This is a genomic window from Blastopirellula retiformator (assembly GCF_007859755.1).
Lineage (GTDB): Bacteria > Planctomycetota > Planctomycetia > Pirellulales > Pirellulaceae > Blastopirellula > Blastopirellula retiformator.
Genome location: NZ_SJPF01000001.1, coordinates 173,015 through 286,973 on the forward strand (window position 1 = coordinate 173,015; position 113,959 = coordinate 286,973).

The 113,959-nt window shown below is 59.8% G+C and carries 104 protein-coding genes, 1 tRNA gene and 2 pseudogenes (1 of these 107 only partly in view); 48 read left to right on the forward strand and 59 right to left on the reverse strand.

Annotated features, from left to right (window positions below; translation table 11 throughout):
- Nucleotides 1-950: the 3' portion of a hypothetical protein gene (locus Enr8_RS00710; RefSeq protein WP_146428708.1), read on the forward strand. Its footprint begins 292 nt before the window's first position; only the last 950 of its 1,242 coding nucleotides appear in the window; its start codon lies beyond the left edge, outside the window; it ends in the stop codon at nucleotides 948-950.
- 12 nt (nucleotides 951-962) lie between these two features.
- Here the strand turns inward: Enr8_RS00710 and Enr8_RS00715 are convergent, their stop codons facing one another.
- From Enr8_RS00715 to Enr8_RS00725, 3 genes are all read right to left on the reverse strand, one after another.
- Nucleotides 963-1,319 carry a hypothetical protein gene (locus tag Enr8_RS00715; protein ID WP_146428709.1) on the reverse strand — a complete coding sequence of 119 codons (357 nt, stop codon included), beginning with the start codon at nucleotides 1,317-1,319 and terminating at the stop codon, nucleotides 963-965.
- A 135-nt stretch (nucleotides 1,320-1,454) separates the two neighbouring features.
- On the reverse strand, nucleotides 1,455-1,904 hold the full coding sequence (locus Enr8_RS00720) for a hypothetical protein (protein ID WP_146428710.1): 450 nt from the start codon (nucleotides 1,902-1,904) through the stop codon (nucleotides 1,455-1,457).
- Between the two features lie 241 nt (nucleotides 1,905-2,145).
- Nucleotides 2,146-3,225 (reverse strand): DUF1559 domain-containing protein, encoded by a 1,080-nt coding sequence (locus Enr8_RS00725; protein WP_186767492.1) that lies wholly within the window; start codon nucleotides 3,223-3,225, stop codon nucleotides 2,146-2,148.
- A gap of 656 nt (nucleotides 3,226-3,881) precedes the next feature.
- On the opposite strand from Enr8_RS00725, the gene amt reads away from it, so the two are divergent.
- The 5 genes from amt to Enr8_RS00750 all read left to right on the forward strand — a co-directional run bounded on the left by amt (nucleotide 3,882) and on the right by Enr8_RS00750 (nucleotide 12,607).
- Nucleotides 3,882-6,158 carry an ammonium transporter gene (gene amt / locus Enr8_RS25180; RefSeq protein WP_222434778.1) on the forward strand — a complete coding sequence of 759 codons (2,277 nt, stop codon included), beginning with the start codon at nucleotides 3,882-3,884 and terminating at the stop codon, nucleotides 6,156-6,158.
- 138 nt (nucleotides 6,159-6,296) lie between these two features.
- The gene (locus tag Enr8_RS00735) at nucleotides 6,297-6,896 is read left to right on the forward strand and encodes a YfbM family protein (RefSeq protein ID WP_146428712.1); all 600 of its coding nucleotides are present in this window, start codon (nucleotides 6,297-6,299) and stop codon (nucleotides 6,894-6,896) included.
- A 308-nt stretch (nucleotides 6,897-7,204) separates the two neighbouring features.
- Nucleotides 7,205-8,407 carry an efflux RND transporter periplasmic adaptor subunit gene (locus Enr8_RS00740; RefSeq protein WP_186767358.1) on the forward strand — a complete coding sequence of 401 codons (1,203 nt, stop codon included), beginning with the start codon at nucleotides 7,205-7,207 and terminating at the stop codon, nucleotides 8,405-8,407.
- Nucleotides 8,408-8,470: 63 nt separating this feature from the next.
- Nucleotides 8,471-11,902 (forward strand): efflux RND transporter permease subunit, encoded by a 3,432-nt coding sequence (locus Enr8_RS00745; protein ID WP_146428714.1) that lies wholly within the window; start codon nucleotides 8,471-8,473, stop codon nucleotides 11,900-11,902.
- 24 nt (nucleotides 11,903-11,926) lie between these two features.
- Nucleotides 11,927-12,607 (forward strand): REP-associated tyrosine transposase, encoded by a 681-nt coding sequence (locus Enr8_RS00750; protein WP_246119901.1) that lies wholly within the window; start codon nucleotides 11,927-11,929, stop codon nucleotides 12,605-12,607.
- Here Enr8_RS00750 and Enr8_RS00755 read toward each other — a convergent pair.
- Entirely contained in the window at nucleotides 12,558-12,872 is a 315-nt protein-coding gene (locus Enr8_RS00755; RefSeq protein WP_146428715.1) for a hypothetical protein, read from the reverse strand. The genes Enr8_RS00750 and Enr8_RS00755 overlap by 50 nt on opposite strands.
- Before the next feature lie 388 nt (nucleotides 12,873-13,260).
- Between Enr8_RS00755 and Enr8_RS00760 the strand changes: the two genes are divergently transcribed.
- Nucleotides 13,261-14,727: a DUF1501 domain-containing protein gene (locus tag Enr8_RS00760; protein WP_146428716.1), complete on the forward strand. Its 1,467-nt coding sequence runs from the start codon at nucleotides 13,261-13,263 to the stop codon at nucleotides 14,725-14,727.
- Between the two features lie 19 nt (nucleotides 14,728-14,746).
- Here Enr8_RS00760 and Enr8_RS00765 read toward each other — a convergent pair whose 3' ends face one another.
- From Enr8_RS00765 to Enr8_RS00780, 4 genes are all read right to left on the reverse strand, one after another.
- Nucleotides 14,747-15,421, reverse strand: coding sequence for a hypothetical protein (locus Enr8_RS00765; protein ID WP_146428717.1), 675 nt, complete (start codon nucleotides 15,419-15,421; stop codon nucleotides 14,747-14,749).
- 119 nt (nucleotides 15,422-15,540) lie between these two features.
- Entirely contained in the window at nucleotides 15,541-16,677 is a 1,137-nt protein-coding gene (locus tag Enr8_RS00770) for a hypothetical protein (RefSeq protein WP_146428718.1), read from the reverse strand.
- A gap of 35 nt (nucleotides 16,678-16,712) precedes the next feature.
- Nucleotides 16,713-17,378, reverse strand: a complete 666-nt coding sequence (locus tag Enr8_RS00775) for a hypothetical protein (protein ID WP_146428719.1) — start codon at nucleotides 17,376-17,378, stop codon at nucleotides 16,713-16,715.
- A gap of 207 nt (nucleotides 17,379-17,585) precedes the next feature.
- Entirely contained in the window at nucleotides 17,586-17,888 is a 303-nt protein-coding gene (locus Enr8_RS00780; RefSeq protein ID WP_146428720.1) for a hypothetical protein, read from the reverse strand.
- A gap of 176 nt (nucleotides 17,889-18,064) precedes the next feature.
- Between Enr8_RS00780 and rlmN the strand changes: the two genes are divergently transcribed.
- The gene (rlmN, locus tag Enr8_RS00785) at nucleotides 18,065-19,120 is read left to right on the forward strand and encodes a 23S rRNA (adenine(2503)-C(2))-methyltransferase RlmN (RefSeq protein ID WP_146428721.1); all 1,056 of its coding nucleotides are present in this window, start codon (nucleotides 18,065-18,067) and stop codon (nucleotides 19,118-19,120) included.
- A 42-nt stretch (nucleotides 19,121-19,162) separates the two neighbouring features.
- Here the strand turns inward: rlmN and Enr8_RS00790 are convergent, their stop codons facing one another.
- The gene (locus Enr8_RS00790) at nucleotides 19,163-19,900 is read right to left on the reverse strand and encodes a hypothetical protein (RefSeq protein ID WP_146428722.1); all 738 of its coding nucleotides are present in this window, start codon (nucleotides 19,898-19,900) and stop codon (nucleotides 19,163-19,165) included.
- A 394-nt stretch (nucleotides 19,901-20,294) separates the two neighbouring features.
- Between Enr8_RS00790 and Enr8_RS26695 the strand changes: the two are divergent.
- From Enr8_RS26695 to Enr8_RS00825, 8 genes and pseudogenes are all read left to right on the forward strand, one after another.
- Nucleotides 20,295-20,408, forward strand: a pseudogene (locus Enr8_RS26695) (IS200/IS605 family transposase); the annotation flags it as partial.
- Between the two features lie 219 nt (nucleotides 20,409-20,627).
- Nucleotides 20,628-20,768 (forward strand): hypothetical protein, encoded by a 141-nt coding sequence (locus Enr8_RS00800; protein ID WP_390620053.1) that lies wholly within the window; start codon nucleotides 20,628-20,630, stop codon nucleotides 20,766-20,768.
- Nucleotides 20,769-20,772: 4 nt separating this feature from the next.
- Nucleotides 20,773-21,324, forward strand: a complete 552-nt coding sequence (locus tag Enr8_RS00805; RefSeq protein WP_146428723.1) for a hypothetical protein — start codon at nucleotides 20,773-20,775, stop codon at nucleotides 21,322-21,324.
- Between the two features lie 234 nt (nucleotides 21,325-21,558).
- Nucleotides 21,559-21,990, forward strand: coding sequence for a hypothetical protein (locus tag Enr8_RS00810; RefSeq protein WP_146428724.1), 432 nt, complete (start codon nucleotides 21,559-21,561; stop codon nucleotides 21,988-21,990).
- Nucleotides 21,991-22,009: 19 nt separating this feature from the next.
- Nucleotides 22,010-22,138: a hypothetical protein gene (locus tag Enr8_RS26355; RefSeq protein WP_261342393.1), complete on the forward strand. Its 129-nt coding sequence runs from the start codon at nucleotides 22,010-22,012 to the stop codon at nucleotides 22,136-22,138.
- A gap of 317 nt (nucleotides 22,139-22,455) precedes the next feature.
- Nucleotides 22,456-23,853: a glutamate decarboxylase gene (locus Enr8_RS00815; protein WP_146428725.1), complete on the forward strand. Its 1,398-nt coding sequence runs from the start codon at nucleotides 22,456-22,458 to the stop codon at nucleotides 23,851-23,853.
- Between the two features lie 126 nt (nucleotides 23,854-23,979).
- Nucleotides 23,980-24,861 carry a hypothetical protein gene (locus tag Enr8_RS00820; RefSeq protein WP_146428726.1) on the forward strand — a complete coding sequence of 294 codons (882 nt, stop codon included), beginning with the start codon at nucleotides 23,980-23,982 and terminating at the stop codon, nucleotides 24,859-24,861.
- A gap of 140 nt (nucleotides 24,862-25,001) precedes the next feature.
- On the forward strand, nucleotides 25,002-26,123 hold the full coding sequence (locus Enr8_RS00825; RefSeq protein WP_146428727.1) for a hypothetical protein: 1,122 nt from the start codon (nucleotides 25,002-25,004) through the stop codon (nucleotides 26,121-26,123).
- A 48-nt stretch (nucleotides 26,124-26,171) separates the two neighbouring features.
- On the opposite strand, the gene Enr8_RS00830 is transcribed toward Enr8_RS00825, so the two are convergent.
- The 6 genes from Enr8_RS00830 to Enr8_RS00855 all read right to left on the reverse strand — a co-directional run bounded on the left by Enr8_RS00830 (nucleotide 26,172) and on the right by Enr8_RS00855 (nucleotide 32,874).
- Complete coding sequence (locus Enr8_RS00830; protein ID WP_146428728.1) at nucleotides 26,172-26,636, reverse strand: GNAT family N-acetyltransferase; 465 nt, start codon at nucleotides 26,634-26,636, stop codon at nucleotides 26,172-26,174.
- Between the two features lie 176 nt (nucleotides 26,637-26,812).
- The gene (locus Enr8_RS00835) at nucleotides 26,813-29,254 is read right to left on the reverse strand and encodes a DUF11 domain-containing protein (protein ID WP_146428729.1); all 2,442 of its coding nucleotides are present in this window, start codon (nucleotides 29,252-29,254) and stop codon (nucleotides 26,813-26,815) included.
- Between the two features lie 140 nt (nucleotides 29,255-29,394).
- The gene (locus tag Enr8_RS00840) at nucleotides 29,395-30,261 is read right to left on the reverse strand and encodes a flagellin (protein WP_146428730.1); all 867 of its coding nucleotides are present in this window, start codon (nucleotides 30,259-30,261) and stop codon (nucleotides 29,395-29,397) included.
- Between the two features lie 365 nt (nucleotides 30,262-30,626).
- Nucleotides 30,627-30,974 carry a hypothetical protein gene (locus tag Enr8_RS00845; RefSeq protein WP_146428731.1) on the reverse strand — a complete coding sequence of 116 codons (348 nt, stop codon included), beginning with the start codon at nucleotides 30,972-30,974 and terminating at the stop codon, nucleotides 30,627-30,629.
- Nucleotides 30,971-31,294 carry a divalent-cation tolerance protein CutA gene (cutA, locus tag Enr8_RS00850; protein WP_146428732.1) on the reverse strand — a complete coding sequence of 108 codons (324 nt, stop codon included), beginning with the start codon at nucleotides 31,292-31,294 and terminating at the stop codon, nucleotides 30,971-30,973. The genes Enr8_RS00845 and cutA overlap by 4 nt, the downstream gene beginning before the upstream one ends.
- Before the next feature lie 143 nt (nucleotides 31,295-31,437).
- Nucleotides 31,438-32,874, reverse strand: coding sequence for a hypothetical protein (locus Enr8_RS00855; RefSeq protein WP_146428733.1), 1,437 nt, complete (start codon nucleotides 32,872-32,874; stop codon nucleotides 31,438-31,440).
- Nucleotides 32,875-33,041: 167 nt separating this feature from the next.
- On the opposite strand from Enr8_RS00855, the gene Enr8_RS00860 reads away from it, so the two are divergent.
- Nucleotides 33,042-34,862 carry a cytochrome c3 family protein gene (locus Enr8_RS00860; RefSeq protein ID WP_146428734.1) on the forward strand — a complete coding sequence of 607 codons (1,821 nt, stop codon included), beginning with the start codon at nucleotides 33,042-33,044 and terminating at the stop codon, nucleotides 34,860-34,862.
- Nucleotides 34,863-34,865: 3 nt separating this feature from the next.
- On the opposite strand, the gene nagB is transcribed toward Enr8_RS00860, so the two are convergent.
- The gene (gene nagB / locus Enr8_RS00865) at nucleotides 34,866-35,672 is read right to left on the reverse strand and encodes a glucosamine-6-phosphate deaminase (protein ID WP_146428735.1); all 807 of its coding nucleotides are present in this window, start codon (nucleotides 35,670-35,672) and stop codon (nucleotides 34,866-34,868) included.
- Nucleotides 35,673-35,916: 244 nt separating this feature from the next.
- Here nagB and Enr8_RS00870 point away from each other — a divergent pair, with 244 nt between their 5' ends.
- On the forward strand, nucleotides 35,917-36,744 hold the full coding sequence (locus tag Enr8_RS00870; RefSeq protein ID WP_146428736.1) for a ParA family protein: 828 nt from the start codon (nucleotides 35,917-35,919) through the stop codon (nucleotides 36,742-36,744).
- A gap of 81 nt (nucleotides 36,745-36,825) precedes the next feature.
- Entirely contained in the window at nucleotides 36,826-37,497 is a 672-nt protein-coding gene (locus Enr8_RS00875; RefSeq protein ID WP_146428737.1) for a TVP38/TMEM64 family protein, read from the forward strand.
- Here Enr8_RS00875 and Enr8_RS00880 read toward each other — a convergent pair.
- The 4 genes from Enr8_RS00880 to gyrA form a co-directional block, all read right to left on the reverse strand.
- Nucleotides 37,457-38,770, reverse strand: a complete 1,314-nt coding sequence (locus Enr8_RS00880) for a UDP-glucose dehydrogenase family protein (RefSeq protein WP_146428738.1) — start codon at nucleotides 38,768-38,770, stop codon at nucleotides 37,457-37,459. The two genes, Enr8_RS00875 and Enr8_RS00880, sit on opposite strands and share 41 nt — an antisense overlap.
- A gap of 115 nt (nucleotides 38,771-38,885) precedes the next feature.
- Nucleotides 38,886-39,785, reverse strand: coding sequence for an NAD-dependent epimerase/dehydratase family protein (locus Enr8_RS00885; RefSeq protein ID WP_186767359.1), 900 nt, complete (start codon nucleotides 39,783-39,785; stop codon nucleotides 38,886-38,888).
- Entirely contained in the window at nucleotides 39,782-40,771 is a 990-nt protein-coding gene (gene gmd / locus Enr8_RS00890) for a GDP-mannose 4,6-dehydratase (protein WP_146428740.1), read from the reverse strand. Before gmd ends, Enr8_RS00885 begins: the two co-directional genes overlap by 4 nt.
- On the reverse strand, nucleotides 40,771-43,500 hold the full coding sequence (gene gyrA / locus Enr8_RS00895) for a DNA gyrase subunit A (protein ID WP_146429931.1): 2,730 nt from the start codon (nucleotides 43,498-43,500) through the stop codon (nucleotides 40,771-40,773). Before gyrA ends, gmd begins: the two co-directional genes overlap by 1 nt.
- 315 nt (nucleotides 43,501-43,815) lie before the next feature.
- Here gyrA and Enr8_RS00900 point away from each other — a divergent pair, with 315 nt between their 5' ends.
- The 3 genes from Enr8_RS00900 (at nucleotide 43,816) to Enr8_RS00910 (ending at nucleotide 45,653) form a co-directional block, all read left to right on the forward strand.
- The gene (locus tag Enr8_RS00900) at nucleotides 43,816-44,361 is read left to right on the forward strand and encodes a hypothetical protein (protein ID WP_186767360.1); all 546 of its coding nucleotides are present in this window, start codon (nucleotides 43,816-43,818) and stop codon (nucleotides 44,359-44,361) included.
- The gene (locus Enr8_RS00905; protein ID WP_146428742.1) at nucleotides 44,355-44,870 is read left to right on the forward strand and encodes a hypothetical protein; all 516 of its coding nucleotides are present in this window, start codon (nucleotides 44,355-44,357) and stop codon (nucleotides 44,868-44,870) included. Before Enr8_RS00900 ends, Enr8_RS00905 begins: the two co-directional genes overlap by 7 nt.
- Before the next feature lie 255 nt (nucleotides 44,871-45,125).
- On the forward strand, nucleotides 45,126-45,653 hold the full coding sequence (locus Enr8_RS00910) for a hypothetical protein (RefSeq protein WP_146428743.1): 528 nt from the start codon (nucleotides 45,126-45,128) through the stop codon (nucleotides 45,651-45,653).
- On the opposite strand, the gene Enr8_RS00915 is transcribed toward Enr8_RS00910, so the two are convergent.
- The 3 genes from Enr8_RS00915 to Enr8_RS25185 are packed head-to-tail and all read right to left on the reverse strand — an operon-like array spanning nucleotide 45,650 to nucleotide 47,198.
- A complete protein-coding gene (locus Enr8_RS00915) occupies nucleotides 45,650-46,471 on the reverse strand; it encodes a hypothetical protein (protein WP_146428744.1) in 822 nt (273 codons plus the stop codon). The genes Enr8_RS00910 and Enr8_RS00915 overlap by 4 nt on opposite strands.
- Before the next feature lie 51 nt (nucleotides 46,472-46,522).
- Complete coding sequence (locus tag Enr8_RS00920) at nucleotides 46,523-47,035, reverse strand: formylglycine-generating enzyme family protein (protein ID WP_246119902.1); 513 nt, start codon at nucleotides 47,033-47,035, stop codon at nucleotides 46,523-46,525.
- A 19-nt stretch (nucleotides 47,036-47,054) separates the two neighbouring features.
- Nucleotides 47,055-47,198, reverse strand: a complete 144-nt coding sequence (locus Enr8_RS25185) for a hypothetical protein (protein WP_186767361.1) — start codon at nucleotides 47,196-47,198, stop codon at nucleotides 47,055-47,057.
- A 279-nt stretch (nucleotides 47,199-47,477) separates the two neighbouring features.
- Here Enr8_RS25185 and ald point away from each other — a divergent pair, with 279 nt between their 5' ends.
- Genes ald through mtnA form a run of 3 tightly spaced genes read left to right on the forward strand, consistent with a single transcriptional unit; the run spans nucleotide 47,478 to nucleotide 50,222 of the window.
- Nucleotides 47,478-48,590 (forward strand): alanine dehydrogenase, encoded by a 1,113-nt coding sequence (gene ald / locus Enr8_RS00925; protein WP_146428745.1) that lies wholly within the window; start codon nucleotides 47,478-47,480, stop codon nucleotides 48,588-48,590.
- A gap of 24 nt (nucleotides 48,591-48,614) precedes the next feature.
- Entirely contained in the window at nucleotides 48,615-49,130 is a 516-nt protein-coding gene (gene purE / locus Enr8_RS00930; RefSeq protein WP_146428746.1) for a 5-(carboxyamino)imidazole ribonucleotide mutase, read from the forward strand.
- A gap of 15 nt (nucleotides 49,131-49,145) precedes the next feature.
- The gene (mtnA, locus tag Enr8_RS00935) at nucleotides 49,146-50,222 is read left to right on the forward strand and encodes an S-methyl-5-thioribose-1-phosphate isomerase (RefSeq protein ID WP_146428747.1); all 1,077 of its coding nucleotides are present in this window, start codon (nucleotides 49,146-49,148) and stop codon (nucleotides 50,220-50,222) included.
- A gap of 391 nt (nucleotides 50,223-50,613) precedes the next feature.
- On the opposite strand, the gene Enr8_RS00940 is transcribed toward mtnA, so the two are convergent.
- Entirely contained in the window at nucleotides 50,614-52,131 is a 1,518-nt protein-coding gene (locus Enr8_RS00940; protein WP_146428748.1) for a carboxypeptidase M32, read from the reverse strand.
- Between the two features lie 60 nt (nucleotides 52,132-52,191).
- Nucleotides 52,192-52,767, reverse strand: a complete 576-nt coding sequence (locus Enr8_RS00945) for an NADPH-dependent FMN reductase (protein ID WP_146428749.1) — start codon at nucleotides 52,765-52,767, stop codon at nucleotides 52,192-52,194.
- A 414-nt stretch (nucleotides 52,768-53,181) separates the two neighbouring features.
- Here Enr8_RS00945 and Enr8_RS00950 point away from each other — a divergent pair, with 414 nt between their 5' ends.
- Nucleotides 53,182-54,291: a hypothetical protein gene (locus tag Enr8_RS00950; protein WP_246119903.1), complete on the forward strand. Its 1,110-nt coding sequence runs from the start codon at nucleotides 53,182-53,184 to the stop codon at nucleotides 54,289-54,291.
- A gap of 147 nt (nucleotides 54,292-54,438) precedes the next feature.
- Here the strand turns inward: Enr8_RS00950 and Enr8_RS26360 are convergent, their stop codons facing one another.
- From Enr8_RS26360 to Enr8_RS00975, 6 genes and pseudogenes are all read right to left on the reverse strand, one after another.
- A complete protein-coding gene (locus Enr8_RS26360) occupies nucleotides 54,439-54,903 on the reverse strand; it encodes a linear amide C-N hydrolase (protein ID WP_261342394.1) in 465 nt (154 codons plus the stop codon).
- Nucleotides 54,904-54,964: 61 nt separating this feature from the next.
- A pseudogene (locus tag Enr8_RS26525) lies at nucleotides 54,965-55,171 on the reverse strand (linear amide C-N hydrolase); the annotation flags it as partial.
- 194 nt (nucleotides 55,172-55,365) lie between these two features.
- A complete protein-coding gene (locus tag Enr8_RS00960) occupies nucleotides 55,366-56,469 on the reverse strand; it encodes a DUF6268 family outer membrane beta-barrel protein (RefSeq protein ID WP_146428750.1) in 1,104 nt (367 codons plus the stop codon).
- Between the two features lie 25 nt (nucleotides 56,470-56,494).
- Nucleotides 56,495-57,703, reverse strand: a complete 1,209-nt coding sequence (locus Enr8_RS00965; protein WP_146428751.1) for a hypothetical protein — start codon at nucleotides 57,701-57,703, stop codon at nucleotides 56,495-56,497.
- Between the two features lie 112 nt (nucleotides 57,704-57,815).
- Nucleotides 57,816-58,337: a DUF1572 family protein gene (locus Enr8_RS00970; RefSeq protein WP_186767362.1), complete on the reverse strand. Its 522-nt coding sequence runs from the start codon at nucleotides 58,335-58,337 to the stop codon at nucleotides 57,816-57,818.
- 158 nt (nucleotides 58,338-58,495) lie between these two features.
- Nucleotides 58,496-58,569 (reverse strand) — tRNA-His (locus Enr8_RS00975).
- A 210-nt stretch (nucleotides 58,570-58,779) separates the two neighbouring features.
- On the opposite strand from Enr8_RS00975, the gene Enr8_RS26460 reads away from it, so the two are divergent.
- The 6 genes from Enr8_RS26460 to Enr8_RS01005 are packed head-to-tail and all read left to right on the forward strand — an operon-like array spanning nucleotide 58,780 to nucleotide 62,322.
- Nucleotides 58,780-59,430, forward strand: coding sequence for a DUF1559 family PulG-like putative transporter (locus Enr8_RS26460; RefSeq protein ID WP_315851733.1), 651 nt, complete (start codon nucleotides 58,780-58,782; stop codon nucleotides 59,428-59,430).
- A gap of 44 nt (nucleotides 59,431-59,474) precedes the next feature.
- Nucleotides 59,475-59,825, forward strand: a complete 351-nt coding sequence (locus Enr8_RS00985; RefSeq protein WP_146428753.1) for a hypothetical protein — start codon at nucleotides 59,475-59,477, stop codon at nucleotides 59,823-59,825.
- Between the two features lie 33 nt (nucleotides 59,826-59,858).
- Nucleotides 59,859-60,617, forward strand: coding sequence for a trypsin-like peptidase domain-containing protein (locus Enr8_RS00990; RefSeq protein ID WP_146428754.1), 759 nt, complete (start codon nucleotides 59,859-59,861; stop codon nucleotides 60,615-60,617).
- Nucleotides 60,618-60,656: 39 nt separating this feature from the next.
- On the forward strand, nucleotides 60,657-61,133 hold the full coding sequence (locus Enr8_RS00995) for a hypothetical protein (protein WP_146428755.1): 477 nt from the start codon (nucleotides 60,657-60,659) through the stop codon (nucleotides 61,131-61,133).
- A 57-nt stretch (nucleotides 61,134-61,190) separates the two neighbouring features.
- Entirely contained in the window at nucleotides 61,191-61,778 is a 588-nt protein-coding gene (locus Enr8_RS01000; protein WP_146428756.1) for a hypothetical protein, read from the forward strand.
- A gap of 31 nt (nucleotides 61,779-61,809) precedes the next feature.
- On the forward strand, nucleotides 61,810-62,322 hold the full coding sequence (locus Enr8_RS01005; RefSeq protein WP_146428757.1) for a hypothetical protein: 513 nt from the start codon (nucleotides 61,810-61,812) through the stop codon (nucleotides 62,320-62,322).
- 151 nt (nucleotides 62,323-62,473) lie between these two features.
- Here the strand turns inward: Enr8_RS01005 and Enr8_RS01010 are convergent, their stop codons facing one another.
- The 3 genes from Enr8_RS01010 to Enr8_RS01020 all read right to left on the reverse strand — a co-directional run bounded on the left by Enr8_RS01010 (nucleotide 62,474) and on the right by Enr8_RS01020 (nucleotide 64,927).
- Nucleotides 62,474-62,866, reverse strand: a complete 393-nt coding sequence (locus tag Enr8_RS01010) for a hypothetical protein (RefSeq protein WP_146428758.1) — start codon at nucleotides 62,864-62,866, stop codon at nucleotides 62,474-62,476.
- Nucleotides 62,867-62,908: 42 nt separating this feature from the next.
- On the reverse strand, nucleotides 62,909-63,826 hold the full coding sequence (locus Enr8_RS01015; RefSeq protein ID WP_246119904.1) for a DUF1559 family PulG-like putative transporter: 918 nt from the start codon (nucleotides 63,824-63,826) through the stop codon (nucleotides 62,909-62,911).
- 147 nt (nucleotides 63,827-63,973) lie between these two features.
- Nucleotides 63,974-64,927, reverse strand: a complete 954-nt coding sequence (locus Enr8_RS01020; RefSeq protein ID WP_146428760.1) for a DUF1559 domain-containing protein — start codon at nucleotides 64,925-64,927, stop codon at nucleotides 63,974-63,976.
- A gap of 342 nt (nucleotides 64,928-65,269) precedes the next feature.
- On the opposite strand from Enr8_RS01020, the gene Enr8_RS01025 reads away from it, so the two are divergent.
- Nucleotides 65,270-66,451 (forward strand): HD domain-containing protein, encoded by a 1,182-nt coding sequence (locus Enr8_RS01025; protein WP_146428761.1) that lies wholly within the window; start codon nucleotides 65,270-65,272, stop codon nucleotides 66,449-66,451.
- A 133-nt stretch (nucleotides 66,452-66,584) separates the two neighbouring features.
- Complete coding sequence (locus Enr8_RS01030) at nucleotides 66,585-67,676, forward strand: PIN/TRAM domain-containing protein (protein ID WP_246119905.1); 1,092 nt, start codon at nucleotides 66,585-66,587, stop codon at nucleotides 67,674-67,676.
- 22 nt (nucleotides 67,677-67,698) lie between these two features.
- Here the strand turns inward: Enr8_RS01030 and Enr8_RS01035 are convergent, their stop codons facing one another.
- Both Enr8_RS01035 and Enr8_RS01040 read right to left on the reverse strand, forming a co-directional pair.
- Nucleotides 67,699-68,340 (reverse strand): hypothetical protein, encoded by a 642-nt coding sequence (locus Enr8_RS01035; RefSeq protein WP_146428762.1) that lies wholly within the window; start codon nucleotides 68,338-68,340, stop codon nucleotides 67,699-67,701.
- 2 nt (nucleotides 68,341-68,342) lie between these two features.
- A complete protein-coding gene (locus Enr8_RS01040; RefSeq protein WP_222434780.1) occupies nucleotides 68,343-68,930 on the reverse strand; it encodes a hypothetical protein in 588 nt (195 codons plus the stop codon).
- A 45-nt stretch (nucleotides 68,931-68,975) separates the two neighbouring features.
- On the opposite strand from Enr8_RS01040, the gene Enr8_RS01045 reads away from it, so the two are divergent.
- From Enr8_RS01045 to Enr8_RS01060, 4 genes are all read left to right on the forward strand, one after another.
- Nucleotides 68,976-69,668: a hypothetical protein gene (locus Enr8_RS01045; protein ID WP_146428764.1), complete on the forward strand. Its 693-nt coding sequence runs from the start codon at nucleotides 68,976-68,978 to the stop codon at nucleotides 69,666-69,668.
- Between the two features lie 129 nt (nucleotides 69,669-69,797).
- Nucleotides 69,798-70,577 carry a MerR family transcriptional regulator gene (locus tag Enr8_RS01050; protein ID WP_146428765.1) on the forward strand — a complete coding sequence of 260 codons (780 nt, stop codon included), beginning with the start codon at nucleotides 69,798-69,800 and terminating at the stop codon, nucleotides 70,575-70,577.
- 120 nt (nucleotides 70,578-70,697) lie between these two features.
- Nucleotides 70,698-71,105: a 2Fe-2S iron-sulfur cluster-binding protein gene (locus Enr8_RS01055; protein ID WP_146428766.1), complete on the forward strand. Its 408-nt coding sequence runs from the start codon at nucleotides 70,698-70,700 to the stop codon at nucleotides 71,103-71,105.
- A gap of 17 nt (nucleotides 71,106-71,122) precedes the next feature.
- Nucleotides 71,123-71,476 carry a P-II family nitrogen regulator gene (locus tag Enr8_RS01060; RefSeq protein WP_146428767.1) on the forward strand — a complete coding sequence of 118 codons (354 nt, stop codon included), beginning with the start codon at nucleotides 71,123-71,125 and terminating at the stop codon, nucleotides 71,474-71,476.
- 8 nt (nucleotides 71,477-71,484) lie between these two features.
- Here the strand turns inward: Enr8_RS01060 and Enr8_RS01065 are convergent, their stop codons facing one another.
- The 3 genes from Enr8_RS01065 to Enr8_RS01075 form a co-directional block, all read right to left on the reverse strand.
- Complete coding sequence (locus tag Enr8_RS01065; protein ID WP_186767363.1) at nucleotides 71,485-72,786, reverse strand: sulfatase-like hydrolase/transferase; 1,302 nt, start codon at nucleotides 72,784-72,786, stop codon at nucleotides 71,485-71,487.
- Between the two features lie 117 nt (nucleotides 72,787-72,903).
- Nucleotides 72,904-73,449: an NADAR family protein gene (locus Enr8_RS01070; RefSeq protein WP_146428769.1), complete on the reverse strand. Its 546-nt coding sequence runs from the start codon at nucleotides 73,447-73,449 to the stop codon at nucleotides 72,904-72,906.
- Nucleotides 73,450-73,531: 82 nt separating this feature from the next.
- Entirely contained in the window at nucleotides 73,532-73,789 is a 258-nt protein-coding gene (locus tag Enr8_RS01075; RefSeq protein WP_146428770.1) for a hypothetical protein, read from the reverse strand.
- 189 nt (nucleotides 73,790-73,978) lie between these two features.
- On the opposite strand from Enr8_RS01075, the gene Enr8_RS01080 reads away from it, so the two are divergent.
- The 3 genes from Enr8_RS01080 (at nucleotide 73,979) to Enr8_RS01090 (ending at nucleotide 77,388) form a co-directional block, all read left to right on the forward strand.
- Nucleotides 73,979-75,289 carry an outer membrane protein assembly factor BamB family protein gene (locus tag Enr8_RS01080; RefSeq protein ID WP_146428771.1) on the forward strand — a complete coding sequence of 437 codons (1,311 nt, stop codon included), beginning with the start codon at nucleotides 73,979-73,981 and terminating at the stop codon, nucleotides 75,287-75,289.
- An 11-nt stretch (nucleotides 75,290-75,300) separates the two neighbouring features.
- Nucleotides 75,301-75,675: an STAS domain-containing protein gene (locus tag Enr8_RS01085; RefSeq protein ID WP_146428772.1), complete on the forward strand. Its 375-nt coding sequence runs from the start codon at nucleotides 75,301-75,303 to the stop codon at nucleotides 75,673-75,675.
- 465 nt (nucleotides 75,676-76,140) lie between these two features.
- Nucleotides 76,141-77,388, forward strand: a complete 1,248-nt coding sequence (locus Enr8_RS01090; RefSeq protein ID WP_146428773.1) for a cysteine desulfurase — start codon at nucleotides 76,141-76,143, stop codon at nucleotides 77,386-77,388.
- 210 nt (nucleotides 77,389-77,598) lie between these two features.
- Here Enr8_RS01090 and Enr8_RS01095 read toward each other — a convergent pair whose 3' ends face one another.
- On the reverse strand, nucleotides 77,599-77,928 hold the full coding sequence (locus Enr8_RS01095) for a TfoX/Sxy family protein (protein WP_146428774.1): 330 nt from the start codon (nucleotides 77,926-77,928) through the stop codon (nucleotides 77,599-77,601).
- Nucleotides 77,929-77,955: 27 nt separating this feature from the next.
- Nucleotides 77,956-78,453, reverse strand: coding sequence for a DinB family protein (locus Enr8_RS01100; protein WP_146428775.1), 498 nt, complete (start codon nucleotides 78,451-78,453; stop codon nucleotides 77,956-77,958).
- A 160-nt stretch (nucleotides 78,454-78,613) separates the two neighbouring features.
- On the opposite strand from Enr8_RS01100, the gene Enr8_RS01105 reads away from it, so the two are divergent.
- A complete protein-coding gene (locus Enr8_RS01105) occupies nucleotides 78,614-79,150 on the forward strand; it encodes an SRPBCC family protein (protein ID WP_186767364.1) in 537 nt (178 codons plus the stop codon).
- 25 nt (nucleotides 79,151-79,175) lie between these two features.
- Here the strand turns inward: Enr8_RS01105 and Enr8_RS01110 are convergent, their stop codons facing one another.
- The 11 genes from Enr8_RS01110 to Enr8_RS01160 form a co-directional block, all read right to left on the reverse strand.
- Complete coding sequence (locus Enr8_RS01110; RefSeq protein WP_146428777.1) at nucleotides 79,176-80,516, reverse strand: GNAT family N-acetyltransferase; 1,341 nt, start codon at nucleotides 80,514-80,516, stop codon at nucleotides 79,176-79,178.
- Nucleotides 80,517-80,577: 61 nt separating this feature from the next.
- A complete protein-coding gene (locus tag Enr8_RS01115) occupies nucleotides 80,578-82,167 on the reverse strand; it encodes a hypothetical protein (protein WP_146428778.1) in 1,590 nt (529 codons plus the stop codon).
- Nucleotides 82,168-82,198: 31 nt separating this feature from the next.
- Nucleotides 82,199-82,936: a glycosyltransferase family 2 protein gene (locus Enr8_RS01120; protein ID WP_146428779.1), complete on the reverse strand. Its 738-nt coding sequence runs from the start codon at nucleotides 82,934-82,936 to the stop codon at nucleotides 82,199-82,201.
- 260 nt (nucleotides 82,937-83,196) lie between these two features.
- Nucleotides 83,197-84,009 carry a Nif3-like dinuclear metal center hexameric protein gene (locus Enr8_RS01125; protein ID WP_146428780.1) on the reverse strand — a complete coding sequence of 271 codons (813 nt, stop codon included), beginning with the start codon at nucleotides 84,007-84,009 and terminating at the stop codon, nucleotides 83,197-83,199.
- 63 nt (nucleotides 84,010-84,072) lie between these two features.
- Nucleotides 84,073-85,080, reverse strand: a complete 1,008-nt coding sequence (locus Enr8_RS01130) for a hypothetical protein (RefSeq protein WP_146428781.1) — start codon at nucleotides 85,078-85,080, stop codon at nucleotides 84,073-84,075.
- Nucleotides 85,081-85,163: 83 nt separating this feature from the next.
- Complete coding sequence (locus Enr8_RS01135) at nucleotides 85,164-86,024, reverse strand: hypothetical protein (RefSeq protein ID WP_146428782.1); 861 nt, start codon at nucleotides 86,022-86,024, stop codon at nucleotides 85,164-85,166.
- A 4-nt stretch (nucleotides 86,025-86,028) separates the two neighbouring features.
- The gene (locus tag Enr8_RS01140; RefSeq protein WP_186767365.1) at nucleotides 86,029-86,712 is read right to left on the reverse strand and encodes a YceI family protein; all 684 of its coding nucleotides are present in this window, start codon (nucleotides 86,710-86,712) and stop codon (nucleotides 86,029-86,031) included.
- Nucleotides 86,713-86,885: 173 nt separating this feature from the next.
- The gene (locus Enr8_RS01145) at nucleotides 86,886-87,257 is read right to left on the reverse strand and encodes a response regulator (protein WP_146428784.1); all 372 of its coding nucleotides are present in this window, start codon (nucleotides 87,255-87,257) and stop codon (nucleotides 86,886-86,888) included.
- Between the two features lie 125 nt (nucleotides 87,258-87,382).
- Nucleotides 87,383-89,113, reverse strand: a complete 1,731-nt coding sequence (locus Enr8_RS01150; protein ID WP_146428785.1) for an outer membrane protein assembly factor BamB family protein — start codon at nucleotides 89,111-89,113, stop codon at nucleotides 87,383-87,385.
- A 69-nt stretch (nucleotides 89,114-89,182) separates the two neighbouring features.
- Complete coding sequence (locus Enr8_RS01155; protein ID WP_146428786.1) at nucleotides 89,183-91,789, reverse strand: outer membrane protein assembly factor BamB family protein; 2,607 nt, start codon at nucleotides 91,787-91,789, stop codon at nucleotides 89,183-89,185.
- 439 nt (nucleotides 91,790-92,228) lie between these two features.
- The gene (locus Enr8_RS01160; protein ID WP_146428787.1) at nucleotides 92,229-92,594 is read right to left on the reverse strand and encodes a cupin domain-containing protein; all 366 of its coding nucleotides are present in this window, start codon (nucleotides 92,592-92,594) and stop codon (nucleotides 92,229-92,231) included.
- A gap of 648 nt (nucleotides 92,595-93,242) precedes the next feature.
- Between Enr8_RS01160 and Enr8_RS01165 the strand changes: the two genes are divergently transcribed.
- Complete coding sequence (locus tag Enr8_RS01165; RefSeq protein WP_146428788.1) at nucleotides 93,243-94,208, forward strand: hypothetical protein; 966 nt, start codon at nucleotides 93,243-93,245, stop codon at nucleotides 94,206-94,208.
- A gap of 85 nt (nucleotides 94,209-94,293) precedes the next feature.
- Here the strand turns inward: Enr8_RS01165 and Enr8_RS01170 are convergent, their stop codons facing one another.
- From Enr8_RS01170 to Enr8_RS01185, 4 genes are all read right to left on the reverse strand, one after another.
- A complete protein-coding gene (locus Enr8_RS01170; protein WP_146428789.1) occupies nucleotides 94,294-94,962 on the reverse strand; it encodes a hypothetical protein in 669 nt (222 codons plus the stop codon).
- Between the two features lie 127 nt (nucleotides 94,963-95,089).
- A complete protein-coding gene (locus Enr8_RS01175; RefSeq protein WP_146428790.1) occupies nucleotides 95,090-95,782 on the reverse strand; it encodes a zinc ribbon domain-containing protein in 693 nt (230 codons plus the stop codon).
- A 94-nt stretch (nucleotides 95,783-95,876) separates the two neighbouring features.
- Nucleotides 95,877-96,491 (reverse strand): MJ0042-type zinc finger domain-containing protein, encoded by a 615-nt coding sequence (locus Enr8_RS01180; protein WP_146428791.1) that lies wholly within the window; start codon nucleotides 96,489-96,491, stop codon nucleotides 95,877-95,879.
- A 140-nt stretch (nucleotides 96,492-96,631) separates the two neighbouring features.
- Nucleotides 96,632-97,279: an MJ0042-type zinc finger domain-containing protein gene (locus Enr8_RS01185; protein WP_146428792.1), complete on the reverse strand. Its 648-nt coding sequence runs from the start codon at nucleotides 97,277-97,279 to the stop codon at nucleotides 96,632-96,634.
- Between the two features lie 207 nt (nucleotides 97,280-97,486).
- Here Enr8_RS01185 and Enr8_RS01190 point away from each other — a divergent pair, with 207 nt between their 5' ends.
- Complete coding sequence (locus tag Enr8_RS01190; protein WP_146428793.1) at nucleotides 97,487-99,493, forward strand: ATP-dependent DNA helicase; 2,007 nt, start codon at nucleotides 97,487-97,489, stop codon at nucleotides 99,491-99,493.
- A gap of 654 nt (nucleotides 99,494-100,147) precedes the next feature.
- Here the strand turns inward: Enr8_RS01190 and Enr8_RS01195 are convergent.
- Together Enr8_RS01195 and Enr8_RS01200 are read right to left on the reverse strand one after the other, a co-directional pair.
- Nucleotides 100,148-101,428: an AAA family ATPase gene (locus tag Enr8_RS01195; RefSeq protein WP_246119906.1), complete on the reverse strand. Its 1,281-nt coding sequence runs from the start codon at nucleotides 101,426-101,428 to the stop codon at nucleotides 100,148-100,150.
- A 531-nt stretch (nucleotides 101,429-101,959) separates the two neighbouring features.
- On the reverse strand, nucleotides 101,960-103,252 hold the full coding sequence (locus Enr8_RS01200; protein WP_186767367.1) for a lamin tail domain-containing protein: 1,293 nt from the start codon (nucleotides 103,250-103,252) through the stop codon (nucleotides 101,960-101,962).
- A 351-nt stretch (nucleotides 103,253-103,603) separates the two neighbouring features.
- On the opposite strand from Enr8_RS01200, the gene Enr8_RS01205 reads away from it, so the two are divergent.
- The 3 genes from Enr8_RS01205 (at nucleotide 103,604) to Enr8_RS01215 (ending at nucleotide 107,402) form a co-directional block, all read left to right on the forward strand.
- Entirely contained in the window at nucleotides 103,604-104,008 is a 405-nt protein-coding gene (locus tag Enr8_RS01205; protein ID WP_146428795.1) for a BlaI/MecI/CopY family transcriptional regulator, read from the forward strand.
- On the forward strand, nucleotides 104,008-105,729 hold the full coding sequence (locus tag Enr8_RS01210; RefSeq protein WP_146428796.1) for a M56 family metallopeptidase: 1,722 nt from the start codon (nucleotides 104,008-104,010) through the stop codon (nucleotides 105,727-105,729). Before Enr8_RS01205 ends, Enr8_RS01210 begins: the two co-directional genes overlap by 1 nt.
- A gap of 314 nt (nucleotides 105,730-106,043) precedes the next feature.
- Nucleotides 106,044-107,402, forward strand: a complete 1,359-nt coding sequence (locus Enr8_RS01215; protein WP_146428797.1) for a collagen-like domain-containing protein — start codon at nucleotides 106,044-106,046, stop codon at nucleotides 107,400-107,402.
- A 139-nt stretch (nucleotides 107,403-107,541) separates the two neighbouring features.
- Here Enr8_RS01215 and Enr8_RS01220 read toward each other — a convergent pair whose 3' ends face one another.
- Nucleotides 107,542-111,546, reverse strand: coding sequence for a hypothetical protein (locus Enr8_RS01220; RefSeq protein ID WP_146428798.1), 4,005 nt, complete (start codon nucleotides 111,544-111,546; stop codon nucleotides 107,542-107,544).
- 383 nt (nucleotides 111,547-111,929) lie between these two features.
- Here Enr8_RS01220 and Enr8_RS01225 point away from each other — a divergent pair, with 383 nt between their 5' ends.
- On the forward strand, nucleotides 111,930-113,558 hold the full coding sequence (locus tag Enr8_RS01225; protein WP_146428799.1) for an outer membrane protein assembly factor BamB family protein: 1,629 nt from the start codon (nucleotides 111,930-111,932) through the stop codon (nucleotides 113,556-113,558).
- The last annotated feature ends 401 nt before the right edge of the window (nucleotides 113,559-113,959 follow it).

Here is a 113,959-nt window from a genome sequence, read left to right on the forward strand (position 1 = left end):
AGCATCGCTTTCAACCGTGGGCGTATCAGGTGATTTTCGCTGCGGTCATCATCGCGACCTGCGAGGCGAAGCTGGCGGTCCGGCTGTTGCGGTGGATCGTGATCAGCATCTACGTCTACTCGGCGCTGTCGAAGTTGAACACGCCGTTCATGCTGGACGAGGGACAAACGTTTTTGAACGTGCTACTCGGTTGGGTCGGCGCGAAAGAGGCGTTTGGCGAAACGACGCGGCAAGCGTTGACGCTCCTCTTTCCGCTAGGGGAACTAACGGTCGGCGTGCTGTTGGCGATTCCACGAACTCGCAAGGCGGGCGTGATTCTCGCCGCGGTGATGCATGCGTCGCTGCTGCTGGTCGTAGGACCGCTGGGACTGAATCACTGGCCCGGCGTGCTGCTCTGGAACCTTTGTTTTCTCGCTCAGGCGCCGCTGCTGTTCTGGCCGATCGCCATGAAGGAAGAGGACGAAACGGCAGAGCCGCCGCCGGCGAAATGGCGAGCGATCGGGATTGGGATGGCGTCGCTGGTGCTGCTGTTGCCGCTGCTGGAACCGGCTGGGTATTGCGATGCCTGGCCGGGTTGGGCGCTGTATGCGTCACATGTCTCGCGGGCTGACTTGTACATCGACGGCGCCGCGGCCGAAGCGCTGCCGGAGAAGCTGCGTCCCTTTTTGATCGAGACCGAGTGGGGCGCCTATCGACTGGATGCGTCGCAGTGGTCATTGCACGCGCTGAATGTGCCGATCTACCCAGACGATCGCTTTCAGACGGGCGTGGCGATCGCCGTCGCCCAGCGATACGGCGTGGCGCTATTCAGCCAACTTTCGGTGCAAGATCCGGCCGATCGGTGGCGGGGAGAGCGAACCGAGACGCGCTACCGGGGTCCAGAACAGATGACCGAGGCGACCAAGCGGTTTTGGCTGAACGCCGAGCCGCGCGATCGCTTGGCGCGGTGAAGGGCAGTTCGACTAAGATTGTTGGGCGAGCGGTCGTAGCGCGACGATTTTCCGACTTCCCAAGATCTTCCGCATGCGACAGTCGCCATCCGCAAACGGACAAGCAAAGTCGGCGGCGATTTCTCCCTTGGCCAAACAGGCCCGGGCAGCGGGATGTTGTGAGCAACCGATATGAAAGGTGCGCTGCTCGGCGTCGTCATGCGGTAGGAACTTGCCGCCGGTGACTAGGTCGGCATGTTCCTCAGAGAAGGTCTCGAACAGGAAGATCTCTTTGCGGGCGTCGTCCGATAGACTGTCCCACCACCGGCTTGCGTCGGCGGCGAGATTAGGTGGGAGGCTACCAAGTAGATTGGGCGGAATCGGCTGCACCAGCGGCTCCTGTGGGAGGAACGATGAGGGTGGCCATGAATCTATCTGCGATCGGCGCCGGCGGCAACAATTTTCACCGCGCAATAAAATGGGGACGCATTTGCGTCCCCAAACCACGAAGCGCGACGGACGCGCTTATTTCTTGCTTTGCTTGCCGCCCGGAGGCAGCGACGCGACTTCGGCCGCTTCCAGATACTTCACTTCGCCCGTTGAGACGAGCACCAGACCGCCATTTTCGGCGGCGTCGGCCTGCATGGCGACCAGCTTCTCTTCCGGATTGCCGGGATCGATCTGGGCGCCATAGAGATAGACGACCTTCCCGTTTTGGACCAGCGTGCCGATGTCGGGAAAGATCGGATCGTACTTCATGAAATCTCGCTTGCTGCTGGGCGCCGGAAGCCCTTCGTGCTTCACGTACTTCAGCAGTTCGGTGAGACCAGTCAAAGCGTCTCGGGCGCCTGGCATGCCGGGTTCGGTACTGGCCCCAACTTCCGTCTTTCCGGCGCCGCCGCAACCTACGGCGAACAGCAGCGGCGTCAGTACCAAAGAGATGGTGAGCAGGGTACGAAGATTGGAAGCGTTCATTAGCGTCTACCTAGCATTGGTCGCGGAGCGGGCCTGGCGGACAACCTCGGATCAACGTGATCGAAGTTTTCTGTCCGCGAGACCAAAGTTTCGACAGGATGATGGTTAGCAGTCCGTTGATTTTCTCGACGGATGCGATCCCAAAATAGCGACGTAAGTCGTTATTTTGCGAGCCGCGAAGAGCTACGCTCTGAGCCTGGCGAGGTTGAAAAATGCCACGATGGCATTTTTCAACAGGCAGTTAGTCGATCGTGGCGACTTCGCCGCCATCACGACTGCCGATCGCTTGCCAGATGGCGAAGTCGATCGTTTCGACCGCAAAGCCGACCGAACCGTCCGCACGGCAGTAGTTGGCGCCGCCCGGGTGCAGGCTGGAGGCAGCCATGTGGGTCGCGACGAAACTGGTGTTGCCGCAGTTGTAACGCTGACGATTCGGATCGGAAACCTTCTTGTTCCAGTTCGGCGGCAGCGTGTGGCTGTAGGTGACCATCTGCGGCAAGCAGCGGTAGTATTGGTGACCGGTGTAACGAATGACCGAACCGACGGTGTCGTAACCACCCGGCAGGCATTCCTGCAGGTTGCGACCATCGCTCATCTGAGCGTCGGTGGTGTAAGCCGACGAGCCCAACATCACGGTGGTGTTGTCGTATTGGCCATAGTCGTTGAACTGCTTGGTACCCTTCATCACTTCCGAGAAGAGAGCGGTGTTGCTCAAGCCGTCGGTGATATCGCCCATCCGCGGGCCCTTCATCACTTGACCAACCGTCGTGGCTCGCGGATTGGCGAAGACGCCGTCGATTGGCGAACCGCCATACATGTTGGCGCCGCCGATGCAGGCGTGATAGTTCAAGCGACCGGCGCCGTAGTAGTCATTGCTGGACGGATCGGACGGGCAGAGCATAAACGGCACTTGAGCGACGCGAGCGGCCGAGTTGGCGCCGGACTTGGCCGGGATGCTGCTGTGGATCGGGCTGCCGCTGTTGACGTTGTAATCAAGATCAAACAGGTCGTAAGCGGCCCCTTGTTCGAAGAACGGCATCAGAAAGACCTGAGCCGGGGCTTCGCTGGTCGCGACAACCGTGGTGGTCCCAGTGTTGACCGACTTCGAGTGACGCAGCGGCGGGAAGTTCTTGAAGGTGCTCTCAAAGTTGTGGGCAGCCAGACCGAACTGCTTCAGGTTGTTGGTGCACTGCATGCGGCGGGCAGCTTCGCGGGCCTGTTGAACGGCCGGCAGCAGCAGGGCGATCAAGACGCCAATGATGGCGATGACCACCAGAAGTTCGACAAGCGTAAATCCGGGGCGACGGACTGAGCGGATCATGGTTTCGACTCGCAGAGAAAAAGGAATAGACGAATGATTCGAAACGTTGGTTGACGAAGAGGCCGCCTTTAGACCCATCTTCGCCAGTAATTGCCTGACGAAAGCGATTCTAAACATGGAAGAAGAATGGCTCAGATTTTTTCGCCCGATTTCTTGCGACGACATTCGGCGAAAAGAACAAGCTTGGTCGAATGGGGGATAATCCTCCCAAAACATTGGATTTGCAGCTTTCTGAGGGGCGGAAAGCCCTTTCACTAAATCTAGATTTTGCACCAAAACTCTCGCAGGTGCGCAAATTAAATTCTCTGTATCGCGCATCTGCAAATCAATTTCGATACGATTCCGACAAGAGGAGGGGTTTTGTCGCGACTCTATTGACACTTTTTCACCCATTACCACTCACTCGGATCTTGTTGGCATTGCGCTCGCACGTTTCCCTCGGGTGGTGGTCACGGAATGATCACCTCGGGGTATAGGGAATCTCTTTTTCTGCCCCCTTAAATCGATAATAGGTAGTTTTGTGGAAACATGATCATCTTTTCTCTGGATTTTGAGGGAACCCGTGACTACTGCGTTGACAGAATCGGACCTAGGGCCATCTTTTTGCGTTAGGGAAAATTATGGAAGTATAAAAAAACAGTTACATCAGGCCTCATATGTCTCGCAGAATGCCGTGGAGTTTGGCGCTACTCTTGCCGCTGGTTTGTGGTTCGCTCGTCGCCGCCCAGGAGCGAGAAGACGTCGTCCAGCTTGCCGCCCAGAACGGCCCCACGCCGCTGGACTACGTCTGGATCCTGGTCGCGGCGGCCCTGGTGTTCTTGATGCAGGCCGGATTCATGTGCCTGGAATGCGGGATGGCCCGGGCCAAGAACTCGATCAACGTGGCGGTGAAGAACGTCGCTGACTTCTTGATCGCAGTCATCGCGTTCTGGCTGTTTGGTTTCGGCCTGATGTTTGGCGCCAGTTGGTACGGGCTGGTTGGCACGTCCGACTTTGCGTTTTCGGTCGGCGAGAACCCGTGGCTGGCCCTCTTCTTTTTGTTTCAGGCGGTCTTCTGCGGAACGGCGGCGACGATCGACTCGGGCGCCGTGGCCGAGCGAACGCGGTTCGTCACCTACCTGGTAATGTCGCTGGTCTGCTCAGCGCTGATCTACCCGATCTTTGGCCATTGGGCGTGGGGAAGTTTCTTTCACGGCGGAGCCGGGGGCTGGCTCGAACAACTCGGCTTCATCGACTTCGCCGGCTCGACCGTGGTGCATAGCATTGGCGGATGGGTGGCGCTGGCCGGTTTGATCTGTATCGGTCCGCGGATTGGGCGGTTCGACAAAGATGGCGCGCCGCGCAAGATTCCGCCGCATAACTTGCTGCTGGTGTTCCTGGGCACGTTCATCTTGTTCTTCGGTTGGTTTGGCTTTAACTGCGGCAGCACGTTGGCGGCGACCACCGACGTCGCGCCGATCGCGGTCAACACGCTGTTGGCCGCTTGCTTTGGCGGCTTGGCGACGTCGCTGTTGACCTGGTTCGGTCCGACCAAACGTCCTGAGCCGGACATGATCGCCAACGGCGTGCTAGGCGGATTGGTCGGCATCACGGCCGGTTGTGCGTCGGTCGATACGATGGGCGCCGCGGCGATTGGCGTGGGCGCCGGCCTGGTCGTCTATTTTGGAACGCTGTTCCTAGAGCATCTCTTGCAATTGGATGACGTGGTGGGCGCCGTGCCGGTGCATGGCTTCTGCGGCGCCTTTGGCACGTTGGCGGTTGCGATCTTTATCGAAACCGACAACCTGCCGGAAGGGATCACGCACCTGTCGCTATTGCAGACGCAAGCGATCGGCGTGGGAGCTGGTTTTCTCTGGTCGTTTGGCGTGACCTTCGTCTTGCTGAAGACGCTCAGTCTGTTCATGCCGCTGCGAGTCAGCGAAGAGGAGGAGCGGATTGGTTTGAACGTCGCCGAGCATGGCGCCGTCTCGACCTTGCTCGAACTGGCCGAAGCGATGCAGCGGGCGACCGAAGCGAAAACGTACGACGGATCGCTACTGGTTGACGTCGAACATGGGACCGAAGTGGGCGACCTGGCCCGCTGCTACAACGATTTGATCAACACCATCCGGTACGAACATTCGTCGGCTCAAAACGCGATGCGGCATTTGGAGCAACAGCGCAGTCGCATCAAGACCGGGCTCCGCTCGTATCAATCCAGCGTTGAACAAAACGTCGCGGTGATCCAGTCGCAAAACGAAGAGATTGAGCGCGTGCTGAAGATCTCCAGCCAACGTTCGCAGCAAGTAACTGGTTCGGTCCGCGCGGTCTTCGAGCAGATCGATGGGCTGGTCAAGTCGTTGCGTGACGTCGCCCAACATTCCGACCAGTCGCGCCAAGCGACCGACCTGGGCCTGACGCACTCGACCGAAGGTCAGCAGACGGTCAAGAAGCTTGATCGTTCGGCGGCCGAGATCGAAGCGGTCCTGGCGCTGATCGACGACATCGCCGAGCAAACCAACCTGCTGGCGCTAAACGCGACGATCGAAGCGGCTCGCGCTGGCGATGCGGGCAAAGGCTTTGCGGTAGTCGCCGCCGAAGTGAAGACGCTGGCTTCGCAATCTTCCGAGTCGGCGCGGCAAATCTCGAATCGCATCGTCACGATCCAGGGAGATTCTCGCGGGGCCGTCCGCAAGATTGGCGAAACGCTGGAGGTGATTCGCCAGGTGAGCGACATCAGCACCCAGATGGGACAATCGATTCGCCTTTCGATGGAAGAGCACGAGCGAGCGTCGAGCGACATCCACGTGATCGGCGACGACGTGGTGCAGATGATCGAAGAGATGATGAAGGGGCTCAGCGAAGTTCGTTCGGGTACAGCCGAGATCGCCGCCCGAGTTCGTCAGTCGTATGAAGATCTGGAAGGGGTGCTGGCGGATAGCGACGCTCCCTAATCGGAGGGTCTGGCGACACGGAAATTCACGTGACATTCTGGGCATGATCCCTTAGATTCGACCTACCGCCCCGCTTTGATTTGAAGTCAAAGCGGCGGCTGGGGGCGAACTTCTATATTGCGAGAAGGGATTGCGCGGATGGGAATGACCTGCACCTATCGCCGGCTTTCGGCCGATCAGTTGAAGGAGTTGGAGCAAGATCCGGAGCAGGGGATCGCGTTTCTCTGCAGCATGCCGGGGATCGACATGGCGGCGATGACGCAAATGATGAACGATCCTGAGGCGATCGCCGCCCATGGGCCGGAGATCTTGGCGGCGTTTGCCCGAGCGCAAGAAGATCCGACGCGGGTCGATCTCGAAAAAGACTGGCATGCCCTCCATTTTTTGCTGACGGGCGATTCGTCGCTGCAGCCCGATAGTGACCCGGACGATCCGCTGTTTCAGGTCGTCATGGGGGGTGAGGCGACCATGCTCGACGCTTCATATGGACCGGCGCGTCGTTTTCCGCGGGAGCAGATCGTAGAAATCTCGGCCGCGCTGGCTCCGCTGTCGATTATGGACCTGCGGGAACGTTTCTCGGCCGAGGCGTTCAATGAGGCCGGGATCTATCCCGAGCCTTATCCCGGCGGCTGGACGCTGGAAGAAGTGGAAGGGCTGTTTGAGGTCTTTCCGAAGCTGCAGCAGCTGTTTGCCGACGCCTTGGCGACCAACGAAGTCGTAATCACTTATATAAATTAATGTGAAAACGGGGATTGTCGTTATATTCGCTACCAGGGGCGGCGAATTCGGCAAAGGTCGACCGCTTGCACAAAGTTTGACGACCAGCTGTTCCGAGTAAGACATTGGGCGAACCTTCGCGCAGACTTTCTGCGCGTGGGGGCGCTTGGTTGGAGGGAGCGCTTCGCGATAATACGTCTGTCCCAGCTCGGGGATTCGAGCGGTCGACGGTTTCGAAGATTCACAATACCTGAAGGACGAAGATGAGACCCGCGGCTACTATCTCTCCACGACTCGCGTCTCTGCTGATCCTTGTGGCGATCGGCTGCATGCCGGAAGTTAAAATCCCGGAGACCCCGCCACCGCCGGTCACGGTGGCCGAGTCGATCAAACGTCAAGTGATCGACTACGACGAATATACGGGCCATATCGAGGCGGAGCAGACGGTTGACGTCTATGCCAAGATTTCTGGCTACATGCAGACGGTCGAGTTTATAGATGGCGACTTTGTGCACGCCGGAGAACTCCTCTTTCTGATCGACAAAAGCACCTACCAGGCCGAGTATGACCAAGCGGTCGCTAACACCAATCTGCAAAAAGCGAAATACGAACTGGCGAAGTCGACCCTGGCCCGGAACGACAAACTGGTCGGCAGCGGCGCCATCAGCCAAGAGCTGTATGACGAAAGCGTCGCCACGGTCAACGAATCGGACGCCGCCGTTAAGGCGGCCGAAGCGGCGACCGAGGCGGCCAAAGTCAATCTCGACTACTGCACGATCAACGCCGCCATCACCGGCCGGATCGACCGGACCTTCGTCACCAAGGGGAACCTGGTGCAAGGTGGCGCTGGCGCGATGCCGACCTTGCTGACGACTATCGTTTCGGTTAATCCGACCTACGTCTACTTTGATGTCGACGAACTGGCGCTTCTCAAGTTTACCGAAGAGCGAGTCGCGCAGCACGAGACGCGCCATGTGCCGCTGCGGAATCGCAAGATCCCGGTCCAACTGACGCTGGCTGACGACTCGGTCTATCCGGAACTAGGAATCATCGACTTTGGCTCGAACCAACTCGACGCCGGAACCGGTACCCTGAGCGTGCGTGCGGTCGTCCCCAATGCCGACGAAGCGCTGGCTCCAGGGATGTTCGTCCGGGTGAAAGTCGCCGCCGCTAATCCTTACGAGGCGATTCTGGTTCCGGAAGTCGCGATTGGCGCCGACCAGAGCGATCGCTACGTCTATGTCGTCGACGACAAAAACATCGCCCAGCGCCGTCCGGTCACACTTGGTTCCAAACAAGGGAAAGACCGCGTCATCACCGCGGGCCTGAAAGAGGGTGAGAAGGTGATCATCAACGGCAACCTGTTGGTTCGCCCCGGCAAACCGGTCGTCCCGCAAGAAGGGAAGATGGCAGAGCCGCCGGCGATCGACAAGCGGATGATCCGCCCGGACGAAGAAGAGCTGGAAAAGTCGGAACAGCCGCCGGCCGATCCGAAGAAGGAAGAATCCGCCGCTGAGCCTGCGAAATCGTAACTGTTTGCGATTTCCGACCGCTTGCAACCGACCGACCTGAACATCGACCAAGGATAGCAACTCGTGCTGGCTCGCTTCTTCATTGATCGACCGATCTTCGCTTGGGTGATCTCGATCGTCATTATTATGGCGGGAACGATCTGCGTCTGGATTTTGCCGGTTGCCCAATACCCAGAGATCGCGCCTCCAACCGTCTCGGTGACCTGTTCGTATCCTGGCGCCAGTGCGCAAGTGGTGGCCGATACGGTCGCCGCCCCGATCGAACAGCAGGTAGTCGGCGTCGAAGACGCCATCTATATGTCCTCGCAGTCGGCCAGCGACGGCAGCTATACGCTGACGGTGACGTTCGCCCTGGGGACCGATCTCGACATGGCCCAGGTGCTGGTGCAAAACCGGGTCGCTCAGGCGACGCCGCTGTTGCCGGACGTGGTGAAAGAGACCGGCGTCACGACCAAAAAGAAGTCCCCCAATATCTTGATGGCGGTGACGCTGCTGGCCGAAAAGAACCCGGAGACCGGCAAAGCCGACTACGACCAGCTGTATCTGAGCAACTATGCGACGATTCAGGTTCGCGACCAGTTGGCCGCGCTGGAAGGGGTGGGCGACGTCCAGATTCTGGGCCAACAAGACTACAGCATGCGGATCTGGCTGAATCCCGATGCGCTGGCGACCCGCAACATGACCGCCGGCGACGTGATCAACGCGGTCAAAGAACAGAACGTGCAGGTCGCCGCTGGCCAGATTGGTCAGCCGCCGGTTCCGAAGGGACAAGAGCTGCAGCTGACGATGACCACCCTCGGCCGCTTGGAAGATCCGCAGCAGTTTGCCGACATCGTCGTGAAAACCGGCTCGGATGGGCAAATCACCCGGATCCGCGATATCGCCGAAGTGGAGCTGGGCGCCAAGAACATGAACACGTCGAGCCGGATGGACGGCAAGGCGTCGGTCAGCTTGGGCGTGTTTCAATTGCCAGGCTCCAACGCGCTGGAAGTGGGCGACTTGGTGAAGCGGCGGATGAAAGAGCTGGACGAGCGGTTTCCGCCCGGTTTGGAATATATGATCGCTTACGACACGACGCCGTTTATCACGGAGTCGGTTCATGAGGTGTTTAAGACGCTCCGAGACGCGGTGATCCTGGTGGCGATCGTCGTGCTGTTCTTCCTGCAAGACTGGAAGGCGGTGATGCTGCCGATGATCGACGTCGCCGTGTCGCTGGTCGGCACCTTCGCGATCTTGATGGTGATGGGTTTTACGCTCAATAACCTGACGCTGTTCGGGTTGGTGCTGGCGATTGGGATTGTGGTCGACGATGCGATCGTTGTGCTTGAGAATATCGAGCGGTGGATCGCGATGGGTTACAAGGTGCGCGATGCGACCATCCACGCGATGGAGGAAATCACCGGTCCGATCATCGCGATCACGTTGGTGTTGAGCAGCGTGTTCTTTCCGAGTGCGTTTTTGGGAGGCATCACCGGTCAGTTCTTCCGCCAGTTCGCGCTGACGATCGCGGCGGCGATGTTGATCTCGGCCCTCAACGCAATGACGATGACGCCGGCGCGGGCCACGTCGATCTTCCGCGATCCGAAAGAAGGAGAAGACCATACCGAACATCGCGAGGCGCTCCCTTGGTGGGGCATCGTCGCGCTAGGCGGTTTGCTGACAATCTGGATCGGCAGCTTCTTCTTTGGCGGCGGCGCCGAAGGCGGCGGACATGGCGACGATGGCGGTGGAATGCCGATGTGGCTAATGGCGGCGCTATTTGTGCCGGGGGCGGTGGTCGGTTACTTCGCCGCCAAGCTGGTCAACGACACGTTGAAAGCGATCTTTGGCGTCTTCAACAAGGCGTTTGATAAGGCGACCGAGTGGTACGGCAAAGGCATCGCCTCGCTGCTGCGAATCAGCACGATCGCGTTGATCATTTACGTCGGTTTGATCTCGCTGACCGCGTATGGCTTTACCAAGATTCCGGTCGGTTTTATCCCGAGCCAAGACAAAGGTTATCTGCTGTTTGACGTGCAGTTGCCTGACGCGGCGTCGCGCGAGCGAACCGACGCCGTCGTCGCGGAACTCGAAAAGATCGTGCTCGATACCGAAGGGATCGAACATATCCTGGCGGTGTCGGGACAATCGTTCATTCAGAATGCGGTCAGCTCGAACTTCGCCGGCGGTTTCATCGTGCTCAAGCCGTTCGATGAACGTGGCACGGTGGAAACGGGCGCCGATCATATCGCTAAGCTGCTGCGTGAGAAATTCCGCCATGTTCAGGAGGCCCGGGTGTCGGTCTTCGGCGCTCCGGCGGTCGACGGTTTGGGCAACTCGGGCGGTTTCAAGTTGATGGTGGAAGATCGCGGCGATAATGGGCTGGCAGTCTTGCAGGCCCAAGCCGATCACTTGGCGAACACGGCGCTCGATACCGACGGTATCGTCATGTGCTTTAACAACTTCCGAGCCAACACGCCGCAGTTGTATATCGACATCGACCGGGTGAAGTGCAAGTCAATGGGAGTTGAGCTGGAGCAGGTCTTCAGCGCCCTGCAGGGTTACATGGGGGGCGTTTACGTCAATGACTTCAACCGGTTTGGACGTACGTGGCAAGTAAACGCGCAGGCCGAACCGAGTTTCCGCGTGAATCCCGATACGGTGCGGCAGCTGAAGGTCCGTGGTCGCAACGACCAGATGGTTCCGCTCGGGACGATCGCCACAATCGAAGACAGTACCGGCCCGGTGCTGATCAACCGCTACAATGGTTTCCCGGCGGCGACGATCAACGGCGTCAATCTACCGATCATCAGTACCGGTCAGGTGCTCGATACGTTGAATAACCTTGCGGATCGGGAACTGCCGACCTCGATGGAAGCGGAGTGGACCGAAATCTCGTTCCTGCAAGAGCAGGCGAGCCAGTTCACGACCTTCAAAGACGTGCTGCAAAACCCGATCTCCGCTTTGCTGGGGGCGGTGATCCTGGTCTACCTGATTCTCGCCGCCCAGTACGAGAGCTGGGAACTGCCGGTGACGATCATCCTGGTGGTGCCGATGTGCGTGTTGGCGGCGCTGGCCGGCTTGGTCGTCTCGACGATGGTAGGCCGACCGATGGACCTGAATATCTTTGTGCAGATCGGGTTTGTGGTGTTGGTTGGTCTGGCGTGTAAGAACGCTATTCTTGTCGTCGAGTTCGCCAAAGATCGGATGGAGCGGGATGGATTGCCGCTGGTACAAGCGACGATCGAAGCCGTTACGACCCGTTTGCGACCGATCGTGATGACCAGCTTTGCGTTCGTATTGGGCGTTGCGCCGCTGTTGTTCGGCCATAGCGCCGGCGCCGAAATGCGATATGCCCTGGGCGTGGCGGTGTTCAGCGGGATGTTAGGGGTGACCTTCTTCGGCTTGATCTTCACGCCGGTGTTTTATTACGTCGTGATGCGTTTGATGGGCAAAGGCGGAGAAAAAGAAGTAGGGCAGGCCGTGCCTGCCGAAAGCAAGCCGCCCGGCGAATAAGTAGACCCCTTTGTAGCGAGAAACATGCCAAATTTTCGACGCTACTTCCTCCCTGGCGGTACCTTCTTCTTTACGCTGGTAACGCAACGTCGCCGACCGATTTTTTCGGATCGGTCCGCGACGAAACTGCTTGGCGATTGCTTACGCGAGTGCCAGGAACTTTGGCCCTTCGAAGTCCATGCCATCGTTCTTTTGCCCGACCATTTGCATACCATATGGACGGTACCGAAAGAGGACGACGACTACTCACGGTGCTGGTCGTGGACCAAGAGAAAGTTCACGCAGCGTTGGCTAGCAGCGGGTGGTCGCGAGCAACGCGTTTCATCGGCTCGGCAAAAAGAAGGTCGCCGCGGCGTATGGCAAGCCCGCTTCTGGGAACATACGATCAAGGACGAAGACGACTTTGAGCGGCACTTTGACTACATCCACTACAACCCAGTAAAGCACGGGCTGGTGAAGTGCCTTAGCGACTGGCTGGCTTCGAGTTTCCATCGTTGGGTAACCGCAGGCGTCTACCACAGAAATTGGGCGTGCGGCGAAAGAGGTTTGGCGCTTGAGTTTCGCGATATTCCAGGACTCGACCGGAGAGTAGTGGCGAGTCGATCGATCTCGGCAGGCACGGCCTGCCCTACGCTGGATGGCGACGAAGGACGTCTTACAAATCGACCCCAACCCGCTTCGCTTCGATGCGCATCGCGGGGATGAAGTACCGCATCGGTTGGTTTTCGTTGCGGCGTCGGGCGTACTCGAAGCAGGCCATGACGCGGTTTCGCTTGAGGGCGCCCAGTTCGACAAATTCGATCACCTCGGCGATGAACTCGAGCTCGACCGGGCGACGCGCTTTGAGTCCCTTCTCGAGCGTTTCTTTGAGCGAAGCGACGCCTGACTGGGCCTGTACCGGCGATACGAACAGGCCAACGCACAGGGCGAACCCGACCGCAATCCAACGCAGAAACTGACGACGCAACATGACCCACTCTCCGAGAAATAAACCTTGGGGGAGTGGGTATTATCAAAACGGACGCAGTGGGTCAAGATCGAAATGATTTCTCGTGGCGGGCGGCCACTAAGACCTCTTCAGAGAAATTAAGGGAGTGCTGCTGTCCCTAAGGCCAATGGGCCTGCAGATTTCGTTTGACTCTCGATTCGCGGCAGGCCTATACTGCGCGGTACGCCGACCAGCATGGGGTTGTTGGTCGCGCCAGTAGCGAGGAGGACCGCGCAATACCCCTTGCGCCGGATGGACCTTCGCGGCATTTGATTTCCTGCCTGCCTGCCGCCTCTGCCGAAGCCATCCTACCTCCGACGACATCCACCACTGGGTTGTTAAGTCGGAAATCTGATTTGGAGCTCTCGCCATGCTAGTTATCCCGGGGCGCAAAGCCAAGGATGTGTGCGATCGTCATTTGGGTCCTACGCGGCGCGACTTGTTGCGCGTCGGCGGTTCGGCGTTTCTCGGCCTGAGTCTCGGCCAGGCGCTGCAGATGCAAGAAGCGTCCGCTGCTAGCGAGTCTTCCGGGGCTGGTTGGGGTCGCGCCAAGTCGGTGATCATGGTCTACCTGCAAGGGGGCCCGAGCCACATCGACCTGTGGGATCCCAAAGAAAATGTGCCCGACAAGGTGAAGAGCGCGTTCGGCACGATCCATAGCAAGGTGCCCGGCATCGACCTGACCGAGAACCTGCCGAAGCTGGCCCAAGTCACCGACAAGCTGTCGCTGATTCGCTCGATGAGCTACTCGCCCAACGGTTTGTTCAACCACACCGCGGCGATCTACCAGATGCATACCGGCTACACCGCCGACAAGGTAAGCCCCAGCGGACAGCTTGAGCCGCCGTCGCCGAAAGACTATCCCAACTTCGGCAGCAACATCATCAAGCTGAAGCCGCCCGAGGAGCCGATGCTGCCGTTCGTGATGATGCCGCGTCCGCTGCAAGAGAGCAACGTCGTCAACAAGTCGGGCACGGCCGGCTTTTTGGGGCGCGCCTACGATCCGTATTATCTCTTCCCGCCGGGAGACGATATGGACATGCAGAAGATGGAGCGGATCAATATCACCGACCTGACGCTGCGGCCTGAGGTCTCGACCGGCCGGTTAGGACGCCGGGCTCGCCTGCGCGACATGATCAACGCCGGGATGCCGGGTCTGGATCAAGCGGTCCAAAAATACGACATGGACAAGTATTACGAAACGGCGATGAACCTGATCTCGTCGGGCCGGGCTCGCGACGCATTTGATCTGAGCAAAGAGAGCGACAAGACCCGCGACATGTACGGCCGCAATACCTTCGGCCAAAGTCTGCTGCTGGCGCGACGGTTGGTCGACGCCGGTACGCGAGTGGTGGAAGTGATCTGGCCGAAAGTGGCGAACTCCAACAACCATAGCTGGGATCATCACGTCGACCTGACCAATCGGATGAAGAACCAATCGGCGCCGATGCTCGACAGCGGTCTGTCGGCTTTGATCGCCGATATGGACGACCGCGGCATGCTGGAAAATACGCTGGTCGTCGCGGTTGGCGAGTTCGGCCGCAGTCCGCAGCGTGGGGTCAGCACGTCGGGCAACGGCAACAGCGCCGATGGTCGCGACCATTGGCCTTATTGCTATACGGCCTGTCTGGCTGGCGCCGGCATCAAACGTGGCGCCGTCTATGGCGAATCGGATCAAACCGCGTCGGCTCCCTTGAGCGATCCGGTCCATCCGACCGAGTTGCTCGCGACGATCTATCACACCCTGGGCATCGACCCGGCGACGATCGTTTACAACCACTTGAACCAGCCGCGCGAACTGGTCAAGGCGGAAGCGGTGACCGGCCTGTTCGGCTGACGAAGAAGAATACGGCCGACTAAGAGGGGGACGAACTCGCCGGTTCGGCGGTCGTTTCGCCCGGCTGAAACTCTGCGAACAACGTGCGCACCAATTCTAGGTGCGCGCTGCTGTAGTCAAGCCGAATCTGCGACGGTCCGCGGTGAAAACGGCTCCGTTCGACGACCAATTCGAAACGGCCATTTTCAGTCTCTTGAAACCGGACGAAGAGGATGATCGATTTTCCCTCGACCGTTGGCGCTCCCCGGGCGACGTTTTCTTGCTCGTAGGCGATCGTGAAGTTGTAGGAGATCTCGAATCTTACGAAGACGCCAGGCGTTTCTTTCGAGTCGGCCGTCACGACGTCGGGAACCACCTCGTAGTTGATCAGCGGCTCGTAGTCGAACCGTTGATAGAAGACGCCGCCGACTTTCGGCGTGTTTACTTCGATCGCCGAGAACTTGCGACTGCGAACGGTCGCTTTCCGCTCGGCGGCGATCAGCGGCGTACCGTCGACGATGCGGCGCGGCGTCGGTTCGGCAGGAGGAGGAGGTGCGGAGACGGACTTCTTCGGCGTCACCGTCGGCACGTACGACTCGATATCCTCCACTGCCGGCTGCAGCACGCCATCGAGTACGGATTCCATCCGAAACATGATCGCCAAGGTCACCAGCACGACGATCGCGAGAATCGCAAACCCGATGAATCGGCCCATAGCACAATGTATCTGCGAAGATGGAGATGGAACAAAGTCTCCAGTCTCGCGCAGTCTCGTAGTATTTTGCGCGAGCGGCATTTGAAGAATTTCGGAAGATTTGCGAAATCGGGAATTTGCTACTTGGTCATGAAGTCACGGCGTTTCAGCTCCGCTTTCAAGATGTTCAAGGTCGGATTCGCTTTTACTAGTTTAAGGGCGTGATTTTGGGCGAGACTCGACTGACGGGACGAAGCCAGCGCCGTACGTAACTCGGACAACAGCTCGGCAGCCTTGCCATAAGATTTGCTGGAACGTTCCGCAACGAGTTGATCGATCAACTCAAGCGTCGGTTTCGGATCGGCGGCCATTTCGGCGCGGCGTTTGAGGAGACTCGCTTCGCGCTTCTGCACCTCCTTTTTCTGGTACGCTTCGTATAGCTTTTCCGCCTCCTCGCGTAGTTCCGCGATCGTCCGCGACGACTCGGCGGTGGGCCAAACGACCATGTCGGTCGACGCTTGATACCGCTGCAGCATCTCGCCCCGGACGTCAGCCCCTTGGCCGCACATCACCTGGTGCAGCCAGGTTTCCTTTTGGGATGTCGTTTGGTCGGTCAACCAGCGTTCGTAACCAGCGGCCGAGTCGGCCATCTTCGGCAAAGGCGAACTGAGTTGCGCCGCCGCGTCAATGACGTAATCGCCGATGTCGTAGAAATCGGCCAAAGCCCGCTGGGCGTCGGTCAGCTTTCCCATCCCGGCGGGAACCGGAGGTTCCGTTTCTTCACTCGGATCATGTTCCATGTCCATTCGGGCGGCCAACGCGGCTAAATAAAAGGGGCGCAAGTCCCCTGTCAAAATTTCGTCGCGAAGCGGGCGTAATCGATCGATCAGCTCGCCCAAGTCGCCGAAGTAGTCTTCGAGCCAGCCGGGCTCGTATTGCGGTTCGATGCAGAGGATTCCGCCGGTCCCCTTTTTGTCTTTGGCGAAACGTACGCCCTCGCCATCGAGATAGTTCTTCGCTCGCTGGAGAATGGGAGGCGTACGCCTAAATCGAATGGCAATTCGGCGAATGCCAAAGTTGGCGTAGTGGAGATGGATGTCGTATCCGCGCCGCAACATCTCGTCGGCGTCGCCATGAAAGTCGCCGAAGTGGTATTCGTTCTCGAAAGACCAAGGAGTGATATCAGCGCGAGACGACTGATCCTCCATGAATTCCATATTCTTGGCGCTGACCGGCGCGTCTGTCGCGCGGAAGGCAACGTACTGGTATTCGCTCATTTGGGGAGATCCATCCTGACGAGGTTGAATGCCGACTAAGATTCCTCTTCCTCCGACGGCGTTTCTGCCGGCGTCTCCACCTTGTCGGAGTTAAACTTCGAGTCATTCGCCATGCGGTACAAGGCGCTGGCCTGAGCGGCCAGATCGGCCTTTTCGATCAGCAGTTCGAGCTTGTAGCGGCGGCCGCTGTGGACCGTTTCCACAACCAGTTGACGGGCCGCTTCGCTTTGGAACTTGGCCGGGCGGCAATACTGGACCCAGTAGCTTGATCCGATTTCGATCACCTGGGGGGGTGGATAGACGAAGGTTCGCTCCCCGATTTCCTCGGCCAGTTGCTTGTACAGAACCTGGGCGGTCGGCTCATCGACCAGGTCGGCCATTGAGCTGTCGGTGGCATGCACCAAGATCCGCGGAATGCCGGAGGGATCGTTCTGGTAGGCGCCCAGCAGATATTCGCTTCGCCGAGGCAGAAATCGCCAGCCTTCGGGCAAGGTCGTCTGATAGCGGCCTTGGTCCAGCGGCGGAACTTGCAGTCCGGCCGGGGCGAGCGTCAGCGGCAAACCGGGCTCGGCCGGCTTGGGGGTCGCCGCGGTTGGAGAGCCGGACGCCGGAGCGGCTTGTGGCGGGGTCGGCTGATCGGCCGAACAGCCCGCCAATAGAAACAAGCAGCCTGCGGTGAGCGTAAGACGTGCGATATTCATGACAAACCTCCTGAGAAGCAACAGGAATGCCTCGCGTCGCACGAACCTTAGCAGTTCGTTGATTTTCTCGACGGACTGCGTGATCGCAGGGATGCGATCTCAAAATAGCGACGTAAGTCGTTATTTTGCGAGCTACGCTCTGAGCCTAGCGAGGTTGAAAAATGCCACGATGGCACGTTTCAACAGGCAGCTCATCGCGGGCGCGACTTATTCGATCACTTCTTCGATCGTTTCTTTGACCTTCTGGACGAAGTGCGGGGGCTTGCCCGACTTGCTGAGGTCCTGAGCCTTTTTCTCGGCTTCTTCCTTCTGGTCGTATTCGTACAGGGCGATCCGCTTCATCGACTGGTTAAAGACGCCCCAGAAAAGCTTCATGCGGACTTCGGTCGTCTTTTTCGCCCTCGATTTTCGTTTGGCCTTCTTCTTCGGCGCCGGTTCGGCTCCTTCGGCGACTTCCGCCGCATCGGCTTGTGCACGTAACTCTTTGCGGTTGACAACTTTGCGAGCCATAGGCCTGGTCTTTTTCGTCCGTTGTTGACTGCGATCAGCAGCGAGGGAGAATTGATGTCAAGAAAAGGTCCCCGTAGCGAATCTCGACTGGGGGAATCTCCCAATGCGTAATCGGACCATTATACAGCATGGCGTTACGCGACGCCACCGTTCGAGACGCCCCAGAAGGGCCGCGCATGACGCCCCATTTGCTGCAAACCCTTGATCTAACTTCGCTTCAGGCGCTCGTCGCCGAGTGGGGACTCCCTAAATTCCGGGCCCAGCAAATCCGTAGCTGGATCGTAGATAATCGGGCCGAGTCGTTCGACGATATGGCCAATCTGCCTAAGGCCTTACGCGGACAGCTGGCCGAGAAAGCCCAGCTGTGGACCACCAAGGTCGCCCGGCATACCACGGCCGCCGATGGGACCGAGAAACTGCTGTTGCAGCTGCATGACGGGGGCCGGATCGAATGCGTGCTGCTTCGCGATGGCGATCGCCGCACGATCTGCATCAGTTCGCAGGTCGGTTGCGCGATGGGCTGCGTCTTTTGCGCCAGTGGACTGGATGGGGTCGAGCGGAACCTGACCGTCGGTGAGATCATCGAGCAAATGCTGCGGCTGCAGCGACTGCTGCCGGTCGGCGAGCGGCTGAGCCACATCGTGGTGATGGGGATGGGCGAACCACTGGCCAATGTCGATCGCCTGTTGCCGGCGCTCGACTTCGCCTCGGCGGAAGATGGGCTGGGGATCAGTCACCGCCGCATCACGATCTCGACCGTTGGCTTGCCGCCGGCGATTCGGCGTCTGGCCGATCGCGATAGTCGCTATCATCTAGCGGTGTCGCTACATGCCCCCGATGACGAGCTGCGGAACAAGATCGTGCCGACCAACAAGAAGGTCGGCATTCAGGCGATCTTGGACGCGGCCGATCACTACTTCGACGTCTCGGGACGGCGGCTGACGTTTGAGTACGTCCTGCTGGCCGAACTGAACGATCAACCGGAGCATGCTTATCGCCTGGCCCGACTGCTGAAGGGGCGCCCGGCGCTGCTCAATATCATCCCCTACAATCCGGTCGCCGGATTGCCCTACCGCACGCCCAGCAAAGAAGCGCAACACGAGTTTCGCGCGATTCTGGAAAACGCTGGCCTGACGGTCAAATTCCGTCAGAAGAAAGGGGACAAGATCAACGCCGCCTGCGGTCAGCTGCGGCGGAACACCCCAGAAAATCTGGTGCAAATTACCGGGTAGGACGCGGTATAAGCATGGCGCCAAGTGCCTTGAACAGACCTTCTAGTACAACCAGTACCAGCCCCACTCGACCGTCAGGTTGAAGCAGAGGGCCAAAAAGAGGCTCATCCCCAGGTAGTGCCCCAGGTCCCGTTTTTCACGCAGGGCCAGATCGACCGTCGCAGCCATCACGGTTTGGGCGGCGGCGGCCGCGGCCAGGACGATGACGCAGCGGCTCGCCCAGAACTCAGAACCGGTCATCATGTCGGTCGGCGAGATGATGTCCATCGACGCGATCGCCAACTGCGGCAGGGCGAAGGTAAACGTAACCAGCTTCCACCGCATCTTCGGAATCATCGCGGTGGTGATCATGCCGGACGACCAGATCACGACGCTCAGCACGGCGGCCGCCGGATCAAGCAGCGGCTTCAGAAATTGGGGACTGGCCCACGAGAGCCAGATGAACTCGCGAACGAAGTAGAACGGTATGTACAGCATCGCCAGCAGCATCAGGTAGTTGCCTGGCGACCAGGCATGCCGCAGGTCGAGACGCTTGCGGCGGGTAAACCAACGCCACGCGATCATCGCGCTGAGCACGCCGATGGCGATATTGACCGACGCGAACGTGGCGTAGGCGACGTTCGCATCGTCCATATTGCCGTCGAAGTCAAACCCGGCGTACTTCAAAAACGTCGTGGAGAAACCGAGGCCGACACAGATCAGCGACGTCGCGACGATCAGATCGGCAACCGTGATCGTCAGCGATCCGGGCGCGATGAAACTGCGTTTCGGTGGGGTCATCGAGTCTTAGAGCTAAGCTGAAGGGAGTTTCCGCCGCGCTTGCCCGCCTGCAGCGCCGACTGGAAAGAAAAGGGATCGCAAACTAGGACGTTTGTCCTGGACTGGTCGACCGAAAGTTGCAAGCCTCGTGCTCAAGATCTGTCGCCGCGTACCATCTAGTTCACTTACTAATGATACCAGTAACCCCGTGAAATCAAGCGCGTTTCGCTGGGCCTGCTAATTTTGCGTGATATCACGCGAAAGAAATCGATAAATTGCCGACTTTGGTATTCTTTTTGCGCTAATCCATGCTAGCGAACGCATTAATGGCTCTTTATTTTCCAAGCGATGGGTCTAAAACCCTCGCCTTCAGGCGAAACCTTTAGGTTCTTCCGTTTCCGGCTAAAATCGGGGAATGGAAAGATACCGCACCAGTTCGCATAGTCGTTTTGACATCAAGTTCCACTTTGTCTGGGTGACCAAGTATCGCAAACCGATTCTCGTGGGGGAGCTCGGCGTTCGTGTACGAAGGAGAAAAGGTGTCAGGACTCTTTATTCCTCCCCTTCGGCGACACCGCTTGGCCCCAATCAACCGCCCGCCGCCTGAACCTAGAAACCACCCTCCGCCCCGACGGCAGGCCGAAGAAAGCGAAGGACTCTCCAAAACAAAGAGTCCTGACACCTTTTCTCTCTTGGCGAAAACGATCTCGACAACCAACATGGCAACTGGTGGCTCTCGAATTTGCAAATGGAAAAGGCGCTCGCGTATCAGAAGTATGACTACAAATTCGTCGGCGGAACCGGCGGTCATAGCGGCGTGCATGGTGGGGTGATCCTGCCGGAGTCGCTGCGCTGGTTGTGGCGGGGGTGGGATCAGGAGAAGTCGTAGCGTGATGTCGGACGAGCAGGAACAGGAAATCGCCAAGCTGGAAGACGCCCGAACAACGTTTTTGGAAAACGTTCCGGCCGTCTATACGTTTACGAGCTTTATCTCCACCAATCTGACGACCGAGGATGAAGTCCAGTTTTTGCGAGCGCTGTTGCAGTGCAAGCTTTCTCGAGCCGCAATCATTTCTCAACTGGCGGACGGGGCGTCTCCAAAGTGCTGGTGGGACTTGGCGACTTTTGGAGTTCGTCGAGCGATCACCGCGGTTCGTCTTGCCGAGGTAGAACCGTTTCGGATCGGTCTATTGCCATTGCTTGCCGGTCTGTCTGGGGGAGATTGGCGAGACGCGCTCCGCCACTTGTCGGTTGTCGAGGACTGCGGTAGCCGACTTGGGCGCAGCGCTCAGCATGATTTGACCGCGATCCTGGCTGAATGGGGGAACGAGAAAGCGGCGAAGATTTGCGAATCCTATTTCGCTCGCAGTGCAGAAATGCGCGACGTACGGGCCATGGGCCTGTTTCCATTTGGAGCCGACCAGGAACTGTGGTATCAAGGTTGATCAGAGTGATTCGGGTTCTACGTGGACGCTTCGTTCTGTAGGCTTCTACCGATTGAAACGAGGGTGAATAACTTGCCTGGCTATGTTGACACTAGTGCGAAAACAAAGAGGCGGACGCGATTCGCTCGGTGGCCGCTCGCTTGCTTGATTGTTGGTTTTGCTTCCGCCGGGACCACCTTTCTCGTTTGCCAGTCATCTTCGCTCGCTAATTGGTATTCTCCGCCAAAGCCTTCCTTGTTGATTGGTTTGCCCCTTGTGGGCGATGCAGTCTATGGTGAACCAGAAGGAGAATTGCTCTTGAGCGACGGTAGCGGTCGTCATCTCACCGGGAAGGTGACTTATGGAATTCGCAACCTGCTTTCGAGTCGGTCGATCGTGGTGCAGTTTCCAGCGAAGGCTGGATATCTTCGAGATTCGGTCGGCGCCTACCGCACCGTTGATCCAGAGCGTTGGCCATCGTTCGCGAAGCAATCAATATTGATCGTGATTCCGCCAGACGAGACAGTTGCCTTCGACGATACGTACAACGGCATATTCAGCAACGATGCGCAATCGGAGACGGACGAATGGTGCTTCGTCTTCTCGTCCGATGAACCAGCGAAAGAACAAGGCGAACTCTATTTCGGATGTCTATCGTTTCAGACAAGTTGGGAATCCCGCGACTAGTTGCCCCAACGCAGATACCATGAACGTCAATTCTCCCGATCGAAACGAAGCGACGCTGCAAACGCTTGAGCAAATCTCGCGGAAGTATCTGGAAGGTTCCCAGGAGCGGCGAGCCATTTTCACGGCCGCCGATATGAAGAATTCCTGAAGGAGTTTCCCGTCACGGACGAAACGATCAACAACGCGCTTTCGAAAACGGCCAATTCGCCGGAAGGAACGATGGCGCAGGTCCACGGTAAAATGTGGGTGTTGGTGATCGACCCTGACGGAAAACGCCGCCTGATCGAGCCGCTCATGATTGATTGGGATGAAGAGAATTCGCGGGAAGCGTAGCGCTAACCCAATCCGCGCTGCGTCATCCTGCCGAATTTGGTAGCCTAACCGCTGACCGCCCTCACTCTTCTGGGGGCATATTCTGGCGGCTTTTCGTCGCGCTTGGCTTACGACTACCAGGAGGCTCCACCGATGGGTTTGCACGAGAAAGACGATCGCCGCGAAGAGTTGGATGACGACGTTTACGCTTCGACCGATCTCGCGGTCAGCATGCCGAAATACAAGTTTCCGCACATCGAACAAAACCCCCGCCACGCCTATTCGGTCGTCCATGACGAGCTGATGCTCGACGGCAATTCGCGGCAGAATCTCGCCACGTTCTGCCAAACCTGGCTCGAGCCGGAAGTCCACCAGCTGATGGACGAGTGTCTCGACAAGAACATGATCGACAAGGACGAGTATCCGCAGACCGCCGAGATCGAGGCCCGCTGCGTTCATATGCTCGCCGACTTATGGAACTCGCCGTCCGAAGCGAACACGATCGGCTGTTCGACCACCGGTTCGAGCGAAGCGGCGATGCTGGGCGGGATGGCGATGAAGAATCGCTGGAAAGCGAAGCGAATCGCGGCCGGAAAAAGCTATGACAAACCGAACATGATCACCGGCCCGGTCCAGGTCTGCTGGCACAAGTTCGCCCGGTATTGGGATATCGAACTGCGGGAAGTGCCGATGGAAGAAGGCCGCTTGCTGCTGACGCCGGAGGAAGTGATCAAACGCTGCGATGAGAACACGATCGGCGTGGTGCCGACGCTGGGCGTGACGTTCACTTGCCAGTACGAGCCGATCTTTGAGATCTCGGAGGCGCTCGAAGCTTTCGAGAAGAAGACCGGGCTCGACATTCCGATCCATGTTGACGGCGCGAGCGGCGGTTTCCTCGCGCCGTTCTGTGCACCGGAGCTGGTGTGGGATTTCCGTCTACCGCGGGTGAAATCGATCAACGCGTCGGGGCATAAGTTCGGCCTGGCGCCGCTGGGCGTTGGCTGGGTCATTTGGCGCGAGCAAAGCGACCTTCCGGAAGACTTGATCTTTTGGGTCAATTACCTCGGCGGCAACATGCGCGACCTGGCGCTCAACTTCTCGCGCCCCGGCGGTCAGGTCGTTTGCCAGTATTACAACTTCCTGCGACTCGGCCGCGACGGCTATCGCAAGATTCACTCGGCCTGTTACGACACGGCGTCGTACCTAGCTGAAGAGATCGAAAAGTTTGGCCTGTTCGACGTCATCTACGACGGCGATCGCCGCAGCGGCATTCCGGCGCTTTGCTGGAAGTTGAAGCCCGGCCTCAAGCCAGGTTTCAGTCTGTACGACTTGGCCGATCGTCTCTGCGCTCGCGGTTGGCAAGTTCCGGCTTACTCGCTGCCGGCCGATCAAACCGATCAGGTGATCCAGCGGATCTTGGTACGTCACGGGGTAAGCCGCGATCTAGGTGCGCTGCTGCTGGTAGATATGAAGCGGTCGATCGAGTACTTTGAAGGGCACCCGGTCAGTGCGCCGCTGAGTGAAGAAGAAGCGGGCGGGTTTCATCACTAAGAAAAATCTGGCGCCATGCTCTTGCAGCGTCTTCGCTGGATGAGCATGTCTTTGCCTTGAAGTAACGCATTGAAGACATGCTTATACCGCGAAGACGCGGTATAAGCATGTCTTCAAAGATTTCGGATGAACGACGACGTCACACCGGTCGAACAACTCGAAGAAGCCGGCGCCTGGCCGTTTGTCACGCATCGCGTTTGGCGACGCCTGGGCGAAGTTTATCGTCAATGGCATGCGCGGCATCATCGCAAGCGCTTGGCGCCGCCTGAGACGTTGCATGTGCGACGATTGCCCAGCTTGCTGCTTCGTGGGCTGTGGCTGCCGGGCAAGTTGAACTGGTGGATCGGCGTCATCTTTGCGATCGGGGCGAGTCTGTTTGCGGTTGGCTGCGTGTTGAGTCTGTGGCCGGCGCTGGCCGGTTCGCTTAGCATCGGCGTTTTGCAGATTGGCGCGATCTACTTCGCTGGGTCGATTCCGTTTACGACCGCCGCCTATCTGCAACTGTTTCAGGCGGCCAACGCCGGAGAGTTTGGCCAGGGGAAACCGCTGCGGACGAAGCTATTCGCCTGGCGGCCGCATGACCCAGGCTGGCTGAGCTGTCTGTCGCAGTTTATCGGCACCATTCTCTTCAACTTCAACACGTTTGACTCGATGTGGCCAGGGCTCAGCTGGTTTTGGCAAGAGTACCTGGTGTGGGTTCCCAACGTCGTCGGTTCGATCTTGTTTCTCTTCTCTGGCTATCTCGCCTTCATCGAGTTTTGCCACGCCTACTTCGCCTGGCGGCCTGACAATCTCTCGTGGTGGATCGTCACGATCAATTTGCTCGGCTGCATCGGCTTCATGATCTCGGCCGTTTACGCCTTTGTGCCGACCAGCGGAATCACGCTAGCAGCCGAAACAATCGCTACCGCGTTTACGCTGCAAGGCGCGATTTGTTTCTTTGTTGGGGCGGTGTTGATGTTGCCGGAGACGGCGGAAGAAGCGGGCGAGGAGCTTCCGTCGGCATAGTCGGCGGTGCGTCGAATGCGGATGCTTTTGCGCAAACCAATCGCTTCTTTTTACGCTGACATGCTGCCCGCCGCTCGGTATGATGGCGGTTCCTCTCCTATGTCCTTTCACGGAATCTTCCCGGCCAGGAGACCGATGCGATGATGCGGGTTGTATTCTACGCTTGCGGCGTGTGGTGCTCTCTGTTGTTGGTTGCTGCGGCGGAAGAGTCGCAGGCAACGCTCGATGATTTGACCGCAGCCACCACCGCCAACATTGCCGCGTTCGACAATTTTTATTGCCAGTTCGATGTGAAGATTGGCAAGGCGTTGTATGAGGGAGAGTTTAAGAATCTCACCTTCGATCATGTCAGCGGCGTCGGGCATGGCGTCTGGGCGAAGAAGGGACCGATCGAGGTTTACGATTTTCGGCAGGAAGGGGAATCAAAGTGGGAAATCACCAACCATGCCGTCTATGGTCCGTTGATCTATACCGAGGCGCTGATCCGTTACCCTGGCTTTCAGCTGCACATCAAAAAGAACGCGGTGATCACGTCAGCGCCCAATGCCGACTTTCATCCCCGGATGGATCCCCTTTCGCTGCATCATATGGTCGAAGGAGATTGGAATACGCGGCTGGCCGAATTGCTGGCCCGGTTTGTACTGGAACGCGACTGCGAAGTTGGCGCCAACCTGCGTAAACCAGACGTCGACTTTTACGTAACGCAGCTCAATGAAGGGAAGACCGATCAGTTTCGCGTCATCACCGAAGACCGTAGCCTGACGCTACAGTTTGCCGCCGGAGACTATGCCTTTCCCAAAGTGGTCGGCTACTCGTATCGCAAATCGGAAGGCTCTCCCTGGCGGACCTGGTGGATGCATGTGCTGGAAACCGAAGTGGTAGAAGGCGTCGGCACGTTCCCCAAGAAGGTGGTCGTCATCCATCCGCTGATCGCCGGAGAAGAGCCGTTGGGAGTACGGAACTGGCAGGGGCGATTTACCAAGCCGCCGACCGTCGCTTTCGCCCTGCTGTGGGAACTGAAAACGGTCGAATGCCGCGAACCGACCGCCGACGAACTAACCTTCACCGCCGACCGCGACCTGCCGGTCATGCGAGCCGGCTTTGCCCGGGTGACCTACGTCAAAGAAAAAGATTCGGTCACGCCCGATCAACTGCCGGAGCTGTTTGAATCGTTGGCCAACAAGCTTCCAAAGCGGAAAAAGCCGGGGAGCGACGACGAGGAAGATGCGGCCGAAACGCAAAAGAACGAAGTGAAACCTTAGTCGTTTCCGCCGATAGGCGACAACCGCCCGGCGGCTATCCGCCAATCGTTACGGCGTAGCTTCCGCCGTCTCGCCATCGAGCGTCATCAACCAATAGGGACCGTCTGGGCTGGTCGATTGCTCGTCGCAGCGCCAGCCAAGTTCCTGATAGAAGGCGAGGGCGTTCTTGTTCGAGGTTGAGCACTTCAGCTGCGCTGGTCGGCCGATTTGACCCAAACAGGCGTTGAGCAAGGCCTTGCCAACGCCCATCCGTTGGTAATCCGGCGCCACAAACAGATTGTGGATGAAGTTCTCGGGCGGCCACCACGAGACGAACCCCACGATCCGCCGACTACGCTCGGCCACCCAAATCGGCTCGCCGGCGGTCGCTTTGTCAAAGTCGTCAAAGCGGATCTTATCGTTCGGCATCCAATGAAACGCCGACCGCCGCGAAGCGTAAAAGATCTTCGCACAAGCCGCCCGATCCGGGCGCCCGGCGACTCGCGTGATCCAGGGTGAAGGGGTGGTGGTCATGTGGATATTCTAGCCACGAGTTCGACGACCGAGATACAGGAGATGATCGGGTAGAGGCGGTTTTTGGGGCGAGGTTCACGAGACTGGCTCTGCGAGAGTTTGGAGCCAGAATAAAAAAACGCCGCAGAAAGCAATCGCTTCCTACGGCGTGGTGATGGTCGAACTCTTGGCGAAAGTTACCGGTCGGAATAAACCCGGGTGCTTTCTTCTTTGGTGATCGGTTGCGGGATCTCGTCGCTGGAGACTTGGACCTTGATCCGTTGGTCGCCGGCTTGAACCCCCTTCACCTTGATGCGGAAGGTTTCTTCTCCCTTCGGCAGTAGGCGAGCGAGCGGCTCGAAGACGATCTCGTTGCCGCTAACCAAACCCTTGGCGGCGCCGGCTGCTTCGACCCCTTGCATGCCTGGCGGCAAGATCGCGGCGACGCGGACGTTGGTGGCGGTCTTGGAGCCTTGGTTGACGACGCGGACGTCGTAGGTGGTGTCTTTGCCCAGTTCGATCGGATCGGCCTGGTCGGCCACTTCAAAGAAGAGGGCGGCGATGCCTTCGACCTGAACCAGCGTTTCGTTCTGTGCGGCCAGGCCCATGCGAGCTGAGCCTTCGACCCGGATCTTCTGGTCGCCTGGTTCGACCGGCAGCGCGGTCAGTTCGACCGTGCCGCTTTGCGACGGGGGCAACTCTTGCAGGTTCCAGTAGATCGCATGTTGGTTGGCGTCATACTGGCCGGCGTTATTGGCGTCGACAAACTTCATCCCCTTCGGCAAGTAGGTGATCAGGTCGATGTCTTGCGCCGGAGCGGTGCCGGGGTTGCTGATCGAAACCTGGTACTTGGCTGGGCGATCAAGATAGCGGAGCTTCGGACCAACCATCGAAACTTCAAGTTCCGGGGCGATCACTTCGACGTTCAGTTCGGTCTGCGTTTGCAGATTGCCGTCGCCGCGGATGCCGAGCACGTTTTGCGTTTGGCCCGCTTTGGAGGCATTCAGGACCAGCTCAAGACTGCGGGTCTCGCCCGGCTTGAGGGTGCCGATTTCAAATTCGAGTTCGCTGCCGGCCGGGTGAGTGAAGTTGGCCGGGACCACTTCTTCCAGCACCACGCCGGTCGCCGGACCGGTGCCGGGGTTACTGACGGTGATCGCCAGCAGCAAGTTGTCGCCGATCAAGACGGTCGGCGCCGCGGTTTGTTCGATGGTCAGCTCGGGCTTGGTGACTCGCGAGCGGACAGTCGCATGGGCGGCGAACGAAACAGTCGCCACGCTGCCGACGTCACCCTCGGCCTGGGGCATTAGTTCCATCGTTAAACGTTTTTCTTCGCCGGGGGCGATCTGGCCGATCTTCCACAGCAGTTCGCCGCTGGCGTTCGACTCGGCGACCGGGGTAGTGCTGACCAGCGCCGTGCCGGCCGGAACCGAATCGCGAATCACCACGTCATGGGCGGTTGCCTGGCCGACGTTCTTGATGACCACGGCGAAGGTAGCCGCTTTGCCGACTTGGATTTCGACGGGAGCTTGTTTTTCGATCGTGATCGACGGTTGCTGGAGGCCTTCGTGCTTGGCGTCGCCAGGCTTGCCGATGCCGGTTTCTGGGACAGGACCGCCGAGTCGGCTGCTGCCGCTGTCCCCCAGGCTGCCGTAGCTGGGCATCGCGCGAGGCGTCGGATAGCGGTCAGGCGTGGCCGGGGCGACGCCGCCGATCGAAGCCGGAGCTGGGTAGCGATCGGTCGCCGGGGAGGTTTCGCGCGGCATCGAGCCAGCGGCAGGCGGCGTCGAACTGACGGTCGCCGGGCTGCCGCTACCGGAGCTGCTGTACTGGAAACGGCTGCTAGGCGTCGAAGCGGCCGGTGCGGCCGATTCGGCGGCGCCGCCAATCGGCGGAGCGGCGTAACGCGGATTCGAGGCGACGCTCGGCGCCGGGTTCGATTCGATCGCGGCAGCGGCGGCCGGGGTTTCGGGATCTCGCGACAGCGCGGCCGACATTGGCGTAGTGGCCGGAGTTCCGCTGGCCGGAGGCGTCGTTGTCGGGGGTGTCGTCGTAGGCGGTGTGGTCGACGGCGGAGTCGTCGCGAATCGAGAAGGCGCCGGCGTCGAAGTCGCTGCAGGCGCAGCTGCTGGGGTTGGCGTTGAATCGCCAAGTTGGAAACGCGAACCGGTCGACGGCTTGGGCGTCGGCGAGCTGTCGCCTAGGCTAAAACGGCTGACCGGCGGTTTCGGCGTATCGCCGATGGTGACCGGGGCAGGCTGCGTCGGGGCGGCGGCGCCGGTATCACCGAGAAAGCGGCTGGAGCCGGTCGACGGTTTGGGCGTCGAAGTGGCCGGAGTAGGAGCGCTGTCGCCGATCGAGAAGCGGTGCGAAGCCGGCGGCGGTGGAGTCGGCGTCGAATCGCCGCTGGGGTCGTCATTTTCGTTGTTGGCGCGGACGATCGACGGGACGTAGCGACCCGCCTGATCAGCGGCGGCGGCGGTCGAAGACTCGACCAGGGCCGCTACATTCTCTCCTGCGGCGTCGACTACAGGCTCAGCAGCGGTGTGAGCCGTCGACAAAACCGATTGTACGATCGCAGCGACGCCCAAAGAGGCGACGCCGCCAATAGCGGTAAAGCGGAGGTAGAGATTCTTCATGGCGTCCATGCCGGGATAGGGAATGTCTCGATTTCTGCGGGGCCCGCTTTTCGAGCGAGAACTGCTTACCTATCAAAATCGGAACATTGGGCAAAGATCAATTCAAGAATTGGTTCCTCTTTGCCGACATTCGTCCGACGCTAGCGTCGATTGAGATCGAACAGGGCGTCGAGCATGCTTTCCTGCGTCTTGGCGACGGCGACCAGCGACTTGTAGGCGGTCAGCGAACTTTGGGCCAGAATGGCGCTGCGGGTAAGCTCAGCGGTTTCGCTAACGAAATTGGCGTCCATCAGTTCGCTGTAGATCGACTGCAGTTCAATCTGCTGATCTTCGAGCGACTGGTAGATCGAGTCTTGCGAGTACTTGTCGAAGGCGGCGTACTCGGCCCGGTTGTAGATCAGTTGCGACTGCACGCCGTCGAGCGCCTTCAAGGCCGACGCCAGGTCGCCGCTTTCCAGGTCGTACTGCCCGCCGGTTCGCAGATCGGCCAGCACTCCGTCTTCGCCACCATAGGTCTCGGCGTCGAGCGTCGGCAGGTAGAGTTCGGACGACGTGTTAAGGTCTGGGCTGTAGTTGACGTTAAGCTTCTCGCCACTGAATACGGGGCGGCCGTTGTAGGTGACGTCTCCCAGGCGATTGAAGGCGTCGATGGCGCCGTCGATTTCAAGCTGCAGCGCCGCCCGCTCGGCATCGCTGGTGGTGCTGCTAGCGGCGGTGATCAGGTTGCCGCGGATGGTGTTGGTCAGCCGCGAAGCTTCCGACAGGGCGCCATCGGCGACGTCGATCAGCGCGCTCGTTTGCCGGCTCGAGCGCAGTAGCGCTTCGCGGGTGGTGATCTGCGATTTTACGGCCTCCGCGGCGAGTAGTCCGGCGGGATCGTCGGCCGCCCGGTTGATCCGCTGTCCGGTCGACAGACGCGCGATCGAGTTGAGCATCGAGTTGAAATTTTGATTGACCGAGTTGCCGACGGTCAGATACGCGCTCGAGAGAGTGGAGACCGGATTCATGGATCAACCGCCTACCGTGAAAACGCCAAGGAAGTAGAAGGGGACGCTTCACCAGGAAACGTAGCATTCTTGGCGGCAGGGGTTTGCCGACGGTAGCGATTGTGCCGGCGGTTTATTGAAGCGTCTTACCGCAGCTCGCTTTCGAAAGAACTGGGGAGAAGCTGCAGCGGAAGAGTTAGCAGTCCGTTGATTTTCCAACAGGCAGCTAGAGCGGTTTTCTTCAATCTTTAGCGTTCTGGCTGGTTGCGGCCGCGCTGGTCGGCGTTGACCTGCATCGACGAATCCTTGAGGATTCGCCTGCTTCGGTCGCCTTGACCAGCTTGCCTCACCAACGCCAGAAACGCTACAGCTATCAGAAAAACGCTCTAGGCGTTGAGTTCGCCCAAGAAGTCGGCCAGTTCGACGAACTTGCCCGCTTGCACCTGTTCGACGCGTAATTGTGCGTCGGGCCAGCCGAGGGTACGGACGAGTTGCTCTAGCGGCGCGGCGCGGTAGTCGCCGGTCAGATCGACGCGCAGCACGCGGTCATCTCGATCGTAGACGACGCCGTCGAGTTGCCAACTTTGGTCTTCGGCAACCCAGACGAACGACCCGTCTGGTTCAAAAAACATCCGCGGCCAGTCGGACCAGATCGCTTCGACCTGTTCGAAACTGACGGGGAACAAACCGGCGGTGGGATCGGGATGGAGTGAGATGGGGGAGCTGTCGCTCACGATTCGGTTCCGACTTGGTCGTTGAGCCAACTGAGGTAGTTAATCGAGCCATGCACGATCGGTACTGCGACCAGTTCGGGCACGTCGTACGAGTGAATTTGTTCGACCGTCTGGGCGATTTCTTTGAACCGTTTCGCCTCGGTCTTGATGACGCACAGGACTTCTTCCGATTGAGAGATCTTCCCGCGCCAATTGTAAACGCTGCGAACGCCCGGCATGATTTGCACGCAGGCCGCCAGCCGTCCGCTAACCAACGCATCGGCAATGTGCTCCGCTTCTTCCATGCTCGCAGCGGTTGTGTAGATGATGATCGCTTCCATGATTGGAAACTCGCCGTTAAGGAGGGGACGAACCAGGAATATGGTAACTATTCATAATCTACTCTTCTGGTAGTCGTTGCCCCAGCGAATACAATCTGCGGATTGCCGAAGCGATCGGCAAACATTTTTCGCCGTGCTCGCGACTAGTGCGCGAATCGAGAAGCGGGGCTGCCTGACTGAAAGAAGTGGGGCCGGTCGATCTTACCCGATTTCGAGGAAGCGATCATGCCTACGGGCGAAGCCGTTTCAGCGCCATCGACCCGAATCTGGCGGATCGTCGAAGAGGCGGAACCAAGCATGCTTGACCAGGTTTCGTAAGGACGACCATGCCGCTCGTCTCCTTGATAGAAGGCGAGAAGATTGATCGAGTCGCTGGCGACCAGCTGCCCGCCAGGTTGGGCAAGCGTCGTCGCGTCATACGTGCGACGCCACGATCCGCTGTTGAAGTAGATTTGATTCAGGACGAAGCCGTCGGCGTAGCTCGCTTCCAGCGGAGTCGCCATTGCCCGATGGGTGTGACCATAGACGACGTACTTGGCGCGACGGTTGCGAAATTCGGACTCAGTCAACGCATTGGCGAGCAACGAATCTGCGTGCGGCGCGTCGTCCTTACGATGTAGCAAGAACCGACCAGCCAATTGATCGACGTCGATCGAATCGCTCCACCGCTGCGATCGGAACCAAGAGGCGTCGAGGATCTCTTCGATCTGCTGATCCCACAAGGTGCGCAGTTCGTATTGCAACGAGCGCTTGGCCCCGCAGCTGCGCTGAATCGCGTTGACCAGCATCGTCGGCATGATCTCGAGCGGACGGACGTCGGTCAGTTCCTCGAGCGCTAGGATCAGATCGAGCGGCAGGTCGCCGCCAAACTTTTCGGCGGCCGATTGGACGAATCGCATCGCTCCTTCGATCACCAGCGCGTCGGCCAGGCTGCTCTCGTCGCGTCGGCCGCGAAAACTGAGCGGATCAAAGATGTCGCCATGCCGCGCGTAGACCCGGTGCTTGGCCAAAGTGCGGGCCAACTGCGGAGACTCGCTGGGGTCGTGCGGGAACGGAGCGTCGGGCACGTTGGCCAGGCCCATCGCCTGACAGATCTTGCGGCGGACTGCGTTCATCGCGTCGCCATCGCGATAGAGAAGCCAATCGGCGTCGCCAATCATGTAATACAGACGGACCGGCACCGGCTGCAGCGGCACGTCGAAGGCAGGCTTGCCGTCGTTGGTCGCCATCGGAATGCGAATCGCGCCGCGATTGGCGAGCGACTCGAGCAGTGCGATGGAGTCCTGATTGTGATCGAGAATGTCGGCGACGATCGAGGACGTTTGCGCGGCCGTCGCACTTTCGCCCGACCAGGGCCGAACCAGCCCTGATAACCAAGCGGCGCTGTTGACCAGATCGAGTACGTCCCCCAACAGCACGATATCGATACCATCCAGGGGGCGATAACGATCGTCCGATCGCCACGAAGCGCGGACCGCCATATCCTGCATCCGTTCGACGAACATCCGAAACGCATCCGCATCGAGCGTGCGAGCCGTCGTTCCATCGGTCAAATGAAGATCACTAACGATGACGAGCATGTGCTTCCCCCTTTCTGGTTTTTGCGAGCCTTCTGCGCACAACCCGTCGTCCTTTTTCGGAATCCGGTCGTAGGGAACGTGAAGCATATTCCGAGAATTCGGCCGACAATCGCTAGAGAAGCGACTTACAATAAGGAAACCGCCCGTTTTTGCTAGCAAAGCCTGCGATGCACGCTTCTTCTTCCACTCCATTTCGATCCGCGCTGCTGATCTTCGCCCTGGTCCTGGGGGCGGTCTTGCTAGCGTGCGCCTGGAGCGCGGCGGACGGACCGAAAGTGACCCGCCACGCGGTGAAGGTCGATCTGCCGCAGCCAGTGGCGGCCGACGGGTACGTCGGGTCGAAGTCGTGCCTGGAGTGTCACGCGTCGCAGTGCCAATCCTGGGACGCTTCGCACCATCGCCGCATGACGCAGTTGGCCGATCCGCAGTCGGTGCTGGCGCCGTTTGATGGACGGACGATGAGCCTGTATGGCCAAGAGTACTGTGTTAGCGAGCGGGAGGAGCAGTACTGGGTTGAGATGCCGAACCTGTACGGCGATACGGCCGCCGAGCCGCGGATCGAACGCCCGATCGTGATGACGACCGGTTCGCATAACGAGCAAGTCTATTGGTTCCCCAGCGACGGCGGTTCGCTACGGATGTTTCCCTGGGCGTATCAAGTTCGGGCGGCGAAATGGATGCCAGTCGACGCAATCTTTGTGACTCCGCCGAAAGACGCCGTCGCGAAACGCCCAACTTGGGATCATCGCTGCGTGCAGTGCCATACGACCCATCCTCGTTCGCACAAGTTTGATCTATCGCGACCGGCCGAAGTGGCTGATCTGGCGATCTCTTGCGAGGCGTGTCACGGTCCGGGCGAAGCGCATGTCGTCGCCGCCAAAGCGGGTAACGGAGCGGTGGGCATCGTCAATCCTGCCAACTTGACCCACCGCCGCTCTTCGGAAGTGTGCGGGCAATGCCACAGCGTACACACCACCTTCGGCGACGATCAGGCCCATCAGCTCGACGCCGCTGGTTGCAGTTTTCGCCCCGGCGACGATCTGTCGGAGGCGAAGAAGCTGCTGACCGATGGCTCGGTCGAACAGTTTTGGGCTGATGGCATGGTACGGGTGTCAGGACGCGAATACACCGGACTGCGGGAGTCGAAGTGTTACCAACAAGGAGAAATCTCCTGCGTCACGTGTCACCAAATGCATCAGACGGCTGATGATCATCGGCCAGCCGCCGAGTGGGCCAATGATCAACTCGGGCCCGAGGCGCTGACCAATCAGACTTGCACGCAGTGTCACGCCAAGATCGCCGACGATGTCCCTGCACATACGCATCATGCCGCCAACTCCAGCGGCAGCCAATGCGTCAACTGTCACATGCCGCATACGGCGTTTGGTTTGCTGAAGGCGTCGCGCAGTCATTGGATCGATAGCCCGCGGGTGACGCCGATGAGCCAGTCAATCGACTGGAACTCTACGCGGCCGAACGCGTGCAATCTTTGCCACTTGGACAAGAGCCTCGGCTGGTCGGCCGAACATCTCGAGACCTGGTTCAACCAAGAGCCGCCGCAACTACCGGAAGATGAACAGCAGGTCGCTGCGTCAATCTTGTGGATGATCCGCGGAGACGCCGGACAGCGGGCGCTGTTGGCGTGGCACTACCGTTGGCCAACGGCGCAAGAGGCGAGCGGCACGGCCTGGATGGCGCCCTTTGTGGCGCAGCTGCTGGATGATCCTTACGCCGCGGTTCGCTTTGTCGCGGGACGAACGGTGGAGCAGCTGCCTGGCTACGCCGACTTTGCGTATGACTCATTGGCCAGCGAAGCGGCCCTGCAAGAACGGGCCGCCGCTTTGCTGCGACAATGGAACGAGGCGGCGAAACCGGAGTCGATTCGCCGCGCAGAGTTATTGATCAACGCCGAGGGAAAACTGGACGAAGACCAGATCGAACTGCTACGGCTCTTCCGCGACGAGCGTCCGGTCAATCTCGCGGAGTGATCGTTACGCTTCTTCGATCCAAGGGAGCTTGCCGGTCTCGAGCATGCGGTGGGCGTTTTCCACTTCTTCGTAGTATTCACGCCGGGCCAGTTTCGACGCGGCCGCTTCGTCCAAGACGACGACCACCTCGCGGTGCAGTTGCAACGCGCTGGCGGTGACCTGGGCGGTGACCGGACCTTCGACCGTGGCGGCGATCGCTTCGGCCTTGTTTTCGCCAAAGGCGAGCAGCAGACAGCGGCGCGATTCGAGAATCGTACCGACACCCATCGTGATCGCCAGTTTGGGGACCGCTTTCTCGCTGCCGAAGAACCGGGCGTTGTCGCGGACCGTCTCTGGCGCCAGCGTTTTCAAACGGGTTCGGCTGCCGAGCGACGAGCCTGGTTCGTTGAAGGCGATGTGACCATCGGTGCCGATGCCCAGGACTTGCAGTTCGATTCCGCCGGCGTCTTCGATCAGCTGTTCGTATCGTTCGCCATACTTCTCGAAATCGAGCGCCCGGCCGTCGGGGACGTTGGTGTTGCGGACATCGACGTTGATGTGGTCGAACAGGTTCTTCTGCATGAAATAGCGATAGCTTTGCTCATGCGAGGGGGGAAGTCCGACGTACTCGTCGAGGTTGAAGGTGGTAACGCGGGAGAAGTCGAGCCCTTCCTCTTGATGCATTCGGATTAGTTCGCCGTACAGCTTCAGCGGGGTGCCGCCGGTTGCTAGCCCCAAGGTGCAGACCGGTTTTTGGCGAACCAGGCGGGCCACCATCTGGGCGGCTCGGCGGCTGGCGGCTTCAGGGGTCGATTCGATGATGACGCGCACTGGGAAAACTCCTAGCGTGTGGGGCGAACAAGGCTGACGCCGCGACTTGGCGGCGGATCCCCGCCCTGACGCCGATCGGCGAGCAAAGCGAGAACTTTGATAATACGCGCTGGATGGGGCAAACAAAAGAGACTGCAAAAACCCGACAACATTCGGCGCAGAATTCATCTGGCGATCAAACCCCGCTGCTGTCTATAATCGCCCGCCCAAGGAACGCGCAGGCCAAAACAAGGAGGTTTCGACCATGCGATCGATCGCAGTACTCAATCAAAAGGGTGGCGTTGGTAAAACGACGACCGCCGTCAATCTCGCCGCTGGTTTGGCTCGTGCTGGAATGCGCGTTTGCGTGATCGATCTCGATCCGCAGGCTCACGCCTCGTTGCATCTGGGATTGGGCGTCGCCAGTGGACACGAATCGGTATATGAAGTTTTGGTTGGGGATGCGTCCTTGGCCGACGTCCGCAAGCAAGTCGCCGAGAACCTATGGGTGATTCCGGCCCATCTCGACCTGGCCGCCGCCGAAATGGAACTGGCCGGCGAAGTGGGTCGTGAGGTGATCCTGTGCGACAAGCTGGAAGCGGACGACATGGAGTTCGACTACCTGATTGTCGACTGTCCGCCGAGCCTGGGCGTATTGACGCTCAACGCGTTGGCCGCGGTGACCGAAGTCTTCCTGCCGCTGCAGCCGCACTTTTTGGCGCTGCATGGTTTGAGCAAGCTGCTGCGAACGGTCGACATCGTCGCTCGCCGCATCAACAATAATCTGCGTCTGACCGGCGTCGTCCTCTGCCTGTTTGAAAAGAGCACGCGATTGGCGGGCGAAGTGGCCGGCGACGTTGATCAATTCTTTGGCAATGGCGCCGGAGCGAATACCGCGTGGGCGGATGCGAAAGTGTTCCGCACGCGGATCCGCCGCAACATCCGTCTTGCCGAAGCGCCGAGCTTTGGACAGGCGATCTTCGAGTACGACGGCGATTCCAACGGCGCCGAAGACTACGCGAACTTGGCTCGCGAAGTGCTTGGCCTGGCGGTCGCCAATGCCGAACAACCAAAACTGGCCGGCGCCGCGTAGGTAGAAAGCGGCGGTCGCTCGACAGGTCGATTCGATTAGAATGGATGGTTTCATCCTTGACTTGCGCAAGCGACCGGCGACGTGCGTACCTTTATAAAATGGCTGTTCTTGATCGGCGTCCTGCTTCTGGCGCCGGTCGTCCCGCTATTGTTTTGGGAAGCGGAAGCCGAAGCGGTGATCGTCCAGTGGAGCGAGCAGCCGCCATCGCCGCTACTGACGGCGGGAATCGTCTTTTCGCTGTTGGCGGCCGATATCTTTCTGCCGGTTCCCTCCAGCGTCGTCAGCACCTTGGCGGGTTCGCAGCTGGGGACCGTGGGCGGAACGCTCGTCTGTTGGGCCGGAATGACGGCCGGCGCCGTGATCGCGTTCGCGCTGGCGCGGAAGTTTGGCGATCCGATCGTGCGGCGGTACTCGAAAGCGGAGGACCTGCTGGCGATGCGCAAGGTGGCCGATCGGATCGGACCTTGGGGGATCGCATTGACGCGGGCGCTGCCGATTTTGGCCGAAGCGATGGTGTTGCTGTTGGGAGCGAGTCGGCTGACGTGGCGAAAGTTCTTGCCGCCGACGCTACTTGCCAATTTGGGTATCGCCCTGGCGTACGCCGCCCTGGGAGAACTGGCGGCGCAGCACGAGTGGATCTTGGTCGCGGCGGGCATTAGCGCCGCCGCGCCGCTTCTCCTAACTTGGTTCTTTCGCCGTCACTTGCGGCAGGCTACGGACGAACCGTCTGGCGACCAATCGAGTAGTACGTAAAGCCGAGGTCTTTCATCGTTGCACAGTCGTACAGGTTGCGCCCGTCGAAGATGACCGGCGCACTCAAGAGACGCTTCACTTCGTTCATGTCGGGCTGACGGAACTCGGCCCATTCGGTGTTGATCGCCAGGGCGTCGGCGCCTTCCAGCGTTTCGAGCGGCAGATCGCAATAGATCAGTTTGTCGCCGTAAATCGCCGCAACGTTTTCGGTCGCTTCCGGGTCGTGCACCCGGACCTTGGCGCCGGCGGCGAGTAGCTTCTCGATCAAGACCAGCGCCGGCGCTTCGCGAATGTCGTCGGTCCGCGGTTTGAACGCCAGGCCCCAGATCGCGAACGTCTTGCCGGCGAGATCGTCGCTGTAGTAGTCATTGATCTTTTCGAGCAGCGTGCTCTTTTGCTCTTCGTTGATCTTATCGACCGCTTGCAACATGACCGGGTCGATACCGGCGCGAGCGAACATCGCTTCCAGCGCGCGAACGTCTTTGGGGAAACAGCTGCCGCCGTAACCGACGCCGGGGAAGAGGAACGAGAACCCGATGCGGCTGTCATGACCGATGCCGCGGCGAACGTCGTTGATATCGCCGCCGAGCTTTTCAGTCAGGTTGGCCATCGTATTGATGAAGCTGATCTTGGTGGCGAGCATCGCGTTGGCGACGTACTTGGTCAGCTCGGCGCTTTCGGGCGACATGACCAGAAACGGCTTTTCGGTTCGCAAGAAGGGAGCGTAGAGACGCCGCAACTTCTCGCCGACCTTCTCATCCCGAACGCCCACGACAACGCGGTCCGGTTTCATGAAGTCGTCGATCGCCGCCCCTTCTTTCAGGAATTCGGGATTGCTGGCGACATGGCACTCGCGACCGGTCAGTTCTTTCAGCCGCGCGTAGGCCTGGGCGTTGGTACCGACCGGCACGGTGCTTTTGATCACGACGGCGGCGTCGGGCTGCAGGTGCGGCGCCAGGCCATCGACAACCGCCCATAAGGCCGACAGGTCGGCGGCGCCATCGTCGCCTTGCGGCGTGCCGACGCCCAGGTAAACCAACTCGGCGTCTTTGACCGCTGCGGCCAGATCGGTGGTGAAGAGCAACCGCCCCGCTTCGGAGTTGCGCACGACCAGCTCTTCCAGGCCTGGCTCGAAAATCGGGATTTTACCCTCTTGGAGCGCGGCGACTTTGGCGGCGTTGATATCGACGCAGGTAACCTGATTTCCGCTGTCCGCAAAACAAGTACCCGTCACCAGACCGACATAGCCGGTCCCTACCATGGCGATTTTCATGACGTTCCGAATCTACACGCGAAGAGGAAAGAAGCGAAGGAAAGCATGGATTATACCGCAGAGCGGAAAAGCGGGTAAGCTCGCGTTGAGTTAGCCCAACCCGCCTTCAAGGCGGTTAGGCCCATTCGGCCAAAACGTCGGCGACGGTACGCTGCAGCGAATATTGCGGCGCGTAGCCGAGCTTGGTAATGGCCGTGATGTCGGCGATCGGTTCTGATCGGGTCTGCGGATAGCGCTCTTGAATCTCTGGGCGCCGCCGCGACAAACTGCAGATCATTTCCATTAGTTCGCCTGTCTTAACCGAGACGCCGCTGCCTACGTTATAGATCTGGCGATCGGCGCCTTTCTCGGCGAGCAAGCGATAGCCGCGAACAATATCTCGCACGTCGCTCAGATCAAAGCTGACGCTTAGCGATCCCACCTCAATCGCTTCAAACGAGGAGGCGACTCGCTTGCACCATTCCGGCACGATGTAGTTGGGGGTTTGACCAGGGCCGGTGTGATTGAACGCTCGGGCGATGACGACCGGGACGTCGGTCTGCGTCAGGGCCGCTTGTTCGGCGGCCAGCTTAGATCGACCGTAACCGCGATTTGGCAAGGGAATGGTCGATTCGTCGACGACCGGGTTTTCTTGATCAACCGTGCCATAGATGTAAGAGCTGCTGACGATGACGATTTTTGGTTTCGATGATAGCGATGCGGCCAGGTCCAGGATTCGACGCGTTCCATCGACGTTGGTGTGAACCGCCTCATCGTTCGGAAAATCTGCCCCGCACAAACTGGCTTGACTAATCGCGGCGAGATGATAGATCACGTCCGGTTCGAACTGGCGGACGGCGTCTTCCGCTTCGCCGCCGATCGGTTCGCGAATGTCCCAGTGGGCGATCGCGGCGCTGCCCATCAGCGAATTGGTCGAACCGCGGACGATACCCATCACTTGGTCGCCGGCGGCGAGCGAATGTTCGACCAGATGGTATCCTCCGAATCCGGCGGCGCCAGTGATGAGCGCTCTCACGGCAATAGTCCGTCCTTCATGCGGCCGACGCGATGCAGATCGGCGTCGACCATCATGTTTACAAGTTGTGGAAAATCTACCTTCGGCTTCCAACCGAGCTCGTTACGCGCTTTCGACGCGTCGCCGCATAACGTGTTGACCTCAGCGGGACGCAGGAAGTTGGGATCAAGCTCGACGCACTCTTCCCACGGCAGTCCGACGCGGTCGAACGCCAACTGAACGAACTCGCGAACCGTATGCTTTTCGCCGGTTGCAATCACGTAGTCGCGCGGTTCTTCCTGCTGCAGCATCAAGTGCATCGCTTCGACATAGTCTCCGGCAAAGCCCCAATCGCGCTCGGCGTCGAGATTGCCCAGACGCAGCTTATCGAGCAGACCATGTTTGATCCGCGCGACCGCGTTGGTGATCTTGCGGGTCACAAAGGCCGTGCCCCGCAGGGGCGATTCGTGATTGAACAAGATGCCGCTGACGGCATACAGATTGTAGCTTTCGCGGTAGTTGACCGTGATCCAGTGGGCGTACACCTTGGCGACGCCATACGGACTGCGGGGCCAGAAGGGGGTCGACTCGTCTTGCGGTTCGGTCGGCACTTTGCCGAACATCTCGCTACTGGAAGCTTGATAGAACCGGATCTTCTGATCGACCATCCGGATCGCTTCCAGCATTCGCGTCGCCCCCAGTCCGGTGACATCGCCGGTCAAAATCGGTTGCGAGAAACTGGTCGGCACAAAGCTTTGCGCCGCCAGGTTGTAGACCTCGGCTGGCTCGATCTTTTCCAGCAGTCGCACCAACGACATCTGATCGATCAGATCACCCTCATGCAGCGTGATCTGATCCAAGTACTTTTCGATGCGCTCAAATCGTTCGCCGCTACTTCGACGGACCATCCCATGGACTTCGTAACCCTTAGCGAGCAATAGCTCGGTCAGGTAAGCGCCGTCCTGGCCAGTAATGCCGGTGATGAGAGCCCGTTTGGCGGTCGTCATTATTCCTCGTCCGTTTCCGAGGATTCGCCTTCCGGAGCCGCGTCGCCTGGCGTCGCGTCCGGCTCGGCCTCGGCCGCCGGCGGCGGAGTCGCTTCACCGGTCGGCGGCGTGGCGGCTTCTTCTTCGCTCGCTTCGTCGTCAACGCTGTCGTCTTTCGGCACGCGAACGACCGCAGCCAACGCGTCATCCTTGTCGAGCGACATGATCCGCACCCCTTGGGTATTGCGGCCGACGATGCTGATTTCGGCCGCTGAGATCCGCTGGATCTTGCCGCGGGCGGTCATCATCAACACTTCGTCGTCGTCATCGACGCGAACGATCGAGACGACGTTGCCGTTGCGGGCCGACGCCTTGATGTCGCGAAGGCCCTTGCCGCCACGGCGCTGCGTGCGGTACTTGGCGCTCGACGACAATTCGTCTTCGTCGCTGGAAGAATCATCTTCGGGCGTGGCGTCATCGTCGCCGGCTGGCGCTTCTTCGGTGGTCGCCTGGTTCGGGCCAAAGTAGGTTCGCTTGCCGTAACCATGTTCGCAGACGGTCAGCAGCTGGGCGTCAGGGTCGGCGACGACCATCCCGACCAACTCGTCGTCTTTCGACAGGTTGATCCCTTTGACGCCGCTGGAGTTACGACCCATCGGTCGGGCGTCTGCTTCGCAAAAGCGAATCGCCATCCCCTTGGCGGTCGACAAGATCAACTCGTCGCCCGCTTCGGCCACGACGACGTCGACCAGCTCGTCATCTTCTCGCAGCTTGATCGCGATGATGCCGCGCTTCATCGGACGGCTATAGGCTTCGAGCTTCGTCTTTTTGACCAGGCCTTTGCGGGTCGCCATTACCAGGTAGTGATCTTCGACGTTGAAGTCGCGAATCGCACGGCAGTCGGCGATCCGTTCCCCTTCTTCCAGCTGCAGCAAGTTGACGATCGCGCGACCGCGGCTTTCGCGCGACAGCTGCGGTAGGTCGTACACCTTTTGCCAGTAGACTTTCCCCTTCGTGGTGAAGAAGAGAAGGTAGGCGTGGGTGCTGGCGACAAACAAGTGCTGAATCGGATCGGCGTCTTCGCTCTTGGCGCCTTTGATTCCCTTGCCGCCGCGTCGCTGAGCCTTGTAGGTCGTGACCGGCGTTCGCTTGATGTAGCCGCTGTGACTGATCGAGACGACCATCGTCTCTTCTTCAATCAAGTCCTCCATGTCGATAATGCCGAGCTCTTCGTGCGAGATTTCGGTACGACGCTTGTCGCCGAACTTCGCTCCGATTTCGAGCATTTGATCGCGGATGATTTCGCGAATGTTCCCCTCGTCCGACAAGATACGAAGGTACTCGCGAATCTCTTCCAGCAAACCGGCATGTTCTTTCGACAGCCGCTCTTGTTCCAGATTGACTAACTGGCCCAGCGTCATCCGCAAGATCGCGTCGGCTTGAACGCCGGTCAGCGTGTAGACGTCGGCGACGCCCCGTTCCTGTTGGAAGAGCTCGAAGCCTTCTTCGCCGAGGGCGCGAGCCAGCATCGAAGCAGGCGACTCGATCCCCATCAGCCGCGTTTTCGCTTCGGCCTGGGTGCTCGAAGAGCGGATGATGCGGATGATCTCGTCGATGTCGGCCAGGGCCAGCAGCAAACCTTCGACGGTGTGCTTTCGCTGGCGAGCCTTGGCCAGCAGGAACTGCGTCCGGCGGCGGATCACGTTGACGCGATGGCGGATGAACTCGTCGATCAAGTCGCGAATCGTCAACGTGCGCGGCTTGCCGTCGACCAGCGCCAGCATGATGATCGAGAACGTGTCCTGGATCGGCGTGAACTGATAAAGCTGGTTCAGCACCACGTCGGGATCGGCGTCGCGCTTCAGCTCGATCACCAAGCGAACCGGCTCTTTCAGATCACTTTCGTTCCGCACGCCGCTGATGCCGACGATCTTGCCTTCGTTGGCGGCGGCGGCGATCCGTTCTTCGACGCGGTCGCGCGTTTGCTGATACGGAATGTCATGAATGACGATCCGGTTGCGACCCTTGACGTTGTCTATGGTCGTGCGCGAGCGGACCAGGATCGTGCTGCGCCCGGTCAGGTAACCGCGACGTACGCCGCTGCGGCCGCAGATGATGCCGCCGGTCGGGAAGTCGGGGCCCGGGATGATTTGCAGCAACTCTTCGATCGGCGTGCTCGGCTCTTCGATCACGCGAACGACGGCCTGGCAGACTTCGCCCAGGTTGTGCGGCGGAATCGACGTCGCCATGCCGACTGCGATTCCTTGCGAGCCGTTGACCAGCAAGTTGGGGAACTTGCTCGGCAACACGGTCGGCTCGGTGTTCCGTTCGTCGTAGGTCGGGATGTAATCGACCGTGTCGAGCCGCAGGTCTTCCAGCAGCATCTGAGCGTAGCCTGACATGCGGGCTTCGGTATATCGCATAGCCGCCGGAGGCAAGCCGGCGATCGAGCCGAAGTTCCCCTGCTTATCGACCAGCAGGTACCGCGTGTTCCATTCCTGGGCCATGCGGACCAGCGTCGGGTAAATCACGCTTTCACCGTGCGGGTGGTAGTTACCGCTGGTGTCGCCAGAGATCTTGGCGCATTTGACCCGCCCGGCGCCGGGGGTCAGATTTAAGTCATTCATCGCGACCAGAATGCGTCGCTGCGAAGGTTTCAGACCGTCGCGGACGTCCGGCAGCGCACGGCTGACGATGACGCTCATCGCGTAGGTCAGGTAACTTTCCCTCAGCTCATCCTCGATCGACATCTCGACCAGGTGCGTCAGGTCGGTTGGAATCCCGTCTTCCGGGTTCTCTGGCGTGGTTCCGTCAGTAGACAAGCGACGATCCTTTCCGTGGAAACTTCAGGGCGGCGCTAAAGCGAGAAAGGCTTTGAAAGCGGCGCGAAGCACGGCAGCCGATGGTTGGCCGCCTAGATGGAATTTGTAGGGCCGATTTTACCAGAATTTTATGGGGTCAACTAGCAGGGAACGCAGGTTTTGCTCTGTCGCAACCTACTGTGCTACAATGAGTTGCGACGCGACTTTTTCGCTCCTCCGGCGGGTCTCCTTTCCGTGCGAAATATGACTGAGTTTGAGCACCGCGGACAGGATCAAAACCGCTTGCCGGGAGTCCGGGAATTGGTCTTCTGGTTGGTGTTGGCGATCATCCTGGCGATGGGGCTGATTGGCCTGATCGTGGGAGTCGCCATTCACGAGGCGGCGCTCGCTGCTGACGGGGATCAGCAGCAGTGGGTCGAGACGACGCTTGCCATCGTGATCTTGTCGGCTCCGGTCCTGGCCCCGGCAGCCCTCTTTTACATGAGCGTCTGCTGCCGCATGAAAATGGCCGCGTTGGCGATGTCGATCGCCCTCGCGATTGCCGCGACCGGGGCGTTCTTTGGGATGCTGGCCGCCACGTTCTATTCCGAGGCGGCGACAGGAATGTTATTGGTGATCTTGGCCGTTATGCTGCGAGTCGGGCATCTAAACACCTGCTGGTACAAGGCCTTAGATCAGCAAGAGACGCCGCCGCGGGCCCAATTTCGCCGGCTCGACGCGGGACTGGCGGTTCTTTCGCTGGCGATTATTTCCGTTTCGGCCGCTTGGACTTGCACCTGGCAATGGTAGAAGAACAAGACGAAGTCCGCCCGTCGACCGAGTTGGTCAGCTGGACCATCGCGTTTCAGATCCTGATGTGCGTCGCCGCTGGCTTCCTGCTGGGAATGGCAGTCCGATTTTACCAGTTCCAATACGGGTGGAACGTAGACATGTTCCTCCCTTTGGCCTTGCTGCTGGTTCCGGTGAGCATTGTCTTCGTCCTCTATCGCAGCGTCTTTCGGCGGATACGAATGCCTGGCTCCCGCGGGCCGCTGGTGATCCTTCCGCTGTTCTACGGGTTGATCATGCTGCTGATGTGCCTGGGCTTGCCCTATTCGATTCCGTTCATGATTGTCGTGAGCGTGATTTTCGCGATGCTCTATCGCATCGTTGTGCTCGATCAACAGTGGCAGCAAAGTCTGGTCGAGCAAGACGTGCCGCCGCGATCAGGTTTCACCTTAATGGGCCTGATGGTGGGGTTTGTGGGGCTATCAATCACTTTGGCGATTGCTCGGTTGATAGTTGTCGGCATGTCCTAAGTCGGGGGCGCCAGCGTCTCAAATTGAGACCGGCCGCTGCAAATTTGACAACAAATTGTTCCTCTGCGCTGTCCGCTTTTCCGCACAACCGGCAATCTCCGCTTAGATTGCCGCAAAAAACGGCCTTCTAGCGATTCTCCTGCTCTGGCGCAGCAATTGCCTTTTCTGGGAGAAGAAACCAAAACCCGCGGGGAAACGATTTTCACCGTGCATCGCGGCAAGACGCCTTCAGCCATAAAGAAATGGGAGGCGATCTTGTTCGTCAAACACCTTTCCGTCGTCGTAGGCCTAACCGCGTTGGGCTTTGTCGTACCGATCGCCAGCGATCTGCGTCAAACCTCGTGGACCGAAGCGACCGCCGACTATCAGGTTACGCCGGCCGCCGCCGCGCAAGTCGCCTTCGCCGAGACGCAGTCTCTGGTTTTGGGGTCACGCGAGTTCGCCCAAAACCTGCGTGGCGAGACGATCGACCATTGGGACGACGTCGCGGCCAGTCGCGTCGACTATCTCCACGAGAGCGAACATGGCACGCTCGGCCTGGCGATTCGCTGGAGCCTGTTGATGTCGGTCGCCTATTTGGGGCTACAAGTGCTGACCGTCACGTTTGGTCTGTTGGCCCGGACCAGTTATCTAGCCAACCTGGCGATCGTCGGCGGAGTGGCGATGTTCTTGACCGGCGCGATGCCGGCCGCGGGACTGTTGGCCCTGGCGATCGGCATGATCTTGAAGATGGGGCAGATCTTGGACTACTTCACGTCGGTGAAGCCGGCGGCAGAGTATTAGTCGATGTCCCGAAGTCCCTTCTCCTGGTCCGCAACTGCCGGCACGACGTAGCCTTCGTGTCCTTGTTTATCGCGGGTATTTCGCCCGATCAGAAACTTGCCCGTTGCAACGCCGACGACCCCCAGCGAACAGTCGTAGGGCCAACGCCCTAGCATGTTGAAATCGACGTCGGTCTTGATCAGTTCGGCCGGTTTTCCATAGCAGCCGAACCACCAGCAGCCGTCATGGAAGTTGGCTGTTTGAATTCCCATCAAGGAGTACTTGCTGTCGATCACGTGCCGCTTCACGAACTTCAGATCGGCGTCGTACTCGTAGACATAATTCTCTTCGACGCCTGGCGGCAGCCCGCCAATCACGTAGAAGCGGCCATCGCGAACCGACATCCCGCCAGCGCCATGCACCACCTCTTGGACCTCGACGCGATCCAGCTCTTTAAGCGTCTCCGCGTCATAGACATAGACCCACGAGTCGGCTTTGCCCGCAGGCTGGTTGAACTGCTTCAGGTTGACCGCCACATAGATCTTGCCAGCGTGAAAACAAAGATCGCCGTGATGGCTGACGACCGAGATGCTCTTGATGATCTTGCCAGCGAAGTTCGTTTTCACCAATTGGTTGGTGAAAGGCCAGTAAATATGCCCCGCGTCATCGATGCAGATTCCTTGCGGATGGCCCGGGTAGCGGCCTTCGCAGGTGATCTTTTCGAAGGGAGGTGTGGCGAGGTTCTCGGCGAAAGCGGACGTTCCGAAAGCAGCGGCGCTCGTCAGTACGGCGGCGCTATGCAAAAAAATCCGGCGGGTGATGAATGAAGGGAGCGACATGAGCGAGGGTCTTGCTGGGGAAGATTGATCGGTGAGGAGGTGTGGGTTTTCTTACTTCACTTTGGTCGCCAGCACACAGCGAAAGCCAACCGCATCGTCTTGGGTCGTCACCGGAATCGTTTGCACCGCGTCAGAGCGGCACTGGTCGGCGGTCGACTTCCAACTGCCGCCACGAACATGCGCCTGTTGACGTTGGTCAGGGTCGCGTTTGGTCCATTCGTCGATGTAGCCATGCATGTCATACAGGCCCCACGGGTTCGGCTTTTTCGCTCCGACCGGCGGGTCATTGCCGGCGGCGTTGCCGGTGTACCAAGCGTAATCGTCCAGCTTTTTCACGTCGTCGCCGAAGTGGTATTTCGTCGTTGTGCCAGCGCGGCAGCAGTGTTCCCACTCGGCGTCGGTTGGTAGACGAATCTCCTGGTCGGCGTCGATTAGCTTGGCGTCGCGCAGCAACTGGGTGACCTTTTTGCAAAAAGTCTCGGCATCCGTCAGCGACGTCATCTCCACCGAATTGCGAGGGCCTTTCCAGCGCGACGGATTGGCGCCCATCACCGCTTCGTACAACTCTTGCGTCGTTTCGTACTTAGCAGATCGCGTACGACTGCTTGGCGCTATCAGCGGGCGTGATCGCGACGAACTCTCCCCGAAATTGCTGCAGCAATTTCAAGGTCGACTCATCAGCCGGTGCGGCGACCAGGCTAAGCAGCAGGCAAACGGGGGCGGACATGGCGGGCTCAGCGAGAAGAGGGGAACATCAGACCAGATGGTGGTTGTAACCCTAATTCCGGCCATTTGCAAAAACTCGCGGCTTTCGAAACATCTGGTGCTAGAAGAGTTCAAGCGAAATTTTCAATCTTTCGATTTTCGGATAAATGTCAAGAAACAGCCGCAAATTACCCAGCTTATTGCCTTCAGGCTGCTATCGGGGAAGCGCGCTTGCCGGCAAAATGGACGGATGCCCCTCATTCATTAGACGACCATATAGCAGCGCTTCAGGAGAGTGTCGGTGATTGTTGGAATCCCTCGCGAAGTTAAAAGAGATGAATACCGCGTCGCCATCTTGCCGGTTGGCGTCGAAGAGCTGACCCGCGCTGGGCATCGCGTCTTGGTTCAATCGGGAGCAGGGGATGGTTCCGGCATCCCCGACGAAGACTATGTCGCCAATGGCGCCGTGATGGTCGACGACGCCGAATCGATCTTTGGCGAAGCCGACATGATCATGAAGGTCAAAGAGCCGCAGCCGAAAGAATTTCCGCTGATCCGCGCCGGCCAGACGATCTTCACCTATTTCCACTTCGCCGCCAGTCTCGAACTGACCGAAGCGATGCTCAACAGCGGCTCGATCTGCGTCGCCTACGAAACGCTTCGCGACAGCGCCGGTCGTCTTCCGCTGCTGACGCCGATGAGCGAAGTCGCCGGCCGCATGAGCGTGCAGGAAGGCGCGAAGTATCTGGAACGCCCGCAAATGGGACGCGGCATTTTGCTGGGCGGCGTGCCGGGCGTCAAACCGGCCCACATCGCTATCTTGGGCGGCGGCATCGTCGGCGCCAACGCCGCGAAAATCGCGGCGGGTTTCCAGGCCGACGTCAACATCCTCGACATCAACATGGAGCGGCTCCGTTATCTGGACGACACGATGCCGGCCAACGTCAACTGCCTGTACAGCGATCGCCACACCATTCGCGAGCAACTTCGCCTGGCCGACCTGGTCATCGGCGCGGTGCTGATTCCCGGCGCCAAGGCTCCGAGCCTGGTGACGCGGGACGACCTGAAGATCATGAAGCCGGGCAGCGTGATCATCGACGTTGCGGTCGATCAGGGGGGCTGCGTCGAGACGACCAAGCCGACCACCCATAGCGATCCGACCTACATCATCGACGATGTCGTCCACTACTGCGTCGCCAACATGCCGGGCGCGGTGGGACGAACCAGCACCTTCGCCCTGTGCAATGTCACGCTGCGGTGGGCCCTGGAAATCGCCAATCAAGGCGCCGAAGAGGCGGCCCAGCGGTCGGCCCCGCTCGCCTCGGCGATGAGCATCTGTCGGGGGGAAGTGACGCATGAGCCGGTTGCGAAAACGTTCGGCATGTCTTACAGTCCCAAGTTTGACCATAACTAACACTCCTCGAGAAGTGAGTATTCGATGAGCGAGAAACCCGCGGTCCAAGTCGGCATCGTGATGGGTAGCGATAGCGATTGGCCGAAAATCAATGGCGTTGCCAAAGCGCTGGAAGAATTCGGAATCGGTTACGAAGCTCACGTGATGAGCGCTCATCGTACGCCGCATATCGTCGGCGAATGGGCCACGACTGCGGCCAGCCGCGGTTTGAAGGTGGTGATCGCCGCTGCCGGCGGCGCGGCTCACCTGGCCGGCGTCGTCGCCGCTCACACCACCTTGCCGGTGATTGGCCTGCCGGTTCCGACGGCCGAATTGGGCGGGCTCGACTCGCTGCTGTCGACCGTGCAGATGCCGGGCGACGTTCCGGTCGCCAGCATGGCGGTCGGCATGGGCGGTCCGCGGAACGCCGGTCTGTTCGCGGTGCAGATCTTGTCGTTGTCTGATCCCGATCTGGCCGCCAAGTTCGCCGAATTCAAGACCAAGCTGGTCGACAAGATCACGGCCAAGGACGCCAAGTTCCAAGAGTCGCTCGGCAAGTAACCCCGCGAGATCATCATGCAGTCCGAACTGACGGCCGACATAGAACCCATTCGCTTCGTCGGCCAGACCGATGGCACGCTGGAGTTGCTCGATCAAACGCGGTTGCCGGTCGAATTGACCGTCATCCGCTGCTCCGACGTGGAGACAGTCTGGGAAGCGATCAAAAAGCTCCGCGTCCGCGGCGCCCCGGCGATCGGCATTGCCGCCGCCTACGGCGTTGTGGTCGGGCTGCAGACCGTGGGCGACGAGGACGCCGCGGCATTCTGGAAACGTCTCGACGAAGTGACCGACTACCTGGCCGGCAGTCGGCCGACGGCGGTCAACTTGTTTTGGGCGCTCGATCGGATGAAGCGGGTTGCGCATCAGTTGCGCGACGCCGGCCAGTCGATCGCCGAGATTCGCACGGCGCTGGTCGCCGAAGCGAAGACGATTCATGCCGAGGACCGCGACACCTGTCGGGCGATCGGTCGGCACGGCGCCGACGAACTGAAGGGCGCCGCCAACTTTCTGACGCATTGCAACGCCGGCGGTTTAGCGACTGCCGAGTATGGCACCGCGCTGGCCGTCTTCTTCACGCTGCAGGATGACGGCAAGGATCTGCATGTCTTCGTCGACGAAACCCGGCCGCTGCTGCAAGGCGCCCGACTTACGGCGTGGGAACTGGCGCAGCGCAAGATTCGCGCGACATTGATCTGCGATTCGATGGCGGCCCAGGTGATGCGCGAAGGTCGCGTCGATGCGATCGTGACCGGCGCTGACCGGATTGCGGCCAACGGCGACTCGGCCAACAAGATCGGCACCTACTCGTTGGCGGTCTTGGCCAAGGCGCATGGCATCCCGTTCTATATCGCCGCGCCGATCAGCACGTTTGATATGGCGATCGATTCCGGCGACGAGATCCCGATCGAAGAGCGGGCCTCCGAAGAAATCACGCACGGCTTCGGCAAGCAAACGGCCCCCGAAGGGATCGGCGTCTACAACCCGGCGTTCGACGTCACGCCGGCCGAGCTGATCCAGGGGATCATTACCGAGCGAGGCGTGATCTCGCCGGTGACGACCGAGATGGTCGCCAAGATGTTTGCGGCCGAGTAATCTCCGCCTCATCGATACGCTGGGCGATCGGCTGCGACGTCGCATTTTGCGAAGTCGCGCGATGCGGCGTTATCCACAGCATCCAGGTCGTCGCAAAAGCCGCAACCTGGACCCAGCGCCGCCATTCTACGTCGGGCTCGATCACCGCAGTTACCAGGGAAGGGAGTAGGGGAGTTCCTTTCCAGGGTAATTGGGCGAATTGATTTGCCTAGCGCGATTCCTAACCCCAAACGGTTAGCCGCGATAGCTTCTGGCTATCGGGGCCGACAAAGTCGGCAGGAAGCATCGGTCCGCGACTGGTAGAATTCCGGCGGCATCCTAGCCGATTGATTTGGGTACGTCGCCCTTGTGCCTCTCTCCTGGGATTGACGCTTCCTGCGGCTAACCACTCTTAGTGTTCAATCCCGTAGAGCGGGGCGTACTTGGTTCGCAGGTACTTCAGCAGCGGGCGATGGTCGAGCGATTCGCCGCAGATGTTTTGCATCAACTGCGGAGCCGGGTAACAACTGCCAGGCTGGTGAACCTTCTCGCGGAGCCAGTCGAGCAGCGGCATGAACACGCCGTGGCGGAACATTTCGGCCAGGTCTCCCAGGTCGATCGCCGCCTGATCAAACAGCTGCGCCGAGTACATGTTCCCCAGCGAGTAGGTCGGGAAGTAGCCGATCAAGCCGGCGCTCCAGTGAACGTCTTGCAGACATCCATCGGCATCGTCATCCGAAGAGAGTCCCAGCAGCTGTTGGTACTTTTCGTTCCAGGCGCCCGGCAAGTCGGCGACCGGCAAGTCGCCAGAGAGCAGCGCCTGTTCTAGCTCAAAGCGAATGATGATATGCAGATTGTAGGTCGCTTCATCCGCTTCGACGCGAATCAGCGACGGGCGGACGTCGTTGACCGCAAAGTGGAAGTCGCCCATCGGCGTATCGCCGAGCGACGGGAACAGTTTCTTCAGTTCCGGATAGTAATGCCGCCAGAACGGATAGCTGCGGCCGACCATATTCTCCCACATCCGCGACTGCGATTCGTGCAGCCCAAGCGAAACGGCTAACCCGGGAGGCAAACCGAATTGATCGGAGCGAAGTCCTTGATCGTAGAGACCATGTCCGACTTCATGTAGCGTGCTGTAAAACGCGGAGGGAAAGAAGTTTTGATCGTAGCGAGTCGTGATGCGGCAGTCGTGCGGACCAACGCCGCAGCAGAACGGATGATGCGTCACGTCAAGCCGGCCCGCCTCAAAGTCGAAGCCGATCTCTTTGGCGACGCGCTTGCCGAACTCTTCCTGCAGCGCGATCGGATAGTCGCGCTTCAGGATGTCCATCTTGGGATGGCGACCGCTTTGGGCGATCTCGGCGACCAGCGGCGCCAGGTCGTCTTTCAATGCGGTCAGGGCGGCGGCGACTTCCGACGTCTTCGCTTCCGGCTCATAGTAGTCAAGCAGCGCGTCGTAGCGCGACTCGGCGTAGCCGATCGCATCGGCCGTTTCCCGCATCAGCTTCAACATGTTGTCCAGCTGCGGGCGAAAGAGCGGAAAGTTGTTGCCGCTGCGAGCCTGGACCCAGACCTGTTGGGCGAGCACCTTCGCTTTGCTCAGCTCGACGACCAGCGCTTGCGGCAGTTTCGAGTCGCGCTCGTACTCCCGCGAGAGAACGCGGATTGTTGTGCCCATATCGCTGTGCGGATCTTCGGCCAAGGGACTGTCGCGCAGCGACGCTAACAACTCGCCGACCTTGGCGGACGTGCGGCGCTCGTGAATCAGTCCGGCAAGTAAAGAAACTTGCTCGGCGCGATGCGTGCCCGCCTTGGCAGGCATGATGGTCCGCTCGTCCCATTCCAGCAGCTGCTGAATGCCGTCAAGCTTCGCCGCTTCGCTGATCTCCTGGCAAAGCGCGTCGTACTGTTGTTGGTGGTCAGCCATGGTCGTGCAATTTTCTGGTGAGAGAGGGTGTTGGTTGAGCGAGTTGGCCAGCGGCGGCGGCTAACTCTGCAGCTTGGACGCCAGATGCACCAGCGTCTCGCCAAGGGAGTGAATCGCCGCGTGCCGCTCCAGGTCTTTCAGCGAACCGTCGGCCGAGAAGGCGTTGGCGGCGTCCGGAACGGCGATCTGTTCGGGCAAGACGACGACGCCGATGTTGCTCAGGATCGAGCGAACATGCACCAGGCCGCGAAGTCCTCCCAGCGCGCCCGGCGAGGCGCTCATGATCGCCGCGACCTTTCCCCGATAGGCGGCCAACCGCGGCTCGCCGGGGTCGGGACGCGAAACCCAGTCGATCGTGTTCTTCAGCAGCGGCGTGATCGAGCTGTTGTACTCCGGGCAAGAGAGGAGCAGTGCGTCATGTTCCAGGAACAGCTGCTTCAGCTTCTTGACGTTTTCAGGCCGGCCGTCCGCCTCCAGATCTTCGTTGAAGATCGGCAGCGGATAGTCAGCCAGGTCGATCAGCGTCACATCGCCCCCAGCCGCGGTAGCGCCTGCGGCGGCGATCGAGATCACTTGCTTGTTATGGGAATCGCGTCGCGCACTTCCGGCAAACGCCAGAACTTTCACTTTCGTCATGCGGGTCGCCTCGCTGAGAGCGGTCGTCGTTTGCTTCCGAATCTATCCGGTAGAAATTGTAACCCGATCGCCGGGAGGTGGCGATTGGGGCCCTCCTTGCCAGGGAAAACCTGATGTTACTAAATAAGAATTAATTTGATCTGAAACGCGGCAAACCGCAGACAGGACTCGTTTTAACGGCAAACTTTAGCGGAGGCTTTCAACTTGCGCGAAGCTCGCCTTCCGGTCAGTACGGTGCGGTAAGGAGTAACGTTCGCGAGGCATTTTGCGAAGTGATTTTGGGTCCCATGTCGATGTTGGAATTGGAATTTCAAATTCAATTTCTGTGGGTTGTCGGTCACCAAGCAATCGCCCCTGCCGATAACAGGCAACCCGACGTTCGCCATATGCTTTAAGTGGATTGGGAGCTGTACTATGAGACTCTTGCTTTGCACCGCCGGGTTACTGGGGGCCGCCATGCTTATGGCGGGCAGCGCAGGCGCAGCGGAGTATGTTTTGATCGGCGATCAGTCGCCGACGGTCGACGCCTCGTTGGTCTCGTATCAATACGCATCGCTAGGCGGCTGCGGCGACAGCGCCGACCTGGTCGGCTGCGAATGCGGCAGTGCGATTGGCGACTGCTGCGGTGACCTGGGCGATTGCGGTCAGTCGTGCGGCATGTCTGGCGGTTGCGGCAGCTGCTGCGGCTGCAACTCATGCTGCGGCCACGATTGCTGGTTGACCAAGTTCCTGGTTCCCAGCGATCATTGCTACGACGACTTCATCAGCCCGATCACCAATCCGGTTTACTTTGAAGATCCGCGAACGCTGACCGAAGTTCGCTTCATCTACCTGCATCATCAGATTCCGTCCGCCGCTTTCGGTGGTCACGTCAATCTGATCGCCGTGCAGCTGCGTGCGGCGCTGACCGAGAACCTGTCGATCATCGCGACCAAAGATGGTTTCGCCACGTCGACCAGCCCGCTGATCGACGATGGTTGGGCCGACGTCGCCGCTGGTTTGAAGTACAACCTCTACAAAGATCCGTTCAACCAACGCATCCTCAGCGCCGGCTTGACCTACGAAATGCCGGTCGGCAGCACCCGCACGCTGCAAGGAAGCGGAGACGGCGTCTTCGACATCTTCCTGACCGGCGGTACGCAGTTCGGCTGCAACAACCACTTCCTGTCGACCAGCGGCTTTTTGCTGCCGGCTGATAAGTCGGCGGAAAGCTCGATCTGGTTCTGGTCGAACCATGTTGATCATCGCATCGCCGGCACCAAATGGTATGTCTTGGGCGAGATGAACTGGTACCACTACATGAGTTCGGGCAAAGCGTTCACCGGCGCTCCGATCGAAGGTGGCGACCTGTTCAACCTTGGTACGGTCGGCGTCGCCGGCAACGACATCGTGACCGGCGCCCTGGGCGTAAAGTACAAGCCGTCGTCCCACATGGAACTCGGTTTCGCTTGGGAAACGCCGCTGACCGAACGTCGCGACGTGCTGCAAAACCGCATCACGGTCGACTGCATCTTCCGCTACTAATCGGGCGCCAACTCCGCACGTACCCGATAACCAGGTTAAGGCTGGGCGCCTCGAAAGAGGTCGCCCAGTTTTTTATGCGCCGAGCGATCGTATTCCGCAGCGCCAGCGACGGAAGTGCGGCCGAGATGCAAATGACGAAACGCCACCTTAAAACGACGCCTTCTCCATGGGCTGGAAATTCGTCGAGACATCGCCTGACAAATTGATCGCGGTCCGGTATTCGGTGTTGTAGATGCCAAAGCCGCGATAGGGCGCGCCAAACGGTACCGAGACGTTTCGCGCGATCGCCAAGATGCCGGCGATCGCCTGGCGCTGGTCCTTGGGTTTCGGCGACATCGCCCGGTAGTAGGCGGCCCGCTGATAGCGGTCGGTTGCATTCACATTGCCTGGCAAGGGCATTTCGCTGCTAGGCTTGGAAAAGTCTTGCTTCTCCAGCAGAGCGAGCTGCTCGTCATAGGTCGGATCGTTGGTCATGACCTGATACTCGCGACGATGATGGACGACCAACTTGCCTTCGACAAATTCCAAAATCGCCGAATCGCCGCTGGCGTCTTCGATCGCCAAGTGAACGGTCGCCTCGCGGTCGTGCGCTTCGACCATCACGATCTGCACGCTCTAGGCACTCTTGGACGCTGGCCGCATTGTCGGGCAGATACTGCAGCCACAGTCCGGCCTGAATCCCCGGCTTGGTCGCATCTCGGGTACCAAAGTTGGTCTTGCGCAAATACAACATGTGGCCGGCCAACCCTTTTTCGTTCAGACCGTCGGCCGTTCCAAGACCGTACACGGTTGTCGCCAGACTGCCATACTTCGACGTCCACTTGGCCGGGTTTTCGGCGACGACCAGATGGCCCGCGACCAAGCCGCCGTTCCGCTCCATGTCTTGGTTCGACTTGCCAAAGAAGGAGACGCGACGACGCACCGCGTCTTCCGCTCAGTTCAGCAGGGCGATCGCTTTGCTAGACCTTAGGATTCGAATCAGGTCGAAGTGCAAGTGACCGTCGATGAAAGAGGATCGCCACTGTTCAGGGTCCTGTTTGCGACCGCAGCCGCTTTCGGCTCTCCGCTGTTCTTCTAAAACCACCAGCCGCTGCGGATCATAACGGTGTCATTCATATCGAGCGTGAACGGCTCGTTTTTGTATTCGAACTTGCGGCCGAAGACGTAGCCGAATTCGATGAACGATTTGCCGCCCCCATCACGGCGACGTTCAAAGCCGACGATCGCGCGATAGTCGGAAATCGTCAACAAGTCGTTCGAGCCATCGGCTCGCTGGACGCTCCAGGTGCCGCCGCCCAGTTCGCCGGTGATGTACCACCAGTCTTCATAGCCAGGGCCATAGTCCCATAGTTGGCTGTAGCGGGGACGGGGAAAGGTTAGCTCAAGTTTGCGATTCTCGCCGGTCCAGACCAGGCCAAGGATCGGCAAGACGTCAAAGTCGTCGCGGTTCAGCCAGACGACGCCTCCTAGCAGTTGCCATTGCTTGTTCCAGTTGTAGGTGGCGATCGCCATGGCGCTGGGGCGAAACGCGTCGCTGTTTTGCTGTTTGAAATCGCTGTAGTAACCGGCGGTGCCTGACAGGATTAAGCCCCAGCGTTCGTTGACCGGACGCAGGTAGCGCGTCGTCACAAAGGCGTCGTACAGCGTCGGCGGGGCGTCGATCGACGCAGGGCCAACCAGAAAGTGCATCCCAAACCCCGGCGTCACAATCACCGGCGATTCGATCGTCGGCGCCGGAAAGCCGAGCGTGATCGTCCCCAGCACGTCGGTCATGCCGATGTTGTCGCCGCTGCCGGCGATCCAGGTGCTATCGGTGGTGACCGACTGCAGCACGCCGGGCTTGCTGGTCGCCAAGACGGGACGCGTACGGAAGATCTCGTCCTCGTTAAGCGTCAGTCCCCCTTCCATCTGCACGTCGTACGGCATCTCGTCCAGCTCCGGCGGGATCACCGCGTTGGCTTGCCGGACGGCGGAAGTCGGATCAAGCGGCTCATAGAGCGGCGACTTCTGCGGGAAGACGTCGGTCGGGGGAAGCGGCTGGATTGGTTCGTACGGATTGTTACTCTCGGTCGCCGACCGGCTATCGCCGCTCCAGTCGGCGTACTGCGCCAGCGTCGTCTCGGCCCCAAGGCAGAGCGGAACGATCGCCAGCCAGAATCGTAGCGAGGACCAATGCACCAAAAATATTTCTGACGGAGAACGCTTAGAAGTTAAAACCGGTTCGCAGCATCAGCGTGTTGTCGACGTTCAGCGTGGGAATAGCGCTGCGATACACCAGTTGCCGCTCCCAGACGAAGCCGAGTTCGACGTAGGCCCGCAGGCGATTCGGATGAGTCGCTTCTAGCCCGAAGAAGACGCGGTAGTCGTTGATGTCGACCTGATCGTCGACAAAGCCCATGCCGGTGTCGCGTTGGATCGTCCAACTGCCGCCGCCATATTCGCCGCCGACATACCACCAAACCTCTTTGTCGCCGAACGTCGTCCAGTACTTCGAGATCCGAGGGTATGGAAAGACCAGGTCAAACTTGCTGCGGGCGTCGGGCTGCCAAGTGACGCCGAGGACCGGCAGGAGTTTGATGTCCAAACGATCGAGATAAACGACGCCAGCCTTCAGCGTCGTAGTCGGCGTTAGTTTCACGGCGGCGACGCCCAAGCCTTGCAAACGAACGCTGTTGCTGTTGAATGTTTTGAAGTCGGAGTAAACGCCAGCGCGAAAACCAAGCTCGGCGTACAAACGCGGAGTCAGTTCTGGATTCCAGGCAAAGTCCAAGTAGGCGCTGTAGGCGTTACCTGGCAGGTTCTGAACCACATTCTGCGGACCATCCCACAAGTGCAGCACAAAGGCAGGCGTCACCAACAGCGGCGCGTTGCAGCCGAGGAAGTTGGGGAACTGGGCCGTCGCCGAAACGTCAAAGTCGTGAATCTGCAGCGCCGTATTGTCGTTGGTCAACTTCGGCAGCCACGTGTGGCGGAAGCCGACGTTCTCGAGGAACCGCTCGTACGGAATCGAGGGGAATTCGGTCGTCGGTTGATAAATCGGTTGCTGGGCGCCATTGGCGGGCGCCGTTTGATTCGGGAAGTAGGAGGGAGGTCCGGCGTTAAATCCAGCCGGCGGCGTCGTCGGCGGCGGTGGATAGCTGCCGGGCGGAGGATAGCTGGGGGCGCCGTATGTTGGCGCATTGTAAGGCGCCGCGTAGGTCGTTGTCGGATACGAACTGAATTGCGTTCCCGTGGCGTACGGATCAAACGGCTGGATGCCGCCGGTCAACGTCGCTGGAGGTTGAACTCCATACGGAGAAGGCGCAACCGTATTGATCGGCGTCGGGGCCTGGATACGCTGTGCTAGCAATGCCGCCGGGGCCGCTAGTACAAGAGCGCCGACGAAGATCGTGTTTTTGAAAATTTCGCGCACGATTCTCTCAAGCAAACGGTCGCCAAAGGACGATAAACAGTTAATTGGGGAATTCGTGCGGTGTAATTACCAACCGCCGCCAAGCGGGTCAAGGCGAACTTCGTCTTATGCGCTACGTTGGTTTCCCTTCTTCCGCCGTCTGCGGAGTCCAATGGAACTGGTACTGCTCGCCCAGCATCTGGCGCGTCAGACAGATAATCTCTTGGGTGTGGCCATAGAAATGCGAGACGCTATGGATCACCGCTTGCCAACCGCGAACATCGCGACCCTGCACGCGGCGCCGCTCAAGCATCGCCGCCGCTTCCGTTTGCTCAACAACGGCGTACGCCTCTTTCAGGGTCGCGTTTAGCTGTTCCAGTAGGTGCGCGGCAGGAACCGGATCGCGCTCGGCGAACTCGGCCGGGCGATCGCGCACGTCAGCCGCTCCGCCGACGCCCGAGATAATGTGCTGGCGAAGGTTGCCTTCCAAGTGAATCAGAATCGTGCCGATCGAGTTCATCCCGGGGCCAGGGCGTCGCCACAGCTGGGCGTCAGAAAGCTGATCGACGCAATGTTCGATTCGGTCGACGCAGCCAACCAGACAATCGATTAATTCGGCGGAAACGGCGGAAGTAACGTCGGCTGCGGTCGGCATGGGGTTCTCCTGTATCGGCGGCCAGAGCGCATTGGGGGCGCAGTTTTCAGGTAGACGCATAGAGATAAATTCGGTTCGCGGTGACCAGAAGGGGCGCGGGCGGGTTTGCCTAAGATGTTGTGAGGCAAACGTTTAGAGAATCAGAGAAAACGAAAAAGGGTGGATAGAGGGACTCGAACCCACGACCCCTGGAATCACAATCCAGTGCTCTAACCAACTGAGCTATACCCACCATAGTCGTCGAAACGTCCCAGTTTAAAGCCGCGATAGGCGGTCGTCAACGGCCGAGAGGCCGCCCCGATTAAAATAGGGAAAGCCGCCGAAATGGCTGAAACGATCGACGAAATCTTGGCCTAAGGGGGAGAAGACTTGTCCTTAGCAAGAGCCAGATCGCCGAGATCAGGTTCGCTCTCTTTTCCCTATCGTGCCGGAGCTGGTCGCCGTGCTGAATTCGCTTGCTCGTCTGATCTCGTTTTGCGGAAGTTTGCTGCTCGTGTCGCTGGTCGTCGCCGCGCCGCCGATCGAGCTTCGCCCCGAGATGCTGATTGATCTGTCCGGACGTCCCGAGCAAGTGGAATTGGTCGATGAACAGGCGAAGCTGGCCGATCCCGCCTTCCGCGCCGCCAGCAAACCGCCTGCGAGCTGGCAAGGGGCGGCGCTTTACTATCCGCGGCCGGTGGTGATCGCCAATATTGGCGTCTTGATCGCACTATTATTGCCGGCCGTTCAACAAGCTCGCGAGGCGGCGCGGCGGATGCAGTGCACCAACCAGATGAAACAGCTCGGCATCGCGATGCACAACTATCACGACATCTACCTGCGGTTGCCCCCCAGCAACGAGCGGATCGACAATGTCGCGCCGACGCAGCCGCGGCGCGAGTGGGGTTGGGCGCCGCGGATCATGGCGTTTATGGAACAAACGGCGGTGGCGGACGAAATCGATTTCGCCCAACCTTCCTGGACGCGGCCCAGCGACTGGACCAACGCAATGATGGATGATCCGTCGGTCTCGGCTGATTTCAACCTTTTCGGTGGTGATTCCAACGCGGCATGCGCGTTAGGATGGCCTCTGCGACGTCCCTTTCCCGCGTGAAGCGACGTCGCTTTGTTATTCCATTCAGCAGAAAGAGCAGAGCCATGTCGCGTTACGAAGGGAAACCGTTCGTACGACTAATCGAGTGTTACATCTTGTCGGCGATCGACGAATTGCCGGAAGCCTACGAGCAGAAGCTGCAGGAAATGGTCCCGGCGCTGAAGGAGACCTACAACATTGACGGCACCTGGAAGGAAGTGGTCGCCCAGGTGATGCAGTTTCCCGAAACGATCGACGAAGAACTGCGCAACATGTGGAATCACAACCAGGCGGTCGCCGCCCAGTCCAACCAGATTCTCTCGGCCGAAGCGTTCGCCCAAGCGGTCGTCGATCAGAACTTTCCGACCGAACAGCCGGCGGAAGGAGAAGAGCCGCCAGCCGACGAAGAAGAGTAGTCGTCAAGTTATTCGCTACGAAAGGATGCGTTGATGCTGGTTCGTCTGATTGCGGTTTTGGCGGTACTGGTTTATCTATGCTACAACGCCCCGGTACTGGCCGCCGAAGATCGCCCTGATCGCTGGGAGAGTCCGTTCTTCATTCGTTCGATCGTTGATAAAGAGGGGAAGAAGATTGGCAAGGCGTCGAGCGGGTTTCTCGTTCGTCGAGGCGAGCAAGTCTATCTGGCGACCGCGCGGCACGTCTCGGAAGAAAGCTCGGCGGATTCCATCGTCTCTTTCTCGATTGGCGATAGCAGCGTCAACGTGAAGCTGGCCGACCTGGGGCTTTCCAGCGAAAACCCCTGGCTGACCAAGCCCAGCTACGACGTGACGGTGTTGCCGGTCTCGCACAAGTTGTTGGCCGCCGCGGTCGCCGTTCCCCTGGAAAATTGCCGGCGTGATTTGCCCCCGGCGCGAACGACCCTAGAGGTGGTTGGCTTTCCGATGGGGCTTGGAGTCCAAGGTCCCGATTTATCTCCCATCGTCATGGAAGCGAAGCTCGCCAGCGGCGAGATCAATGATCCGTTCAAACAGGAAGGCCAGCGGATCGTCGTCTGCGTGCCGGCGCTGGCGGATGGCTCAAGCGGTTCGCCTGTCTTCGCGTCTATCGAGGAAGACCGGTGGCGGTTGATCGGCGCCCATAGCGGCAACCTGATCGACAGCAGCGGGGGCAAATTGGCGAAGTTCGTCCCGGCGCATGCCCTGATCGATTTGGTCGAAGACCATGCCGCGTCGGAGAAAACGGAGTAGTTGCGATTTCACTCGCTTTGCCGCCAGGGCTCAAGTAGCATGACGACTGAGATGTCCGAGAAATGGGCGTCGCCGATTCACCAGGCGGTCAAAGAGACTTTAGTCGCCATGCAGTTTCGCCTAAGCACGCTTGGACTGGTCGTTCTGTGGTTCGCCGTTTTGCTTGCGCTTGGCAAGGCTGGCGGCGTCGAATCGTTTCTGATGTTTCTCAACTTCTCTGGCTTCTTCCTGCCGATATTTATCGCGAACGTCTATCTGCGAATCAGCGTCTCGTTCTTGATGACCACCTTCGCGGTCGATGCGATGCTGGCGATCATATTCTGGACCTTCGACCAACATAGTACGGCAACGCTGGTCGAGACGGCGCTGGAGTTACTGCCGCGGGCTGCGATTGTCGGCTTGATCGCCGTCGCGTTCAGCTGCGGAGTTCGCTGGCTGGCCGTTCTGGTTTATCGTGATATGGTGTTCGTCCGGCAAAAGAGAAGAGAGCTGGCGGAAAGGAACCAGACGACTTGATGATGTCGTTCTGAAGGACTTGTTCGCCATCACCAATCTCGATCGGTTTCGACCTCCATGCAATTTCTTCTTCGCACGCTTGGTATTATCGTCGCTTGGTTTGCGGTGGCGTTTGCGATCGGCAAGGCGAACGGCGCTGCGGCTTGTCTATTGTTTGTCGGCGGCTCGGCATTTGTGGCGCCAGCGTTCGTTCTGAACGTGTGGATTCGCGTTGCGGCAGCAATCGTGATGGCGACGGTGGCGACCGATCTGTTTGGACTAGCGTTTGAACCCTTGTTGGCGGATGACCCCGCCGAGACGACCGGCGAGCATTTCATGCGAGCGACTCCAGCGACGATCGTGATCGGCGCCCTCGCCGTAACCGTCAGTAGCGGCATTTGCTGGATTGTAGTCACCAGCTATCGCGATTTCTTGCGCCGCTATATCGACCATTGTCGCAGCAAGGCTAGCGACGTCGTTGCGGCTAAATCGGTGGAGGTTCTTTCAGCGCCATGCGGCTTTGTGCCAAAGACCTTTTCACGCGGTGAACTGCATGTTTATAACATTCGACATATTCAGCATCATGCGGCTCGATTAATCTTGCGTTTAAGGCTTCGTTTCGACGATGATATTCCTTGGTTAGGAACAGGCTGGAAAGAGGCGTGATCGTGAAAGCTTCCTTGTAACGGAGGTGCCCATGAATTTCCGCTTCACGAGTAGTCATCTCTTCCGCTCGATTGCTATTATTTCCATTCTATTTGCCATTTGCTTTCTGTTTGATCGGGAAGAAGTTTCTTCCAACCACGTCGCTCGTTTGCTAAAAGGAGACGCTGACGTTCGACTCTCGCACTTCAAGGCGTTCGGCCAACACCGAAACGTCGAATGTTGCGATCCCCAGGCCCTTCAGTACTTGGAGCGATGCCTGGCCGGTTCGACCCCAACTGGCTGTTCGTTGCCAACAACGGACGAAGAGATCGAAAGCCACAGCGGGTACTATTCGTATTACATCACCTTTGGTCTGAATGACGGACAGGAGTGCACGATGTATTGCCAGGTATCGAACCAGGATCTCTGCCTGTTGGCGCCGACCGAGCCGCCCACCGGCGAGATGGGCATGCCCAACTGGCAAGCGAGATTCTCATCGCCGATGCCAGAGAGAGTAACGCGGTTGTTGGCGGTGCTGACCGCCGACGAATGCCGCTTGGATTAGAGTTCGAGAGCACGCAAACGCCGCAATTTTCCACCAGGTAAGACGTCGATCGTTCGCAGAGTAATCCTGCGGGCGATCGGCGTCTTTTTCGGCGCGGCCCACTGTTAAAAAGAGAGAAGGGCGTGCGCCTTCTTGTCGTTGGTCGAAGTCTCTATTTCTTCGGCACGTCAAAGTCGACTTCGCTGCTCTTGGTCGGCAGTTCTTCGGTCGTTTGATAGGCGGCGAACAGCGGTTTGCCATCCAAGTTGTCGCCATGGGCGACGCCATCGTACCCTTCGATGCGAACCACGTGCGGGCCGCCGACCACGCCCAGCGCTTCCCTGGTGTCGTATTTCCCTTGGCGAATAATCGCCAGGCTGCCGGGACCGCTGTTGCCGGCCTTAGTATCAGGTTCAAAGTAGATCGTACCGGTCGGCACTGGCTGCCCATCGTACGTGACGGCGCCATGGATATGAATCGTTGACGTGGAGGGGCCGCAACCGACCGCGACCAAAGCGGCCAACAGCGCCGAGCAAGCGGCGCTGCGAAAGAGGATAACGTTCACAGGATGGCTCTGCAAAAGAAGGATTCGAACAAATCGCGAGGCTTACAAGGGAAAGCCGCCGGTCGGTAAACCGTCGTCAACCTTTCCCAGCGAACGATAGACGCTGAGGTCGATCGTTTCCGGGACAAACTGGATCGAGCCGTCTCCCAACAGGAAAAAGCAGCCGCCGGGATGATAACTGCCGAAGAGCTTGGTCATGATGTTGAGCGTGTCATACTTCAATCCGACCTGCGGGTTGGAATTAATCTGATCACGCGCAGCGGCCAAGACCAGCGGAACGCCCCATGCGTCGATCTTGGCGCCGGAAGCCCAGCTGCTGTAGATGCCGTCGGGCCGCGATTGCGGAGTCAGGCAATACTTGGTTTCTCCCACCATGAACGTATTGGACGAACCGTCGAGCATATCGCGGAACTTGGTCTTCGAGTTGAAGTACAAGATGCCGTTGCGATAGAAGACGCGGTTGCCCGACTGCGTCGAACAGCTTTCCTCCGATTGGGCGCCCCCGCCTTGAACGCCGTAGTAGCAACTGATCGGCCAATCGTCACGGCTGCCGGGGTCGGATGGGCATTGGAACGTGGAGTTGGCGATTTGGAACTGCGTGTGATTGGCCGTGACGCCGGGGACGTTTTCCGTCGACGTGAACGCCGCGTCGATGTCGAACAGTTCGTAGCGGTTCCCTTGCTCTAGGAAGGGAAGGATCGCAACGGTCCAAGGCTCGCGGGTATCGTCCCGGACGCCGGTGGTGCACCAGTTGCTGCTGCTGTAGTCGGGGTTGCGGGTGTTCTTAACGCCAGCAGGAAAATGATCGTACGTGTCGTGGTGGTTGTGCAGCGCCAGGCCGAGTTGTTTCTGCCGGTTCGAGCAGTCCATTCGCCGGGCCGCTTCGCGGGCTTGCTGCACCGCAGGAAGGAGCAACGCGATCAATACGCCGATGATCGCGATCACGACCAGAAGTTCCACTAGAGTAAATCCACAACGAGTTCGCTGGTGCATGGCCAACACCTATGAATCGAGGTTCTGGAATTGAGAAACCGTGATGTGTGGGGCAACGTCGGTCGGTGGGATGAGCGATGTCGCGATTGGGCGGTCTCCTGACGAGTGACCCGCTTACGAACCAAAGCCGCCAACCGGCAATCCGTCGTCCACTTTGCCCAGCGCGCGATAGGTCGCCAGGTCGATCGTCTCGGCGACGAAGTGAACCGAGCCGTCGCCAAGCAGAAAGAAACAGCCGCCGGGGTGATAACTGCCGAACAGTTTCGTCATGATGTTCAGCGTGTCATGCTTCAAGCCGACGTTCGGGTTCGAGTTGATCTGATCGCGGGCGGCGGCCAGCACATAAGGCGAACCGTAGGGGTCGGTCTTCGAGCCGGTCGCCCAGCCGGTGTGGATTCCATCGGACCGACCCGTCGGGGTCAGGCAGTACTTCGTTTCGCCCACCATGAAGGTGTTGGACGAACCGTCGAGCATGTCGCGGAAGTTGGTCTTGGAGTTGAAGTACAACACGCCGTTGCGATAGAAGACGCGATTGCCTGACTGCGTCGAACAACTTTCGTCAGCTGCCGGGCCGCCTCCCTGCACGCCGTAATAGCTGGTCGTCGGCCAGTCGTCGCGGCTGCCGGGATCGGACGGACATTGGTAAGCCGAGTTGGCCAGTCGGAACTGGGTGTTGTTGGCGGTCACGCCGGGGACGTTGGACGACGCGGTGAACGCGCCATCGAGATCGAACAAATCATAGCGGTTTTGTTGCTCGAGGAAGGGCAAGATCGCGACGGTCCACGGTTCGCGTGCGTCGGCGTTGGCCCCGGTCGAACTGCACCAGTTCGAACTCGAATAATTCGGACTGTTGGTGTTTCTCACCCCGGGCGGGAAGTGGCCGTAGGTGTCGTGGTGGTTGTGCAGCGCCAGGCCAATCTGCTTGAGATGGTTCGAGCAATCCATCCGCCGGGCCGCTTCGCGGGCTTGCTGCACCGCCGGCAAGAGGAGGGCGATCAGCACCCCGATAATGGCAATTACGACGAGCAGTTCGACGAGCGTGAACGCTCTGCGAATTCGAGGAAACATCGGACGTTACCAAAAAGAAGAGAAGAGATAAGACGAGTAAGGGATAACTTGCAAATTTTCTAGTAAATATGACGAGAAGGCAAGGGCAAAAGGGGGATAAGCGAGTTTAAAGGAGAAAACGACCACTTCATATCTGGATGTAACGCCGATAAGTTTCCTTTGGTTTTGAGCGACGGATCGGCTGCATGCAATACGTCAAGGGAAAAGTAAGGAACGTTGTGGAGTAAGTGGTCGCCGCCCCCAAGTTGGGCGACGCTTCGACTTGCCTAGCCGATAGCTGTGGCGTAGACTTTGCGCGCATTTGGCTAACTATTGAAACTGCTAGCAGTTAGAATCACTGAAGTGATCCACAAGAACACCGACCCGTCATCGGCGGGGACCGCTTTGATCCAGGATGACCCGTTGTCGATCTACAGCGGACCGAACTATCACGAGCGCGAATCGATCTTGCTCGCACCGTATGCGATGTTTAGCGCCAATACGCGCGGTCGCGAGGTGCTCGAGCCCGATCAGACCTACCGCAGTCCGTTTCAGCGTGATCGCGATCGGGTCGTCCACAGCAGCGCTTACCGACGACTGAGCGATAAGACGCAGGTTTTCTCCGGCGTCAGCGACTATCACCGGACCCGGCTGACCCACACCATTGAGGTCGCTTCGGTGGCGCGGACGATGGGCCGCGTGTTCCGGCTCAATGAAGACCTGGTCGAGGCGCTGGCGCATCTGCACGACATCGGACATCCGCCCTACGGACATTCGGGCGAAGACGTCTTGGATGAGTGCATGGCGAGCGTGGGGGGCTTTTCGCACAACCGGTTTGGCCTGGTTTTGGTCGATCAGTTAGAGACGCGGTCGCCTGCTTATGACGGTTTGAACCTGACCCAGGAAGTGCTCGACAGCCAGCGAACCCGAATCGACAAAAGCGGCGGGGCCCCAAAATCTCCGCTGCTCGAAGCCCAAATCGTCGACGCGGCCGACAGCGTGACGTACGATGCGCATGATGTCGACGACGCCGTGAAGGTCGGATTGGTCCGAATGGAGCAGGTGCTCGAGCTGCCGCTGGTGCGGCGCTGTTACGAGAACGCTTGTCAGCGGTACGGTCGGGTCGAAGGGGGCGTGCTGCGGAAAATGATCGTGCACGAACTGATCGATCTGCAGGTACGTAACGTAATTGAGAACATCGGCGCTCAGTTAGCCGCCGACCCGCCGCAGAGTGCGACCGAGATCCAGTCGCGGCCGACCCTGATCACGATGAGCGACGAACTGCTGGCCGAGAAGAGGGAGTTGGAGAAATTTCTCTATTCCGAAGTCTATCGGCATCCCGCAATCGTCGAGTTTCGAGAGCGGGTGCAGCACCAACTGACGACCATGTATCGCGGGTATTTACAACATCCCGAGTGGCTGCCGGCGAAGATCGCGGGACGCTTGGATCAGTGGGGCCGAGAGCGCGCGGCCGGGTACTACCTCGCGACGATGACAGATACTTATTGTACAAACGAATTTAGGAAACGATTCGGTCAAAGCTGACGCCCCTGGGGGGTGACTAAGAGGCAGCTTATCAGCTAAGATACCGGGTTGGAACGGAACAGACACACCTCTTACACTTAGTTTGCCGCACGGTTCATGCGCTTCTGCTGCGCGGCGATAGGCGACGGGCATTATGGCTCTCCTCATTCTGCGATGTATTTTTCTGTTGGTCGCCGCCGGCGTCGGCGTCTCGATCATTACGGTCAATGATTTCGCCAGCACGGCTCGCTCCCAACCGTTCTGGACGTTCACCGGTGTGATGTTGGTGGCGATCGTCGTCATCGGGATGGACGTCGCGTTTAAACGGAAGCGGTACGACACCATCAGCGGCGTTTACTTCGGGTTGCTGGTCGGTCTGTTCTTGACGTACATCCTGGGGCTGGCGATCCAACCCTTTTTCCCGGCCGACGAATTGGGCGCCACCGGCGGTCCACAGCGCGCGGTGCAGTTGGTGATCGGGATGGTCCTTTGTTACGCGTGTATCAGTCTGGTGCTGCAAACCAAGGATGACTTCCGCTTCATCATCCCTTACGTCGAATTCTCGAAAGACGTGAAGGGGCTTAAGCCGTACATCCTGGATACCAGCGTTGTGATTGACGGTCGCATCGCCGACGTCGTCGAAACGCAACTCTTTGATAACCAACTGATCATGCCCCGCTTTGTGCTGGCCGAATTGCAGGCGATCGCCGACAGCGGCGACAAGCTGAAACGCAGCCGCGGACGTCGCGGGCTCGACATCTTGAATCGTCTCCGCAACCACACCGCGGTCGACCTCAAGATTCATGATCGCGAAACGCCGGAGATGGACGGTCAGCCGGTCGACATGAAGCTGGTGCTGTTGGCCAAGAACATGGAAGGCAAAATCGTCACCGGCGATTACAACCTGAACAAAGTGGCTCGCCTGCACAACGTCGACGTGATCAACCTGAATGACGTCGCCAACGCCCTGAAGCCGGTCTTCCTGCCGGGCGAACAATTGGTTGTGCGGATCGTCAAACGGGGCGAAGAAGACAGCCAAGGGGTCGGCTACCTGGACGACGGCACGATGATCGTTGTCGAAGGGGGCCGCGATCACATCGGCCAGAACGTCCAGATCTTGGTGACCAGCGTGCTGCAGACCAGCGCCGGCCGCATGATCTTCGGCCGTTACGAAACGGTGGTGGGCGGCCAAGGAGGCTCGTCCGAAGCGCCCAGTCGTCAGCGTCCCGCCGAGTCGAAGGCGTAACGCATCGCCGCTCTAGCGAGAATTATTCCAGGCCCGCCTCTTCCGGCGGGTCTGTTTTTTTGCGCGGCGGTTTCGGTTTGCGGCGGCGCTGACTCGCTTTGTCGGCATAGAAGGCGATCGCCGCACCGATCAATCCGATCCAAGTGATCGCCAGCAAGCGGAAGAGATCGAAGTAGCTTTCTCGATCGGGCTGCACCGGCAACGCCGACTTTTTGACCCCGAAATTCTCGACCTTCCACAACGGCAAAACTCCCTCTTGAGTCACGTTTCCGTTCTTATCCTTGCGGATGTACATGACGCGGTTGGAGTCCTCTGCATTCAGCGAAAAGGTGGTCAGTCCATCGTAGGCGGGCACATAGCCGCTCAGCAGATATCGTTCCAGGTGCTCGGCCGCCGGTTTGGAAAACGTCGGAATCGTGCGGACGGAACCTCGTCTGGGATCGTCCCAATAGAACGCGCCAACCATCGCAATTAGAAAGCCGACGAACAGCGATCGAAACGCCCCGCGACAGCCGACCGCCAGGCAAGCCGCAATGATCAACAGCGCCGGGCAGATCAGCTCCAGCGCCATTACCAACTCTGGAGTGGGAAAGCGAATCGCCGCCAGGCTGCCGCAGACAATGGCGGTGAAGATGGCGAGCGTGCGAATTGAGAATTGCGGCATAGCTATCCGACTCCTGCTTCGTTTTCCGGCGTGGTCCGCGACGCGATGTAGTGGCAGAGCAGGGCGGCCAGTAACCCAAACCAAAAGAGGCTGAGCAGGCGAATCGATTTGGCGAGCGGCGTCAGTTCGGCCCGGCGTCGGGAATAAACTAGACCTGTCGTATAGATGGAGCCTCCCGCGATACAACCGGCGGTATAGCTTGCTCCGCTAAAGCCATCGGGATAGAAGCGAGATGGCTCGTTTGCAGCGTTTTGGTGTTTGTAGAGTTCGTTCGGCGGGATAATCTGCTCGGCCGCGGCCAGAATGGGCGCGGTATAGGATTTGGGACTAGCCCCTCCCAGTTCCCAATATCCCATGAAGCCCGAAGCGATCAGAAATCCGACATACTTCTGGCGTCCCGGACCAACACCACCGATCGCCGCGCAGCCGGCAGCCAGCATCATCACCACCCACACGCTGCCTAAGCCATGATTCAGCGTTTGGCTGGGAAAGCAAAACGCGATCAACGTGACTGCAATCAGTAGCGCGACGAGCAAGAAAGCTGTTGGCAAAATACGGGGCATCTCGATTCCCGCGAGAAGGAGAGACAACCGCCGATTGTCGCGAATTGCCCTGCGAGATGCGAGGAATTTTTTTTGGCCGCTTTAGCCGCCAGCCGCTGCGATGACTTCTTCCAGACGCTTCGTCACACCCAACTGTGCCGCCCAGTGACGGAGGTACTCGAAATCAAGCGACGTCTGAATTTCCAGAATTCGCTGAGAATCTCGCATCTGAAGTTCCGACTCCGCCAGATTCGCCCATTCGAGCAGATCGGTTCGATCGCCACCGCGGCCAATACCTACATCACCAACAACACGATCAGCGACTTCCTGACGGCGACTGCCTTTGGTTCCGGCATCGAATTTGAATCGACAGCGAACCCCAGCACGAACAATGTCGTCATGACTGGAAACTCGGTCTCCCATTCGCTCGCCGCAGGCTTTAACGACGGCTATCGAGTCATCGGCGTCGACGGCGACTTGAATCTCAATTTCCAGGACAACACGACGTCCGGCAGCTTTGGCAATTACGCTGCCGAGTTGATGTCGAACGACGCTACGTTCAATATTCGGATGCGTAATAATACGCTTTCGGACAATGTCCTAGTCGGGGGTGGTCCCTTCTCACACCAAGTTAACTTTGAGGTCTTCGGCGGCCAAACAGTTCCCAATCCGCTGGTCGCAGCAGACGTCACGGGCCAGGACACGATAAGCGGTACCGTGACGATCCAAAACCTTGGCGGCGGCGTCGATCGCGTCGCCCCCAACAGCCTGCCGATTCCAGAATAAGGTAAGCTAGTCGTAGAGGCCTAGGGCAGGCCGTGCCTGCCGAAATGCGGTTGCGTCGTCTCCCGAGAAGACGCACCGCCAAACTTCTGGCAGGCACGGCCTGCCCTACCCAAGGCGAGACCGGACGCCATGTTTACGACTAGCGAGTTCTCCCGCGTCAGCGGGCTATCGATCGAGATGCTGCGTCTGCTGAACGAGCAGCAGGTTCTGCCGCCGGCTGCGCCTAACGAGGACGAAGAGCTGGCCGCCTATGATGATGCTCAGCTGCCAATCGCCCGGGCGATTTATCACCTGGGCAAGATCGAGATCCCGCTCGAGCGGATCAAAACGCTGCTGGATCAAAACGAAGGCAAGGTCGATATCGGCCGTCTGCTGACGCAGCAAGAGCGTGCGCTCCCCGCGAAGCGAATCAAAGCGATCGCCACCCACGAGGCGGCGATTGAGGCGCTGTGTGCCCTAAGCGATGACGACATCAGCGAACGCAAGGTCGACCGCCTGCTGGTGGCCGGTCTGCGGATGCGCGGCAGGTACACCGACTGCGGCAAGGCGTTTGGCAAAATCGGATGGCAGTATGGGCGTCAGTTGTGTGGCCCGGCGATGATGCTCCACTACGACAAAGAATACAAAGAGCATGACGCCGATTTTGAAGCCTGTTTCCCGATCCGCCCGGCGGCGTCCAGAAAAGGGATCGAAGTTCATGAGTTGGAAGGGGGGCGACTCGTCTCGCTGACCCACTGCGGGCCGTATGAAACTTTGACCGGTTCGTATGTCCGACTGCTGCGCTACGTGCGCACGCGGCATCCTGGCTATCTGCTACCGACTCGGGAAAGCTTCCTCAAAGGACCAGGCTGGCTCTTTCGGGGCGACCCAGAAAAGTACCGGACCGAACTGCAAATTTTGGTTGCGTAGGAGAATCTCTGGGGGGAGAAAAACGCCGGCAACTTCCACTTAACGATCTGGGCGGTCGATGTTATCTTTGAGAGCCTCGGAAGCCGCAATCTTTTCACCTACCATCGGTCGCGGTCGCTTATGCCCATCGTCAAGTTCCTCAAAGAGAACGCCCAGGTGGAGGTCCCCCAAGGGGCGAATCTTCGTCAGGCGGCGATTTCTGCAGGCGTCAACGTCCATCAAGGGCTCAACGGGATCGGCGCCGGGGTCAACAAGGTTCTCAATTGCCACGGTTTGGGGCAATGCGGAACTTGTCGCCTCTTGATCACCAAGGGGATTGAAAACGCCAGCCCGATGCGCATGATGGAGATAGTAAAGTTTACGGTTCCGGTAGGGCCGTTGTTGCCGATTCCCGATCCAATCGCCTGTCTCGCCTATGTGGGCAACGAAGAGACGATGCGGCTTGCCTGTCAGACCAAGGTGTTGGGAGACATGGAAGTGGAGACGGGGCCCGAGTTGAATCTCTTCGGCGAAAACCTCTTTAGCTAACGTCGCCGAGTCAACGCGTGAAACAAGTCATCGCTATCGTCAAGCCTTATCTGGCCGAAAAGGTCTTGGAAGAGTTGAGCCGCGCGCCGATTGAAGCGCTCAACGTCCGCGAAGTAAAAGGCTTCGGCCGACAGAAGAGCTACCTCGACGAATACAGCGATAGCGAATATGGCCAGACCTTTCTGCCCAAAGTCGAGATCACGATCTGGCTGGACGACTACCGCGCGGAAGAGACGGTCCGCCGCATCGTCCAGGTCGCCCGTAGCGGCCGGATGGGGGACGGCAAGATCTTCGTCCTGCCGGCGATGAATGTCGGCGAAGCGATCGATATTAGCGCAGCGCCGGTTGGCGGCGGCAAAAAGAAGAAGTAGGGCGGGCGCTACGGCGTCTTGCTAAAAGTCGCCGCCTCTTTCAGCGCCGACTTCAGTTGTGCGTGCGACGCTTTCGCTGCCGGGCTTGAATCGGGCGAGATCGCGGCGGCAGGCTTTAGGCCGTACTCAACAATCGGTCGCAGCTTCCCCTGGTTGTTCAGGATGAACAGATCATTGCGGACATGCCGCTGCTGTTCCTTCTGGACGTGAATCCACGATCTGGGCGTCCCACTCTCGCCCCGTAACTGCGCCGCAAAGCTGACGCCGTTGATCGGGTTGGGGGATTGCTGGGCGCCGGTCAGTTCGACCAGCGTTGGCAGCAGATCGGACAAGTCGACCAGGTTGTTGTTGACGCGGTCTGGTTTCACGTGACCGGGCCAACTGACGATCAGCGGGACGCGAGTACCGGTGTCGGTCATGTGCGACTTGCCCCCGGGGATGCGGCGCTGGACCATGCCGTCGGTCCAATTGGTAAACAGCCGCTGATCGGTTCCATTGTCGGCGACGAAGATCAGGATCGTATCGTCGCGCAGACCAAGTCGGTCGAGCGTCTGCTCGACTTGGCCCACCTGTTTGTCGAGATAGCTGACCATGTCGGTCATGTATTTCGGGTCGCCATCTCCCTTTCCGGCGCTCAGCGCGTCTTCGCTGTCGGGCGTCGGTTCCCACGGCCAATGCGGCAGCAAACAGGCATAGTAGACGAAGAAGGGCTCGTCCTGATGACGCTCAATAAAGTCGGTGACGAACGCCAGGTTCTCATCGGGGCCATAGCCGCCGGGCGTCGAAACGACCTTGCCGTTTTGCCGCATCGTGGGGTTGGCGTAACGCGAGGTCTTCTGGCCGCCGTTGAAGATCTGCCAGGCCTGGTACTCGTCAAAGCCATGGGCGGCGATCGTGTCGCGCTCTTCCAAAAAAGAGAGCTGCCACTTACCGGCCATCGCGGTCGCGTAACCAGAGGCTTGCAGCAGCTTTGCGAGCGAGGTTTCTTTGGCCGGATCGAGAAACTCCCGATGCCGATCGGGCAGGTAGATGACGCGAGGAATCCCGTTGTGCAGTGGATACCGCCCGGTCAGCAATTGGGCGCGAGAAGGGGAGCAATACGGATCGGCAAAACAATGCGTAAACCGCATCCCGCTCTTCGCCAGACGATCGATGTTGGGCGTCTTGTAGGAGATCCCGCCGTACGACTCAACGCATTCGATCCCCAGGTCATCGGCCAGAAAGAGGACGATGTTGGGTCGGTCGTCAGCCGCCGCGACCGACGAAACGGCGCAGCAAACGAATAGGCACAGTAGCGAGACGCGAATCATGATCGGTGGGGCTCCATCAAGATCTAGCGGGCGAAAGGGTAGATCTATCGTAGCCCGAGGCGCGAGCCGAGGGAATGTGCGGGACAACTCCATCGCACCAGCGAATCGCCAACGATCCTAGCCCTGCAGCGCTTCCCGCACATCCATCAACACAAACCCCAGCAAATTTTGCCCCTCCCAGGTCTGGGGGTGAGCCGCTTTCGGATCGGTCCCCTTCAGGCCGATGCCCCAGATCCGATCGTACGGGCTCGCTTCGACCAGCACCTGATCGCCAGTCGCCAGCAGGAACTCTTTCAGCGGTTGGTTCTGGCTGAACTTGGCCAGGTTCCCCTCGGTGACCAGCCGCCGCGCCTCGGCGGTCCAGACTTTGTCGTCAAAGTTACGTACCTTGCGACCCAAGGCCTTCGCCTGTCTGGGCGTGTCCGAGTAGATGATCTTCAGCGCCATTTCGGCGTCGTCAAACAGGCGGGCCTTGGCCGCCATCATCCAGTGCTCAGCCGTCGGGTAAAGTTGGCCATCGATCGTGAAGGGGACCTCATACCATTGGCTGAAGCAACTCTTGTAGATCGAGCCGTCTTTGGAGGGCTGATGTCCCCAGAACATCAGGTAGTCAAACGTCTCGCCGGCGGCGCAGCGCTGGCGCAAAGAATTTAGATCGAGCATCGAGTCAGTCCCGTTGGTGGATTGCGGCGTACGGGAGGAGAGGAAAGGGTCGGAGAAAAGGTTCGCCAGAAGGGGGCGAAGGTTATTTTTCGCCCAGGGCCGCTTTGATGATTTCTTCGATATCGAAATCGCCCAGATCAATCGAGTCCATAACCGAGTCGATCATGACCCCTTCGTCGATTTGATGGAGTTCGGCCAGAATCAGCGCGATTTCTTCGTCGCTATGGCCGCGGCCGCGGAGATATTCAGTCAGTTCCGGATATTGATCCAGTTCGCTCATCTTGTTTGTCGCCGGTTTGCGGTACGGTTTCACTTTCCGACGGTACTTGTGAGCGGCCAAGCGGACCTCTTACAAGCCCATTCGGACCATTTACAAGCATAGAACATCCGTTGCCGGAGGAACAATCGGTCTCGCCTGATTCTACCTCAGAGAGCTCGGATTTGCTCGATTTCGCCGCTTGCAGGTGATAAGTTAATAACGTGAGCCCTGCCATAACGTTGCCTACCGTATTTGTTGGAGACGCCCCAGATGTTGTATCGTCCAATCGGGTTGGCCATACTGCTGATCGTCGCAGTCATGACCGATTTTGCCGTTGGCGACGACTGGCGCGCTTGGCGCGGCGGTCGCGGTGATGGCGTCAGCCAGGAGACTGACGTTCCGCTAACCTGGAGCGAATCGGAAAACATTCGCTGGAAAGCGGAGCTTCCTGGTTGGGGCGGTTCTACGCCGGTCATCCAAGATGCTGGATTAATTATTACTTGCCAGGATGAGAATGGGGCCCTTTTTTTACAGCTGTTTGACAAAAACTACGGAAGTCCGCTTCGCAAGATAAAAGTGGGAACTGGCGACGTACCGCGCACATCACCGAAGCGTTTGCGTCAAAAATTTCATAACCTGCACAATCTCGCCTCTCCATCGCCAACAGTTCATCACAAATCGATCGCCGTCCACTTCGGAAATGGCGTTTTGGCGGTTTACGATTTTGAGGGGAATCGCCGCTGGGAGCGAAATCTCCAAGAAGAATATGGCGCCTACACGGTCTGGTGGGGACACGCCAACAGCCCGCTGATCGTCGATGGAAAGGTGATTTCGGTCTGCATGCAAGACTCACTGTCCGACCTGAAAGACCAGAAGCCGGTCGAAAGCTACCTGGTCGCCCACGATCTGATGACCGGCGATTTGGTCTGGAAAACGGAACGGATGACCGGCGCTCCGGCCGAGCAGGCCGACGCCTACACCACGCCCTTGGTTCGTCAGCGGAACGGCCAGACCGAACTGATCGTTATGGGGGGCAATCAGCTAGACGCCTACGATGCCCAGACCGGTAAGCAGATCTGGTATCTCCCGGGACTGGAAGGAGGCCGCACCGTCACCGGCCCGACCGCCGACGATAAGCGGATCTATTGCACCCGGGGGATGCGCGGTCCGCTGCTGGCGGTCGACCTGAAACAGGTCACCACCGGTCAGGTTCCGGAATCAGCGATCGTCTGGGAAGAAAAGCAGTCGACGCCGGACACGCCGTGCCCGGTGGTGGTCGATGATTTGCTGTTTACGGTCACCGATGACGGCATCGCGGTCTGTCGCGAAACGGCGACCGGCGAGGTAGTATGGAAGGAACGGTTGGGAGGCAAGTTCAAGGCGTCTCCCGTGGCGGTCAATGGACGGGTCTACTTCTTGAATACCGAAGGGCTGTGCAGCGTGTTAGCGGCCGATCGCGAGTTCCAGAAGTTGGCCGAAAACAAGTTGGACGACGAGACGATCGCATCGCCGGCGATTTCCGATGGCTGCATCTACATCCGCGGCCGCAAGAATTTGTATTGCATCGGCAAAGCGCCATAAGGGATATCCACGTGAACGAAAGCACATTGATGTTGTCCTCTCGCGAAGGGGACGTCGTAAAGGTCAAGCTCTTGCCGGTGGAGCTGCGCACGCCGGAAGATTGCTACGATCTGCGGAACGAAATGATCGCCGCGTCGGACGGCTGCCGCGTCGTGCTGATTAACTTCGAGAACGTTACGTTCATGAGTAGCGTCGGTCTCCTCTCCTTCCTCGGCCTCCGCCGAGCCGTCGCCGACCACGAAGTGCGGATCATCTTCTACAATCTCTGCGAGAACCTCAGCGCGATGTTGTCGCTTTGCCGATTGATCTCCGACTCGCCCCACGCCAAGGCGCCCTTCGAGACCGCCGACAACGAAGCCGCCGCCATAGCCCTAGCAGTCCGTTGATTTTCTCGACGGACTGCGTGATCGCATGGATGCGAGCCGCGAAGAGCTACGCTCTGAGCCTGGCGAGGTTGGAAAATGCCACAAGGGCATTTTCCAACAGGCAGCTAGCGACGTAAGCGGCGCAGGGCCGGCGTCGTTCTGCCGTAGGGTGGCTGCAGCAAGCGGAGAGAATCTAGCCATGCCATCCTCAAAAAAGATCATTCGCTTGCGCAACCCACCTTGGATCGCGCTGCCTGAAGGTGGGTTGCGCAAGCGATTCAGGCGTCCGCTGATTGGATCGATTTCCGCGCTTGCTCCACCCACTCTACGTTTCGGCCGCGTCGACCCTTCTTCAGCTCCAGGCGCCGAGTTGTCTATTTCCCTTTCGGCTCTTAAAATCATAAAGTGATGCGAAAAAGCGAGCCCTCTGTCAAAATAGGGGGAATCTGGCTCGAAGTGAGCCAATAGTAACAAGTTAGGAACGCCATGACGGTTGCCTCCCAGCAAACCGAGAAGCTTGACATCGACGCTATCCGGGCTGATTTTCCGATCCTGCACCAACAAGTGCATGAAAAACCGCTGGTTTATCTCGATAACGCCGCCTCGTCACAGAAACCGCGTCAGGTGCTCGACGCGCTGCGGGAGGTCGACGAGCGTTATTACGCCAACGTCCACCGAGGCGGCCACCAACTGAGCAACGAGGCGACGTCGCTGTACGAAGAATCGCGGGAAGCGGCTCGGCGGTTCCTGGGGGCTCGGTCGACCAAGGAGGTGATCTTCACCTATGGGACGACCTCATCGATCAACACCGTCGCCCATGCTTGGGGCGGGGCCAACCTGTCGGCCGGCGATGAGATCCTGCTGACCGAGATGGAGCATCACTCCAATCTCGTTCCGTGGCAACAAATCGCGCAGCGGACCGGCGCCAAGATCAAGGCGCTGCCGGTCACGCCCGATGGACTGCTCGACCTCGACCAACTGCCGAACCTACTGAGCGAACGAACCAAGATCGTCGCCTTCTCGGCCGCGTCCAACGTGCTGGGGACGATCAATCCGGTCGAAGAGATCGTTCGCCAGGCGCATGGGGTTGGGGCACTCACCTTGGTCGACGCCGCTCAGGCCGCACCGCATAAGCCAATCGACGTGACGGAGTGGGACGCGGACTTCGTCGCCCTCAGCGCACACAAGATGGTCGGCCCCTCGGGCGTCGGCATCTTGTACGGCAAACAAGCGTTGCTGGAAGCGATGCCCCCATTCCTGGGCGGCGGCAGCATGATTGATACCGTCACGATCGATAGCTTTACCCCAGCGCTGCTGCCGGCGAAGTTTGAAGCCGGCACGCCGCCAATCACCGGTGCGATCGCTTTTAAAGCGGCGATCGAGTATCTAGAGCAAATCGGCCTAAGCAACATCCTGGCGCACGAACAAATGCTGGCCGAGCATGCGCATCAGCTGATGGCCGACATTCCTGGTTTGAAGATCCTCGGCCCTGATCCGCAGCAGAAGGCAGGCATCGTCAGCTTTACCGTCGACGGCGTCAGTCCCAGCGATATCGGCATGATGATCGACACCGCCGGCGTGGCGATCCGGGCAGGCCATCACTGCGCCATGCCGCTGCATGCCAAGTTCGGCATTGCGTCGAGCGCCCGGGCAAGCTTCTACGTCTACAACACGCGGGAAGAGGTGGAGACGTTCGTGACGGCGCTTCGCAAAGTGCTGATGATCTTGGGGTAATCGATTTCCAGGTTAGCCGCGAAAGCTCCGCTTTCGCGGCGGCGCAGCCGCAGGAAGCATCTATTTGAGGTCGGAAGAATCGCGAAGGCTTCGATCTCGCATAAGCTAGGACGACCGCCGTTGTATCGCACGCCGCGGGCTGATGCTTCCTGCCAACTTCGTCGGCCCCGAAAGCACAGCTTTCGCGGCTAACCAGTCGCCGGGCGCTAGTCACGTCTTCGGCAGCGTCTGCACAAACTTAAAGGCCCGGTCGGTCCAATCTTTGACGGCTTCGAAATGGACGAGCCCTGGCTCTTCGACCACGACCCAGCCCCGCATCGGGCGCCCGGTGAAGTCGAACTCGCGGACGTTCTCCTCCTGAAGCGCCTCTTCATAGGCGTCGAGTCCAACGCGGACCATTAGGCGATCGCGCGAGACGCCGACGACCATGTTGCCGTGATGCAAGAACGCGATCCCGCCGAACATCTTCTTTTCGGTGATGCCGCGGCGGCGCTGCAAGAGTCCGCGAACGCGCGACGCGAGTTGTTCGTCATACGGCATGGATTCCCCTTTTTGCGCCGGCGGCGTCTAACGAAAGATCGGTTTGCGGCCGAGCGCTTTGCGAATGTCGCAGAGCTGCCCGCGATGATTCCACCAATGGCTGACCAAGATCGACAGGCCAACCGCCCGATTCTTGAAGATGTCTGACTGGCCCTCGGGCGGTGATAGGCAAGGGGAATCGAGATCGTCGTCCTGTTGCGTGCCGAGCCAGGCCAACGTCCGATCCCGGGCCGGGCGGAAGTTGGTAGCGACTTCGTCCCAGCTGGGGTAGTAGTCGGGATCTTCCTGCGGTTGGCTGCCGGGGCCAAAGATCGGAGCCCAAGCGTCAAGCTCATTCGGAACGTCGAGCAGGTACTGCCGTGCGACCAGCCCTTCGCAAAAGGTGAGGTGTCCGAAAATCCAGAGAGCATGATTGCCGCCGGGGGACGCTGCAGCGAGGGGAGTCTCGCGGAGATCCTCGAAAATCGGCATCGTCAAGGTTTCGGTCAGTTCGATGCTGTTGCGAAGAAGATCGACGGCTCGCATAGGTTGTGGGCTCTGGAGAGGAGAAACAAGGGAGATTGCCGCTGACGATACGGCAGCAAGCTACTATCATCTCACAATCGCGGAGGGGAAAAAAGCTGATAAGCCGCTTGGATTTTCGCGCAATCCAGAAGAGAATCGCCGACTAGAAACGAGCCGCCTGATGAAACTCGCCATTCGCAGCCTGATCGCCTTGTTGGTGTTGATCGCCATCCCGTTCTTTGTTGCGCTCTTCACGGCCCGCGAGATTACGGTGACGCGGCAGATTGTGATTGATCGTCCCAAGTCGGAGGTTTTCGACTACATCAAGCTGCTGCGCAACCAAGAGAGGTTCAGCCTCTGGGGAACGCTCCCCGGCGAGCGGGAGGTGATGATCACAGGAGAAGATGGCGAGCAGGGCGCCGTGATTGCCTGGAAGAGCGACGACGCCAACATCGGCGCCGGCGAGCAGGAGATCACCGGCATCAAGCCGACCTCACGAGTCGACTTCTTGATTAGCTACAGCAAGCCATACCAGATGACCGACTCGGCCTACATGCAGACCGACGATATCTACGACGACCAAACGCAGGTCACCTCGACCTACATCACGACGATGAACTACCCGACGAACCTGTTTCTGGTCTTCGCCAAAGAGATGATCGGCGACCAGGTCGAGATCAGCCTCGAACGACTGAAACGGAATCTGGAAGAGCAATAGGAATTAAATCTTGGCCTGGCGCCACCTAAATGGCCGAGGCGTCTTCTAGCGGCGGGAACCACAGTGGCAGCATCTTCAGAGCCGCGCTGGCGGCGTCGGTCGCCATCTTGGTCGACGCGAACAGATCACCGCGCTCCAGCGCTTGCGGCACATTCAGATCGCCGCACAGAAAACGAACCAAGTTGTTTTGCGTCAGGCGAATGAAGCTGCGGCCCAGCTTGCCGTCGCTCAGCGAACCGCTCCGCTCGGTGAAGTGGAGCGAGTGCTTTTCCCCTTCGACATGCAGACCAAGATCGCACGGCAGCGGATAGCCGACTTTGGCCAGGTTGGCCCGGAATCGCTCGGCATGCTCGGCCAGCGTTTGCAGCGGATGACGCCAACGAACCATCACAGTGGTATTGGAGAGAGGACGCTGCGGCGGCGCGGCGCTGCGAACGGCGCGGTGCAGCGGGTCAGCGGCCGGGGCGTGATAGTAAATGATTCGTTGATCCCGTTCCATGGCGTCGCCGCAGATCCGCCGCAGCAGTTCGGCCGAAACGTCTTCGCGGCCCGGAGCGGCGACCGTTTCCAGGATTTGCCCGCCCCCGGTCATCGCATAACCGACGATCCGCGAGTCGTCGTCGAGCGCCAGCTTGTTGCCGCCGTCGATCGCCACGTAGAGTTGTTGAAAGCCGCGACGATCGAGCAGCCACCGCCACTGCTCACGCGTCCGGACCGACGCGCCCAGCAGATCGGCAAAGCGGCGCTCGTACAGCGACGTCAGTCCAGCGAATTCTACTTGGCGATAAAGGCGAATTGAAAGCCGCGTCGGTTCGCTTGGCTCGTCTTCCCAATTGCGAGTCGGCCGGGGCCGCTGCATGCTGGCCAAAACCTGTGCGGGGTCGCCATGGCTGCGGGTCTGCGGCGACAGCGCCGTCCAGCCGCGTCGCGCCAGGAATTCAGCCGAGTCGGCCCGGTAGACGGCGCATTCGGCGCCGCATCGCTGTAGTTCTGCGTCAACTTCGGCCAATAGCTGGGTGGCGATTCCGCGGCCGCGAAACTCGGGCGCGGTCGCTAGTTCGTCGACATGCAGCGTCGTGGCGATCCGGTCGGCGAAGCGGGTCTTACGGCGGATCACCCGGACGTGCCCGACGATCTGCCCATCCGCTTTGCAGACGATGCGTTGGCCGGGGTCGTAACCAGGCCGCTCTTGTTCGATATGGAATTCGTTTTCGCTAGGACGCAGCAAGGCGCGCTGCATCATCTCGAAGATCGGAAAGGAGTCTCCTTGCGTCGCGCGGCTGATGACAAGCGTCGACGTACGAGCGGAGCGACCACCAAGAGTTTGGATCGACTTCGTAAGAGGCGAGGTATGAACCGCGCACATGGGCCGGACTCCCTTCAAGCAACGGACAATTCCCTTTGTTCAGCTCACGCTTTCCATTAACTTAAGGGGCGGCGGCGCTCAGGTCCAGTAGCAAAGTTCGCAAACTTTTTTCGGGGAAGAGGCAAAAGGGATACTCGCGAGAGAACGCGATCGTGTCGTTGCGCACCGCGCGTTTGCTTTGCGAAAGCTCTTTCGCAAGCGCCGCGCGCTGCTGTTCGACGGCCGGCTGCAGCGCGCTGTTGATCCCCTCTAGCGCGCGGTGTCGCTCGGCCAATTGCGGCGACCCGTCCTCGGCCAACCACCGTTGTTTTTCTGCGACAAGCTGGGCAATTTCGGCCGGCTGCTGGCCAGCGCCCAGATGACGGTCAGGATTGAACCGCAAATCGCGCATTGTGCGCGCGATCTGCGCCACGTCGTCTGCGTCGGTTCGCGTGCGAGCAATCGGCAGGTGAACGGTCGCCGTCGCCGCGACGATTGGCGGTGGGTTCACGCCAAAGAACCGAGCCACAATCAGGTCTGTTACCTGATCGTATTTGGCCCCGCCGATCCCATGAATGAACAGATCGGAAAGCGCCAGCCGGGCATACATGGTGGTCAGCAATGCGCGCGGCCGCAATGTCACCTTGGACTGTAGCGCAGTCAGGGCCGAAATCGCCCCGTCGACATCGGTCGGAATTTTTAAATCGACATCGCCCCGATCGGTCAAACGCAAGCCTGACGAAGTCGCCGCGACGAACAGACCGCGCCGCTGCGGGTTTGCCTTCGTCCAGATCCAAAGGGGCGTTTCGACCAAGTCGCCCGCTTGCTCAAGATGGGGCGCCGGGTGATTGGCGCTCCGAATCTTGTGCAGCTGGCGGTACTCGTCGATCGCACCGTTATAAACCGCGCGAAAGGAGGGCGCATCCTGCCACAACCGTAGGGCGAACCGTAGGAACGACTCGGTGCTGTAAACCTGGCTCAGCGGAACTTCCAGCGTTTGCAGGCCCCAATCGGCCTCTAACTGATGCCGGGCCTGGGCGAAACAGCGGCCGATGTTGTCGGTCGACTCGGCCGCCGCCAACACCTGGGGCCACAGCGTTTCGATCAGGGGCTGATCGACCAAGGGGCGAATCGCCGCGGCGGCTGCGGCGCCAAACTGGGCGAACGTATCGCGGTTAAGAATCGTCCGCTCTTCCCAGGCGATCGGCGGCGACGCATCGTCAAACGGAATACGGCGCTGGCTCCAGGCGCCGTCGGCGTCGACCTCGGGCAATGCGATCGCCGGGCTGGCGACAATGTCGTTGTCGACGATCAGGTTGATCGGCGTCGCTTCGGCGCCCTGGCTGACCGAGTGCAGCAGGAAGTTCTTGAACCAGACGCCGGGGTGAAACAGGCCCGGCTGATGCCCCGCCATGACGATCGGGGCGTCGCTGTCCGGCAGGTCGAACTTCGGACGATAGGCGAACGTGTAACCGCTGGCGAGCGCGATCAGTTCGCGTCGCGCTTGTTGCGACAGCTCGGCGAGCGAGAGGCCGCAGACGTCGATTGCTGCGGCGTCCGTTCGGATGGACGTGAGCAGTGCGATCGCTTCGGCGGCGGTCGGATCGATCAAGGCCGAGCCGCTGGTCCGCGGGGCGCGAAGCGGGCGATACTCGAGTTCGGCAGGCGTCATTCTTCGTGCGGGTTGGAGGATTCGTAGAAGGTTAGCCCCCCAGCGAAATCGCCGCGTCTCCCACGCCGCATTCGCCGCGAGCCATCGTCCGGTCGAGCACCAAGTGATAATAGTTCAACCGCGTCGTACCATCGTCGAGCGCGCCGCCGAACGAACGCTTTTCGTCCAGGTAAACCAGCGGCACCGGCAACTCAATCACGCTGAGCCCAGCGCGAGCCGCTTCGACCCACAGCTCCAGCGGCATGGCGTAGCCAAACTCAGTCACCGGCAGTTGGCTGATGGCGTCGACGCGATACGCTTTGAAGCCGCAAAAGGCGTCGGTCAGCTGATAGCCGAGCCGCTGATTGATTTCGGCGGTCAGCAACTGGTTGATCCAGCGACGCTCGGCCGGCGGTTCGCTGTCCCCTTCGTATTGTTTCAGATAGCGGCTTCCCGAAACGATGTCGACATTTTGGCAAGCGGCGACAAATCGCGGAATCCGTTGCGGCTCGTGCTGCCCATCGCAGTCGATGGTGACGATGATGTCGTAGTTCTCGGCCGCCGCGTAGTCGAACGCCGTCTTCAGCGCCGCGCCGTATCCTCGGTTCTTGGCGTGGGTGACGACCTGAATATCGCTACGCTCGGCCAACAGCTCGGCGGTTCCGTCGGACGAACCGTCGTCGACCACCAGAATATCGCTGCTGTACCGGGCAACTTCGTCCAGAACCGAGTGGACGGTTCCACGTTCGTTAAACACCGGCAGCGCGGTCAGAGCACGAGGCGACTTCATCGTTGCTTCCATCAACAGCAGGGACCGAAAATCAAACAACCCATGCTACGCTGCAAGCCATGGATAAGCAACGCTTTGGGGGCAGCGGCGGCAATCCGTAACATGTTATCCAACCGGAAGATACCGCCCGCTGAGCGGATCTTTCCCCTTTCGATGCCGCAGGCCCGCCAGGGTTGCAAACGAGGGCCAAGAAAGCAGAAAACCCCCGAAGAAGTTGGGGAAATCGTTGCAGACTTCTCTAGGTATCCGCTTCGAGTCGCTTACTTAAGCAGCGTAATCGGATCAGTCTCCCGCTCGCTGGCCCAGCATTTCAGATCGGGGAAGTCGGTCGTCAGTTGGTCGGCCAGGGTTTCCAGGGCGAAGCGTTCGCTGGCGTAATGGCCGACCAGCACTAGGGCGACGCCTTGCGCTTTCGCTTCGAGCGAGGTGTGGAAGTTGGTTTCGCCCAGCAGCAGACAATCGCAGCCGAGCCTGATCGCCGTGCCGAGAAACTCGCCGGCGGCGCCGCAGGCGACCGCTGGTTGGGCGACCGATTGCTGGGGATCGCCGACAGCCTGAACGTAGTCGATCTGCAGGAACTCGCGGACCACGCCGGCAAACTGAGCCAGCGTCAGCGGAGCGGCCAGCTTGCCGTAGCGCCCAGCGCCCAGCGGGGCCATCGCCGGATTGTCGGCCGGCTTGAGCGGCGTGATCTCGGCAAAGCCAAGCCCGGCGGCCAGCTGCTGATTGATGCCGGCGGCGGCCGAGTCGAACGCCGTGTGCGGGCTATAGATCGCCACGCCGGCGGTGATCAGGCGAAGCAGCATTCGCCCCACCGTATCGTCGGCCGTAATTCGCTTGACCGCGCGAAAAGGAAGGGGATGATGAGCGACAATCATCTGGGCGCCTTGAGAGAGCGCCTCGTCCACCACTTCCGGCGTAATCGTCAGGCAGGTCATCAAATGACTGACCGGCGCCGCGCGATCGCCGACCAAAAGGCCGACGTTGTCCCAAGATTCCGCCAAGGCGGTCGGGGCGAACTGATCAAGGAAGCGGCAGATTTGATCGACGGTAAGCGAGGTGGAACTGGTCATGCGGGGGACGTTTCGTGAAAGGCGTTCGTCGGACGCCTGTATCGTAACACGAAACGCGAACGGCTACTTCCCGAGCGGCGTGACCCAGATCATGGCATGTCCCGCTTCGTCGACCTTGATCTCTAGCGTCAGCTTCGCCTGAAAGAGAATTGTGTCGAGCAACTTCTTGTAGAAGGTCCGCCGCGCGGGGAATTTGACGTTTTCGGTTGCGATATCAATTCGTTTGGCGGTGATGCCGTTGTGATCCCACAAGAGCGGCAGTTTCACCCGGGCGGCGATCGCTTCGGTCGCTTCCTGCACCGGGATGTCGGCGATCTCGACTTCCAGGTATTGGAACATCGTCGGCGCGACTTGGCCGGGATTGCCGTCTGGCGCCCAACCGACTGGCCATGGCTTTTTGGCGTCGCGGGCGTCGACGATATGCAATTCGACCTGGCCGCCGGCCTTGCGGCGCGGAACCATCGCCAAGCCCAACGGACGAACCATCGCCGCGACGGCGGTTCCGCAGCTGACCAGTTCCAATTCGTCAAGCACTTCGCCTTGTCGCATGCGGGCGACGACGCTGGGCGCGGCGCGGAACTCGATGTTGATCCGCTGATTGATCCGCTGCATCGTTTCAAACGCGGTCGTCCCTTTCGTTTTGGCGCCGACTGGCGGGGCCAGCTTGTCGAACAGGGCGATGAACTCTTTTGACGTCAGGCCGAAGACGCTCTCGTGGCGCTGCAGCTCTTGCTTGCCGCCGGCCCGCACTTTGGCGAGCCAGGCCCGCATCCCGGCGACGTCGTTGATGCGAAATTGTCCGCCGGGGGTGATCAGCACTTCGCGGGGCGTGAGCAGCGCCACGACGTGGTAGTTGCCGGCGCCTTTGTCGTTGACCGCGGTCGCATCGCCGCTGACGCCAGCGCGGAGACGAACGTCATCGAAGCCGGCCGACTGCAGCGCTTGAACCCATTTATGCGTCGACGTGACGGCGACCCCTTTTTCGGTCGCGACCTCCAGCGTGACGCGGCCCGCTTGGGCGACGTGCGCGGAGCCGAGCAGGACGAGAATCGTCAATACAATGCGAAACATCGGCATATCCAGCGAAAATAGCGAAGCGATACTGCCGAATTGTAGCACGCCGCGGCGCCATGACCGACGATTTTGTCAGGCCGTTACAGTTCGCTCAGCGAGTCCCATTCGGCCCAGATCGCCAGTCCAACCGCCACGCCGCAGACAATCGCGGGAACCAAGATCCGCAGCAGCACGCCGACGAAACCGGGCCGATCGGCAATTGGCTTTGCCTGTGACAGCCAGAGCGCCAGCGGCGCGAGCGGGGGCAGAGCATAAGCGAGCAGCGGCACGTCGCTGAATGATTGCGACTTGGCGACCAGCAAGTAGCCCGCCGACAGCACCGTCGCCGGAAGCGCGGCGCCGGCGAAGGTTGGTTTGTCTTTGAAGAAGGTCGCTACCAGGGCGATGCCCACCGCCGCCGCCATGCCGATCGCTTCGATCTGCATCAGTGTGGCGGTGCCGGAGAGGAAGACGATCAGGACGCCGGCGGCAATCGACGCGGCGACGACCGCCGGAAGCAGCGGTCCCGTCAGCCGACGAGCCAACAGGTCAATCGCCAGGGCGATCAGCATCACGTAGATCGGCCAACCGATCAAAAGGCTCATGCGGGATGGTTCCAGATCGTCGTACGTGGGTGCGACAAACCAGGCGATCACCCAGGCAGTCGCTCCGTACAGCAGCGCCCGCTCTAGCAGCGAAACTCCCTCGGCGGCCGAAATAGATCCGACGAGCGCGGCCAGCGCTAATGCATAGGGCATCCAGTGCCAATGCTGGGTCGGCTGCCATGGCGCCAGATTCATCAGCGCAGAGCCAGCGGCGAAACCGACGACCAGCGCCAGGCTCGCCGGCCAGCGCTCTCGGATTTTCTCCGAGAGAAACCGGCTGGCGATCCAATAGCAGACGGCGGCGACTAATAGCGGCGTCGCCAATCCGTACAGCGCTTCTTGAGGCGTAATCGGCACGGGCTTACTTCGCCTTCACCGAGATCGTCATCGCCACTTCCTTTTCGACTTTGCCGTCACCGTAGGTCATACCGAACTCGGTGCGGTCGATCATGAACTCGGCGGTCATTTCGCCGCCGGCGACTTTGGCGGGGAAAGTGATCGACTTGGTTTCGCCCAGCAGCGTCAGGTCGCCGGTGACCTTGAACATGCCTGGCTCGGTCGCTTCGATGCCAGTCGACTTGAACGTGGCGGTCGGAAACTCGCGGACGTTGAAGAAGTCGACGCTCTTCAGGTGATCGGTCAGCTTCTCGATGTCGGTCGTTAGCGACGCGGTCTTGATTTCGACGCTGATCTCACGCGGGTTCTGTTCGGCGAGCGTGGCGACGCCGGAGAACTCGCCGAACTTGCCGGTCCGCGGATCAGGCTTGTCGCCGCTGTGGGTGCCGACGAACTGGATCAGCGTGTTTTCCGGGGTCAGCTTGACCTCTCCGTCGAGCGAACCAGTCGGCGCGGCGGCGGGAGTCTCGGTTGCGGTTTCCATCGGGGTAGCGGCGGGCGGAGCGGACGAGCCCTTTTCGGGCATCGAGATCTCTACCGTTTCAGCCACGGCGGTTTCTTCTTCCGGCGCGTCGACATTGGCGCTCTTGGCTTCGCAGCCGATCAGCGCGGCGGCGGACAACAGCAACATCCATAGGGTTCGAGACATGTCTTGTTTCCTGGTTGGAGAAGGGTTGGGTTGGGAATTGCGGCCGCACGGCGCAAGCGAACAAGGAAGGCCGGCCCCGTCCGACGACCGCGCAGTGCGCCTTACAGGGCCAACCTTGTCGTTCATTCTAGGCTTTGCGCGGCGACGCCGCTATTGAACTTAAGGGGTCTGCGTTAACCCAAATAGGGCTGCAGCAGATCCTTGGTTTCCGGTTTTTGCAGCGAGAGCTTGCCAAAGCCTTGGACGGCCCCCTCCGATTTGGCCAGCTGCTGATGCTCTTCGTAGTTGGTGATCAACATCGTCGGGACGCTGGCCAGGGCGTCGTCGGCCTTGATCTGTTTGATCACTTCGAGTCCGTCGGTGTAGTCGCGATCGAGCTTACGATTGACCAGCACCAGGTCGATCTGGTCGCGACGGAGGATTTCGAGCGTATCTTCCGGCCCATCGGCTTGCAGCACCTTGGCGTCAAAGGTGCGTTCGATGAACGATTTGATCGAGCTATAGTCGGGGCCGCAGTTGCCCACGTCGAGAACTTTTTTGGTCATGGCTTGGCAGCCGCGCTACAGCGGCGGAAATTGGCGGAAGAAAGAAACAAGCGAGAAGGAGCAGTCGTCCTTCTCGCTTGTTTGGATGTCGCATTGCGGTCGGCGGTTACCCGCCAAGTCGCGGTTTACTCGTCTTCCGCCGCGATCGCGAACAGGTGCGTCTTGTTGGCGATGTACAGCACGCCATTGGCGACGATCGGGGTCGAGTAGACCGAGTTGCCCATGGTGATCTCGTTGATCGGCTCGGCGTCGTCCGGATCGGCCGACAGCTTGAAGACGCAGACGTCGCCATCTTCGTCGCCGATGTAAACGTGATCATTGACGATTAACGGCGAGCCCCACGCGGCGGCCAGCATGTCGTAGGTCCAGTGCCGCTTGCCGGTTTGGGCGTCCAGGCAATGGAACAGACCGCTGAAGTCCGAGATGTAGAGGATGTCGTCTTTGATCGCGACCGTGCCGATGCTGCGGTGCATCGTCTCTTCAAAGCTGATGCGACCGTCGCCGTCGAAGTCTTCGCCGGCGTAGTGCCAGAGGACGGCGCTGTTGGGGTTGTCGACCGCCGCTTCGCCATCTTCCGGATTGACCGCCTGGATGCGGCGATGCGGCAGCGGCACGCGAGTGCTCCCTTCGACCTTCATCGCCAACTGCGGGCTGACGTCGCCGCGCTTGGTCGGGTCGATGCACCAAAGGTGGCCTTCGCCTTCGCCATGTTCTGGGTCTTGGCCAACCGCCACGTAGACCTTGCCGTCGTAGACGACTGGGGTAGCGATAATGTTGTTGCGAGTGCCGCGACCGCCGATGACCCACTTCGATTCTTTCGGGTTACCGTCAAACTTCCACAGCAGTTCCGGCTTGCCGTCCTTGCCGCGGTCAGCCTTGAAAGAGTAGACCCAGCCGTCGCCGCCGGCGAACAGCACTTGCGGCACGCCGCCCAGTTCGGCGACCGTCGGGCTCGACCATTGGCCGTGCAGGATGTTTTCGCCCGGCGAACCGTCGGTCCAGAGGACTTCGCCGGTGTTCTTGTCCATCGCGATGAAGCTGGGAGCGTCGGGCGAGGGCAAGACGATGTGCGATTCGTCGACGCCGTTGGACGTGTTGACGAACAGAATATCGCCGAGCGCCGTGATCGAGCACGAGCACATGTTGTGCTGCGAGACGCCCAGCTTGTCCATCATGTTATAGACCCAGATGACGTCCGCTTCGTTCTTGTCGGTCAGCTTCTCTTCGGTGTAGGGACCGTCGTTTTCGCCGTCGTAGAAACCTTCGACGTCCAGGCAGCGAACTTCGCCGCGGCTAGTGACGAACCACAGACGGTTCCCCTCGACATACGGAGCGCAGCAGATCCCTTGCAGCGGCCAGTCATGGACGCGGCCGGTCGACAGCTTTTCGCTCGAGTGTTGCCAGAGGAAGTCGCCTGTCTCTTCGTCGTAGCAAACGAGGACGCCCAGATCGACGTCGGACGGGTAACGCGAGAGCAGGCCGCTGCTGTTGTTGGTGCCGACAAACACTTTGCCCGAGGCGACGACCGGGTTGCCGTACGATTGGCTGCCGAGCTTGGCGACCCACTTGATGTTCTCGGCTTTGGACGAATCCCACTGGCCGGTCTTACGATCAAAGCGGCCGATGTTCCAATCGGTCGGAATGTTGGTCGCAACCGGGACGTTGTTGCGCAGCGAGTTGCCGCCCCACATCGGCCAGTCCTTGGTCGGTTCCGATTTCTCGGAAGACATGGGCTGAGCGATGCCGGGGACCGGTTCGGCGTCCACCTTCTTTTCCGGCAAGAGCGTCGCGACGATTGCGCCCAGGATCCAGGCGCCGATGACGGCCAGCAGTGACAGGAAGGGCTTGTTTTGCATAACAGCTCCGAAAACTCTATGGGTAGGCTTATAATCTAAGGGGGGAAAGAACGTCAGGCCGCGCGGCGACTAGTTGTCGTTGGGCGTGACCGTCACGTTGTCGATGTACAACTCGGCGTTGGTCGCCTTGCCGAAGAAGCCAGGGCTGCCGTCGCGGTTGGGGATGGTGTCCTCGCCGACGATGGTCCAGTCGGACGGTTCGGCTTCGTCCTTCTTCCAGACCTTGCCCCGAACGACGGCGATATCGCCTTCGTTGGAAACCTGCAGCTTCATCACGTACCAGTCGTCCGCTTCCATCTCAAACGGAAGCGACTTGGCCATCCGCATCTGGGTCACCCAGCTGCGAACCTGCATCGTCTTGTCGTTGCCGTTGAGCACGAACTGATAACCTTGGGCGATCAAGCCGATGTCAGGCAGTTGGCCATCCTCGGTCTTGGCCGCTTTGACGTCGGCCTGAATCGTGTAGTCGTGCAGCTCGGGGCTGCTCATCCACGATTGGCTGCGGGTACCCTTCGGAATGGTCGTGATCTTGACCATCGCCTGACTGCCGTCGATCTCGCGAATGACGTGACGATAGCGGGCGCCGACCCAAGTGATCGGCGGTTGGCCGGCGCCGGTGGCCGGATCCAAGGCGATATCGTCGAAGTTGAAGCTCCAGGGAAGGTTCGGAATCGTGCGAATCCGGGCTTCGCTGCTCACTTCGTCCAATTTGGCCGTAACGGTCGTTGCGGTGTGGGCGTCGCTCGTTTCGGCAGTGTACAGTCCGTTGGCGTCGATCTTGCCGGGGCCGGTCAGTTCAAACTTGACGCCGCTGAGGTCAGCGTCGAGCTTTTCGCCCAGCTTGTTGTAGGCGACGACGTCGAACTGCTGCGATTGGCCAGGCTTCAGCAGCAGCTCACACGGAGTCACTTGCAGCTGAGCGATCTCGGGATTGTCGCTGACAGGAGCTTCCGGGGTCACCGGAGGCAGGCCTTTGAAACCTTTTTCTTTGGTCGGATCTTCCAGGCAGTAGATGCCGGCCGAGGTCGGCACGTAGATCAGGCCTTGAGCGCAGATCGGCGAGCCGTTGACTTCGCCATCGCGGAATCGGCCCTTGTTGAGAATCTCCAGCGAGCCGTCTTCTTGCGGCTCGAGGATCGCCCAGTTGCCGTTGGTTTCAAACGCGTAGATCTTGCCGTCGGCGTAGAGCGGGTTGGACCGCATGGCCCGGCCGATCGCCACGCGGCGACCAACCGGTTCGCCGGTCTTGGCGTCAAAGCCAAAGACCTTGCCGGCGTCGTTGAAGGCGTAGACGTAATCGTTGACCTTCAGCAGAGTGCTTTTGCCCATCATGATTTCGGGCTGTTGCCAGATCAGGCCTTTGCCGGTGATGTCGCCGGTCATGTCGCCTTTGATCGCGGCGACGTTCCCCATGAACGACGAGATGTCGCCCAGGTTCTCTTCGCTATGACCGACATAGACGACGTCGCCGTCGACGGTTGGCGAAGCGTTGATGCCGCGCATCGACATGTTGTAGTGCCAGATCTCTTTACCCGTACGGGGCTGCAGCGCCCAGAAGGCGCCGTCGCCCGAGCCGAAGACCATCGCCTTTTGACCGTTAAGCGTGGCGATGACCGGGGCGCTGTAAGTGGTGTCATCCGGCAGCAGACGGGTTCCTTCGAACCAGATCATTTCGCCGGTGTTCTTGTCGAACGCCATGAAGCGATGGGCCGGCTTGGCCATGTCGCCCCAGCCGATCACGACGGCGCTGATGATGACCAGATCTTCAAAGACGATCGGGAAATTGGTGCGGCCGCCATAGGTCGACAGCAGACCATACTCTTCGTGCAGCTTATGAACCCATTCGGTCTTGCCGGTTTCGGCGTCGATGCACTGGAAGTGACCGCAGACCCCCAGGGCGTAGATCTTGCCGTTGGTCGGATCGCCGACGACGGCCGACCAGCCGACTCGTTCGACCGGCACGTCCGACAGGTAAACGTTGAAGCGATTCTCCCAGAGGAACTCGCCAGTTTGGGCGTCGAGGCAAACGACCCGTTCTCCTTCACGCTTGGTCCCTTGTTCGGCGGGGCACAGCGTGTAAAGCTTGCCATTCATCACGATCGGCGTGCTGCGGGAGCCGAACTCTTCGGCGAACCATTTGACGTTGCTTCCTTCGCCCCCTTCGGCATCGAAGTCGTCAAGCAGGCCGGTCGCTTGCGAGTGACCGTTGAACTGCGGGCCGCGGACATACGTCCAATCTTGCGGATCGGCTTCGCCGGCCGGCTTGGCGTCGGTGGCGACATGCGCGGTCGCTTCCGCTTCTTCAACCGGGGCGGCGGCGGAAGCTTCCGCTGCTGGCGCCGCTTTCATTTCTGCCCCATCTTCCTTCGCCGGAGCAGCGCCCGAGGCGCCAATGCTCTCGGAAATCGGTTCCGGCTTCGCGGCGACCGCTGCTTCCGATTTCATCTCGCTAGCAGAGGACGCTTCGGCGGCGGGCTTCTCCGCTTCCGGCTGCATCGCCTCTTCGGCGTGCTCTTCTCCCTCGTGCTCATGATCGTGGTCGGCGTGATCATGGTCATGATCATGTTCGCCAGACGTATTACTAGGCGTGGGAGTCGTAGTGGCGGGCGGGGTGCAGCCGAAGATCGCGAGGGCCGCAATTACTAGTAGGAGAGAGAGACTGGAAGTCTTCGTCATGGGTGAATACCTGCAGAGTTCTGCTGTTCGGGCTGGGCAAGCGGTAGGGATCGCTCTGTTTAGGATACGCCGTCTGAGGTCGCCGGGCAACTGATAGCTGAAGGCCGCCGCAAACGGCAAAACCAAGAATTCAATAGACTTACGCCGACGAAGTGGGGATTTTGGCAGAGAAAATTGGCGTCAGCGTGATTTGTTTCACAACGTCGGAGGGGGAAAGCCCCACATTGGCCGCCAAAAAACTTGGGAAGTTTTGCCGCAACCGAGCCGCCAATCGTAAAACCAGCAGCTAGCAATCCGTTGATTTTCTCAACGGGCTGCTGGATCGCAGGGATGCGATCCCAAAATAGCGACGTAAGTCGTTATTTTGCGAGCCGCGAAGAGCTATGCTTTGAGCCTGGCGAGGTTGGAAAATGCCACGAGGGCATTTTTCAACAGGCAGCTAGTCGTCAAACCACTCGTCGCTGGGGTCAAACTTCGGATAGACGATGTTCAGGATCTTCATCTGCCCGATCGCCCTGTGCCGCGTGCCGGGGCGAATCATCACCAGCATGCCGGGCTTCAGGTCAATCCGGGCGTCATCCAGCTGCATTTGCGCGTCTTCGGCACACTCGAGGATGTAATACGTCTCGGTCAGGCGCTTGTGGTAGTGCAGCTTGGCGTCGGTCGAGATCTCGGTCAGGTGAATCGTGCCGGGATAGTCGGCCACCTCGGCCAGTCCGCGGCGGGCGGTTCCGCACGGGCAAGGGACTCCGGGAAGCGCCGCCAGGTGGACGACTTCGTAGCCTGAGGTGGAACTGGCGGACATAAACTACTCCGAATGACCGGCGAGCGGCGAACATGAATGAATCACGGAAGATTTCCGCTGATTATTTTAGCTAACCGGCGCCGCCGCTTCCAGTTCGTACAAAGGCCCCAATCGCGGGAGGCGCAGGCGTGAAGCTGCGGTGAGTTTGCGGCCTGCGTTTGCTTTGCCGCCCTGCGGCTGGCCCGATAATCGTTAAGGTTTTCCAGGTCTCTGGAGGCGTTAAATCTTGCGCTACAGGATAGGTAAACCAAGTTGCGGAAATTGACTTCGATCGGTAAAGCGGCATTGATTCGCAGGCCGATACCGTGATCTGGCGACCGAAATTCGATCGCCGTGCTGAAGTCCCTCTCGCGGAGAAAGAGGGCACGTTAACTCTCGGCATGGAGAGATCGAGTCACGGGAAGACTCGACCGAAGTTAGCGGTCAATATTTTGTGTGGACTGTAGGAGCTTAGCAAGCTTCCTGAACAAGGTCCGACTGACGCTCCCACACTTACCCGTCGTTTCAACGGTCCCGCCTGTTGATGTGATGTTGTAAGCGAACACTCGCGGCGTGGGAGTCGCACACCGTGACTGTTCACGCGAGCGCCGGCCAAGTGACGGACTGCGAGCGGGCCCACAGTACTAACGCATTAGGAGACGTTGCTCGATGAAACTGAATCTTGTTGTGGGAACGATGTTGGTTGCGCTGATGTGTAGCCAATCGTTTGCCGCCGGTCTGCTGAACCAGATGCTCGGCGGTGGCTGTGGCTGCTCGACCTCGTGCTGCCAAACGCCAAAATGTTGCACTCCGGCCCCGCGCTGCTGTGCTCCTCAACCGACTTGCTGTGCTCCGGCGCCGGCCACGTGCTGTGCCCCTGAGCCGACCTGCTGTGCTCCGGAACCGTCCTGCTGCGAACCGGTCAGCTGCTGCTCGAAAAAGTGCTGCTCGCCGCTGCGTGACGCTCTGAAGAACCTGTTCTGCTGCAAGAAGAGCTGTGGCTCGTCGTGCGGTTGCGACACCGGTTGCTGCTCGGTCGAACCGACCTGCTGTGCTCCGGAAGCCGCTTGCTGCGAACCTTCCTGCTGTGCCCCGGAAGCCACCTGCTGTGCTCCGGAAGCTTGCGGTTGCGATAGCGGTTGCGGAAGCAGCTGCGGTTCGTGCTGCGGCAAGAAGAAGTGCGGTCTGCTGGACGGCCTCTTCTGCCACAAGAAGAAGAGCTGCTGTGGCGGTTGCGATAGCTGCTGCTCGGTCGAACCGACCTGCTGTGCCCCGGAAGCCACCTGCTGTGCTCCGGAAGCCTGCGGTTGCGACGGCGGCTGCGATATGGGTTGCGGTTGCGACACCTCGTGCGGCGGTTGCGCCCCGAAGTGCTGCTCGTGCACCCCGATCCGCGACGCCATCAAGCGTCTGTTCTGCTGCAAGAAGAGCTGCTGTGGCTCGTCCTGCGGTTGTGACGCCAGCTGCGGCGGATGCACCAGCTGTGGCGGATGCAGCAGCTGCGGCAGCACCAGCGCCCCGATGTCGCCGATCCCGGCTGACGATTCGGCCGCTCCGATGCCGCCGGCTCCGGTTCCGGCCGACAGCATGACGTTTGTCCCGGCTCGCCGTCGTCTGGCCAGCAACGTTCGCTAAGCTTCGGCTCAGTGAGCACTAGCTAAGAACTGAAAAGCCTGGTTGGAGAAATCCAACCAGGTTTTTTCATGCGCTAGCCGCTTCATTACCCTTGGAACTGCCGCTGCACTTCCGCGTCCGACAACACCACCATCCCCCAGATCGCAAACGGCATCACAAAGATGCAGCAAAGTCCCGAAGAGCAGGGGAGCAGCGCCAAAATGAAGCCCGCCCACGCCAACGCGTACGTCCGCAGCTGACTGGCGTTGTACAGCGCAAACAACGTGAACGCGTTGAAGATCAGCACAATGCCGCTGCCGATCAGATTGCCGATTATCTCGGCCGGATCGCGCTGATTGGGGCCAGCCGCCAGCATGACGACGTTCATCACCAGGCCCAGCACCATCAACACCAACATTATCCCCAGCAGCGACATGCAGACGATCGCCGGCACCGCCAACTTTCCTTTGGCGGCCTCAAACCCGCCGGGGCCGGGCCGGCCGGCGTCCGACGCGGTGTATGGAGACGCATACGGATTCGCTTCGCCTTGCGGCTGCGAAGGGGACGCCTGCGAGTACGGATTGCCAGAGTCTTGCGCCGCGCCTCCATATGACGATCCGGAAGGGGAGTCGGAGAAGACGTTGCCCGCCGGCGGCGGTCCGCCGGGGATCGGCTGCACGGCCGAGCAATGGGGGCACTTCGTCCGTTTTCCTTCATTCCCGTCGGGGACGCGAATCTGTTGTTTGCAAACCTGGCAAGCGAATTCAATCGGCATCGGCGTAACTTCAAAGATGGTCAAGAGCGTTCGGCGCGGCCCTCAATCGCCGCGATGTGACTAATGTAAGCCGCCGCTAGCCAAAGTGCTAGCGCTGCGGCGAGGTCCGTTGATTGCGGCGATCAGCTCACCGGAATTGCGCTTTTCCTTCCGGCAGGCACAGCAGCACAATCGCCCAAATGCCAGCGGTAAAGCCGAGAATCGCCAGCAGCAACGTTGGGCAGTTGCTGATCGCGCCGCACGGAATCATCCCCAGCAGCACGCCGACCCACGCCATCGTGTACGACTTGCGAAACAGCACGGTGATCAAAAATCCGATCGCCGCGATGCTCAAGATTGAACCAATTCCGCACGCCGAGGCCAAACTGATCCACACCACCGCCTGATCGGCCGCATCCGCGGGATTAGGAGGGCTGACCAGCATGAAAATGGCGAACCCCGTCAAAAGGACTGACAACAATAGGTTGACCGCCTGGGCGACCAAGATGATCGCCACCGGCACCGTCAGCAGCACCTTGGCCGTTTGCTCGGTCATTCCGCCGCCGGTCGGCGCCCGATAGTCGGAGGACGTCGAAGCGGACGCACTGGGCGATTGGTAAGGGTTGGCCGTGTTCTCGGCAAATGGATTCGGCTCTTCCGCAGCCAACGGCCGGGTCGTAACCGGCTCTGGCGGCGGCAACGGCGGCTCTTCTGGCGCCACTTCAGGCGTCGGGATCCGCTGCACATGGCCGCAGCCGGGGCATTTTACCTTCTTGCCGGCCGAGTCGTCCGGCACGCGCAGTTTCTTGGGGCACTCAGTACAAAGGAACTCGATCGGCATCGAAACGGCATTCCACCAAAAGCGAACAGGAAGAGGAGTTAGCCAAGTCTAAGTCGCGCCGCCGGTAAACTCCACTGTAATCTTGCCGCGGCGACTAACGGCGGAAGTGGGACGAAATCCGACGGTCCGCCAACAGTACGATCCCCCAAATGGCGAACGGAATGCCGAGCACGCAAAACAGCGACGCGCCGCACGGCGTCATTGCCAGCACCAGGCCGATCCACGCCCAGACCCGGTTGTGGAGGGTCCGAAAGTGAATTAACCCTTTCATCATCACCGCGGTTACACCGACCGTCAGCCCACCGAACAGCATCGAAAACGCCGCTCCTACCGCCGTCAGGTTGGCCGGCGGCGCGAACATTAGCTGCAACGTCCACACGACCACCGACACCGTGTTCACCGTCATCGCCAGGATCGCCACAAAAAACAGGGCCGTCCCCGGCGTCGAGATCCGGTGCCGCACCTCGACCAGCGACAAGCTCTCGGGCGGCGGAACCGCCGCCGCGGCGACTGCCGGAAGGGGCTCTTCGCGCCAGGGCCCGTTGTTGGTTTCTCGCAGTCGCAGTTCCGGCTCTGGCGCTGGTTTTGCCGCTGGCTGCGGCACCCGCTCGGCCGATTGGCACTTCGGGCAGCGCACCATCTTGCCTGCCAACGGGTCAGGCACACGAAATTTCGTAGAGCATTGGCTGCAAGCGAATTCGATCGGCATTCGCGACTGTCCCAACCGCAACCGGTCGAAGTTAGTTAGCCAGCGGGCGCTCGCCAAATGACAAGTCGCCCACGGGGCAATGGTTTCTTCGTTGCGCCTGGCCGGGTCTTGGGCCAAAAACCAGTCCGACGAAAAACGGGTTAGCTATGAAAACTCGACTTGATCTGCGGGTCGTTCATCTGAATCAATCCCCAAATCGCAAAGGGAATAGCGAGAACGCAAAGGACCGAAGTTCCGCACGGCAGCATCGACAACACCAGCCCTGTCTGCGCGGAGCCGCTGTCGTCCAGCCGCACGAAACTGAGCAAACCTGTGAACGTGTAATAAATGCAGGCCAACCCGAGCAGTCCGCCGATGCCGCCGCCGACTACGTTGAACTTGCCGGCACTGATCAGCAAGATGACAAGCCCGATCTCCGCCACCACGCGCAAGACCACCAGCGTCAACAAGACCATGCCTGGGATCAAGACGCGCTGCGAAGCGGGCGTTACGCTTCGTTTTTTCTTTCCACCCGAGCCCCCGGTCGCTGCAGGGGACTGAAATGGATTGGGACTGGACGGCAGAGCCGTTCCAGCCGTTTGGCTCCAAAAGTCGTCGTCATCCTTCGCTTTGACCTGGTAGTCGATCTGCGGTTCCGGCTCGGGATCAGGCAACAGATCCGCTTCGATTTGCGGACTGGGGATCTGCCCAATCGTCTTGCACTTTGGACAACGGACCTTCTTGCCCGCCATCTTTTCATCGACTTTGAATTTGGCCGCACAGCTACCGCACGTGAATACGATCGGCATTCCGGACTCCCCCAAACTATTGACGATTCACCCAGTTGAGCGCCTCTTTCTCTGATGCTAATACCGTAGAGGGGTATCATCGGGGTACTAGTCTATTTAGGTCAACAGCGATCGTCTATCCGTTGTCTTCCAATTTCCCCAATTCGTTGACCCTGTTAAGATGAATGGTCATTTGCGACGGCAAGGAACCAAACAAGCAAGGCAGGGATGGGCAGCTACTCGGTAAACGACATTTTGGGTCCCGACGGCAGTATCGCTCGGCGTTTACCTCGCTACGAACTTCGCCAGCAGCAGCTCGACATGGCCGATGCGGTCGCCGCGGCGATCGAAAACAAGCGGCATTTGATCGTCGAGGCCGGCACCGGCGTCGGCAAAAGCTTCGCCTATCTGGTCCCTGCGATCTTGGCGGTCGGCCAAGAGCCGCGGGACGAAGAGGAAGATCGCCCCCGGCGGATCATCGTCTCGACCCACACCATCGCCCTGCAAGAGCAGCTGATCCAAAAAGACCTGCCGCTGCTCAACAGCGTGATCCCGCTCGAGTTCACCGCGGTGCTGGCCAAGGGGCGCGGCAACTATCTCAGCAAACGCCGCATGGGCGCGGCCCTCAGTCGGACCAAAACGCTGTTCGCCAAAGATGAAGAAGAGCATCAGCTCGACCACATCCGCACCTGGTCGAAGGAGACCAGCGACGGCTCGCTGAGCGATCTGGAGTTTCGCCCGCTCGGTTCGGTTTGGGACGAAGTCCATAGCGACAGCGGCAATTGCCTGGGCCGCAACTGTCCCAGCTACAACGACTGCTTTTACTACAAGGCTCGCCGCCGCGTTCAAAACGCCCAGATCATCATCGTCAATCACGCCCTCTTCTTCAGCGACCTGGCGCTCCGCCGCAGCGGCGTCAATCTGTTGCCGAAGTACGACGCGGTGATCTTTGACGAAGCCCACACCATCGAGTCGGTCGCCGGCGATCACCTCGGGCTTTCGATCACCTCGGCCCAGATCGACTACACCCTCAACAAGCTGTTCAACGACCGCACCAACAAAGGGCTGTTGATGCACCATGGACTGACCGAAGCGATGCAGCAGGTCGTCCATTGCCAATTCCGGGCACAGCAGTTCTTCACCGAGATCGACGCTTGGCTCGCAGAGAACCCGCAGTCGAGCGGCCGCGTCCGCGACGCCGAGCTGGTCCCCAACGTGTTGACGCCGGCGCTGGCCAAGTTGGCCGCCCAGGTCAAAAACGCCGGCGAAGATATGAACGACGATAGTCAACGGCAAGACCTCACCTCGATGAGCGATCGGCTCTACTTGTTGGCGGATGGGATCGAAAGCTGGCGCACCCAAAAAATCGAAGACGCCGTCTACTGGGTCGAAAGCAGCCAACAGCGCGGCCCCTATCGTCGCGTCAAGTTGTCGGCCGCCCCGGTCGACGTTGGCCCGGCGCTGCGAAGCGAACTGTTTCAAGCGGTCGACAGCGTCATCATGACCAGCGCCACGTTGGCGGTCGGCGGCGGAAACTCGTTCGACTTCTTCAAGTCGCGGGTTGGTTTGACGAAAAGCGAAACGTTCTCGCTCGGCTCTCCGTTCGACTACTCCGAACAAGCGAAGCTGATTTTGGTCAACGAAATGCCCGACCCCAGCGACCGCAAGAACTACGACAAGGCGGTCGTCGAAATGATCCGGCGGTATGTCGCCCGGACGCAAGGTCGGGCGTTTGTCCTATTTACCAGCTACGAAATGCTCCGCTGGGCCGCCAGTTCGCTCACCCGCTGGCTGTCGCAAGAAGGAATCGAACTGTTCAGCCAGTCGGACGGCATGCCGCGCAGCGTGATGGTCGAAAAGTTCAAGCAGTCCGAAAAGGCGGTTCTCTTCGGCACCGACAGCTTCTGGCAAGGAGTCGACGTCCCCGGTGACGCCCTGCAAAACGTGATCATCACTAAGCTTCCTTTTAGCGTGCCTGACCAACCGCTCTTACAAGCTCGGCTCGAGCGGATCAAAGAGCAAGGAGGCCAACCGTTCGGCCAGTACCAACTGCCCGAAGCGGTGATCAAACTCCGCCAAGGTTTCGGCCGCCTGATCCGCACCCAAGAAGACTCCGGCATCGTCGTGATCCTCGATCCGCGGGTCAAAACCAAGAGCTACGGAAAAGTCTTCCTGAAGTCGCTCCCCGACTGCCCGATCGTCAACGAAAGCTACAAAGGAGGAGCGTTCGCCTAAATAGTAGCCCGAGTGCGCAAGCTGAGGGAATCCGCCCGCAAGCCAACAAACCGGACCACAGCCCGCACGTTTTTTTGATCCCCCATCCCCGTAGGGTCCGCTGTGCGGACCAAGAACCTGCCCCAACGCCCGTTTGGCAAACAACCCCAACCGGACCGCCACGTTCCAAAATTTCCGAACTGCCAAACAGCCCGCATCTTCATCAGCCCCATCGGGGCGATCTAATAGCGGCGCCGTTTGTCGGTTCGTATCCTGCGATGGACTGGACCGATGGTTTGCATTTTTTTGCTGGCCGATGTCGATCGGACCGCAGCGCACGTTTTTTTGATCCCCCATCCGCGTAGGGTCCGCTGTGCGGACCAAGAACCTGCCGAGTCGCCCATTTGGCAAACAACCCCAACCGGACCGCCACGTTCCAAAATTTTCGAATTGCCAAACACAGCCCGCATCTTCATCAGCCCATCGGGGCGATCTAATAGCGGCGCCGTTTATTGGTTTGTATCCTGCGATGGACTGGACCGATGGTTTGCATTTTTTTGCTGGCCGACGTCGATCGGACTGGACCGCAGTGCACGTTTTTTTCGAGCCCCCATCCCCGTAGGGTCCGCTGTGCGGACCAAGAGCCTGCTGGCTCGGTCATTTGGCGCCCGTTGCTCATGCTTGTTGAGCAGGTTCGTGGTCCGCACAGCGGACCCTACGACTGGATCGCTCCGTTTCATTTTTTTCGTTCTCCGGCGGCAACGTATATCGCTTGAGCGTCGAATGGGGGTCTTTCGGCATCTCGACGATCTTCCCGGCCGTCATCATCCGGTCCCAGGTCGGGCCGAACTTGCTGCCGCTCATGCCGCTGTTGCTGCGGATGTTGTATTTGCAGAGGCCGCTTTCGCCAGCATCGATTAGGACGCGGCGGAGTTGGGACTCGAGCTTTTCGAACTTCACGTCTTCTTTCGCCTGCTTCGCGGCGGCTTCGATCTCGGTCGCTTCCCGAAGAGTGACGTTCCAGCGCCGGCCTCCTTCATCGGTCAGTTTACCCTCGTCGATATCAACGCCCCACTCGCCACCTTGCCCAGCGTAGCCGCCGATCGACAGCCAGAGTTTGTGCTTTCCGCTACCCGACTCAAACGCTTCGCGACGGTTCACCAATAACCACTGCTGGGCGAAGTCGAGACTGCCGGCCAAGATCGAGGCGTCGAGTTTGCTTGGCTTCATTTCTTTGCGAGTTTGCACGCAGAGAATCGGCGTGGCGCCAGCTTTCGAAATGGTTTTCACCAGCGTTCGAATCGCTTCGGCCTGCTTGCGTTTGTTGGTGGAACCGAGCTTCAGTGGATCGATCACGACGACTTCTAGTTCAAACTTCTCGATCCACTTCTGCAAGCTCTCGAGGTTCTCCGGAGCTGCCGGCTCCTCGACCGCCATGAACCACTGCAGGTTGTCGAGCGTTGGGTTTTCCTCCCGGGCAGCGCTCCACCGGACCGCCAAGTCGGCGAGCTGCGATTGCTTGTTGTCGGCGCCAACAAAGCCGACGCGGAACACTTTTTCAGCGGCGAACTCTCCCAAAAACTTGCCGCCGGTCGCGAGCGCCGCGCAGAGATCGACCGCCAGCGACGACTTTAATGTCTTGCTCGGGCCAACGATCACCGCCGGTTCGTTCTTGGTGAGCAAATTCGGGAAGAGCCACGCCTGCGGCTTTCGCTCGGCGAGCATTTCGGCAGTCGAGAGCGTGCGATGCGTCTCTTTCGCCTCATCACCGCCGCCAACGTCGATGCGGAAGAAGTCAATATCTTTGGAAGCGGAATCGTCACTGGTCAGCGCGTCGAGCCGCTCGATGATTTTCGTTCGGTCGGCGGCGAGTTGTTCGGCAGTTTCCTTCGCTCGCAGCTCTTTCCGCAACTGACGCATCCGGGTTTGAAACTTCTGAATTCGGGCTCGGCGCATGAGATTTCCCTTGGTTTGTGAAAACAAAATCTGAATGCCACTGGCCTTCCGCCAGTGTCTTCCGTGAATCCGTATCCAGCTCCATACTTCGACCGCGTCACTTCGATCTGAAGAGCACTGGCGCCCGGTGGGAAGTTGGTTCGCTCAGCGCGCAGGGAGGGCCATCAGCGACCTGCGTGCTTCGGAAAATTCGCCTTGCCGCCATGCAGGGCGCGAAGAATTTTGGCTCGGCGGGCGATTGATCAGGCACCCGCAACTTTAAGGGGTGTAGTGTACGAAATGCCAGGCAGGTTTGCAAGCCTTTTTTGACGCTTCGTAGGCCCTGGGTAGGCTGGGTGCCACTGGCCTTCAGCCAGTGTCTTCCGTGAATCGATATCCAGCTCCGTACTTCAACCGCGTCACTTCGATCATAAAGAGCACTTGCTGAAGGCCAGTGGCGCCCGGTGGGAAGTTGGTTCGCTCAGCGGACCCTACGCGGGAGGTGGTGTTGGCCGTTTTCGGGTCTCGGCTTTCCGCTTTTCTTCGGGGCGTTTATTTCCGTTTCAAATTCGTAATAAACTTGCCGGGCTCGACGTCATCTTGGGTGTAGCGAACTTCGTCGATGACGTTGCCGTCGGGATCGACCAGGCGTAGTTCGTCGCCGCGGTTGCTGAGCCAGGCTTCGCCGGGGTGGTGGATTGTGATGGCGGAGCAGGGGGGGATCTCGCCGGTGAGCTTGATGTTGCCGCCGTCGTCGTCGGTCAGCCGCCAACCGTCGAGCTTGAGCGGTCGGGTCGAACTGCTGGCCAACACGACCGCCTCGTTGCCGTCATCCTTAGAATACGGATCGGGCAGCACCGCCAAGATTTGCAGGTCGCTGGGCTGTTGCGGACTGGGGCGCGGCCTTGTGGGGGCGACCGACATCGCCGCCGGGGCTCCACCTTCGTCGTCATCGGCGCCGATCACGATCTGCGTCGAGACGAGGTAATGGTCGGAAAGTTTCTGCTCGAACTCGCGGCGGTTGTTGGCGACGAGGACTGCCTGGCGGGAGTTGGCGAATTCTTGTTGATCTTTGGGGACGAAGATCCGATCGAACGGCGCGTTGTTGACGTGGGTGTTTTGGTCGGCGGCGTTGAGATCGCGGAAGCCGGCCTGGGCGAACTTCTTGGCGCCAGGCTCTTGGGCCGAGAGCATGTTGCTGTCGCCGATCAGCACGATGTCGTCATCCCCAAAGGCGGCTTTGATCTTGGGAAGTTCGACCACCAAGGCGCTTGCTTCGGCGGCGCGATGCTTGGCCATCTCGCGGGAGGCGCCGCCGTAGTTCGATTTCATATGGAGCGGGACGAGTACGAAGTCGGTCTTTCCTTCGCCGGCCGAAAACTTGACCGCGTGCGGCTGACGGTCCCAGGTGTAATAGTTGTCTCCCAGCAGATCGACCGGCTCGATCCGCATTGCCCCGCCGACGCGGTGAACGCGGGCCTCATTCCAGGCGACGCCGGTCAGCTGATCCTCGGCGTACGGATCGCGTTTGGGGAAGAGTTCGTATTTCCAGTCGTTTCCCTGCTTCTTGTTGAGGATGGCGACGACCTGATCGAGCGTCTGATTGCCGACGCGATCATGCGCAGGATCGGTGTCGGAGATCTCCTGCAGGGCTAGAATGTCTACCCCAGAGGAGTTGATCTCCGCCGCCAGGTCGGCTGGTTTCTGGGGATCCTGCTTGCGCATCTCCGGTTTGCCGAGCCACTCGATATTCCAGGAGCCGACTTGGAGAATTTCGGCCGATGCCGAGTTGCAAGCGCTTGTGCAGAAAAGATTTAGGGCGATCAGCAGAGAACAGGTCCGCATGCGGCTTCCTTTTGCGTTTTTTGAAACTTGCGACTGCATCTAGCAGTCCGTTGACTTTCTCGACGGACTGCGTGATCGCACGGATGCGATCCCAAAATAGCGACGTGAGTCGTTATTTTGCGAGCCGCGAAGAGCTACGCTCTGAGCCTGGCGAGGTTGGAAAATGCCACGATGGCATTTTTCAACAGGCAGTTAGAGCCTATCGTACGATCTACTAGTTTGTACGAAACTCAACCATTATCGCCGGGTTAGATCGGAAAGATTTTATTTTCTACGGGTTTCTTCATCGAGGACTACTGTTTTTACCGTAGAATAAGCGGGTCATTGAGGATAAATAAGGGCAAGCGCGATATGCCAAGACCAAAACAGACGACTCCGACGGCGGGCGAACTGGAGGTTCTGAAGGTTCTGTGGGAACGAGGGCCCTCGACCGTCCGGGACGTCATGAACGAATTAAACCAGACTCGGCCCCGGGCTTACACGTCGGTCATGAGTTTGATGAACGTGATGGCCGACAAGGGGCTGCTGGAGCGAAAGCCGGAAGGGCGCGCTTTTATCTACGAAGCGAAGCGGACTCGTGATAAAACACTAGGTGGAATTTTACACGACGTGCTCGGTCGTGCGTTTGGCGGTTCGGCGAGCAGCCTGGTCGCCCATTTGCTGGAAGAGTCGAAACCCTCCAGCGAAGAGTTAGACGCCATCCGCCGCACGCTCGCCCAGTATGAGGATACCGACCAGCCGCCAGGAGATGGTTGATGATTTGGGAGCCCCTCTCCGACCCGATTTTCTTTCAGCTGACGATGGCGCTGATCCACTTTGTGTGGCAAGGGGCGCTGATCTGGCTGTTGTGGGTTGGCGCGATGCGCTATTCGGCCCGCCCCGAGACCCGCTATCTGGCCGGTGTCGTCGCGTTGTTTGCGTTGGCGGCCTGTCCGATTGTGACCGCCTGTCTGACGCCGCAACAACCGCCGGTCGTCATTGACGCAACGTCGCTGATCGCGGCGGCGGAGATTTCGGGAGAAGAAGTCGTTGACGAGACTGGGCTGCTGACGGCGGGCCTTACCGAAGAATCGAACGCAGAAACCGCCGCCATGACCCCGGCCGATACGTCGTTGGGGGTGAACCTGGTCTATCGCTTTCAGCCGATCTTGCTGTCGGCCTGGTTGGTCGGCGTGCTGCTGTTTGGCGGGCGACTGATCTTCGCCTATGCGGCGACCGTGTGGCTGCGGACCGAAGGGGCCCGGCTCGAAAGTTCGATTCAAACGATCGCCGATCAGATCAGTCGCCGAATTGGCTTTTTGACGACGCCGGCGATCGGCGTCAGTTCGCGCATTGGCGAAGCGATGACCCTCGGCATTTTGCAGCCGATGGTGTTGTTGCCGACCGCCTGGCTGACCGAGCTTTCGCCCGACGTGCTGGAAGCGGTGATCGCGCATGAGCTAGCCCACATTCGTCGCGGCGACTTATGGATCAATGCGGCGCAGCGGGTGATCGAAGCGTTGTTCTTCTATCATCCGGCGGTCTGGTGCATCTCGCGGCAGGTGCGCGTCGAGCGCGAATTTTGCTGCGACGAAATGGCGATTCTGGCGACCGGCCGGCGCGTGCAGTACGCCCAATCGCTAGAGCTTGTCGCCCGTCGGCAACTGGAACCCGCCGCCGCCGTGCTGGCCACCCCTTTTCTTGGAGATCGTACGATGAACTTGTTGAACCGCGTGCGGCACGCCCTGGGCATCGCCCCAGGCCCCGAGTCGGCCCGCTTGCTGCCGGTTGGAATTGCGTTGGTGGTCGTGCCGGTCGGTCTGTGGGTTGCGGTGGCGATGCTTTCTTCGCCGCGCGTGTTGGCCGACGATGATCGTCCCCACGAAGAGCGGGAGTTCTTGGATGAAGGGGAGTTCGGCTATGGCGCTCCGCCGCGGGGCGAACGCAATTTCGTCCGTCCGCCGCGACGTGAAGGCGAGCCTGGCTTCTTCGGTCCCCCCCCGCGGCGCGAAGGAGAGTTTGGTCCTCCGCCGCGACGTGAGGGAGATTTCGGCCCTCCGCCCCGTCGCGAAGGTGAAATGGCGCCTCATTCTCATCAGGAAATGATCGGCTTGCTGCGGGAAGAGATGCACATGCTGCGGAGAGAGATGCACATGCTACGCGAAGAGATGCACATGCTGCGGATGCAGCACCGCATCAACAAGTTGGAAGGGGTCCCTCCCCGTGACAGCGACCGCCCACGACCGGAAGACATGCGTGACGGCGACCGCCCACGACCGGAAGACATGCGTGACGGCGACCGCCCACGACCGGAAGGCATGCGTTACGGTGACCGCCCACGTCCGGAAGGCATGCGTTACGGTGACCGCCCACGTCCGGAAGGTATGCGTGATGGTGACCGCCCACGACCGGAAGGTATGCGTGATGGTGACCGTCCACGACCGGAAGGCCCGCGTGATGGTGAGGCGGCGGCGGCGCCAAGTCCGTACATCGAGTAGCCTTCGATCGCTTAGCCAAATCCAACCAGCCGAGTGCAGATTGCCTCGGCTTTTTTCGTGCGCGGATGATTGGCGAGTTAAGCGACCTAGCTAGCTCTGCAAAAGCGAAAAAGCGCGCAATAGCGCGAACGGAGCGCGAAACTTTCCGCCGCCGGTTTGGTTAGATCAAACACAAGGCGAACGTCTTTGGAAACGGAAGAGCAGGGAAGCGAACGATTCTTCTTCGCCCCGCTACATCGCTTACCAAGGACCCGCTTACTGTTTTTTGAACCTGGTTGCGCGGTTCGAAACTTATCATTGGAGTAGAGTTAGTTATGGATTGGTTTGTGCGAATCGCCCCGTTGTCGCGTCCTGCGATTGCCGCCGGCGCCTGTTTGTTCGGCACGCTTGGTTTCTCGTCGCTGGCGCTGGCCGCCGAGGCCCCGGTCGCTCCGTTGACGGCGGAAGAATTGGTGGCCGAAGACTACCAAGTCGCCTTCAAGCCCGGCCCCCGCGGCGACCAAAAGAAACAGAGCGACGCCCAGCCGGAACGTCGCGGCCATGGCAAGCCGGGCTCACGCGGCGAGCATGGCGCCAAAGGCAAAGGCAAATCGGAACATCGCGGCCCGCGCCATGGTGATAAAGACCGCGGCGACAAGGGGCATGGCGATAAGGACCGCGCCGCGAAAGGTCACGGCGACAAAGGTCGCGGCGAACACCGTGGGCCAGGTCACGGCGAGATGGGAATGCACCGCCGGTTTGGCCCGAAGCCCGACTTTTCGAAGTTTGGCCGCTCGATGCACGGCCGGTCGCATCGCGGCTTCGATGGTCGAGGATTCGGCAAGCCCGAGATGAAGAAGCCTGACTTCTCGATGCACGGCCGCTCGATGCCGGGGCCTTCGCGTCATGGTTTTGGTCCTGCTCGGGGCATGTCGATGCACCGCGGCTTTGAAGGACGCGGCTTTGCTGATCGCAGCTTCGGTCCTGGCCATGGCAAGCCCGAGATGAAAAAGCCAGACTTCGCCAAGAAGCCCGAGATGAAGCGCAGCGGCCCGGGGATGCCGGAAGGGATCAAAGAGCCGGCCGTGGCGATCCGCCGGTTGATGGCCGAAAACGCCTCGCTGAAGCGAAAGGTGGCCCGGCTCGAAAACGCCCTGAAGTCGGACAAGAAGCCGGGAGCGAAGAAGGACGCGCCGAAGAAGGAAGAAGCCAAGAAGGCAGGCGAAGGACGTCCCAGCTTCGCCGGTCCTCGCGGTCCGATGATGCGGGGCGGTTTCCCGTCGCGTGGCTTCGAAGGCCGCAGCTTTGAAGGTCGCGGCATGGAAGGACGCAGATTCGAGGGACGGGGAGGCTTTGAAGGTCGCGGTCCGATCGCTCGTGGTCCTCGCGGTCCGATGGATGGTCAGCGCGGCGAAGCTGGTCCGCGTGGTGAGCGTGGCCAACGTGGCGGTGATCGGGGTGAAGCGAGCCCGCGTGGTCGTCGTGACGGCGATCGTGGCGAAGCCGGCCCTCGCGGCCCGCGTGACGGCGAAGGTCGTCAGCGTGGCGGTGAGCGTGGTGAACGTGGTGGCGAACGGGGCGCCGAAGTCGAAGCCGACTCGCCGCAGCGGTTCGCGCTCGACACCAACGGCGACGGCATCATGGATGCCCCAGCGGTGATCGAAGCGCAAATCGCCGCTGTGGACGCAGAGTAAAGAAGTCGACTCGCCCAGTCGAGTAGACCAGTCGAGTAGACCAGTCGAGTAGACCCGTCGAGTAGCAAATCTGTCCTGACCCGTCATGGGTTCCGCGAAGCCGAGTAGGCCCTTGCTCGGCTTCGTCTTTTTCTTGCGACTACTCTTCTTCGTCGTCGTACTCGTCATCGTCGCTGGCGTCGGTCAGCGACGTTTGCCAGGGGTCGATCTGGCTATGCAGGTGTTCGATGTCGAGCGTCTTTTGCGGGATGAAGTTCGCTTTCTGCTCTTCGTCGTCGCCGCCAAAATGACGTCGCCGTTCGATCTTCACCACTTCCGCTTCCAGGGCGACCAGCCAGGCGGGCACGTCCAGGCCGACGCCGCTCGGCTCTTCGACCAGCACGTCCGCTTCTTTGCGGAGCAGTTCAAAGGCGGTGTGCGTTTCGCCGCTCGCCTCTTCCATCGCCTGTTCGACCAGCGAGCAAACGCGATCGACCGCCAGCGGCTGTAAGAAGCGTTGGTGAATGCGGTCGGCGATCGTCGGCATCCGCATCGAGTACTTCTGCTGCAGTTCGCCCAAGTGACCGACAAACTTGTTCGCTTCGTCGCCAATCCGTTCGGCCAAGGCCCGCCGCCACAACTGGGCCGCTTCAGCATGGCCGCGACGCACTAGGATTTCATGGGCCAGCACGACCGGCTTCAGGTTCCACTCGATCCGCTCGTACATCGTCTGCAGACGGAGAAAATCGAGGAACATGTACAGCAGTTCGCCCCGGTCGCTTTGCGTGGTGGTGCTGTTGTAGTCGCGGTACTCGGGATAGTTTTCCAGCACCGCTTCCAGCGTCATCGTGATGCAGTCGATCGCGTTGCGCAGATCACGCTGGTCGGTCAGGGCGGTCACAAAGGCGGGCCATTCTTCTTCCGGCAGTTCGTTCTTGATCCGCTCGACCCAAACTTGGACCCCTTGGTGCAGGATCGACCGAATGTTGCCGCGGTTGAAGAAGTACTGCGTAAACAGGTCGCCGCCGTAGGTTTCGATGAACGATTTCATCTGCGTCCAGCGGGGCTCGTCCTGGAACTTCTCGACCGCCGACAGTCGCAGCGTCCGGCTATGGTGCAGCCAGACGATCAGCATGTGCTGGGTGATCTGCTCCAGGCACTCGACCAGTTCGGTCTCGACGGTGCGGGTTTTTCGCTTACTCTTGGAGCCTGCCTTCCATTCTTTGGACGAGTCGGACAACGCGCTGACCAGCGCCGTGTAGGCCGCCTCGAACAGCGAATCGAACTCGGTCACGGCGCTCGGGCCGACCGGGTTGTCGCGTTCCATCGCCCGGGCCGTTTCCAGCAGTTGCCGCGAACGCTCAAACAGACCCAGCCGCGGCAGCCAGGCGAGCAGCTCGCGAATGGCGCCTTGGCGAACGCGGGCCGCAACGATCTGCCCCGGGGCGCCACCTTTGCCGATCGGAATGTAGAGGAGCGGCTTGGAGGTGAGCGCTTCGATAAACTCGTACCACGGGTCGCCTGTTTCGCCGACGCGATTGGCCAACAGCGACGTTAGCACCAGCACTCCTTGGCGATGTTCGTCGGCCAGCTCCGGCGGCAGTTGTTGGCTGAAGGTCAGCTCCTGTTGCGTGGTTCCTTCCATGCTGCGAACGGCGGCCGCTTCCAGCAATCGGGCAGAAGAGGCGGCGGCTGCGGCGGTGATGATCGTCCGCTCCAGCACAAACTCTTTGATCGCTCGCTGCCGGTCAAAGTCGACCATCGATTGGTGATCGCCGGCCGGGCGAGGGAGCTGGTACTTGTGAACCGTCGCCAGCAGTCGCAACAGACCGTCGAGGTTCGAAACGGCCCGCTCGCGCATTTCGATCAGCCGCTCGCCCACTTGTTCGCTGGGCGGTTGCGTGGCCGCTTCCATCGCCGTCAAACGCCACAGCCGGGCGATGCATTCCAGAAACAGCAGCCGCAGATTGACGCGGCGCGATTCGGCGTGCAGCTCTTCCTTGGTCTCTTCGGCCGAGGAGTCTCCTCCTTGGACGTCCCCCTCGACGCCGTCGTCGGTGCTGTCGACGTAGGTGACTTCTTCGTAGGCGGCGCCATACAGGTCTTCGTCGTCGCCATGCGGATCGGCGAACAAGGCGGCCAGATCGTCACTGGCGCCACTCTGCTTGCCGCCGGAGAGCCACGACGGCGGACCCCAATAGTCGGCGGCGTTCGCTTCCAGGAAGTCGAGCATCCGGCAAGCGAGCGTCCACCGCTTCTCGGCCGAGGTCTCGGCGCCCCGCATTCGCCGCATCCACTCGCGGGCGAGCGGAAAGAACGACGCTTCGCCCAGTTGCAGCGGCACATGATCGGCCCGCTCGAGCCAATGAATCAGCAGCGACAGCGACGCGACAAAATCGCTCCGCTCCAGCAGCGCCTCGATCACCAGGGCGTACGCCTTGGGCGAGTCGAACATCTCGGCGTGCGGCGCCCAAAAGCCGACGTCGCCGGTCGCAGCGCCACCTTGATGCCACAGTCGCAAAGCGGAAGCGACGTGCTGAGCGGCGTCAAACGCTTCGGCGGCGTTGATCGCTTCGACCGCCGAGACTTCATGGGCGGCGAACTTGCCCCACCACTCGCTGAACGTCGAGAATCGCTTCTCGATCTGGGCGGCCGCATCGGCGTCGTTAATCGCCGCCGCTTCGCTCCAGATCCGCGACATCAAGTTCATGATGATCTCGATCATCTGCAGCAGGTCGTCGACGCGGTGGTCGCGGACGCTGTTTTCGATCGATGGGAACAGGCTGAACTGCGCCTCAAAGCCGAGGATGTTCCACGGATCGACCAGTGCCCCGCAGGCGATGCCGCGATGGAGCCGATCGATGATCTTGTCGATATATTCAATCGCCGGCGCCAGTTCGCGTCGGTCGACCGCCTGGTTGGACAGGGTCACAAAGCAGACGATCCGGCAGCTCATCCGGGCCGAAGCGGTTGGCACCACGTCCACCTGGCGGCCTGCTTCTTCGGGATAACCCATCCGGGCGAACAGCTGCGCCAGGTGAACGTGCGCCAGTTGGCGAGCCCGGCGTTGGCTGAGGACGCCGTTAAGATGTTGCCGGGCGGCGCCAAACGGTTGGCGACGGACGATCGCCTCTTGTTGCAGCCGCTCGCCATGTTCGCCGGGGATCTTGTTGACCAGTTCGGCGTAAAAGCGATCGCGGTAGCCGGCGATTTGCGGCAACAGCTTGGCCAGCGTCACGTCGGAAGCGTACGAGTCAGGCCCGGTTCCCGAGATGCCGGCGCCCATCAGGATGACGCCTGCGAGAACGGCGGCCGCTTCGACTTCCAGCTCTTCGATCGGGGCTTCCTGGCCTTCTTCGACCCGCCGCATCAGCGCGTCGAGGGTCACTTGCTGCACGACGAACCGGCGGTAGAAGCCGCTGTTGTCGATGTGATCGGGATCCCACTGGCCAAACTGGTAGTTGGGCCGCTTGTTGACCGGGTGATCGAAATCGTAGGCCCGCGGGTCGAAGGCGAGCTCTTCGAGCTTGTCGGGATCAAAGCAGGCGTCTTGCAGAATGTCGGGGCTGGTCGCCTGGATCAGTTCGAGCGCCTTGGTCGTCACTCGATAGTATCGCCCGCTCGAAACGCCGGCTCCGGCCAGAAAGATCGGCACCGGACGGCAGTACTCATGATCGTAGGGACGCATCCGCCGCGACTGCAGCGCGGCGATCGGGCGATGGCCGATATAGTCGTTCAGCTGATTGATGGCGCCGGCGCGGACTCGCTCGACTTCGTCCCATGGTCCGGCTTGCTGCAAGGTCGCCTCGGCGGCCCGGACGACGAAGAAGGGGAGCAGGATCGCTTCGTCGACCTGGTGGAACAGGAGATCGCGGTGGAACTCGAGGTAGCCGGGCAGGACATGCCCAAACAGGCAGTTGAGCACGCCGGCCGCTTGTTCGGTGTCGGCAAAGGCGGGAGAAGTGCCGGCCAGCCGGTTCAGCTCGGCTTGCAGCGCGTCTCCCAGGCGGGCCCAAGTGGGGCGCGAGCGGGGTTCTCCCGGGGCGACGGCGGCGAATAATTCGGCCAGCGCGGCGGCGAACTTCGGGTCATACGCTCCAGAAGAGAAGTTCAAATAGCCCAGCGTTTTTTCGATTTGAGTCGAGAATTGGCTCAACGAGGGCATGGGGTTCCGTTTCGATCTGGACCGGCGAACAAGGGCATTTTGATGCATGCCCAGACGGGCTGGAGGAGGACGTCCGACTGGCATTTGTGCGGCAGGAACCGCCGCAAACCCTTCATCCTAGGAAGACCCAGCCGGATGGTCTAGGCGACAGAGATGACCCAGGAACTGGTTTTTAGGTCGTAACCATAGATATATCAGGGGCTTGCGCGGTGTTGCGGCCCCTCCCACTCCACAGGACGAGGTGGAAAGTTGCCCCCTTTTCCGTGTCTTAACTCTCCTAGATTTCTCACTTTATCCGCGCTTCGCCTTCCGGCGTTGACTATGATAGAGATTGCTTATCCAACCCTCGCTCTGATGGTCTCGACTCACTTCTGAGGATTTCGATGACGCTCCGTTTTTTCCACTGTTTCGCCTCTGTCCTTCTCCTGCTGTCGGTTTCGTCACTGGCGCTGGCCCAAGGTCGCGCTGTGCTGCAAGACGCGCAGCTGCAGCAACTTGGGTTGCAGAAGACCTGGTCGACGCAGTTGCCGATCGGCGCCAAGGGCGCCAAGCTCAGCTCGCTGGCTCAGGCGATCAGCCCAGACGACATGCAGACCGTCTTCGAGGTGAAGCACCAAGGGCGCTCGACGATGTTCTCATCGCGCGATCTCAGTCCGTTTGGGAAGCCGCTGGGAGTCGAAGGAGCGAAAGCGAAGGCGGACCAGTTCGTCGCTCGCTTGGATCAATCGAAGGAAAAGCCGGAGCTGGTCGAACACCAAGTGCCGGAAGTCTTGCTGCTGGCGCAAAGCAGCTCGGGCGTGTTGACCGCGCTGGATGGTCAAACGGGACGTAAGCTGTGGTCGCAGTTGCCGGGCCAAGCGTTCTATCCGTCGCAAAAGGCGTCGGCCGACGCCAAGTATGTGGCGACGGTCAATGGTTTGACGCTTTACGTGCTGCATCGCGAAAATGGCGAGCTGTTCTGGAAGCGGAATCTGAGCGGTCCGCCGACCGCCGGGGCTGTCGTTGGCGATGGGCACATCTACGCTCCGCTGATGAATGGCATTATCGAAATCTTTGATCTGCAAGACGCCACCAAGCCGGTCGGCCGTTTTCAATCGTACGGACAGATCTTCGCCAACCCGACCATTACCGAAGCGACCGTGATGTGGCCGACCAATCGCGGTTTCGTCTACGCCGGCAACTCGTTTGACGACAAGTTCCGTTACCGGATCGAAGCGACCGGCGAAGTGATCGCCTCGACGACGCACCTGGCGCCGAGCCTGAACTTCTTCGCCACGACCAGCGGTTACGTCTATTGCATCTATCAGCGCGACGGCCGCATCGAATGGCGGCGTTCGTATGGCGAACCGATCGTCGCGTCGGTCCCGGCGATCGACGACATCGCGTATGTCGTGCTGCAGCGCGGCGGCATGCACGCCGTCGAGGCTTACACCGGCAAAGAAATGTGGTACGTCCCCGGCGTCAGCCAGTTTTTGGCGGTCAGCGGCGAGTATGTCTATGTGCTCGACAAGAGCCAGCGGATCTTGAAGCTCGAAAAGGCGAGCGGCGCCCTGATGGGACAGCTGAGCGTTCGCGACTTCGACTACTTCTACACCAATCTCGAATCAGATCGACTCATCCTTGGCACCTTGTCGGGCGTCCTCTACGTCTTGCAGGAAACGGGCAAAGAATTCCCGCAGGTTCACATTCCGCTGAAGACCGGCGACGAAGAAGAAGTCCCGGCCGAAGAGGAAACCGAGAAGCCGGAAGAGCCGATGGAAGAGACGACCAAGCCGGCCGATGGCAATCCGTTTGGCGGCGGCGGAAATCCATTCGGCGGTGGCGGCGGCTCAAATCCGTTCGGCGGCGGCAACCCGTTTGGCGGCGGCTCGGGCGGCAATGACGCGTCCGGCGGATCCAGCGACAGCAGCAACCCGTTCGGTGGCGGCGGTGGGTCGAATCCGTTTGGCGGCAGCAACCCGTTCGGCGGCGATGACTCGGGCGGAGCGATGGATAACCCGTTCGGCAACTAGCGAACAACTTTGGGGCGGCGCGGCCGCGGCGGTGACGTTGCGACAGCGCTTCCCCAATCGGACGCCAGCGCCAGGCGAGGAGCCTGGCGTTTTTTTGTTTCTTGATAGCGGCACGGTTAGCCCTGATAGCTCTCGCTATCAGGGCCGACAAAGTCGGCAGGAGGCATCAGGCCGAGGATGGAATTGAAGCGGCGGACTGCGCTTGTCGTTGGAGCCTGACGTAAGGTGGGTGGAACAAGCGCCAGTGAGCCCGGCCCGACTCGGTCGATTCGATTCGCTTAAGTAACCCACCTTTCGCTGGCAAGCGCAGAGTTGGGTAGGCTGCGCTACAACGCACTCTTTTCTCGTGCAGGTCCGGGCTCCAACGAGGATCGCCGTCCGCCGGTTGGGCGCCTATCTCG

Bases quoted from the DNA above. Each gene is read 5' to 3' on its own strand.
- Enr8_RS00820 (WP_146428726.1), top strand. From the start codon at position 23,980: ATGAACGACGACGTCACACCGGTCGAACAACTCGAAGAAGCCGGCGCC.
- Enr8_RS01055 (WP_146428766.1), top strand. From the start codon at position 70,698: ATGCCCATCGTCAAGTTCCTCAAAGAGAACGCCCAGGTGGAGGTCCCC.
- Enr8_RS01065 (WP_186767363.1), bottom strand. From the start codon at position 72,786: ATGATTCGCGTCTCGCTACTGTGCCTATTCGTTTGCTGCGCCGTTTCG.
- Enr8_RS00765 (WP_146428717.1), bottom strand. From the start codon at position 15,421: ATGGGCCGATTCATCGGGTTTGCGATTCTCGCGATCGTCGTGCTGGTG.
- Enr8_RS01020 (WP_146428760.1), bottom strand. From the start codon at position 64,927: ATGTTTCCTCGAATTCGCAGAGCGTTCACGCTCGTCGAACTGCTCGTC.
- gmd (WP_146428740.1), bottom strand. From the start codon at position 40,771: ATGACGACCGCCAAACGGGCTCTCATCACCGGCATTACTGGCCAGGAC.
- Enr8_RS00840 (WP_146428730.1), bottom strand. From the start codon at position 30,261: ATGAATCCGGTCTCCACTCTCTCGAGCGCGTATCTGACCGTCGGCAAC.
- Enr8_RS00830 (WP_146428728.1), bottom strand. From the start codon at position 26,636: ATGACCACCACCCCTTCACCCTGGATCACGCGAGTCGCCGGGCGCCCG.
- Enr8_RS01160 (WP_146428787.1), bottom strand. From the start codon at position 92,594: ATGTCCGCCAGTTCCACCTCAGGCTACGAAGTCGTCCACCTGGCGGCG.
- Enr8_RS01090 (WP_146428773.1), top strand. From the start codon at position 76,141: ATGACGGTTGCCTCCCAGCAAACCGAGAAGCTTGACATCGACGCTATC.
- amt (WP_222434778.1), top strand. From the start codon at position 3,882: ATGTCTCGCAGAATGCCGTGGAGTTTGGCGCTACTCTTGCCGCTGGTT.
- Enr8_RS01165 (WP_146428788.1), top strand. From the start codon at position 93,243: ATGAAACTGAATCTTGTTGTGGGAACGATGTTGGTTGCGCTGATGTGT.
- Enr8_RS01030 (WP_246119905.1), top strand. From the start codon at position 66,585: ATGGCTCTCCTCATTCTGCGATGTATTTTTCTGTTGGTCGCCGCCGGC.
- Enr8_RS01185 (WP_146428792.1), bottom strand. From the start codon at position 97,279: ATGCCGATCGTATTCACGTGCGGTAGCTGTGCGGCCAAATTCAAAGTC.
- Enr8_RS01155 (WP_146428786.1), bottom strand. From the start codon at position 91,789: ATGACGAAGACTTCCAGTCTCTCTCTCCTACTAGTAATTGCGGCCCTC.
- Enr8_RS01035 (WP_146428762.1), bottom strand. From the start codon at position 68,340: ATGCCGCAATTCTCAATTCGCACGCTCGCCATCTTCACCGCCATTGTC.
- Enr8_RS01200 (WP_186767367.1), bottom strand. From the start codon at position 103,252: ATGCGGACCTGTTCTCTGCTGATCGCCCTAAATCTTTTCTGCACAAGC.
- Enr8_RS01145 (WP_146428784.1), bottom strand. From the start codon at position 87,257: ATGACCAAAAAAGTTCTCGACGTGGGCAACTGCGGCCCCGACTATAGC.
- Enr8_RS01070 (WP_146428769.1), bottom strand. From the start codon at position 73,449: ATGCTCGATCTAAATTCTTTGCGCCAGCGCTGCGCCGCCGGCGAGACG.
- Enr8_RS00860 (WP_146428734.1), top strand. From the start codon at position 33,042: ATGCACGCTTCTTCTTCCACTCCATTTCGATCCGCGCTGCTGATCTTC.
- Enr8_RS00985 (WP_146428753.1), top strand. From the start codon at position 59,475: ATGTCGCGTTACGAAGGGAAACCGTTCGTACGACTAATCGAGTGTTAC.
- Enr8_RS00805 (WP_146428723.1), top strand. From the start codon at position 20,773: ATGTCGGACGAGCAGGAACAGGAAATCGCCAAGCTGGAAGACGCCCGA.
- Enr8_RS00825 (WP_146428727.1), top strand. From the start codon at position 25,002: ATGATGCGGGTTGTATTCTACGCTTGCGGCGTGTGGTGCTCTCTGTTG.
- Enr8_RS01120 (WP_146428779.1), bottom strand. From the start codon at position 82,936: ATGAAGTCGCCTCGTGCTCTGACCGCGCTGCCGGTGTTTAACGAACGT.
- Enr8_RS01225 (WP_146428799.1), top strand. From the start codon at position 111,930: ATGACGCTCCGTTTTTTCCACTGTTTCGCCTCTGTCCTTCTCCTGCTG.
- Enr8_RS01105 (WP_186767364.1), top strand. From the start codon at position 78,614: ATGAAACTCGCCATTCGCAGCCTGATCGCCTTGTTGGTGTTGATCGCC.
- Enr8_RS01210 (WP_146428796.1), top strand. From the start codon at position 104,008: ATGATTTGGGAGCCCCTCTCCGACCCGATTTTCTTTCAGCTGACGATG.
- rlmN (WP_146428721.1), top strand. From the start codon at position 18,065: ATGACGCCCCATTTGCTGCAAACCCTTGATCTAACTTCGCTTCAGGCG.
- Enr8_RS01215 (WP_146428797.1), top strand. From the start codon at position 106,044: ATGGATTGGTTTGTGCGAATCGCCCCGTTGTCGCGTCCTGCGATTGCC.
- Enr8_RS00780 (WP_146428720.1), bottom strand. From the start codon at position 17,888: ATGGCTCGCAAAGTTGTCAACCGCAAAGAGTTACGTGCACAAGCCGAT.
- gyrA (WP_146429931.1), bottom strand. From the start codon at position 43,500: ATGTCGATCGAGGATGAGCTGAGGGAAAGTTACCTGACCTACGCGATG.
- Enr8_RS00835 (WP_146428729.1), bottom strand. From the start codon at position 29,254: ATGAAGAATCTCTACCTCCGCTTTACCGCTATTGGCGGCGTCGCCTCT.
- Enr8_RS01170 (WP_146428789.1), bottom strand. From the start codon at position 94,962: ATGCCGATTGAATTCGCTTGCCAGGTTTGCAAACAACAGATTCGCGTC.
- Enr8_RS00880 (WP_146428738.1), bottom strand. From the start codon at position 38,770: ATGAAAATCGCCATGGTAGGGACCGGCTATGTCGGTCTGGTGACGGGT.
- Enr8_RS00735 (WP_146428712.1), top strand. From the start codon at position 6,297: ATGGGAATGACCTGCACCTATCGCCGGCTTTCGGCCGATCAGTTGAAG.
- Enr8_RS00905 (WP_146428742.1), top strand. From the start codon at position 44,355: ATGGTAGAAGAACAAGACGAAGTCCGCCCGTCGACCGAGTTGGTCAGC.
- Enr8_RS00740 (WP_186767358.1), top strand. From the start codon at position 7,205: ATGCCGGAAGTTAAAATCCCGGAGACCCCGCCACCGCCGGTCACGGTG.
- Enr8_RS00870 (WP_146428736.1), top strand. From the start codon at position 35,917: ATGCGATCGATCGCAGTACTCAATCAAAAGGGTGGCGTTGGTAAAACG.
- Enr8_RS01125 (WP_146428780.1), bottom strand. From the start codon at position 84,009: ATGACCAGTTCCACCTCGCTTACCGTCGATCAAATCTGCCGCTTCCTT.
- Enr8_RS01005 (WP_146428757.1), top strand. From the start codon at position 61,810: ATGAATTTCCGCTTCACGAGTAGTCATCTCTTCCGCTCGATTGCTATT.
- Enr8_RS00755 (WP_146428715.1), bottom strand. From the start codon at position 12,872: ATGTTGCGTCGTCAGTTTCTGCGTTGGATTGCGGTCGGGTTCGCCCTG.
- Enr8_RS01000 (WP_146428756.1), top strand. From the start codon at position 61,191: ATGCAATTTCTTCTTCGCACGCTTGGTATTATCGTCGCTTGGTTTGCG.
- Enr8_RS00855 (WP_146428733.1), bottom strand. From the start codon at position 32,874: ATGCTCGTCATCGTTAGTGATCTTCATTTGACCGATGGAACGACGGCT.
- cutA (WP_146428732.1), bottom strand. From the start codon at position 31,294: ATGGAAGCGATCATCATCTACACAACCGCTGCGAGCATGGAAGAAGCG.
- Enr8_RS00720 (WP_146428710.1), bottom strand. From the start codon at position 1,904: ATGAACGCTTCCAATCTTCGTACCCTGCTCACCATCTCTTTGGTACTG.
- Enr8_RS01110 (WP_146428777.1), bottom strand. From the start codon at position 80,516: ATGTGCGCGGTTCATACCTCGCCTCTTACGAAGTCGATCCAAACTCTT.
- Enr8_RS01140 (WP_186767365.1), bottom strand. From the start codon at position 86,712: ATGTCTCGAACCCTATGGATGTTGCTGTTGTCCGCCGCCGCGCTGATC.
- Enr8_RS01180 (WP_146428791.1), bottom strand. From the start codon at position 96,491: ATGCCGATCGAATTCGCTTGCAGCCAATGCTCTACGAAATTTCGTGTG.
- Enr8_RS00950 (WP_246119903.1), top strand. From the start codon at position 53,182: ATGAGACTCTTGCTTTGCACCGCCGGGTTACTGGGGGCCGCCATGCTT.
- Enr8_RS00800 (WP_390620053.1), top strand. From the start codon at position 20,628: ATGGAAAAGGCGCTCGCGTATCAGAAGTATGACTACAAATTCGTCGGC.
- Enr8_RS00760 (WP_146428716.1), top strand. From the start codon at position 13,261: ATGCTAGTTATCCCGGGGCGCAAAGCCAAGGATGTGTGCGATCGTCAT.
- Enr8_RS00770 (WP_146428718.1), bottom strand. From the start codon at position 16,677: ATGAGCGAATACCAGTACGTTGCCTTCCGCGCGACAGACGCGCCGGTC.
- Enr8_RS01100 (WP_146428775.1), bottom strand. From the start codon at position 78,453: ATGCGAGCCGTCGATCTTCTTCGCAACAGCATCGAACTGACCGAAACC.
- Enr8_RS01175 (WP_146428790.1), bottom strand. From the start codon at position 95,782: ATGCCGATCGAGTTCCTTTGTACTGAGTGCCCCAAGAAACTGCGCGTG.
- Enr8_RS25185 (WP_186767361.1), bottom strand. From the start codon at position 47,198: ATGTCCGCCCCCGTTTGCCTGCTGCTTAGCCTGGTCGCCGCACCGGCT.
- Enr8_RS01095 (WP_146428774.1), bottom strand. From the start codon at position 77,928: ATGCCGTATGACGAACAACTCGCGTCGCGCGTTCGCGGACTCTTGCAG.
- Enr8_RS00915 (WP_146428744.1), bottom strand. From the start codon at position 46,471: ATGTCGCTCCCTTCATTCATCACCCGCCGGATTTTTTTGCATAGCGCC.
- Enr8_RS01050 (WP_146428765.1), top strand. From the start codon at position 69,798: ATGTTTACGACTAGCGAGTTCTCCCGCGTCAGCGGGCTATCGATCGAG.
- Enr8_RS00900 (WP_186767360.1), top strand. From the start codon at position 43,816: ATGACTGAGTTTGAGCACCGCGGACAGGATCAAAACCGCTTGCCGGGA.
- Enr8_RS01080 (WP_146428771.1), top strand. From the start codon at position 73,979: ATGTTGTATCGTCCAATCGGGTTGGCCATACTGCTGATCGTCGCAGTC.
- Enr8_RS01190 (WP_146428793.1), top strand. From the start codon at position 97,487: ATGGGCAGCTACTCGGTAAACGACATTTTGGGTCCCGACGGCAGTATC.
- Enr8_RS01220 (WP_146428798.1), bottom strand. From the start codon at position 111,546: ATGCCCTCGTTGAGCCAATTCTCGACTCAAATCGAAAAAACGCTGGGC.
- Enr8_RS00790 (WP_146428722.1), bottom strand. From the start codon at position 19,900: ATGACCCCACCGAAACGCAGTTTCATCGCGCCCGGATCGCTGACGATC.
- Enr8_RS00970 (WP_186767362.1), bottom strand. From the start codon at position 58,337: ATGCCGACCGCAGCCGACGTTACTTCCGCCGTTTCCGCCGAATTAATC.
- Enr8_RS00940 (WP_146428748.1), bottom strand. From the start codon at position 52,131: ATGGCTGACCACCAACAACAGTACGACGCGCTTTGCCAGGAGATCAGC.
- purE (WP_146428746.1), top strand. From the start codon at position 48,615: ATGAGCGAGAAACCCGCGGTCCAAGTCGGCATCGTGATGGGTAGCGAT.
- Enr8_RS01115 (WP_146428778.1), bottom strand. From the start codon at position 82,167: ATGACGCCTGCCGAACTCGAGTATCGCCCGCTTCGCGCCCCGCGGACC.
- Enr8_RS01150 (WP_146428785.1), bottom strand. From the start codon at position 89,113: ATGCAAAACAAGCCCTTCCTGTCACTGCTGGCCGTCATCGGCGCCTGG.
- Enr8_RS00775 (WP_146428719.1), bottom strand. From the start codon at position 17,378: ATGAATATCGCACGTCTTACGCTCACCGCAGGCTGCTTGTTTCTATTG.
- Enr8_RS00750 (WP_246119901.1), top strand. From the start codon at position 11,927: ATGCCAAATTTTCGACGCTACTTCCTCCCTGGCGGTACCTTCTTCTTT.
- Enr8_RS01130 (WP_146428781.1), bottom strand. From the start codon at position 85,080: ATGTTTCGCATTGTATTGACGATTCTCGTCCTGCTCGGCTCCGCGCAC.
- Enr8_RS00990 (WP_146428754.1), top strand. From the start codon at position 59,859: ATGCTGGTTCGTCTGATTGCGGTTTTGGCGGTACTGGTTTATCTATGC.
- Enr8_RS01205 (WP_146428795.1), top strand. From the start codon at position 103,604: ATGCCAAGACCAAAACAGACGACTCCGACGGCGGGCGAACTGGAGGTT.
- Enr8_RS00995 (WP_146428755.1), top strand. From the start codon at position 60,657: ATGACGACTGAGATGTCCGAGAAATGGGCGTCGCCGATTCACCAGGCG.
- Enr8_RS00815 (WP_146428725.1), top strand. From the start codon at position 22,456: ATGGGTTTGCACGAGAAAGACGATCGCCGCGAAGAGTTGGATGACGAC.
- Enr8_RS00725 (WP_186767492.1), bottom strand. From the start codon at position 3,225: ATGATCCGCTCAGTCCGTCGCCCCGGATTTACGCTTGTCGAACTTCTG.
- Enr8_RS00945 (WP_146428749.1), bottom strand. From the start codon at position 52,767: ATGACGAAAGTGAAAGTTCTGGCGTTTGCCGGAAGTGCGCGACGCGAT.
- Enr8_RS01195 (WP_246119906.1), bottom strand. From the start codon at position 101,428: ATGCGCCGAGCCCGAATTCAGAAGTTTCAAACCCGGATGCGTCAGTTG.
- Enr8_RS26355 (WP_261342393.1), top strand. From the start codon at position 22,010: ATGAACGTCAATTCTCCCGATCGAAACGAAGCGACGCTGCAAACGCTT.
- mtnA (WP_146428747.1), top strand. From the start codon at position 49,146: ATGCAGTCCGAACTGACGGCCGACATAGAACCCATTCGCTTCGTCGGC.